Genomic DNA, 114505 nt, shown 5'->3' with positions numbered 1-114505 from the left:
CGCACCAATTCCGACAGCTGTTTGAGACGACCAAGCAGTTTAGACAATTCTCCAAGTGGCACCATATTGGGACCATCGCTGGGCGACTTGTCCGGCTCGGGATGAGTTTCCAAGAACAATCCATCGATGCCGGTAGCAATGGCCGCCCGAGCCAAGGGCTCGACCATCGCGCGGTTACCTCCGGTCGCTCCACCCAGGCCACCTGGCTGTTGCACCGAATGTGTAGCATCGAAGACTACGGGCGCTCCCAGCGCACGCATCAAGGGCAGAGCCTGCATATCATTGACCAGGCGTCCGTATCCAAAAAAGGTACCGCGCTCGCACAAAATGCAACCGCCGCTGCCGGCTGCCACGGCTTTGTCAAGCACATACTTCATATCAGCCGGCGCCATGAACTGCCCTTTCTTGACATTCAATGGCCGATTGGTGCGCGCCGCGGCCTCTATGAGGTCAGTCTGCCTGGCCAAAAACGCCGGAATCTGCAACAGATGGCATACTTCAGCAACCGCTGGCGCTTGTTCGGGCAAGTGAATATCCGTGACGGTTGGCAATCCCAACTTGTTATGGACTTCTTCGAGGACGCGCAAGCCTTCATCCATTCCTAAGCCGCGAAAACCACTGCGACTGGTTCGGTTAGCTTTGTCAAACGAGGCTTTAAACACCAGTGGCATATCCAATTGCCCGCACATCGACTGCAAAGCCGAGGCAATCGACAACGTCAACTCTCGCGACTCAATAACGCACGGGCCCGCAATCAACATCAAAGGCAGGTTGTCACCACAACTCACTTTATCAATTGTGATTCTCATGCGAGTTGTCAGTTGGAGTTAAGTTGGGGTAAGCGAAGGGTTGGGAGACACTGGAACGTTGGCAGTTAACGCTTTTTTACACAGGCTGGAAGCCTATGCCACATCAAGAGCTGAAAGCCTATGCCACATTAGGGGACGATTAGGGTTAGTCTGTTGGGTAGGACCTGCACTTCTAACGGTAAGTGGCCGCCGGGGTCTCCGTCGATCTGATATGGCACTTGTCCTGGAGACGTTATGCGAAAATGGGCTGAGCGATATTGATGTACATCCTTTAGTCGTTGGTGTCGTCCTAGCCAAAGCCAGGCAAGATAATACAGTCCGCGCATCAGACCGCCTTGAGTAAACGCACACAAATCCAGCAGGCCATCGTTGCACTGTGCCTGCTGGCAAAATCGCAAGTTGGCAGCATAACGAGGCAGATTAAAGGCGAACAGCCAGGCAGTCGAAAACCTCGAGGTTCTTTCGTTAGCCGCATCGGCCACACTAAACGCACTGTCGAGTAGTTCAACGTTGATGGCTGGATACTTGTAGTTACGAACGGCTTGCCAAATAGGTTTGGCGTAAGACCAACGATTGATATGCCCGCGTCGGCGCTGATGCATGTGCATGACCACTTCAGCATCAAAGCCACAGCCCAACATCACCAAAAACAGTCTGCCGTTGGCCAACCCGGCATCAAGTTGCTGTTGCTTGCCGGCCAAGATGGTCTGAGCCGCGACTTGGGGATCGGCGGACAAGTTTAGTTGACGGGCCAACAAGTTCTCTGTACCCAGCGGGAAAACGCCCAAAGGCACGCCCGTGGGAATCAGGTTGACCACAGCTGCGGCGGTACCATCGCCACCGGCAGCGACGACGGAGGCGAGCTGACTGAGATGCTGCAATTGCGCCGAGCGCGTGGCCACGGCCTCCAGCGAACTGCAGATTTCGACGCTGCGCCCCGCTTGCCTCAAATAATCGGCCAGTTGACCAACCAAGGCTTGCCGTGACACCGCCCCAGACTTGGGATTAGCAGCAATCAAGACGGTACCGGGTTGATCCATACACACCACAACTCAGTCGAAATAAATGCAAACAGCCGCTGACCCGGCACCCAGATGAATTTTCCGGGCAAACAGGTCAACGGCTGTATTGTAAACGGCCAGATTGTAACTGTGTACGAGCGCTACGACGCTCAGCCACGACCACAACTATCGCAGCGACTTCCCAATTCGGCGGTCAAACCGAGAATGAACTACCGCATCCGCAAGATTTGCGAGCCTGAGGATTCTCAAAGCTAAAGCCTTGGCGATCGATGCGCTCGTGCCAATCGACGGTCGTACCATCCAAGTACAAGGCACTCTTCTTATCAACTACAATCGCAACCCCATGCTGTTCGTACTTGGAGTCACGCTCGTCATCGTACTTATCGTCGAATGCGAGCGAATAGCTAAATCCACTGCAACCGCCGGCAACCAGTCCAATTCGCAGGAAAGCATCAGCGGGAAACTGATGCTCCGTCTGGAACTTTTTCACTTGGTTGGCGGCATTCTCGGTCAAGATAACTGGCATGAATAAACCTCAACGTTCACGGAGTCTCAATCGCACCAGATGGCGCACCTGGCTGGTGGTCGGTCAAATTGCCACCCCACTAACCTATTTTATATGCTCTAACCCAGAAGTGCGACAAGTCGTTTCTGGCAAATAGTCGCAGAGATTGTCCGTAGAGCGGCTGTCCCCAGCCGCTCAGCACCCTCTAACCCAATTCTCCACCGAGCGCCGGGTGCGGCGACGAGGGCGAAGGTCCTCCTGAGCCAAACACCGTCTTGAACAACGAACTGCGTCCCGGGGGCCACAGCCCGATTCCGAGCGGCTGGGGACAGCCGCTCAACAACCATCAACCAAACGACATGAGGTCTTTGCGCTCAAGCCAAACTTCGACATCGTCATCGGAGGATGTAGTTGCCAAGTTTGTGGGTTGTAGCATGGACAGTCGGTGGGATCCGAAGGTCGCTTCCCGTAAACGCACCAGTCCCAAATCGTAGACTTTGCCCAAGCGACACTTCCAGGATATCACTTGGCCACTGGTCGGAACCGGCTCGGCCAACGCGCAGTGCAAATGCTCGGGTCGAATTGCAATCGTACTACCGGCAGGTACTCCGGAGCCTGGGATCGCGTCCGATGGCAGTACATTCAATCCGCAGGGACTAGTCAACTCGGCGGCAAAGAGTGTCTTCGGATGCTGCCGAACTTGGCAAGGCGCTTCGAAGTGAGCTAGTTTTCCTGCATGTAACACGGCTAACTTGTCGACAGTACACAACGCGTCGATGGGATTGTGCGTAACTAACAACTGGGCGATCCCATAGCGGGCATGCGATTCGGCCAACAGTTGTCGCATCTGCTCTGCCAGACGCACATCGAGTTGAGAAAACGGTTCATCCAACAACAGCAACTTTGGCCGCGCCATCAACGCTTTGCCCAAAGCCACACGTTGCAGCTGACCACCCGAAAGTTCGGTTGGCAACCGCTTGAGCAAACTCTGCAAACCCAGCCAGCTGGCCAACTCCGCCAACCTGGAATCTTTGTCCGCGCGCGTCAACCCATTGCCGACCAACGCGACTGTCAGATTCTCTGCGACACTCAACCGGGGATAGGTAGCGTAGTCCTGAAAGACCATGCCCACTCCTCGTCGATTGGCTGCCCAGGTTGTTATGTCGACTTGATCGAGCGTAATCTTGCCCGAAGTGGGTGATTCCAGGCCTGCGATGATTCGCAGTAAAGTGGTTTTGCCCGAGCCACTCTCGCCCACTAGCGCCACACGCTGACCAGGCTCCATTGCCAGACTAACCGAATTGAGCACCTCACCAGCGGCGAATCGCTTGGTAATGTCTTGCAGGACTAAACTGTGCATTAGGTATTGGAACCAAATAACCAAATAGGGCGCGTGCCAAGAGACAAGACTATCATAGTCCAGTTTCGTATTCACGCGCGAATATCGTTATCAACCGTAGCCGAAGTCGCCAGACTTTGGATGAACTACCAATACATCCTCCAATCTCTGGCGAGATCGGCTACGGACTTTCCCGTAGCCGAAGTCGCCAGGCTTTGGACGAACTACCAGCACATCCTCCAATCTCTGGCGAGATCGGCTACCAAACCAATCTCTGGCGAGATCAGCTACGGGCGAGATCGGCCATAAAAAGTGAACTATAATAAGCGGCCAGCAAGCCGCAACCTCGGCTTGACCAAAATCCTTCTACGGCCCCCTGCGTCAAGGTGAGAATCAATCATGCGTTCCAGGCTAGCTCATCTGATATTGTTGTTTTGCCTACTAGCCACTGGTCCCACGCGGGCCGCGGAACCAACCAAGCAACGCTTGTGGGCTGGCGATGCACCGGGAGCTCAGGGCACCGATGACAAGGATATCCCGCAAACTATCATCTACGCCATCAACTCAGAAAAACCGGCCCCCGCGCTAGTGATCTTGCCTGGTGGCGGTTACGGTGGCTTGGCGATCGATCACGAAGGCCACCAAATCGCCAAGTGGGCCAATGACCTCGGGATGTCAGCCTTCATTTGCGAATACCGACATCGAGGCAAAGGATACGGTCACCCGTTTCCCATGCTCGATGCACAGCGGCTGGTGCGGACGGTGCGGGCCGGTGCTGCTCAATGGAACGTCGATCCCAATCGTATCGGCATCATCGGCTTTTCAGCCGGAGGGCATTTGTGTTCGACCGTTCTAACTCACTTTGACGCCGGCAATGCACAAGCCGCGGATCCCATTGAACGTGTTAGTTCGCGACCAGATTTCGGTATCCTATGCTACCCCGTAATCGACTTTGATCAGCCTTATACTCACAAAGGCAGTCAGAAGAATTTGTTGGGAGACAATCCCGATGCAGCGTTGGTCACGTCGCTTTCGAATTCGACTCAGGTTACCAAAGATACGCCACCGACTTTCGTGTGGCACACGGCCGCTGACGCCGTGGTGCCGATTGAAAATGCGCTGAAGTTCTATGCAGCGATGGCGGCTCAGGGTGTGCCGGGCGAACTACATTGTTTTCCGGTTGGACGACATGGCCTGGGTTTGGCTGCTGGTCAGCCGGGTGCCTTTCAATGGCCCGAGCTGTGCAAGCAGTGGCTGATTTCGCAGAAGTTTATGGCTGACGCCAAACACCCGTAAGTGTGCAGCGCGTCATGATTTCAATGACTTGACTGGCTTTGAAGGGAATCGTCGTAACGTCGGCCCATTCTTCGCCACTGTGCAAGTTACCGCCTACGGGTCCCAAGGTATCGATATTGGTTAGACCTGCGGCTGCCAGGCGATTGCCATCGCAAACTCCGCCGCTGGCTTGCCATTGGACCTGGTGGCCCAGCGCTTCAGTGGCAGCTTCGATCACGTTCATCAACTCGCGCTGCGCTGAGGTCAGTGGCTTGGGCGGAGCGGTAAAGCCGCCATGAATGGCTACTGAATAGCCGTCGCGTGAATCGATTTCAGCCAACACATCGGATAGCTGACGTTCGAACCAGATTTGCGAATCTGCATCGGGCACGCGAACATTGAAACGCACGATCGCCAAGTCAGGCACAACATTGACAGCTCCACCACCGCTAATGCGGCCCAAGTTGATCGTGGTATCGGGCATGCGTCCGTTTAATCGATCCAGGCTGGTAGCCAGGTGACTGGCCAGGGCAACGGCATTGCGACCAGCATCAAAATCGCGACCAGCATGGGCTGCGCGACCACGCACGACCAAGGTGAAGTTGCCCGAACCCTTGCGCTGGCCGACCAGGGCGCCGCTGACCATCGCTGGTTCAAATAGCAATCCATAGTCATGGGTGGAAGCCAGCGAGTCCCACAGATGAGCTGACGAAGGCGAGCCCACTTCTTCGTCGGGTGTCAGTATAAGTGTCCAGCCTACTTCGGGTGCCAGTCGAAAATGTTCGAGGGCTTCCAGTGCTGCCTGGACCACCACGATTCCGCCTTTAGCATCCGCAGTGCCGGGACCGATCAGTTTGTTATCGCTGACCAATTGGCACTTGTCAGGCACATGGGCTGGCGTATACACAGTGTCGTAATGGATGCCCAGCAGCACGCGTTTAGGGGCCTCAGGACGCACTTCCCATTTGAGAGCCACGCCGGTCTCCATCGCGTGCTCCGTACCATCCTCGGCGATTCCGCGCCGCGGCGGCAGCGCGATGCGCTGCGCGGCCGCGCCCGCCACGCTCCACTGGCACAGCATGTCTGCCACCTGTTCCAGCCCCACCAAATTCGCTGAACCCGAGTTAACATTGCATAGCTCGATCACTTCGCGCGTCCATCGCGATTGATTAGCAGACAACCAGGCGTGAGCCTGAGCGATATTCATAACGAGCTCCTGAATGTCACGTACCTACCTTGCTCCTGATCTGCCCGAATAACCCTGTGAAGCCTTGGACTCGTGGCGACGTCCAGTTTGACAACGCCATTGCCCCTCATCCAACTGCCCATTTGGTTCGGCTGCGGTTATATTATGCATAAGCGGCGGCAGGCTCCAATGACTTGGGGAATAACCACGAATATGAGCAGCGATTTAGAAGCGACCTTGGATGCGGCGGACGTCCAAGGGATCGAGTTCCGTGACCGCTTGGCGGCACAACAAGCTGCTGACCGTCGTCGACCGGTCGACATAGTCGATGCCAGTGTCGGTGAATCCAAAGAGGCTCTACGACTACTGCGCACTCGTCTAGCTGCAGTGACGCTCGCACTTAGCATTGGCTTTTCGATCTTTGCAATTTGGCTGACGATCAGCAAATTCTTGGGTTTCATTGGGGACGCGTGGCCTTGGATGGTCGCCGAATATGCGGTGACATCGGTCATGGTCGGCACTACGCTGTGGTTGCGTAGTAATCAACCCATGTCGCCCGTATGCGCTCGTGCTATCGAATTGATGGTCTTTGGATTGCCGTCCCTGTTTTTTGCAGCCCACACGGTTCGTACGCTCATAACCAGTATCGATCAATACGGACAACTTGTGCCGGTCACGTTACATGGCTGGGCACTGCTCATTTTCGCACATGCGGTGTTCATACCCAATCCATGGCGACGAGCTGCTCTGGTGTCGATTGCCATTGCTTTAATGCCCTTGGCAGTAGCCGTTGTTACGGCGACCGTGCACGCCGAGACACGCGCAGCGTTCTGGAACAATCCTGCGCCACTGATCGACATGACGCTAGGACTGACAGCCACGGCGACCGTCGCGATCATCGGCGTGCGCACGATCAATCATCTACGCAGTGAGATGTTCGAAGCCAAACAATTTGGACGATATCGACTGCGCGAGCTGCTCGGTTCTGGCGGTATGGGCGAAGTGTATTTGGCTGAACATCAGTTACTGCGACGACCATGTGCCATCAAGATCATCCGGCCCGAACGCGCTGGCGATGCCAAGATGTTGGCTCGATTTGAACGCGAAGTGCAGGCCACGGCCAAGCTGAGCCATTGGAACAGCGTTTATATTTACGACTACGGACACACCGCCGACGGCACGCTGTATTACGTAATGGAGTACTTGCCAGGACTGACTTTGCAAGAGCTGGTCAATAAAGCTGGGCCGCTGGAACCGTCGCGCGTGATCTACTTGCTACGACAGATCTGCTCGGCACTCCATGAAGCACACGGCCTCGGACTAATCCACCGCGACGTCAAGCCAGCCAATATTTTCGTTTCCGAACGCGGTGGCCAATTCGACGTGGCCAAGTTGTTGGACTTTGGCTTAGTCAAACCACTCAGAAACCTACATGGTGATCGTGCCCTGCAGGAGACGGATGTAGCCATGGCCACCGGTTTGACCATCGACGGAGGCTTTGCGGGTTCGCCGCTGTACATGTCCCCCGAGCAAGCCTTGGGTGAAGAGACTCCGGACCCTAGATCCGATATCTACTCCCTGGGCGCGGTTGCTTACTACATGCTGACTGGCAAGCCGCCATTTTCTGCGACGCATGCCATGCGCCTGATCCTGCAACACTTGAATGAAATCCCCACACCTCCTTCGCAGTCCATGAGCCGAGCAGTGCCGTGGCAGATTCCAGCTGACCTGGAAGCTGTCGTGCTGCGCTGCATGCAAAAGGATCCCGATCAACGTTACAACACAGTCTGCCAGCTAGATGCGGCTCTGGCCGATTGCGTGGATGCCGACGATTGGAACTACGAGCGGGCTCACCAGTGGTGGCACGCCCACTGCCCCAAACTCCGCGCCGGCGCTGGAAAAGCCGCAGTGGCATGCTAGCAATGCGCAGTGGAATGCGTCACAGCATGGGTGGCACTGGCAATGCGCAGCATAGCCAGTGCCACCCAAAACCCTAAACACCACGCGGCTGAACGTTACGAAAGCCTTGACGGCTTCCGCTACGGGGCGATGGCAATCTCGAAAGCCTTGACGGCTTCCGCTACGGGGTGGACAAGCGTTACACTGGTGAGCAGCAGCGGAAGGGAATAACGGTTTGCAATCACCAAGGAGCGGAGCATGGATGCGCATTGGAGCGAAACGACCTTTGTCGATTTTGGTGCCGATCCCTTTTATCCATACCAGCGCGAGTCCTTGCCTCGCATTGCTGCCGACGATCGTAGCGACCTTCAGAAACTCGTGCGTCGCAACTTGCCCAAGACGCCGGGCGTCTATGGCATGGTGGATTGGAATGGCCGTTTAGTCTACGTGGGCAAGTCCAAGTGTCTGCGCAATCGCGTGCTCAGTTACTTTCTGCCGCACAATGAAGAGGACAAGGCTGGCCGCATCGTACAATCGGCCGCGTCGATTGTATGGGAGACTCAACCTACGGAGTTTGCGGCGCTGCTGAGAGAGCAACATCTGATTCGTCGCTTGCAACCACGATTTAATACGCAAGGCATCCCTCGGCGCCAGCGCCCAATTCATATTTGCTTGGGACGCAGTCCAGCGGAACAGTTGTACACGTCGCGCAACCCAGACCCCAAGAGCGTATGTTGCGTCGGTCCATTTCACGGAGCAACTCGAGCCAGCCACGCGGTGGAGGTGCTCAACCGCTTATTCAAGCTGCGTGACTGTAGTAGCGATCAGCGTTTTAGCTTTAGCGACCAACTGCAGCTCTTTGACATTTCGCCCAGGCCCGGATGCATACGTTATGAAATTGCAACATGTATGGGACCATGTACCTTTGGCTGCACACGCTCCGCATATGATGAAAAGGTGCGACAAGCCCGCGAGTTTTTGACTGGCACCGATAGCCGCCCGGTGGATTGGCTAGAGGAACAAATGGCCAGCGCGGCCGAGCGCATGCATTTTGAATTAGCCGCACGCTTGCGCGATGACTTGCAAGCCGTGAAGTGGCTGGCTCGACGCGTGGGCGACGTAGCGCTGGCGCGCAAAAGTTTTACTTTCATCTACAAGCCGACGCCGGTCGAGCATCCGGAGGTCTGGTATTTGATTCGCCGCGGAGTCGTCGAAGGCGCTCTGGCGGCGCCCAAGACCAAGCGGCAAATAGAGAAGACAAACGCAATCATTTCCAAATGGCTAGAGCTCGACAATCACATCGGTCAACAATTTTCTCCTCGACCCGAAACACTCGCCCTGGTCACCAGTTGGTTTCGAAATCAACGCAGCGAACTGAAGCACACCAGTAACCCCAACCAATTCGACACACATCCCAGTAGCCGATCTCGACACAACGTAGAGCAGCTGTCCTCAACTGCTCAGAACCCGGCAAGTCGCTAAGCTGTAACACTGGGCAATCGGTTGGAAGAAACGTTGGTTAGAGGTTTCCGTATTTTAATATAAAACGCAGAGATACAGAGAATCGCAGAGAAGACAGCTTTTTCTCCGCGGCCTCTGCGGCCTCTGCGTTTCAAACATCAGCACCCGGCAAGTCGCCAACCTGTAATACTGGTCAATCGGTTGGAAGAAACATTGGTTAGAGGGTTCCTTATTTTTAAACGCAGAGAGAAAGAGAATCGCAGAGAAGACAGCCTTTTCTCTGCGGCCTCTGCGGACTCTGCGTTTCAAACATTAGCACTCGGCAAGTCGCTCAGCGGTAACACTGGTCAATCGGTTGGAAGTAGCATTGGTTCCGGTCGACCAAACACTTTATACATAAACTATTCGCGAGCTGCTCTCCACCGACCTTGCGTCGGTGGAAGCACGAATGGTGGGCTAGGGGCCAGCGGCCTAGCCAATCAGTCATCGGTCCACCGAGGCAAGCTCGGTGGGGCCGGAGAAGCCTCACCCTCCCGAATTTGCACGGCAGAGTTTACAATTTGGCCTAGACTAATCCCCCGCGCGATCGCAGACCACAGAAAGGGTCGTCCTTTGGCAATTGACATGGATTCATGGTTCTCGCTCAGCGGCGAGCGAGCAGAGCAGAATAGAACTCGAGCTGCTGGACCGAGTGGTTCACTGGATTTAACTGACGAGATGTTGCGTCAATGGCCTAGTGGTGACCTGTTCGGATTGACTCAGAATGCGGGTATGGGCTGGGATCCGCAGCTCATGGCGGGGCCACAATTCTTGCTGCTTAGCACTTTGGGTGGCCTCCGCGCAGAAAACGGTCAACCGGTTGCCTTGGGGTATCACACGGGGCATTGGGAAGTCGGACTGCAAGTGCGCGCGGCTGCCGAAACAATCACTGCCGCAGGTGGTATCCCTTTTGCCGCTTATTGCAGCGATCCATGCGATGGTCGCTCGCAAGGTACGGTCGGGATGTTTGATTCATTGCCTTATCGCAATGATGCGGCGATTGTCATGCGCAGGTTGATTCGTTCGTTGCCTGGCCGCGCTGGAGTACTAGCGGTAGCTACGTGTGATAAAGGCTTGCCAGCGTCGATGATTGCTCTCGCCGGAACCAGCGATCTGCCAGGTGTGATCGTCCCAGGCGGCGTGACGCTACCACCCATCTCAGGCGAAGACACGGCCAAGGTGCAGACGATTGGCGCGCGCTATTCGCACGGCGAATTGTCGTTGGAAGATGCCGCTGCCGCCGGCTGTCGAGCTTGTGCCAGTCCCGGTGGAGGTTGCCAATTCTTGGGGACCGCGGCCACCAGTCAAGTTGTGGCCGAAGCCTTAGGGATGACGGTGCCACATGCTGCCCTGGCCCCCAGCGGTGAACCCATTTGGCTAGATATGGCTCGCGCATCGGCCAAGGCATTGATGCACCTGGCCGAGCGGAAGCTCGCGCTGAAACAAATCTTGACACCCGCTGCGGTACGCAATGCGATTATGGTTCACGCGGCCGTCGGCGGTTCGACTAACTTGCTCTTGCACATCCCGGCCATTGCTCATGCGGCTGGCCTTGTTCGTCCCACCGTCCATGATTGGATCGAAGCCAATCGACGAGTCGCCCGCTTTGTGGATGTCCTTCCCAACGGTCCCAAGAATCATCCAACGCTGCAACTCTACCTGGCAGGTGGCGTGCCTGAAATCATGTGGCACCTGCGCGAAGCGGACTTGATCGATAGCAGTTGCTTGACGGTCAGCGGACTGACTTGGAACGAAATTCTCGATCGCTGGCACGAAAGTTCACGTCGTGCCGAGCTGCGCAAGTTGCTCAAGACTCGCGATGGAATTGATCCCGATGACGTGATCATTCCGCCTGCCGTTGCACGATCGCGTGGCATGACCAGTACGATTGTGTTGCCCACCGGTAACATTTGTCCCGACGGTTCCGTGATCAAAGCGACCAGCATCGATCCCGAAGTCGTGGGCGCCGATGGCGTGTTTCGGCACACGGGACCTGCGAAGGTTTTCACCAGCGAGCGCGAAGCGATTGCCACGATCAAGAAGCAAACCAATCGCACGATCGAAGCTGGAGATGTGATCGTGCTGATGGGCTGTGGGCCACTGGGCACTGGTATGGAAGAAACGTACCAACTGACATCGGCTTTGAAGTACTTGAAGTTCGGCAAGCATGTGACGTTGCTGACCGATGCGCGTTTTTCTGGTGTGAGTACAGGCGCGTGCGTGGGACATATGGGACCAGAAGCACTCGCCGGCGGGCCAATCGGCAAACTCCGCGACGGCGATATGATCGAAGTGATTGTGAATCGTCGCGATCTTTCGGGCTCGATCCATTTCATCGGTTCCAAACAGGAGCCGTTAACGCCCGAGGCGGGGGCTCAAGTGCTGGCCATGCGCACCCTGCATCCTGATTTGCACGCCGATGCTCGTCTGCCCGACGATACGCGCTTATGGGCAGCTTTGCAACGCGTGGGCGGTGGCACGTGGGGCGGTTGCGTTTATGATGTCGATCGTATCATCGAAGCCCTGCAGCGGGGCAGTGCGAGTGGTTAGTACCGCAGGAGTCTTGCTTGGCGCTGTGCCCCCTCCCGCAGACTTCGGCTAACGCCTTGTCTGCGACCTCCCCCAGCTTCGGAGAGCGATGCGATAATAGCAAAGCGTAGTCTCTTATTGATGTGGGGCGGTTGTTTTTTTGCTGACTCAACGCGCTGGGGAGGTTGTTATTTACGAATCCTGGTTCGTCTCGAGGCGAAATTTAGCCCAGACTGCCCAAAGCGGCGATTTGAACGGCTTTTTTCACCCGATTGCGACAGTCGGTGCGCAGCGCTCCACGGCAAGCAGTTTTGCCAGTCGTTTGACGTTCACTGTGAAGCATGTCATCAGTTGTTGGATCTTCACTTTTGCCAGACCGCAGTATCTTGCACAACGACCGCGCCCGTGCCGAGCCACTTCCCCTAACTTCCGTTCGATGGCCGGATGCTCACGCCGGACTTGTTGGTATTGCTCTGTCTTGGACTTCTGACGAGCACGTTTGTATTCTTCTTCATACTCATTCTTATTCACTCGTCGACCTCGACGGCTGGTCTCTTTCATCTTGGGGTTGCACTGCGCGAGCAACGGACAGCCCCAACATTTCTTAGCCGGAAAGTCGAACGTCGTGCGGTTAGGCTTCGTGGCATCTTGAAATCCTTTATTGGATGTGTGGCCAGCTGGACATGTCACATGCTCGCCGTCTGAGGTCAATGCAAACGCCGTCGAAGCAAAGCCTTCATCGTTGCCGAAGTCACGCGGCGGTGTGATCACATCAACTTCCATCCCGCCAGGGCCTTCCAACGCGCGCAGCATTGGCCCGTTAAATCCCGCGCCGTCAAGGGATAGCTGTTCGATCTTGTTGCCATGAGCTTGCTGTTCGCGTTCAATCAGATGAACCGCGTCTTGGGCCTCAGCACCGTTTGCCGGAAGCACCTCAAGTTGAGTGATCAGCTGGCTATCGGCGTCCATCAACACATCGACCAAATAGCCGTCGTAAAACTCGCCATGCATTCCGCGGCGGGCATCGCTATCAACCACGCTCAGCGTGCGATCACCCTGACCTGGGTTCAAGCAATCGCTCACGATCTTTTGAGCGAGCGCACGTACTTCGATGAATCGTTTCCAAGACTCTTGGCAATCACTCTCTTGGGATGGATCGGGCTGCTCGAGCATCCACGTCAGGATGTCGCCGACTAAATCCAGACGAGCATCAAGGCGAATCTCCTCGGATTCTTTCTCGGTTTCGACGCGGCTTCGATCGGTTCGGATACGGAATCCTTGAGCGACCTCAGCATCAATGGGCTCGATAGCAGCGAGCATCTTTTCTCGCAGCTGCGCCAGCAGTTTCAACGTGGTGGGCACAGCAATATTGGCATAGACGTGTGTGGCATCTTTAAGTCGCAACCGATCGCTGACAAGGCCCTTGCTGCGCGCGAAGCTGATCAGTCGGTCGAAAACTTTCTGCATCCCCTCTTCTCCGATGCGACCCCGAAAGCGACTCAAAGTACTTCCGTCCGGCAACTTACAAGTAATCGGCACTTGCAGAAACCAGCGGAACAATAAATCCGAACTGGCTCTTTCTAGGACTTTGCTGTCTGATAGATGATAGAGATATTGCAGGTACAACACCTTCAGGAGGAGGATTACTGGCAGGGTGGGCCTACCTCCCTCACGACAATAATACTTCTCCAGCTCAGGCCGGAAACTTTCCCAGGGGACTATCTCCAACGCATCTAAAAGGGGCGACTTGAGCGGCAGCACACGCTTATAGATCGCCAGATCCGACGCACGAATCTCAAACAAAAAATCGCGATGGTTCGTTAGCATAATGATTGCACCGAGTTGGAACGTCGGCCTCTTCAACCATAATACCCATGCCAGAGCAAATTGGAATTAAATCAGCACTCTCCTTCGCCGGTGGAGGTGACGGTCACCTCTCCATGCGCAGAGCATGGGGAGGTCGAATCGAGCGCAGCAAGATTCGGGAGGGGCGAGTCCGATAGTTTATTGGTTTGCCCTGCCGTAGAATGGTACAAGACAACTATCGGCTCGCTCAAACACTTTGGGGGCAGAGACCTTGGGATTATTGGCACCACTGTATGCACTGGCTGCACTGGCGATTGCGGCTCCGATCTTATTTCATTTGATTCGGCGCCAACCGCGTGGTCAGAGCGAGTTTAGTTCGCTGATGTTTCTGCAACCCTCGCCGCCGCGTCTGACGCGCCGCAGTCGACTCGACAATTTCTTTTTACTGCTATTGCGAGCGCTGGCCCTGCTCCTGATTGCGTTCGCCTTTGCGCGGCCCTTTATGCGTTCGGTGGAACTGGCTGACTCTCAACTGGCGACGCGCGAGATTCTGTTGCTCGTCGACACCAGTGGCAGTATGCAGCGGCCCGACGTTTGGCAGCAGGCGATTAAGTCGGCCGAAGAATATGTGCGTGGACTCGGTGATACAGATGCACTCGGACTGGCTACGTTTGATTCGCGTTTGCAACTGCGATTACCACTTCCGAAACAAGGCGAAGCAATTTCGACACCCGCAGCGCAACACTCGGCTGTGCTGGCAGAGCTCGGCCGGCTCAAGGCAACTTATCAACCCACTCGGCTCGCGGATTCGTTGATATCCGCCGTGGAGATCTTGCAAGAGCGCAGCACATCCGCCGCTGAAGATGACAACCAACGCGAGATCGTGCTCATCAGTGACTTGCACGAAGGCAGTGGTATTGAGGCGTTGCAAGGTTTCGCCTGGCCTGAAGGCGTGCGTTTAGATGTGAGGCGTATCTCGCCCGAGCACGGTGGAAATGCGCGGGCTACTCTCATGCAAGCCGTTCCAAACGACTCAGCCAGCACTAGCACCGCTAAGAGTGAGGCTGCGGGCAGCGCGCCTGCCAAGATCATACCGGAGCGAGATAACCTGGTGCGTGTGCGCGTCGAGAATAACAAGGGTTCGGAAAAAGTTGACTTGCAGTTGCAGTGGTCGGGGGTAGAGTCGACCCCACCGGTGCGCGTACAGGTACCGCCTGGGCAAGCTCGCGTCGTACCCATAGCCTTGCCCATCGGCCAAGCCTCTCGATTGTTGTTGACCGGTGATGAAGCGAGCTTTGATAACCAATTAGACATACCACGGACCGCGCCGCGGCCCGAACGTATCGCTTTCGTGGGCCAACAGCGCGAGAAGCCCGAAGAGGATTTATTCTTTTTCTTGAGCCAGGTGCCCTTCAGCACTCAAGTTCGCCAAGTGACCATCGAACGCTTGCCAGCCGATCAGCTGGGCCAGGCAATTAAAGACGAAACATTGGCCGGGCTGGCCATCGAAGCACCCCTCTCAGTCGCACAAGCAAACTTGATTCAACAGTTTGTCGCATCAGGTAAACCTGCGGTGATTGTGCTAGCGCGCCCCATGGTGGAGAGTTCGACCGAAGCGGCCGACACTGCTGGCGCGATCAAGAGCTTACTAGAATTGCAGGCACCAATAACCATTGGCGAAGCCGATAGTGACAAGTTTGCGTTATGGAGCGAAATTGATTTTCGACATCCGTTGTTTCTGCCATTGGCCGATGCCAAGTTCAACGACTTTGGCAAAGTGCGATTCTGGAACCATCGCATACTCAAATTGCCGGAGCAAGTAATTGAAGACTCAAACATATCGAAGACGCTGGCCAACGACTATCGCGTGGTGGCTCGTTTCGAGGATCGATCCCCGGCCGTAGTGCATCGCAAAATCGAGCGTGGTGATTTGTGGTTACTGACCGCAGGTTGGCAAGCCACTAGCAGTCAATTGGCACTGTCGACCAAGTTCGTACCACTCATGTATGGCATGTTCGATCTGCAAGGTCGTTCGCTGATCGTCGATGCAATTTACGAAGTAGGGGAAGCGATACCTGCCAGTGGCGGCGATCGTTTGACCGTCACACATTTAGACGGGTCGCCCGTTGAGATTCCAAGCGGCTCCACGCTGACGCTCGATACTCCGGGCCTGTATTGGCTCAGCGAGGACCGCCAGCGTCGACAGATCGCGGTGATCTTGCCGCTATCGGAAAGCCAATTGGACCCGATTGATATCGATCGCTTCGAGCAATACGGCGTGGTTACGGGCAAGAGCAACTCGGCCGATGAATTGCGTTCCAGTGCCAGACTGTCGCAATCGCATGAACTGGAGGGGCGTCAAAAACTGTGGCGCTGGTTGCTGGTGGCCGCCATTGGCATTCTGATTATCGAGACCATCGTCGCCTGGCGAACCTCAACCTAAGCCGAGGGCGTTAGCGGCGTTAGCCCTGGTTCCTAGCCAACGGTGTTAACTGGACCTGCGATCGTGACAACATTATTGAGAAGCCATTTGATCCTAGCGAGTTTTGGGACGCAGTGGCATAGGCTTCCCGCCTGCGTGAAGCCTAAGCTACCAGCCTCTGTAAGTCAGAATGCCGTCAACTAAGCGTTCACTGATCTCCACTGTCGCTTTCGCCGCAGAATCAGTACACATCCGAAAACGCTACCCAACGGCTCAAATCTCATGTCCCAGACAGGGGTTGCCAAAGCCCGACTGATCCCGTAAAAAAGTGGAACTCTTGGCGGAGTAGCTCAGTTGGTTAGAGCAGCGGAATCATAATCCGCGTGTCGGGGGTTCGAATCCCTCCTCCGCTATTCCCTTGTTTTTCTTGGGTCAATCACACTTCTCGACCCATCGATTTGCTGCGGGATTTTCGGGCGCGTTGTACAGTTATTGTCCAGTTCACTGTACAACACTTGAATTTTTCTTGATGAGATCGCAGCATCAGCACTAGCGTGATAACGTGTACCCAGGGGTTCGCACTTCGCCGTTAGGTACGGAAACCGAAAAATATCCGCTGGAACTTTTACCCATTATGTGGCATTGTTCGACGGCTAGCAAACCACTCGCAGTTAGGGAGACTGTAGCAACAGGGGTTCGGAATAACTTGGAAAAGCTGGCAGATTCTTAAGCCACTTTCTAATCGACCGGTGGTTAGCGTGTGAGAACGAAGTCCGTTCTCAGCTGATCGCAAGGAATGCGAATCATCTTTTGCGACACTTCGTGAACTGACCAAACTTGTCATTCACCAATGTCAAACTTCCCATGGCAGTTTGGCGAACATGGGGGGTATTGGCTGTTTGGTCAGCACCATTCGGATCAACTGCCATGCAGGCGCGCTTACAGCATGAACGTGACTAGCTAACAGGCAGGGCCGGAACATAAACATGCATGAGGACAAGATGCAATCTCAATTAAGCTGGGAAGAGATCGCCCAGCATTATACGCCCCACATTCGCGCTGCAGTCCAGAAGCGAGCAGGGTACATCGGCGCTTACGTGGATGACGTAGTTCAGGATGTGCTCATTCGACTGAATGTCCTTAGAGAGCGCGGAAAGCTTCCAACTAACCTGGATGAGATTAACTGGCTAGTCAGGAAGATCACCAACGCGACCGTGGACAACACGATTAGGAAAATGGGTAGATTGTCAAAGATCGGTAAGACAACTGTCGACGGGAACATCGATCCTGCCTCAGAAGACGAAATGCAAGACCTGGACCAAACTCGTCCAATGATGGAGGTGCTTAACGAATTGGTTGAACAACTACCAGATGACCTTAGAGAAATCGTCCAACTTCGTCTTCAAGGGTTAACAATGCTACAGATTGCTGAACGGCTGGGAATCACTAAGAACTGCGTTAACAAGCGAGTACGCAGGGCTCACGAGCTAATGAGGGCTGCAAACAGCCGTGGAGAAACAAAGACCTGTGCGTAAATGAGCGCCTGTTAGGTTATTTAAGATTGTGTTACCACCTAGATCATTCTGGCAAGATTATACAGATAGAAATGAACGACCCTTGATCCAAATTACTGGACCGAGGGCATTTCGTTTTCTGTAGCAGTTTGTGACGCTGCTAGGCACTGTTAGGAATCAAATTTCCGTAGCCGTTTTTCGAGCATCTTAGGCGTCGTCGACCTGGGGGTCTTCGCGCCGGTCCAGCAGGTCGGCAAATTCGCGACAATCGTCACGCATGGCCGTCAGCCGCTTAATCGTTAGATCCGTTTCAAGCAGGCCAACCTGCATCTTCCGCGAAACCGGATCAATCAGATTACACAGCAACATGCACATATTCTGCATAAGCTGCACAATCCGTTCGGATTGTTCGTCATCGATAATTTGGGCTCCTATCGTGTTGCGTGTTGCGTCATCGACTACACTCAAATCTACACCCGATTCTTTTGGAGTCAAACAAGAATCGTAAAGAATTCTCCGCAGCTACATCGCCGCAGTTGACATCGCCGCAGTGACATCGCCGCAGTTGACATCGGCCGCAGTGCTCCGCAGGTTGAACGGCCGCAGCTGTCGACGTGTGAAACGACAATCGGCAGAACGGCCGCAGGGCTCCGCAGCTGTCCAGCCGCAGCTGACATCGGCCGCAGCTGTGGTTATCGAACGGCCGCAGGTTGCACTAGTGGAAACGTGTGAGTTGCATTTTCGTCATAACCGTAACGGACGAACTCAAAAGGCGCACCCAGCGCATTCGAATCAATCGTTTGGATTGCATAGGAGCGCGCGAAATGGTGCGCTGCAGTCGTTCCAATCCTCTTACGCCCCCCAGGCAGGACATCCGGCATAACCGGTGCAAACCCGCCTTTGTTCAACCACTCGAACAATGTTTCCATTGCATCGAAGAAATCATCATTGTCGTTTGTAGCGATTGCATCGAATATGCGCGTTAAAACGGCTTGTGTGTCCATGGTGTAGTCTTTCCCTTGCGTGTTGCGTGTTGCTGTGATCGAACGGCCGCAGGTTGAACGGCCGCAGGTTGAACGGCCGCAGGTTGAACGGCCGCAGGTTGAACGGCCGCACACACGATTCTTTTGGAGATAAACAAGAATCGAAAGAATCGGCCGCAGTTATCCGGTCCGCACGGCTCCGGCCGCAGCTGTGATCGAACGGCCGTAGCTGTCGACGTTGAACGAACGGCCGCAGGGCTCCGGCTGCAAGCTGAACGGCCGTAGGTTGAACGGCCGGAGCTGCGACGATAGCCTAATTGCGAGGGTTCGAATTCATGCTGCAATATTCGCCATCCTCATTCACAATGATACTATCGTGAACGGCAATCCCTAGCATCTTGCTTGCTTGCGTCATGCTATCAAACATAGCCCAGTCCTCGCGCGAGGGGGTAAGGTTCCCGCTAGGGTGGTTGTGCGCAATTATCATGCCAGCTGCGTTTGCTACGATTGCAGGGCGAAATACTTCCCTAGGGTGCACTAGCGATGCATCGAGAGTACCCTGCGTAACCGGCACAACCCCGATGACCGTCATCTTCGTGTTTACCAGGACAACCACGACTTGCTCGCTAGGAGAGTCTTTCAGCAATTCCGATACAACCGCGCCAGCCCGCGCCGAACTATTGGCTAGTGGTTGCGTTTTGATAGTGCCTTCGCGAACTAGGGCGCACTTGTAAACAGGTGTAACTTGAAAGCTAACTGACATCATTCTTTCCCTTGCGTGTTGCGTTTTGCGTGTTGCGTGTCGCTGTGGTCGACGTGTTGCGTCATCGACTACACTCAAATCTACACTAGATTCTTTTGTGGTCAAACAAGAATCTTGAAGAATACGGAAAGAATTCTACCGGCCGCAGCAGACATCGGCCGTAGCCCTGCGGCCGCAGCTGTGATCGAAAGCACGGGCGCAGGGCTCCGTAGCTGTCGACGTTGAACGGCCGCAGCTGTGATCGAACGGCCGCAGTGCTCCGCAGCTGTGATCGAACGTACGGCCGCAGCTGTCGACGTGTTGAACGGCCGAAGGTTGAACGGCCGCAAGGTTCAACGGCCGCAAGGTTGAACGGCCGCAAGGTTAAACGGCCGCAAGGTTCCGCGCCGTCACAACCGGCGTGGACAGCATAGCTGACATAACACGCCGCACCCCACCATGATGCATCCCATAATTCCACCAAGCATCACAAGGCTCACAATCAGCTCGGGGGATGCAATCGCTATAATCCGCATTGCAGTCCCCTAGCTGTGGAAGCCTATGCCGATTGTAACTAGAAAATCGTGCTGTCCGCAGGCATGCTTGCCACCCGGTAGGCAAGAACCGCACTGACCGGGACAACTGAAAACTCTGGCACTACCGGCATATTCGCGCGTCGCTGTCCGAACGGCCGCATGGTAGTCTTTATCGGCAAATCGGGCAAAACCCTTCGCACACGATACAGCTGCTCCAACCGCTACAAACTCCCCGCGCGTCACAGCCAGGTCTTTCATGCGACCCTTCAAATCGGCATCATCGGCATACTTGCTACCACTGCTCAAATTGAGCACGTAATTGCTAGGGAACGGCAAACCCTGTTTTCCCCACTTATCGAACAATTCCCAACTCTTGGAATAGCCGTAAGTGACTACCTCCGGCCGCTTCTTCAGCAAACCCATCCAAAACGCTAGAACCGTCATATCCCGAAAATCGCCGTCGACGTAGAGTCGAAACGTAATGGTATCATGCCCTTTATTCATTGGAATCGCCATAAACGCTACAGCTATCACAGAGCGTTTGAACTTCATTAGCAGAGTATTCTGCAATTGACGCATAAACGCGCCGACGTGTCGCCAGCAAGTAAAGCTATAGCAAAATTTGAGACATTCACCAGCGCCGGGGCAGGTAAATTCGGGCAATTCGCTATAACAGTAAAATGGCAACTTTACGTTACCCTTGGCAAATATCTTAAAGGCCGCACGACCGGCACGAAGTGCTTTCGCCAACATCCGGAAGTTATTCACCCATTTGATACCAGCGAGCGCACCTGTTTTTTCGGTACGGTCGTTACGTTCGGTAATAATCGCGAGTAGGGCATCGGCCTCACGTTCGATACGATCGGCAGCTTCGGCAAGACTGTTGCATGCCATACAATCGGCACAAAGCTTGCGAGCGCGTTGCTTGTCAAAAGCGGGAAGATAGTTCGTTGCCATTGTCTTTCCGTTGCGTGTTGCGTGTTGCTGTGGTCGACGTGTTGCGTCATCGACTACACTCAAATCTACTCCAGATTCTTTTGTAGGCAAACAAGAATCGGAAAGAATCTGTGAAGGATTCTACCGGCCGCAGACATCGGCCGCAGACATCGGCCGCAGACATCGGCCGCAGACATCGGCCGCAGACATCGGCCGCAGACATCGGCCGCAGACATCGGCCGCAGACATCGGCCGCAGACATCGGCCGCAGACATCGGCCGCAGACATCGGCCGCAGACATCGGCCGCAGACATCGGCCGCAGCTGTCCGGCCGCAGCTGTCCGGCCGCAGCTGTCCGATCGCAGTTGTGATCGAATCGTAGGGGTGATAACGCCCCCTTGGGTATTACCGCGATAACCACTGCAGCCCTTACCAGTGCTCCGCGCTCGCGCACACGGTTAGAACAGCGCCCTCCGCAGGATGCTTACGACCCGCAACACCCTACACAGCAACGGGTTACGACGATTGTAGTGATCGTGCGGGTTGTGACACGCAACACGCTATGAATCGAGGCAGGTGGATATCGCCTACATTGCAGATAGCTAATGGTGTAGCTCTCCGCAGGGCTCCGGCCGCAGCTGTCGCGCACTCTTGACGGACAACAAGATTGTAACGTAGCGATTGTTTCGATTGTCCAGGCATGCTAGCGTGTCGCGTGTGACGATCACGCAGGTTGTGTCGATGGTAGGGGGAGGGTCAATTCAACCGTCAAAGGCGGCACGTCCCGTCCAACCCCACCCGGTGCTCCTCTGTCTCGCGTGACACGCGAAAAATCGGGACTCCCGCGACGATCTTCAAGGGCCCTCACCGAGATCGCCCTGGCGAGGCGATTGAAATCCAGGGCTCGAAATTTTAAAGGCCGGGCGAAACTGCTCATTTCATGCGACAGTTTTCAGAGTGACAGCCGCCGCACGGCGCGCTTCACTAGCGTGTCGCGTGTATTTACAAGGGTCCCAACATCGAAACCCGCTTTCGAAATCCACCCTTCAGCGGGTCTTTAGTACAATCAGGTGGTGCTGACAACCCATAGGGTCTTTATGAGGGTGGAGGTTCTTCGCTCGATTTCCCACCCCATTAGCAGGGCGAGTATGTGCTTTTCCCAGGGAAAGTGCAGCCTAATGAATAACTGATCTCCTACTTTCTTATATAGGAGAACTTCTTGTAGTTGTGTTTTCTTATCTCTATAGCGCAATGTAACTTCCAGATTACTACTTAATGACCTGAAAGGTCATGGTGATAGCACTGTTTTCCCTTGAAAAACAAGGAAAAGTGTGACCAACCTGCGACTGAGTGCCAGGTGTCGGGAGGGAAGATAATCATTTTCCGGCCGATTTTTGCGGAATTCCAGGCCACTTCCTCGTCGAGCGGTGGTTGTAGGGCAGCAACACGCGACAGACGACCTGACACCTACCCTGGAGACCAACCGATGAGCAACGATCTGGAACGACGAGCTGAGCAGCTGAAGGGCATCGCGCGAGAGATGGATGAGCTGGCCAGGATCGAGCAGTGCGACACTGACGACCTCCGCATGGTCTTCGTCGACAGCTACGGCGACTTCAACGAGATCGAGCTGACGGATGAGGACGACAAGGAACTGATTGCCCTGTTCAAGAAAGTGATCGCCCGGCAGAAGAAAGCCACACTGGCACGAGTAACACCGATGCTCGATGCCATCTAAGAAAGCGGGGCATGCAGAAGACGCAACATCAACTGCATGCCCCTATGCGATACCGATACCGGGGATGGGAAAGACAGCGAGAGTTGAACATTGCAACACGCAACACACGCTGAGACACCTACCGGTCAGGGGTGATCGCCATGCAAAACATCTTCGTCAATTTCGGGTCCACCGTCCATGTCACAAATTGCACCGGTCATGTGATCCCAGCCACACAGCTCTTCCATCAGAGCATCTACGTCGCCCTTGGCAAATCCTAACCACGCAGCGAACTGAGCGATGTTGTCCCAGGCCAGGGTGAAGGGAACCGTCTCTCCGGATCGAGTGACAAGTTCGAAGTCGGCGGGCAAGGACGGGTCCTTTGCCGGTCGAACTTGTCGTATGTATTTCAATCCAGAAGAATTCTTTAACATTTCTTTTGACTTATAGGCAGGGGGGATTATGTTTTAAGTTAGGAGATCAAATCAATGAGAATCAAAATCGTTGCTTACTACCGTGTATCGACTGACAAGCAAGGTCGCAGTGGACTGGGGCTCGAAGCCCAGCGCGCACACGTAGCAAATCTCGTGCATGCTCGCGGATACGACGTAGTCGCTGAGTTTATTGAGGTTGAATCCGGACGCAAGACGGATCGCGAAGAATTAGGCAAAGCACTCGCGCTATGCAAGTCGAATGGGCACACGCTAGTGGTTGCAAAGCTTGATCGCCTTGCTCGCAACGTGCTATTCACCGCACAGATCATGGAATCAGGCATCGAATTCATCGCTTGCGATATGCCAACAGCCAATCGACTGACCATCCACATCCTCGCAGCTGTTGCTGAAGAGGAAGCACGCTTGATCAGCCAACGTACCAAAGATGCTCTCGCTGCCGCCAAGGCCCGAGGGGTGCTGCTGGGTTCAGCACGTCCTGGGCACTGGGAGGGCAGAGAGCATCTGCGAGGGCGAGGCAAGAAGGTTGTGCATACGATATCGGATACACTGCTTGCACAGATGAAGCAACTGCGTAATGCGGGCAACACTTTCGAACAAATTTCGGACATCATCAACTCACAAGGACACGTAACGCCGGGCGGCAAGTCATGGAGCAAGAGTCTGGTTCATCGCATGCTGAGTAAGGAACCGACCCTAGCGTAGTTACTTCTTCGATGGCTTGGCGACTGTCTTCTCAGTCACCTTGCCCATGGCCTGGGCGATTGCATCTTTCTTCTTCCTCGCAATGATCGAGCGCGCTTCACCGATGGTGACGCCATGCTCGTCTGCGTAAGCTTGTGCTTCAGCCCAAGCCTTCTTTGGTCCACTGCCTTGTGGCTTATCTGGCCGCTTTTTGCCTTGCGATGCTGGCTCTATACCGGGCGGCGCGGAGCTGCTGGTCCCCAAAGTGGCATGAACCTCCTGTGGCGACCGGGCATCGGCCAGTCCGGCATGCACGGCTTCGAGCAGTTCTTCCAGGGTATCGCACGTCACCGGAATACCCCTGAGACTGAATTGGTAGGGCATTGTAGTCACTCCAAGTATGAGTTTGGGGGCAATTTCGCCCTGGAACTAGGCAAATTATACACCGATATCGTCGCGTAGAAGTAGATTTCTTGTCTTTTTCTTCGGAATTCTTATAGAACGTGACCAAAAACTAGTGGTTTTGCTCTCTTAGATGGGTAGCGGACACCTTCGTCCGCACAGACCACGAGAGCGAACCATGCCAAGCAACGAACTAGTTCCAGCCGATGACCCAAACCGATGTTCCGGCATCACTCCAGCCGGTCAATGCACATCGCGATCTCTGCCGGGAACTGACAAGTGCGAGGCTCATGGTGGGGGACGAGCGTCCAAATCTTACCAGCGGCGACAGTATCTGATCAGCGAAGCGCGTACTGACCATCGGGTATCTAACCTAGCAAACCACGATGCGATCTACAGTCTGCGCGAAGAGATTGCGATTACTCGACTTCTGATCGAGAAGCAACTCGAAAAGCTTGATGCCGAATCGATGCTCGTCGTCCCCGCCTTGGTCAACCTCTTCACGATCTTGGAGAAGTTGGTCAAGACTTCGTCAGCTGTTGAAGTGAGACTTGGCAACATGCTCAGCAAGGACACGCTGATAAGAGTTGCTTCACAGATCATCGAGATCATCAACGAAGAGTTGAAAGACCTTGGTGACTATGAAGAGCGAGTTGATCGCATCACACAACGAATAATTTCGGAAGTCAGTGCTTCGAAGGATACCAACGAAGAGTCGACCTAGATAAACCCGTACACGAAAGTGATCACAAACACCATGAAGAACTTCCTTTCAAGCAACTGGCCGCACATCATCCTCAACGCCTTAGTGTTGATCGCTGGCACCGGCACCTACCTGATGAACCACGAAGTCGTCGCGCAGAATCCCGACGTAGTCGCTGGCATCGGTGGTCTCGTCACCGGCATCAACGTCGTCTTGTCAATGTTCGGAAAGCAGGTAAAGGCACCTGCCGCCAAGTAAACCGCACCGCACCAACCATCGCACAACAAGAGACCCAGCAGCGTGCTCCATGCTCCTAGCTGGGTCTCTTGTCTTGTCGGAGCCAAGCAAAGCACCATGAAAACGTTCGCATCAGTTATCTCGGGGGCGATGATCGCTGTCGTCGCAATCTCCATCTTCTCAGCAGCAACGGTTTACCAACGGACGGCAGTCGCGCATCAAAGCCATGAAGGCATCGAAAGCAACTCTGCGACCGTGGTGGCACCATTACCAGTCGTTATTGCATCACCAGTCGCCAAAGAACCCGCAACGCCTGACAAGCCGAAAGACCAATCGACAGCCGCACTACTCATCGCTGCACCTGAACGTGCAGACGTTGGTGTGTTTCTTGAAATCGATGCATCGGCCAGCGTAGCAACCAACTTTCGATGGATCGTTGCACCCGGTGGTGACAACGTATCGCGAGTGATCGAGGGTGGCAAGAAACTGCTCATTGCATGCAGTAAGCCTTGCACGCAGACGATCACAGTTGCCTGTTCATTAGAGAACGGCACCATCGATATGAAGCAGTTCACCATCGACTTCACACTACCTGGGCAGAAAGCAATCGCCAAGGTTGATCCAGCACACCCAGCTCCCGCACCGGTCAAGCCAGCAGGCTCACCGCTCGCAACAGCAATCATCAACGCTATCACGCAAGTCGCTTCACCCAACAAAGAACTGGAGCGAGTCGCCCTAGCTGGCAACTTTAACTCCGTCGCTTCCATGATTTCAGCTGGAGTCGTTAAGACTCCCGAAGATGCACTCACTGCAACTGCAAACCTCAATCGCGAAGCATTGGGAACGAATCAGCCGTTCTGGTCACCGTTCACTGAAACGGTGAGAGTCGAACTGAATCGAATGGCCGAATCTGGCAAGCTGAAAGACATCAAACAACACGAGATCGTGTGGCGAGAGATTGCCATCGCCCTCAAAGCATCGGAATGACCCAACATGCTAAACCGCCGCAGTTTCGTCGCAGCCGCAGCAGCCCTATCACTGTCTGCGGTTGAATTTAGACGTGCTCTCGCATCAGATCGAGTGATTGACGGTGGTTGGGTACAAGTCCAAGGCGCTCAAGAGAAGTTCATCGCAGGCCACTACAAACCGCTCGTGTCAGATCACGACGTGGACATCCGTGGTGATGGCGATGGAAAGATCGTCCGACTTTGGAAAGCATGGGAGACTGTTGCAGGGCATGAATTCGAACCGCACTTCCAAGAGATCGGTGACTGTGGATCACAGGCCACTGCTCTGGGCATCGAACACGTCAACGCTGTTCAAGTCCTACGGGACAAGCCGGAAGAATGGTGCGGTAAGCAAAGCACGGAAGTCCCTTACATACTCAGCCGAGTAGAAGTTGCTGGTGGTGTACTAGGCAATCGAGACGGCACCAGTATTTCTTGGGTTGCAGCAGCACTTGAGAAGTACGGCTCGCTACCTCGCGGTAAGTACCCCAACTTCGATGTCACCAATTATCGACCAGATCTTGCAAAGACGCTCTCGCGCCGTGGTCAAGGTTTGCCCGAGCACATTGAAAAGCTTGCCATCAAGCACAAGCTGAAAGCCGTGTTGATTGACAAGGGCTGGAAGCAAGCATGCGACGTTGTCGCAAACGGTTACCCAGTCATCGTTGGCTCGAACGTTGGTTACAACGAACGACTCGACAGCGATGGATTCCTAACCGCAGATCGTATCTGGAATCACGCCATGCTCCTATGTGCGATTGACACGAAGAGTCGTCGACATGGTGGCTGCCTCGCGAACTCGTGGGGACTGGAATGGCTGTATGGACCCAAACACAAATTCGGATGCATCCCCGGTGGATTCTGGTCCGACGCACGTAACATTCATCGTGCTCTCATGCAAGGCGACTCCTACGCCCTCATCGAGTACGAAGGCATCAAGAAACGAAACCTGGACTACCTGCTATGAACCTGCTGAAGTTAATCCTTGCCGGTCTCGCACTGATGACAATGGGCTGCACGGACGCATGCAAAGCGTACTGTGCGAGCCCGCAAGTGTTGACCGGCATCGTAGTGCCCCACCCACAGATCGAAGTGGATGGGCACGAAATGGACGACTACATCGTCGTCTTCTCCGCAACGTGGTGCCAACCCTGTAAGGCACTCAAGCCGGAAATCGAAGCACTCCGCAAGGAAGGCATTCTGATCTACGTCGTTGACGTGGACAAAGACAAATCCGGTTCGCAACAGCGAATGGGAGTCACAAGCTTGCCAACCATTATCGTGATGTCCGGTGGTCAAGAGCGAAATCGAATGACGGGTGCTCGCACTCGCGATCAGCTCCGCGCGGCATACAACACCAACGTCATCAATCCCGACAGTGGGAATGACGATGGTGCGAAGCCCGACGACAACGACCCAGGCATCGAACTACCCAAACCCGCTAAAGATTACAAGGTGATCTAACACGATGCCACGAGCAATCGAAATCACAACGCCAACGTATCAGCTTCCACCTGTCGGTTACGACGTACTCGAAGTGGAGCTGCCCGATGTTGGCACGTCTCGCAGTGAAGCAGGCATGGTCACCGAAGTCGAAGTACCGGCCAGTGGTGTCGGCATTCGCTTTCTGACCAGTGGTGGTGCTGAAATGCACGAATCGCTGTTCGTCACGACCAAGCAAGTCGAGCCAGCCAAGGTTGAGAAACCATCGATCCTCGACCCGTCCAAGCCGTTCATGGCACCCGCTCCAACTCTGCCAGCGACAACTCCTGAACCTCTTCCGTTACCACCAGCCCCAGCCAAACCGGCCAATGGCGAATCCATTGATGTCAGCGACACTGCTGACGCCACTGTCACCAAGAAAGCTAAACTATGTCTGACCTTGCATCCGTCTTCGCCAATCAAGTAGCTGACGGATTGCAGGGGAAGTCACTTCTATCTTGCTCCAGGTGGTCTGCCCGTCGACGTGTGATGGGCAGTCCATTCCCTGGCCCTTACTCTTGGAAGTACCATCCATGGGTGAAGGAGATTCTTGACAGCAAGGCACCTTTCAACGTCACACTCAAGTCAGCCCAGGCTGGCTTCACCGAAGTTGGGATCAATCGAGCGTTCTACACACTCGACGTTGGTAAACGCGATGTCCTCTACGTTCTCCCAACTGCATTGAATGCGACTGACTTCTCCAAAGCACGCTTTGGTGGAGCACTCGAGTCATCACCGTACATCAAGAACCTCTTCACAGCAACGAACACCGTTGGGCTCAAGCAAGCTGGTGCTCAGTGCTTGTACATCCGTGGATCGCGCGGAGGCAGCAACCTAAAGTCGGTTCCTGCATCGGTCCTGATCCTTGACGAATACGACGAAATGTCGATGGAAGCTGTTGCTCTCGCTCTCGAACGATTGAGCGGTCAGCTCCACAAAGAGGTTTGGTTCATTTCAACACCGACGATTCCACAGTTCGGTGTGCATAAAGAATTCCTGCTGTCCACTCAAGAACACTTCACGTTCCAGTGCCCAGCATGCTCGAAACGCACTGAACTAGTTTGGCCAGATTGCATCGGAATCGTTGGTGAAGGTGTCAACGACATCCGCACCAAAGAGTCATACCTGAAGTGCAAAGAGTGCAAGAACAAGCTGCACCAACAAGACAAGCCAAAATTCCTATCAACCGGCAAGTGGGAAGCAACCAACACCAACGGCGACCCTGATCGACGTGGGTTCCACATTAGCCAGCTGTATTCATTCACAGTGAATCCAAGCGAGATAGTGGTTGCTCACTTCAAAGGCTATGGCGACGAGTATGCCGCAGCTGAATTCAACCGCTCGAAGCTTGGCTTACCGTTCATCGGTGAGGGAGCCCAAGTCACTGAGGATCAGATCGAGAAGGCACTTCGCGGACACACGACGAAGGACCCAAGACCGAACCGTGGTGGTCGATTGATCACGATGGGTGCTGACCAAGGTAAGACTGGCTACTACGTCGTTGTTGAATGGTTCTTAACTGGTCGACCGGGCAAAGACATCAACGGAAACGCACACGGCAGACTGCTGGACTACGGACGCTTTGACCAAAACGGCAGTGGCTTCAAGCGACTTGAAGAGCTGATGGTTGAATGGCAAGTCCTTGGCAACGTGTGTGATGCTGATCCGGAGATCGGTGATGCTCGACGCTTTGCTAAGAAGTTCCGCAAGTACGTTTGGCTATGCCGCTATCGAAAGGGTGTGACTGGTAACGAAATCTCGATCAGCGATGAAGAGACCGGAGCCCCGATGGCAACGGTCGACCGAACATTCTGGTTGAGCATGGCACTCGGTCGCTTCCGCACGAACCGCATTGAGCTACCTCGCGACATCAACGAAGAGTTTAAAAGTCACGTTCGCAACTTGGTTCAAACCTACGCCAAAGACGAGCTGGGCAACCCGTACTCTACCTATGTATCCACCGGTCCCGATCACTACGGGCACGCGCTGACCTATGCCGAGATCGCACTGAGTCTCGCACCGTCAATGAACCAAGCTGGTTCGATCTCCGGAATCTAACAACACACCCGCCACACTTCTCGAGTGCATCCTTGGCGGGTTTCCTCTTGGAACAACCATGGCAGACCAAAAGAAAATTAGTTCGATCAAGCATCCGTTCTACTTAGCTGCCGAACAAGATTGGGTTCGCTGGCGAGACTGCTACAAAGGCGGGAATGATTTTCTGAACCGATACTTGAAACAGTTCAGCAAGCGTGAAGATCAAGACGACTTCAACGCTCGTCGTGACATGACCCCAATCCCGTCACACGCGAAAGCAGCCATCAACAACATCCGGAGCAGCATCTTCCAACGCATGGCTAACGTCACTCGAACCGGTGGCTCATCTGCATTCCAGACAGCTGTCAAGGGTGAAGGCAATGGCGTTGACAACCGTGGTAGTTCGATGACATCGTTCATCGGTCAATCGCTGCTCGAAGACTTGCTGGTCATAGGCCGAGTTGGTGTTTACATCGACGCACCGCAAGTACAAGCTCGCACGCTGCTGAATGCTGGTGGCTTCAAACCTTACTTGTACCCGTTCGCACCCGAAGACATCCTCAGTTGGAAACGTTCCCACCCTGAAGACCCTTCGGCATTCGACTCAGTGTTGCTTCGCGAGACATGCGTTGACTACGACCCGACGTACAACATGCCCTGCGGCACTGCACAACGTTATCGCTACGTGTTCATCAACCCTGAAACTGGACGTGTAAACGTTCAGCTGTTCGACAAGGATAGTAATGAAGCAGGTTTGCCAGTCGAGCTGGAGCTGACCAAGATTCCGTTCGTCATGATGGACCTTGGTGACTCGCTCATGCGAGACATCTGCAACCACCAGATCGCATTGCTCAACCTTTGGTCATCGAACGTCGCATACGGTGTTCAAGGTTCGTTCCCGATCTACACCGAACAACGTGACACGCGAGCTGGTGGCACTCACTTGCACAAGGTTGCAAGCGATGGATCAGCGATGGCCGGTGGACAAGGTGCGACGGACGAAAAGATCGAAGTGGGCTCGATGAAGGGTCGCTACTACGACTTGGAAGCCGAGCGTCCTGACTTCATCAATCCATCAAGCGACCCACTCAATGCCAATTTGGGATTGTGCGAAGCGCTGAAGGATGAAGTTCGGCAGCTGGTCAACTTGGCAGTCACCAACCTTGCCACCCAGGCGAGCGCGGAGAGCAAAGTGATGGACAACCAAGGCTTGGAAGCCGGGCTGTCATTCATTGGCCTGGTGCTCGAATCCGGCGAGCGTCAGATCGCTGCCCACTGGGCAGCCTACGAGTCGACCAAAGAGTCCGAGCAACGGGTGGCTGTGATCAAGTACCCAGAACGTTGGTCCCTCCAATCGAACGAACAGAAGATCGAGGAAGCCGGGCAGTTCCATGAGCTGGCCAAGTCCATCCCAGGTCAGACGGTCAAGAAGGAAGCTTGCAAACTGGTAGTAAGTTCACTGCTGGGTCCAAAGCTACCTCAATCTGTAATCGAAAAGATTCACGGCGAGATCGATGCGTCACCGTACACAACGAGCGACCCAAAGATCATCGAAATGGCCAAAGAGCAGGGTCTGGTGGGCGACAAGACAGGCTCCCTGGCACTCGGATTCAACGAGGACGAATTCGAACAGGCACAGAAGGATCACGTTGCCCGTTTGAAGCGAATTGCTGCCACGCAGACGCCTCCAGGCGAAGCATCTGGCGTCAGAGACCTATCCGGCAATCCGGACGCAGCAGCGAGGGCACAGAAGGCTTCCTCGCGAGATACGACAACCAAGGCATCAACCAAAGTACCTGTAAGGGGTGAAGGCAAGAAACTATGAATGTTGAGAAAGATACAACTCTGAACCCGGTTCGATCCGGACACAAGGTAGTCGGCACAGCCAAGACCAAGATCACAGCCGAAACGACATCGTTCGTCAAAGGTGTGGTCATCCTGGCTGACAGCGACAACTCCGCGTCGGTCTACGTCGGTGGGGCTAACGTGACGGCCGATTCGGCTGAGACCAGTGGCGGGTTCCCGCTCGAAGCTGGCAAGTCGCTATCGCTCCAAGTCGAAGACTTATCCAAGGTTTTCGCAGTCTCGACGGCTGCGGACCAGGGTGTCGCGTGGATCGCTGTTTAATTTGTCGGATTTCTTGGTTTTCGTGACCAAAAAATGCGATTTTGCTCTCTTATACTGGTAGGCGACTTTCATGTCTGACCCCTTCGTCATTGGACCCGGCAACAGCCGTGGTATCGACACCGGTCGCGGGGTCGCCTACTTCTCTGGGGATGGCGAATTGATCGCTGTCCCTGACTTCACTTTCGTCCAGCCCGGCCAATCTATCGAGGTTCCCGTTCTCCAAAATGACCTGGGCGACTCGCTTAGTGTCATCAATGCCGTCCTCAACAACGCACCGGGCGGGTCGGTCTCTTTTACCGGCACGACGGTAACCTTCGACGCGCTAAGAGACTTCGATTCGCTTCAACCGGGCGACTACATCGAAGTCGTCATCACGTACACCATCCAAGACTCGAACAACAAGACGGCCAACGGCTCGATCTACGTTCGAGTTGAAGTTCCGCCCCTGCTATGGATCGATGAAGACAACGCAGTCATCACCGACCAAGACGATGCATCGCTTGAAAGCTAACCATGGGCACAATCAACACGCTGCCAGTGACAACTCGAAAGACTTCCGAGTTTCCACAGACAAGCGACTTGGTTGGGCAGATCATCATCTGGCCGGGCTCCGGTAGCCTTCAACGCATCGAGACTGGCGACGTAGCTGATCAGCTGCTGACGCTCGCTCAATCAACTATCGAATCAATCACGGCTGACAAGTTGATCGCTGTTGGCGACAACTTCTTTCAGCTGATTAGTTCCGATGCCGCTCGCGCCGTCTCTGCTGACGAAGGTGTGAGTGCGTTCATCAACAACAAAGGATCGCACAACTTAACAGTTGGAGCATCGACGCTACTCCCCGGCGAGTCCGCCTTTGTCCTCTTCAATGGCGTTGATCACGAAGTAGTGAAGCTGGCAGCGAGTGGTGGTGGGACCAACTTCCTCACCGTGTCGCAGACAGACCTCGAAGACTCCGATGCATATTACTACGGTGGCTTGAACGCTGAAGGTAACTGGCAGATCAACAAGTATCTGCGAAGCAACCTCGCGACCAAGACAACCGCAAACCAAATCAACAACAGTGGCGTCAGTTACTTGTCAACAGCTTGGGCTGGAAGGACATCGCTGACGTATGGGTAGCAGCGATGGCCGTTTCGTGGGACAACACAAGTAAGACAGCAGTCGTGACAGGCGGGTCGGAAGTATCACCGAACGCATTCTCGGATATTATCGCTGCTGTGTTCGCTGGTGGTGGCTCAGCCAATATGGGCATCGTAGGTGCCACGATGGCATTCATCAACATGCGAATCGTCATCAATGGTGGCGTCCTCGCACTGTACCCGTTTCAAGATGCTTACTGCGACAGCTGCCCTATTGAATACTCAGGCAGTGGTGCAACACTCGTCCTGTACTATTGCTCGAAGCTGACCTTCGCAGGCACTTCGAGATACACCACGTCGCCCAACGATATGTTGTTGAGTGACGCAAGCCACAAGTTTAAGACGATCTGGTCCCCAACACTTGGCGTCAACAAGCCAATCATGTCAATCACTTCCAGTTCAGCCGTTACCTTCCTTGGTAACCGACTCAACGGAGTGACACAGCTGCCGAGCGCAGGTCAGTTTGAAATCAGTGGTCTCCAAATCTACTTGCCATCGACTGCGAAGGTCAACTTTGCAACAACGGCAACTTCGCCAGTGCTCGACGACATTGAGATCATCGACTTTGGTGGTGTGGGTGGTGAGATCGGGGTTCACAAACACACGTTTAATCGGCTGCAAGTTCGGGACGTGAACACGTTCAAGTCGATTGGCTGGAATGGTTCAACGAGCGTTGGACCAACATTCAACAATACACTGTTCTACCTAGGGTCGTCGAAGCGACTCAACTTTGGAGCGACCGCACCGTCGACTCCATGCACCTACAGCTTTGTCAATACGACGAATTGGACTAACTGGAACGGTAAGCTCTACAACGCAACCGACGCTGTCAAGATCATCTACACAGCTGCCTTAACGTTTTACGACGAGACTAATGCCCTCATCAATGGCGTGAATGTTCAGCTGCGAAGTAGTGCTGGTGGCACAGTCAACTTGGTTTCATCCAGTGGCGTTGCCGCAGGCAACATGACATCTGTTGATGCAGTAGCATCGAGCGGCAACGCTAGCGTTGAGACAACGCCAACCCAAATTACATGGACGGCAGACTACCATCCGTATTTGAATTGTGAAGCGTCCAAGAGTCGACTGTTCACATCGTCCAATCTGATTCTTGGCGGCGCAGGGTACTCAACTTATTCGATTGTGTCGACACCATCCCACACGTTGGTGAGCGAGGCAACTGCGGGTGCATACACTGGAATCACGGTCAACCACGGCACGCAAACGATCACTGTAACGACCGCTCACAGCCTGCGAGAAATCTTTGCGTACTGCAAGTACAACATTCGGCTCACAGCCAACATGCAGTATGCAGACTTCATTCGCACCTACGACGGTAAAGGGTTCGAGTGTGACTACAACGTTGTCATCGACGGTGTGGCACTGACTGGCGAAGGCTGGTTGAACATCACCGGTACAAAGACGCTGTCGGCCGTCAACAGTGGTGGTGTTGGAAGCAACTTCATCAGTGATTTGAACGGCACAACTGGTCCGACACTCGGATCACCGATCACGATCACCGACATCCAGACGGCACTCACCAACCAAGGTTACACGACAACTCGTGCTGCCAAGTTGGACAACCTGGATGCAACGATCAGCTCTCGCCAAAGCGAAACATCCGCAGCATCGCGTCACACGACGAATGTTGCCGAACACGATGCAACGCAAGCTACGCTCGCTGCCCTGCCGTCTGCAAGTACCATCGGCCAAGCCGTTTGGGACACAGCACTGACGAGCAGCGTAACAGCTGGCACGTTTGGCATCCACATCAAAACCAATCTCGATGCAACGATCAGCTCTCGCGAGAGTGAGACTTCCGCTGCAACACGAGCAACAACCGATCAAGCAGAGCATAACGCAACGCAAGCTGCCCTGGCTGCGATTGACATCCAAACCGATGTCCTGGCTGCACTGACGACAAGAGGCTTGACCTCTGGCCGCGCGGACAACCTTGACAACCTGGATGCAACGATCACCAGCCGTGAAGCTGAGACGGCCGCAGCAACCCGACACACTGCCAGCATCGCTGAACACGATGCAACGCAGGCAGCCATCGCTGGCCTAAGTGTTACGGTTGACGAAGCAGCCATCGCAACATCAGTTTGGTCCGCACTGACAACTGACACCTACCCGGCCGATTCCTTCGGCTTGATGGTAGTAACCAACTTGGACGCAACTGTAAGTTCTCGCGAAAGTGAACTGGCTGCGGACGCACGAGCGACCGCTAACCAAACCGAACACGACGAGACACAGCTGGCAATCGCAGGGCTCGACTTCGAACCCGACGTGCTCGCTTCCCTGGACAACCAAGGCTACACGACCGCACGAGCTGGCAAGCTTGACTACTTGGATGCAACTGTCTCCAGCCGTGAAGCTGAGACGGACGCAGCCACACGCGCGACAGCAGGTCAAACATCGCACACTGCAACGCAAGCAGCAATCGCTGCCATCGACGTGGTGACGGATGCAAAGACAGCTCTCACTGAGCAGGGCTATACGACCGGACGCGCTGACAAGCTTGGCAACCTGGACAACCTAACCGCTGTGCCACCGACAGCAACTGAGATCACTGACGAGCTGCTTGATGCAGTTCTGACAGGACACGATGACGCTGACTCGGTTGGTGAAGCATTCCGAATCGCTCGCGACCAATCAACGATTGGAGCTAACAACACGCAACAGTGAGACAACGATGATCACCAATAGCAGCTACGGCACACTGATTGAAGCACAGGATTACTTTGCGAATCGGTTGCACGAAACTGCATGGTCCGCTGCCTCCGTTGATGACAGACGCAAGTCGCTGATCGCAGCAACGCGAATCATCGACACGCTCAACTTCAAAGGAATCAAAGCATCGGTCTGTCAGCTGTGGGCAGTCAACCCTGACCCAATAGTTGCAGACGTGCATGCTGCTGAGTTGTCTCAACCAACTCAGTTTCCTCGTGGCACAGACACTGTTGTGCCCGAGTCCATCAAGGTCGCATGTTACGAGATCGCTTATGCGTTGCTCGATGGCATCGATCCACAGATGGAGATCGAAGCCCTGGGCATTAGCTCACAAGGGCTCGAATCTGTTCGAACGACTTACTCTCGAAATCAGAAACCAATCGATCACATCATCAACGGTGTGCCCAGCTATCCCGCATGGCGACTGCTGTTGCCGTTCTTGCGTGATGACCGGTCGGTGACTTTGCTTCGCACTTAACTTTACTCTGGCATCGTTGCCGGAGGGATAGAACATGAGACCAGTCAGACCCCAATGTCTGGTCGCTTTCACTTTGGGGGTTGTAGGAAATCTCGCATGAAACGCTTTCAGCTTCTGGCTCTCGCTTCGGTAGCATCACTGGTTTGTTTCGACAACGAAGGTGGTGGCACCGGCGACGGTTCAGGTGATGGTGGCAATGGTGGCGGCACAGGTGCAGGCGCAGGCACTGGTGCTGCTAAGACGTTCACTCAAGAAGACGTGAACAAGTTCTTGGCGGAAGACAAGCGTAAGCACAAAGCTCAAATGGAAAAGCTTGAAGGGCAGCTCGCTCAGTTCAGCCAGAACACATCGTTGTCAGAGCAAGAACGCAACGAACTGAATGCATCGCTCGAAGACGTTCGCAAGCAACTGCGAACCAAAGAGCAGCAGGCAGCACTGGACAAGCAAACGATTGAAACGCAGTACAAATCGAAACTCACCGAAGCCGAGAAGAAGGCTCAAGAGTGGGAAACGAAGTACACGAGCGAAACGATCAGCCGCGCGATCCAAGACGCTGCAATCGCTGGTGACGCATTCAGCCCAGGCCAGATCACTTTGATCCTCCGTGACAAAACCAAAATGGTCAACGGAGCCCCGATGGTCGACTTCCAAGACGTTCACGCTGAGACCGGGCAACCGATCATCACTCAGATGACACCCGCCGATGCTGTGAAGCGAATGCGAGACCTTCCCGATGTTTACGGCAACTTATTCAAATCCTACATCGCAAGTGGGATTGGTGGGACGAGCAAAGCTGATGGTATCGGCGCTGGCGGAAAGGTCGACGTTTCGAAGTTGACGCCTGCTCAGTACCGCAAGCTACGCGCCGAGAACCCTGAAGCCCTGTTCGGCTCGCGCTAACGTTTGTCGCAACGTTGTGACAGACACCAAACAACAATAGACACCCTGGCAGAGTGCTGGGGTGTTCACCTTTCGTGAAAGACCAAGATGAAATTCCAATTGCTTTCTCTGTTCGCTTCCGCAGCCGTGACCGTTTGCTACGCCAACGACAACGATGCCTTCATTCCCGAAATGTGGGCACAAGAATCTTTGATGATTCTCGAAGAGTCGATGGTTATGTGCAACTTGGTCCACCGTGACTTCGAGAACCAAGTCCAACAGTTCGGTGACGTGGTCAACACCCGTCGTCCTAGCAAGTTCCGCTCGCAGCGTAAGACTGACGCTGACGACGTGACCGCTCAAGACGCGCGTAGCACCAACGTTCAGGTTCCGTTGAACCAGCACCACTACAACACGTTCGTCATCAAAGACGGCGAAGCCAGCAAGTCCTTCCAAGAGCTGGTTGCCATCTACCTGAAGCCTGCCATCCAGGCTGTTGGTCGTGGTGTTGACCGCTCGGTTATCGGTCAGGTTCACCAGTTCCTCAACACGCCTGCAAGCCGTGTTGGTGGCTTGAACACGCTGACTCCTTCGAACGCTCGCGATTACATCGTGACCGCTCGCGAGAAGCTGAACATGGCCAACGTTCCTGAAGACGATCCTCGCTACTTGGTGGTTGCTCCAACCGCTGAAAGCTCGTTCCTGAAGACCGACCTGTTCGTCAAGGCCAACGAATCCGGCAGCACCAACGCTTTGCGTCGTGCTCAGCTGGGCAGCCTATACAACTTCGACATCTACGCAGCCCGCAACACTCCGGCCATCACCGACGGTGTGACCGACGTTGCAAGCGGCACCGTTACCGGCGCGATCGCAGCTGGTTCCGCAGTTGGCAGCAAGGCTGTAACTGTGACCGGACACGCCACCGAAGTTGGCGAATGGGCAGTCATCGCTGGCAACGACCAGCCTCAGTACGTTACTGCAGCCACCGTTGGCTCCGGCGACACGACCGCTGTGACGCTGAACGAAGTTCACAAGTACAACTCGTCCGCTGGTGCAGTGATCAAGCTGTACGGCACGGTGACCGCTGACGGTGCATACGCACTGGGTTACAGCAAGGAAATCGTCGTTGACGGTTGGACCAACGCTCCACAAGCTGGTGCGATGATCGCTACCGGCACTGGTGGCAGCCGCAAGATTTACACCGTGATCGAAAGCTACTTGGTGAGCGCTGGCAAGCAAGCACTGTTGCTGGATCGCCCACTGGAAGCAGCGATTGCGGACAACGACAAGTTGTTCCCTGGACCAAGTGGTTCGTTCAACTTGGCATTCCATCGCAACGCCCTGGCATTCGTCAACCGTCCGTTGGCACTGCCTAACCGTGGTCTGGGTGTGATGAGCGCCTTGGCCAGCTACAACGGCTTGAGCATCCGTGTCTGTATGCAATACGACAGCAAGGCTCAAGGAACGCGCGTGACCGCTGACTTGCTGAGCGGTGTCGCTCTGCTTGACGCCAACATGGCAACCCTGTTCCTGGGCTAATTCCGAAAACGGCTATGCCCGAATAGCCTCTGACAAACAAAGGACCTCCCCGGCAAAACACCGGGGAGGTTTTCTCATGAATGAGATTCTCTACTTCACGCAGGCATTCGGTCCCGTACTCGGTCTCATTCTCTACATGCTGCACAAGCAGATCACAGAGATCATCCACCGAAGGGCAGATGCTGCGACTGCTGAATCATTGACTCGCATTGAGGAAAGCCTTGAGCGTGTTGAAGACGCAGTAGTTCCCAAGACCCCTGAACCAGTAACCGAGGGGCAACCCGATGTCGCAGGTCAACCGCATACATAACCAAATGATTCGTTCGGTCATCTACCAACTGGGAAGACAGTACGGTGGTGGACCGATTGACGTGTACACGATGGGTGGATCAACCGTCGACCTGGAGACAGGCCAGAAGGTAACCGCCAAGAGCATGACACAAATCCAACGAGTGGTCATCTTGCCCGCTAAGGCAGAACGAACATTCGTTCAATCAATCTCGAAGATTTCAGCTGACAAGCAGTTCGTCTACGGTGGCACATACGACAAGACACGTCGCATGTTTCTCGTCGACAGACGACACGCCCCCGACCTCAATCTCACGCTGGATGACTGGCTTGTCTACAACGGTCACAAGTACGAGATTCAAGTCTTCGACGAATTCGAGTTTGGTTCTCTGTGGGTGATTGTTGCAACACAAGTCCTCGGTGACCGGCCAGAGCAAATCATCCTCGCTAACGCTGACGACATCATTGAAGTTGGTGACGGCACAACCGAAGAGTAACCATGGCTAATGCCAATTGGACAAAGTGGCTTCACGCTTCGGTAGCGTCCTACCTCAAAGCTGTTGCCCGAAGCATTCCAGTCGCATCGCTTGTCGAAGGCATCGAGGATCGAGACAAGCAATTCCAGCAAGCTGGCGACCGTGTGGAAATCCGATTCAACGGACCATACACAACCAACCCATCGAGCGGTTATTACATCGCGAAGATCGGCATCAATATCCTCGTGACGAGCAACATGGGCGGCGACAAAAAGAATGTCTACTCCCTGGATGAACTGCTCGGCAAGTTTCACGAAGCACTCGATCAACCCATCCCGGTCTACAAGCTTGGCACCGACGTAAACGCCCCAGGGTATCACCTTGGATGTTTGGATCAAGTCAAAGACAAGCTGGGCATCCGTGTGCTTCACTTCGGGCAGATCGACCCAAATGACTGTGTGCGTCAAGGCATGGTGTCTGCCAATTACCAAATCGAATTAAAGGGTTAGTGCCTTATGGCAAAGATCGAACTCCGCAAAGCAAAGATTCTGATGCGTGACGGCTTGGCTGGTACGGCAGCTGTGAACAACGTTGCTGGCTACACCGCTGGTGCAGTCACCATGTTGTACGACACCTGCGTGGTCAACACCGTTGCTGGTGACGAACTGGTTGTTGGTGCTCGCTTCACCGTCGCTGGTGAAACTGCACAGACCGTTCACACGATCACCACTGCGTCCGACACGAGCATCACCTTCACGCCTGCTCTGACTACTGGCACTGTCGCTGACGGTGCTGTGATCACTGTGTTGCCCCGACAGATCGAAATCAAGATCGGTGACGGCAACTTGAACTACACGGAAGCCAAGACGTATGAGTACGAATTGGATCGTGGCACGCTCGACACCGTCAAGGAAGGCGACGACGTTCCTGTCAGCATCACGCTCGCATTCGTTTACGAATTCGTGAAGACGGGCACGGCAGAAATGATCACGCCTGTTGACGCGCTCAAGGGCATCGGTGGTGCATCTGATTGGATCAGTGCATCGGACGACAAGTGTGAACCTTACGCAGTTGACTTGGTTGTCGAATACGTCCCATCGTGTTCTGGCACCGTGGTTGAATCCGAAGTCACGACCTTCGAAGACTTCCGCTATGACCAACTCCAGTTCGACCTGGAAGCTGCTCAGATCAGCGTGACCGGTCGCTCGAACCGCACGGAAGCAACCATCACTCGCGAGTAATCGCGACTCGAAAGATATGCAGCCCATCGCCCTGGCAACAGGGCGATGGTTTCTTTCTCCATCCAACACAAGAGACATCAACGTGAAGATCGCAGGACAACAAATCAATGGCGTGAACGAAGACATTCTCGTTCTTCCACGCAAGCCACAGCCAATCGTTTTCAAGGGACGAGCAGTCAAAGACTTCGATGTCTTTGATGCACTTCGGCCAGTACCCAAACCACCGGGTGTTCTGACCAAGCAAGGCTTCAAGCCTGACCCTGAAGACCAAGGCTATCTCGCACAGATGGCTGACCATGCCCTGTCTCGAATGGGCTACATGGTCATTCTCACTCTCGAACCATCGCAGATCGAATGGGACACCGTCAAAGCAGACGACCCAACGACTTGGATCAACTGGGCTGATGACTTCGCCAACGCAGGGCTAACCGGTGTTGAGCAGCAACGCATCCTCAATTTCGTTCTCGAAGTCAACGCACTTGACGAGAAGAAACTGGAGCAAGCCCGCGCGGATTTTCTACGTGGTCTGGATCAGGCTCAAGACAGCTAGTCATTCCTTCGTACCGGACTGGTCTCTTCGCGATCTGGTCCGCTTGTGCTCGCTTCGGCGTAAAGCCTCCCGGTGTGAAAGACCGCTGGGAGGATTGCGACGTTGACACGCAAGCAAAGCTTCTCGCGTACAACCAGCTGGCAGAGCATGACGCATTCGAACAGCAAGTAAAGCTGGCCGGTGCCAAGCTTATGTAAGGTGTCGCATGCTCAAAGTAAAAGCCAAACTCCAGGCCCCTCTGTTCGATCTACGTGCTTACAAACTCGCACTTGAACAACTAGCGAGAGAGACTATGTCCCTCGCCATGTTTGAGTACGTGGTGACTGCGACTGAGATCATTCCTGTTTGGAGTGGTGCATCGCAAGCAACTCTTACTGAGCTAGCAAGTCTCGCTGGCACGCCCCTTACGATCACTCCCTCAATAACTGCGTTCGACGACCGAGCATTCGGCGCAACGCGCGGCGATGCTTCGCTCGACATTGACGGGACGACAGGCAAGTTCGCATTCACGTACCAAACTGATTTGCCCTGGCTTGTCTACAACGAATACCACAACGCAAACGAACAGCCCGACGAAACTCTCTTCGGCAAGCTGAAGAACCCAGGACCCTATCACTTCCAAGACGCCACTGCCAAACGAGTGCGATCTGTCTTTCAAAGGTTCCGTGGTCCGGACCTGAACAGGTACATCAAGATTAAGAAGGTTAAGTGATGGCAGACAGGATCGAACAACAGTTCTTGATCGATGCAGCCGCAGCTATTCAAACGCTGAATGCTCTCGATCAAAGCTTCGTGAAATTTGAACAACGACTGAACAGTGTCGCCCAGTCCGTTACCAACTTCAACAATGGAGTTAAGAACGGAGCTGGAGCAGTCACAAGTTACAAGAACCAAGTGCAAGCAGCTGCAAACGCACTGGGTAAAGCAACACAAGGAACAAACAATCTAGCCAACAGTGGCAGCAGGCTATCCGGATTCAATGGGCACTTAGGTGCCATCGTCAACAACCTGAACGAAATGTACGACCGGGCAAAGAAGTTCAGCCTCACGGTTGAAACGCTTTCTCGTGTTGCACTGACACAAGCACTGGTTCGCAGCTACAACTTCGTGCGAGACGCCCTGGCTGACGCAACTCGACAAGCTGCTGAATTCCAGAAGCAAGTCGCATTGATCGGTACGATTGCCGGTGGTGTTGAAAACGGACGGATCGCTGACTCAGTCAAAGACATTACGCGAGAATTCAACATCCCTGTGCTCGAAGCAGCCGCAGGGCTGTACGGTGCTTTGAGTAACCAAGTTGGTGACTTCGGGCAAACGCTTGAGTTTACCAGCGAAGCAGCCAAGTTCGCCAGGGCGACCAACTCTTCGTTGGCTGACTCGGTCGACTTGCTCTCTGCTGTGTTGAACTCGTATGGGCTAACAGCTTCCGACACGAACCGTGTGTCCAGCATCCTGTTCACGACGATTGATGAAAGCCGCGCGACAGCATCTGAGTTAGGTAACTCGTTCGGTCGAGTGCTCCCCTCTGCAACGCAGCTGGGTGTCAGCCTCGAAGAAGTATCGGCATTGCTGTCCAGCGTGTCGGTTCAAGGCTTGAATAGTGCCGAATCGTTGACACGAGTCAACGCGTTGTTCACCACCTTGATCAAGCCATCTGAAGCACTGAAGGAAGTCTACAAAGACTTAGGTGTTGCCAGTGGCGAACTGGGTGTCCGTCAATTCGGTCTGATCGGGTTCTTGGATAAGGTAATCGAGAAGGGTGGCGAGTCGTCAGCTGAGCTGGCCAAGCTTGCTCCTAACATCCGTGGTTTCGGTGGTATTGAAGGTGCGTTGTCCAAAGGCACTGAAGCTTTTACGAAGCTTGTTGACAAGGCCAAGGAAGCCGGTCGAGACGGCTTGATTGACAAGAAGTACGCACAGGCTACCAAGACCAACGCTGAGATCATCAACAACGCGCTGAGCGACGGACGGCTCAAGTTCTTGGAGTACGGTAACTTCATTGTTAACGAGACTGCAAGGATGATTGAAAACTTCAACTCGCTGGGTAAGAGCGTACCGCTGCTGAGTGTAGCGTTTGACTTGTTTACCAACACGCTTGCCACAACCGGCGTGACGCTGGCCACTACAGCAGTTGGCATCTTCGGTGTTGCTAACGCAGTCAAAGCATTCCAGTTTGTGTTTGCGGGTAACCCAGCACTTCAGATTGCGGCACTCGCTGGTGCAGCTGCGGGTTTGTCGGTAACGCTTATCCAACTACGGCGAGACGCTGAAGTTGCTAAGAACCTGAAAGGCTTCGTCGATCAGCAGGAAGAAAACAAGAACAAGCTGAAAGAGATCAACAAGGCGACAGCCGAAGACTTCGAACGTAACTTCCAAGCGATCAAGACAACAATCGCTAGTGCTCTCGGCACTGGTACCAAATCATTCCGTGATGAGTACCGAACAACCATCGAAGGCATCGTTCGCCAGAACACTGTTCTGAATGATAGTGCTGAATTGGCTGTTGGTCGAATCATTGACGCACGTCGTAAGTATATCTCGGAGCTGTCCAAGACTGCTTCGGATGCAACTGAGCAAGTTGAATCGGCTCAACGTCGAATCGCCAACCTGCAACAAGGTAAGTCTGATCGTGTGTTCGACGCAAGCTTGAGTGGCCTGGGCGATGCAGCCCAAGTGCTGAAGCTGACGCAACGAGCATCGGAGCTGGCGAGTAAGGCTGCGGCCGATCTCGAAAAGGCAGCTGCGACTGGGACACAAGAACAAATCGATCTCGCGCTGGCTCAGTTTGACCGGGCTCAGAAAGCCGGTGACGAAGCAGCCAGCATCGCTAAGCGAACTGGCAATCGAGCACTGGAAGCACAAATTGCCCAGCAGCTGAACAACATTGCAAACCGCCAGATCAATGCTGAGCAAACGTTGATCGACCTGCAACTGAAGCGAAAGAAAGTTGCTGACGAAGAGCGACGTAATCAGGAAGTGATCCTCAGGAACCTTGAGCGTCAAGCCAAGATCGTTGTGGAGAACGCTGGACAGTTTGACGACAAAGGCAATCGGTTCTCGAAGGAAGAGCAGGCTGCTCGAAACAATCGACGCAACCTTGCACTCAATGAGTTGATCGGTGCCAAGTTCAAGCAAGGCGACTTCAAGCTTGCTGACGTGTTGGGTCTCGCGAAGTTCACGGCTGAGTTTAAGCAAGACTTGAGTCAAGGTGCAACCGATCTGCAAAACCAGTTGTCCAAGGGTGACCTGGGACTGTCTGATCAGATCACGAAGTCGCTTGAGAAGTTCAATGCTTCTCCGGTGGTTCAGTCGCTCAAGAAAGCCATCGCGGATCAAGGTGGTCTGCTGACAGCTAACGAACTAGTGACGCCAGAGCAACTTGAAACGCTTGCATCAAACCTTGAAGCAGTGACCAAGAAAACTCTAGGTGGTGTGCAAACTGTCACCAACTCAGATCAGGTTGTTAAGAACAGTCGCCAAGAATTGGAGACGTTGCTAGCACAACTTGAGTCTCGGAAGAACAGCCTTGGAATTGGAAGTTTGTCTCCCGGTGCATCAGGTGTTCGAAACGCATTCGACGAAGCTGGTAGTCAGCTTCGTGCATTCGCACAAGACGGCCAGTTCACGACGGAAGAGATCGACAAGATCAAGGAGTCGATGAAACTGCTCGAATCGCAAGTCAACACGTTCAAAGACTCGATGGGTTGGTTCACTCAGTCAGACTACTCGTCTTACTTCCTTCCGGATGAATCACTGTTGATCAACGCTCTTGGGGAGATTCAAGCAATTGTTGATACACAGAAGCTGATCAGGGACACACAGTCTGAGACTGGCGTCAGCAACCCACAAGAGAGTTTGAAGCAAGTCGAAACACTGCTGAAGAACATTCAGACTTCAGTACCAGTCCAAGAGACTGGAGCAGTGTCGACCAATCTTCAGACATCGGTCGGGTGGGCTGACCAACTAGCTCAGAGCACACGCAACGCTGCAACAGCAATGCAAGACTTCGTCAACGCTGCGGCACAAGTCTCGTCTGGTGGTGGCACAACCAATCAACAGTTCGGCACTGCGATGCTCAGCTACTTCAACGCCGGTGGTCAAGCACGAGGCACAGACACGATCAACGCAATGCTGGCTCGCGGAGAGTCAGTTGTCAACGCTCGAAGTTCTCAACGGTTCTTCAGTCAAATTCAAGCGATGAATGCGGGACAAATTCCTGTGTTCCGCGCACAAGCTGGTGCAGTAACCAACGTCGGTGACATCAACGTCACCTTACAAGGTGGCGGCACAAGCGGTCAATCAGCTCGCGCAATCGCGGGTGAGCTGCGTCGTGAACTCCGTCGTGGAACATCACGGCTGTAACAAACAACTTGTCGGTGGGTCTGGACGACGGTCTGGACCCACCTTACTAACCTGAAGGGTAGATACGATGAAACAATTGAATCTCAAGGGTCGCTACACTGTTGAACACATCCGCAAGGGTGCATTCATTCACACGGAAGAGTTTCCTAACTTGATTACCAACGAAGGTAAGAACAAGTTGCTCGACGTGATGTTCCATGGTGTGACCGCAATCGGAACGTGGTATCTCGGTCTGATCGACGTGACCGGCTACTCGGCATTGGCAGCTGGCGACGTGTACGCACAGATCAACGGCACCAACGGCTGGGATGAATTCGAAGACTACACCGATCCAGCCAACAGCGACTCGGGCACGACCCGGCCGCAGTGGACCGAAGGTACTGCTGCTTCACAGTCGATCACCAACGGCACCGTCGTAAGCTTCGACATCAATGCTGCTGGCACAGTGAAGGGTATCTTCCTGGCTGGTGGTGCCAACGCTCAAACGAAGGCTAACGCAACCAACGGCAACACGCTGTGGTCGGCAGCCTTGTTCAGTGGTGGTGACCGTGTTGTAGCCGATGGCGACGTGCTGAAAGTAACCTACACCGTCAGTGCGTAGTCTCGCGCTGGTGTCTCAACGGCGAGTGGGGTGCTGCAACCCGGCTCGCCAGTTTCAATTAGCGACGAGGTAGCACAATGGCCAATTCATACAATGAACTGTTCGGTGTGGGCTCCCACACTGAAGACGCCTCTCTTGCTGTCCTCCTAAAACTCCAAGAGACAACCGGCACGCTCGCAGCTGACAGCTCGACGAATGGAAACAACGGTACGATCACAGGCATGGGTGTGAACCCAATCACTGCCACTGGTCCCACCGGCTGGCTTCCTAGTGCATTTGATTTCGATGGCACCAATGACTACGTCGACCTGGGCTCACTCGGGCTCTCTGGCGATGATCACACGGTGCTCTTGTTTGCAAGACGATCCTCTGACCCGGCCGCAAGCGGCGAACAATCCGGTTTCGGCCGTTTCGGTGAAGCTGCTGCCAACGGTGGTGCATCGCACTATCCGTGGACCGATGGAACGATCTACTGTGCTGCTCTGCGTGGTAATGGGAGCGGAAGCAACAGCCGTGAAACGGTTGGCGACCCAACTCCATCGCTGACAAGCTGGCGTAAGGTGTGTATCAAGTCGACCACCGGCACCAACGGATGGCGATTCCGGCTCGATGGATCAACGCTGTTCAGTGACACAGGCTTGGCAGCCTTGTACATGGGTGGCGAACACTGGCTTGGACGCAGTACCGACAACGCTGTCAGCTACTGGTTCCATGGACAGATGGCTCACTTCGCACACTTCACTCGTGTGCTGAGCGACGACGAAGAGGCTGAAGCACTCAGTGGTCCCGAACCGCTGAACCTTACACCACCGACCGGTGACATGTCTGCGAGCACCAACTTCTCCGGCAACGTCGGAACGTGGGATAGCCAAGACAACGGCACTGTAGTTTGCGAGTGGGAAGTTCGTGATGCGGATGATGACTCTGTTATCGAAAGCGGTACGGCTGCGAGTGGCGAAGACATCGACGCTACTGGCGTTTACACTGGTGATTACTATCTGTGGGTTCGAGCTAGCAACGATGGTGGCTATGACTCGGCAGAAGATCGACAGACTGCAAACTTCTCCGCTGACGGTACGACGAGCGTCTTTGTCAGCATCACTGAATCGCTGTCGCTGACCGATACAGCTCCAGTCAACTGTACGACATCGCTGCAAGTCACCGACTCGATTGATTTGACGGACATCGCTGAGATCAGCGTAACACGAACAACAGTCCAAGAGGACTTGACTCTAAGTGAAGTAGCAACGGCTAGCGGCGACGTTAACCTAAGCATCACTGAGACGATCACGCTGAGTGAGAAGTTCGAACTGTCTGTCCCAAGTGACGCAAGTGAATCACTGTCCTTTAGTGATGAAGCTAGTGCGACTGTTCACCCAAGTTACCATGAGTCAGTCGCCGATACTTTGTCACTGACGCACAGTGCGTCGAACACGATTGCAACAGGCAACCTTGACGTTACAAAAGTCGAGAACCTGGCTGTCAGCGATTTGGCATCTTGCTTCATCGATCACTACGTTGATCAAAACGAGTTGCTGACCACCACTGACACGCATGTGAATCCTGATGCGCTTGAAATCACGACGGTACAAACTGGTCTTCGAGACTCAGTTAAGATGCCTCGCGAGATCATCGAATCGGTCGCTGATCACATCGCACTGTCTGAGACTCGAACCAACTGGGTCCTAGGTGGTGGCGGCATTGTTGAAAGCGTCACCGATACCCTGTCGCTTGACGACAGTGGTCAACGTTCGATTACAGCAAGCCCGAAAGACTCACTGGCGACAACCGACTTGGCAGCTGCCTTCATCGCTTACAAGGCGAGTGACAAGCTGACGCTGAGCGACACAGCAACCGCACTGCTGGAAGCTGGCGTGTCGATCTCTGAGATCCTGTCTCTGAAGACGACAATCGCTAGCGTGCTGATCGGACAATCGTGTCCGCTCAAGTTCGAGTACGACATTTCGCAAGCCGGGGTCTACCCGGTTGCATCGGGAGTCACTGGCTTCCGACTGCGATTCCCGTCGACCAGCCACACAAGCGAAGTGCAGCTGCGAGCACCAAACCTTGGCAACAAGGATCGTGTGTCATTGCAGCGAATCAATCGCGTGACTCGTGGTGGTGACCTGATCGTCTTCGCTGACCCGATCTGGCCGAAGGTTGAAACGATGGTGATGTCCTTCTCCGCACTGAAGCGAGAGACGGCAGTTGTGCTGCAAGACTTCATGCAGCTGTCGCTGGGCGATGAGATCGCTCTGTTCGACTGGGAGGATCGAGAATGGCGTGGAGTCATCATTGAAGTGACTGACCCCATCGTCGAAGATCGGCCGAACAGCTACTCGGCTTCATTCATGTTTGAGGGGAGCAAGGTTTAATGTTCCAGATCGACGCACCTGTACCTGCAATCGAGCGGACTGTGGTTATGCCCAGTCCGCTGTTTTCCGACACTGAAGCACTCACTTCAACCGTGACACCCAAGCGAGCAATCAGCGGCACGCTTTACACCTACGTGAAGAGACAAACACGCAGGAAGCTGCAATGGACGTTACGACTGACCAGGGGCAAAGCCTTGGAGCTGCGAGCGTTCCTGACTGAGTATGCAGCAAACAAAGTACGCATCACTGATCACCGTGGTGATGTCTGGGTTGGATGGCTTACCAACAACCCATTTGAATTCGACACAACCAAACGATCTGTCTCTGGTCGCGGACCAGCTGGCACGCGAGACGAGCAACAGGTCATTACCTTAGAATTTGAGGGAGAGAAGCAGTGAGGCAAGTATCAACGAACGGCTTGGCAAAGCTGACGAAGAAACTTGGCACCGAACCGATCTCGATCATTGAAGTTGATTGGGGCACCGGTGGTCCCGTCAGCTACGCTGACCGACAGGTTGGCGGCATCGCAGGTAAGATTTTGGAAGTGGGCACGCTCGACAACGTGGTCGACGTGACGAACAACTCATCGTCGCAGCAGATCGCTCTGAAGCTGGACGACACCGATGGCTCGATCAAATCAATCATCGACACGCAAGACATTCACCAAAAGAATGTTCGAGTGTATCAGCACTTTGATGGGCTCGATGTTTCAGATAAGTTCCTAGTGTTTGCTGGCAAGATCAGCAGCCCGATTGTCTGGTCCGAAGCTGACCGTACTCTGTCCTTCACTGTGATCAATCAGTTGGAAGACTTGGAGTTTGGATTTAGTCCCGAGGAAGGCGAGATCCTAGGGCTCCCAGCTGACTTGATCGGCAAGCCCTGGCCGGTGATCTTTGGTACATGCCTTGACGTTCCTGCGGTTCAGATCGGCCGCGCGGTATCTGGTTCAACCTTGTGTGGTGTCGGTGTCCTGGCTGGTGAGCAGGCACATTTGGCAACACCGCTCGGTGAGACTAGCTGCGGTCAAGGCTTGTCGCTACTGGCTGCGAATGCTCGTGTGAGTGTGAAGAGCATTGCAGCAGCCCTGTGGCGAAGTATTGGTAACTTCACTCACTCGGAGAAGCTGACTCGCGAAGCAAGCGACATCCAGGCCGGTATGGCATCGGCATCTGGTGGTCGACAACTTCAAGAGCAGTGTGCTTTGCAGAAACGCAAGGACACGATTGATGAAGCGAAGGAAAAGGGTTTGGGCTGCAATCCGCTTCGGATTGTGGGTGGTGAAGACTTCCCTCAGAACAGAGTGATCACGATCAACGTGGATGGAATCCTGTTGACTGGTTCGATGTCTGGGCAAGACTTCTCGATCCTCTCGCGGCGACATCCGGAAAGCGATGCTAGGGTTGCTGCAACGCAGCAAGAAATCGCGACCGGCATTTGCCGTCAGCCCGCACCCATTTACCCGTTCGATGAGAGTGAGACGGTTCCACAAGGCTTGGGACAAAATCGAGGCAGCACAGTCTCGATACGTGGTTTCGGCATTTGCATTGACGTGCAGGAAGCCACGTTCCCAGCCGTGGACCAAGTTCTCGAACACAAGTTCGCAGAAGCTGGTTCTCGCGTGACGATTGAAGACGGCGAAGTCATTGGCTATGTTGCTTCGATCACACCTATCGAAGTGCTCGACGTGAAAGCACGCAAGCGATTCGAAGGCGAAGAGCGATTGGTGTCTGTGCCACGAAGCTACTACCGGGTTGTCACTCGTGACTTCGGTACGTTTGTGGCAACGCTGATCCTGATGAACAAGCCACTTAGCAGCCGCACCGATGAAGGCTGGAGCGACGAAATCTTCTTCACTGCCAAGTCGAGCATTGGACCCAACACGGTTGACATCCTTGAGTGGATTGTGACTCACTACACAGACCTTGACTTAGACACAACGACCTTCAACGCAGTAAAGACATCGCTCGCACCGTTCCCTTCGCACTTCGCAGTGCTCGACCGAAGCAACACGCTCGATCTGATCCGACAGATTGCATTCGAAGCACGTTGTGCAGTGTGGGTCAACAATGGAAAGTTCTACCTAAAGTACCTGCCTCTTGAGCCAGCGTCTGATATGACCATCACGGTCAGCGACATCGAACTGGGCACCGTGGAAGTATCCACTGTCGAGACTGAGTCGCTTGTGACCAAGATGAATATCGAGTACACGATCAGCTACGCAGAGGACCCGAAGAAGATCATCCTGCGTAACAACGTGGGACGATACGGCACCAAGGAAGAACAGTTCGATTGGTTGATCTACACAAACGCTGACGTGGTTTACCATGCTGCTACGTTCTGGATGATCCGGCTGTCGACATCGTGGAAGCGGATTAACTTCCGAGGCTTCCTACCGCTCTTGCAACTTGAAACCTTCGACACTGTGACGCTTGACGTTCCCGGCTATGTCGCCAGTGGACCAATTAAGGCTGTGGTCGAGAAGGCTGACTATGACTCGGCATCCAACTCGGTTTCGGTGCAATGTCTGGTCCCGGTTGTGTCCGGCGCGATGATCGAACACCCGCTGTTCTGGCCAGCTGCCAAGACCACGACCTTCCCAACCCAGTTCGACCAACCGGGCGGCAGTGGTGGTGGCTCCCTGGCTTCCGGCGACCTACCCCTTGGCACGCTCTCAGACCTCTTGGGAGCCCCTGTCTTTGTGGGTGGACCAAACGTCCAGTTCAAGTCTCAGAGCGACCGTGGAGCGACGAGACCGGGCGACGTAGGCTTCCAGGCGGGCACCGTAGTGGTCGAGTCGACGTTTGCGGACGTGGACTCAACGCCAGTGCCCCGGCTGAACCTGAAGCTGAACACGCTTGGTCCGGCCGCACCGTTCATCCCGTCCGGTGGTGGAGCTGCCCCGTCTGTGATCGACATCGCGACAACCATCGTGATCGACAGTCGCAGCCCAGGCTCGAATGCTCGCCTGTCCTCCGTGGTCAAGAACATTGAAGGTGGTCAGCTGGTGCTGGACACGCAAGCCAAGTTCGGTGGTGGTGGAGGTACTGCGCCCTTTGAATTCAGAATCGACCCGGCGACCGGCAAGTACATTGCTGGTGCTGCGTTCCTACGTGACTAACCGCTGGTATGTGACCCGGCAGGCAGCGATGTCTGTCGGGTCCTCTTTTCGAGGACGATATGGATCAAGCTTTATCATGGGTGGGCGACATCGTTCGCGCACTCTTACAGTTCATTCCACGGCTGGTACTGATTCGGAAAACGCACGGTGGCGTCAAGTGGCCATGGGGAAAGAAACCCGTTGAAATGAAACCTGGGCTGCATGCGATTTGGCCCTTGGTAACTGAGTATGAAAGGATCGTGACTGCCCGACAGAGTTTCAACATCCCGCCCCAGGTCTTGACGACTGCATGCGACACGACAGTATCGGTCGGCGGGTATGTCGTCTATGGCATCGGTGACGTTGTCCAAGCAATTGGAGATCGCAACTGGGACGTTGATGGCACGGTTCGAGAGATCGCAGCTGCGGCAATCGTGAACGTGATTGCACAGCTAACGTATGACGAACTGAGACAGCTCAACAAGAGTGGTGAGCTGAGAAAGAAGTTGCGAGCTGAATGCCGCAAGCAGCTACGTCAGTATGGCGTAAGCATCAAAGACTGCGGACTGACAGACTTCGCTAAATCTCGCGTGTACCGAATCATCGGGGGCAACGCAACGTAAGAAAGAAATGCACTCAGGTTAATCGCCTGGGTGCTTTCGTTTAATCATCGAGGGAGTTGATGACGCAATATACTTCGAATTCAGCGACTGCTTGCTCGTAGCGATGGACGCTGGAGACAAATAGGCGTGCTCACTTTGTTCGCTCAGGCTCCTCCATTCAATCATTGGGGCTCAAGTTCGATATATGCTCTTTCTGCCGACAATAGCCCACCACGTACCTCTAAACGATACCTATGATTCCGAGGGACATCAAACACAAGAAATCCAGACAAAGGCACCTCAGGATTCAAGTTTTCTACAGGGCCTATCGAGTCCTTCATCCATATCGAATTCGGAGAAGGTTGGTACTCTGACCCCTTTTCATCAATGAGGCGTAGCGGAGGCAGCATGTAAGGCTCTGCGTTACCATTTACGACAACAATCCTAACGACCAAATACATAGAACGAGGAGGAGTGTTCACGAATTTGTTTTCGGAGATGCGATTTGTCCAACGACTTGTCGCAACTGAATATCCTAAACCTTCGGCGATCGCAATTTCACCCGTTCTATACACTTTAGGTGCTTGGGATGTTGAATGTTGTTCTTGCGTTTTCGGCTCAGTTTGCCGCTCAGCAATAACGGCTCGCTCTCGGGGCGGTGGCTTAGCTAATTCCACTTGAGCATGTGGTATAGTTGGCGATGAATCTGAGTCGTTTTCGTGACCTTTCGATTGGAGTGGCTCAGCCAGCGCGGCTTCAGGAACATCCTTGGTTACCATGAACACAAGCGCACCAGCAAGTAACAAAGTTGAGCAACCCAATATCAAAACAAGCGGATTTAAAATTGCTGGCTTCGTTTGCTCCCCGAGAGGTTTCAGAGGCTTCAGTGATTCAATCTTTGGGGGAATCGCAGCCACCGGTACAGCAGGAAATAGATTTTGAATTGAATCTGCCGTCACCCAGCGATCCGAATTCTCAGCACGCAAGTAGTGATCACGCTGGATTGCACCCGAGCTAACCATGCTCCGTATTTCGCTTGAGGACAACGGACCAATTTCCTCGCCCCATTGCTTACAGTAATACTTCATAACGCAGACTCAAAGCACTTCGCGTTCTCACTTAAGCTTCCCATCATTTGGATTCATTCCCCAACAGTCTTCGCAGAACAGTCCCGATTCGAGTTCACGAATTTGATTACATCGTCCTTCGGTGTTGGGCGTGCCACCGTTTCTTCTTCGCTACCTTTTCCACATGTAATTTCTCAGGCAACTTTTTTGTACATGAAAAGTCGCAGCACAATTAAACCAATTGATGCTGTCGCAAGGAGGATTCCATAGATTCTTAAAGCGGAAGTAATTGCCATAATAAGACCGATTCCGGCCGCGACTGTATAAAGTATCGCTCCACCACCCAGGTCCGTATGTACAACTGAAGTTTTACGGAGTGGGCGCGCGCACTGTGGGCATGCCAGTGCTTGATCCGAGCATTGTTTGTGGCAATCAGGGCAAGTGATCAGCGGCATTGCATTGAACGGTGTAGTGTTGAAATGATCGGCAAAAAAGTCCCGCTTGCACAAGTAGTAAAGCACCGCTACGAGCGTAGCAGTTTTGCCACTATTAGTCAATTTGCGTAACGCAATCTTGCAGTGCGACAGGATATTCCTGGCTCCTGATAGAAAAGCGATATCACAGGTCGTGCTGGTTGTGTGCCTACGAAGCCGATCGAGGTTTCCTGTCGGCGAAATGAGGATTCTCAGTAACCGCAGGCACTTCCAGCCTAGGCGTCAACCGCTGGGGCTGTGCCTGAGCTGGCTGAACGCGAAAGGTGGCGGCTTGAGTGAACCGTAGTGCGGACACACAAAGACTCTAGTCAACAAGGCTAGTGCTAACAGTTGATAGCTCCATTATAATTTCTTCAGGCCCACCCCTTGGCTCATTTCAAAGCTTTTACGATGACCGACGAAACTGAAGGCAAAAAAGACGACTGGCGAGAGTCTGGGTGCGGGTGCTTGATCATGTGCTTTCTTGGCTATGGTTTCCTCTACGCAATCGGCTGCCTTGGGCCATCACTCGCGGTGCGACAAGCCGAACAAGAAAGAGCCGAAGTAAAGCAAAAGGCTGAGGTCGGCGAACGAAAGGTTGTTCAACTGGAACAAAGCCAACAAACGAAGCAAAACACCAAAAGTTGGTCTCAACAGCTGCAAGATGACATGCAGCAGAAAGCTCAACTGGACCAACACTTGGCAAGCCAAGCCGTTCTATTCTCCGAATTACTCGGTCAAACACCACCTTTCGATTCATTGCTTACCTCTGTGAGATACGCTGACGGTTATCTTTGTGTCACTATAAAAAACAACTGGTTCAATTTGAAGAAGCCCATACGCCTTCAATTAGCGCAGAAACTGGCGTCCACCTGGGAGCGTTATTATCCTGCTGCCCAAGCAGATCGCGCTAAAATAATTCTGTACGACCAAAACCAGAACAAAGTGGGCGGGTCTGGCATGTTTGGGACCGGTGTCTACGTTGACGATTAGTCCATCTTGCTGACGAATCGATGAATCAGCCCTTTGGACCACAGCCCACCGTTTGCCGTTCGGTGGCCTTGTGCGTTGATCAGGTCCGCAACCTCTTAGAATGACTTGCCTTGGCTGCGAAGCTGGACCATTTGCATAACTAGCGATGGTAACACAGCGCTTGATGCCTTCCGATGCATGCTCCAAAGATCAGTAACGACGAGACGCTCCACGTTATGAGCGAGAACATTATTTCTTACCCTTGGCTTTGTAGTACGGGTTGTCGATTACTTGTGGTCCGGCACTCGGCTGCACACTTGGATAGATCACATTAGACTTCGCGGGCTGATTAGCTCGTGGGGTCTGTGTCGCTGGCTTCGTGCTGAACGGTGGAAGCTTCATGCTGTCCGGCGTCGGCATCCGCACGTTGTAGTTGTGGAGGTTGTACGGCGATGTGTAGTAAGCTGGGTTCGACGGCACTGGACGCGGGTAGTGGTGATGGTGTGTTGGCGGGCAGACTACTTGACCCAGAAGCAGAAGAGTTAGCATCGATTGAATCCCAGTGACCTAGTGGACAAGCTGCTTTCGCAGCAACCGTTTTGACATACACGTTGCAGCTGCAAACAATGCACCGTCTTCCACGTCTCTTGTGGCTTGGGCATTGTTCACAAATCTTCCTTCGCTCCTCAATCACTACATTCGTTGCAATTGAATTGAGTGGATCAAGGATCGATTGCCCAACCACTGTTGCCAGTGATCGGGCCTTGTCGAACATGCACATTTCATCGCTCACGCTTTAGGTCTCCAGGCTTGTGAATGGCTGGTGGGAGATCATCGCCCTCCTTGATGTCGGGCGGGATGTGGTCCCAGTATCCAAGATCACACTTCCAAGCTCTCAGACCTCGCTTGGCTGGCAGATTGCAACCGCATGCCGCGCAGCGTTTCTTGTCCTCAATAAGCATAGGACAGCCATCGCATACTTGCTTGCGTTCTTCTACGCATCTGTCAGAAACAAACACGAACCCATCACCGGCTGCTGCGGCCAAGTCGCTGTACAAATGCTTTGCTTGTGCAAACATTCCTGGCAGCTGTGCTTCGCCCTGTGCATCCGTGTTCACCTTGAGCGGGCACCCGTTACAGTCGCGAGTCTCGATGACCGGCAACTTGTACATCGGGTGCTTCGCGTGCTGGCAACGTGTTTGTCCACGAACCGTGATCAAACACCGGCACCGCATTACTTCACCTTGTCCATTGTACTTCGCACGCAGTAGACCAAGCTACCGAATCCGAAAACATACAGGCCGCACGACACAACGATGGCTGCGTTGACAGCCGGGAAGTGTTGAGTCAGTAGCCAAGAGATACCGAACGGAGCTGCGACGAAAGTGCCAACAGCTTGCATTGCATTGAACGTCTTCATGGTGTGCTTTCGAGAGTGGTTATTGTCGTCCCCGACGCAGGGGACATTCAGAACAAGTTTGCATGGCAACTACTTTCTTGAAGTGGCTGCACGGCATGTTCATGCAGAAGGCTTCAAGTCGCACCTTGCCATCTTCGATGTGCAGTGCGTGAATCCGGTCGATGCATTCATCAGCAACCGGTAGCGATACGTTTGGATCGACGCTGTCGGGCTCCCAGCCGTCGACCGGGCATGGATCACCATGGAAAATCAGGCAACCATCAGGGTCCATTTCGATGTCATCGGTCCACTGGACCAGACGAACAAGTCCCGAAAACTGATGCTTGTCTTCCGGGAGATCGAGATAGAAAGCTAGGTACTGTGGCTTCATAGGATCACATCCGTTTGCAGCAATTTCTTGTAGACCTTTGCACAGACAGCAGCGTCAGCAAGCGCGTCGTGTGACCGCTCGTTGACAATGCCGAAGTGGTTGCACAGCCAGGGCAACGACACTCGTTCAAACGGAGGCTTGCAACCTCGCATGAATGCCATATCGTTAAGGGCTGACGCAAAGTGCATCGAGTCTCGCGTCTGGTGGTTGAAGAATTGATCGTAGGCTTTCTGACCCATCCACTTACAAAGGAACTTTGTTTCGAATGGGCAGTTGTGGGCAAGCATCACGAGACGACGATCAAACGCCAGCTCAAGTTGCTCGAACCACTTGTAGAACTTCTCCAATACGCGATCTGCATTGGGTGAGTGAATCATCAACTCATCTAAGTCGAGCCCATGCACTGCTGTGCTTTCGGGATCGGCCGTCTCTGGGTGCGATGGAGCAATGTTGGTGTAGAACGGGCGGATTGATTCCACCGGTTCAAGATCGTGACCAAGAGGTAGCATGGCTACCTGGATGATCTCGTGTCGTTCGGGATCAGACCCCGTCGTTTCCAAGTCAACGGAAACCAGAAGGTTCCCGTTGAGTGTAATCATGGTTGAGTAGTTCTTGGGCATTACACTGCGTCCGGAGCGACCGAGTATTCGTCGATCAAATGCTGTTTGACTGGAATGGTATTGAGCATGACCTGGGCGGCCACACGGTGCTCATGCGTGTACGGTGGCAACTCCATGGCGTATGCATAACTCTGAGCAAACTTGTTCGCCCAGTCGTGGATGCCTTGCTTGGATAAGCAAGCCAAGCTGTAGTCCCATCCTCGCCATCGAAGCAGTTCGTAGTCTGCCTTCGAATCGCGTGGACCACGACCGGCGCGGAGCATGCGAACCAGCGTCCCGCCGAGTTGTCGAATCTGACGTGCTTCGTTAAGGAAGCGGGTGTCAGTGACGATGAGCAGATCGCAGTCCTGTGTGCCCCGCAGCAAGTAGTCCACCCAGGTATTCGGGTAGACGTTGTTGCGGAAGGCATCGGTTCCAATGTTGATCCATAGCTCCACCGGAGTTGGACCGTCAGGGAAGATGCCGGACGCGAGCATCGGTAGACGAATGTTGCGAGCAACTTCGCCTTCCTCTGTCTCGTAAAACTCTGGTGGCTTGACGCCGGCCCAGTGGTACAGCTCGAATGCCATCTGCTTCATCTTGTATGCGAAGCTGCTTCGCTTCACACGCAAGCTTGGCTGGATCAGCTTGAGTGCTGTCACCAAGTGATTGGCGAACGTGTCTTTGCCTGTTCGACTGTAATGGCCAATGCCTAGAATCTTCATTGCTTCTTTTTACCTCCAGCCCAAACGATGCCTTCAACCATGCGAGCGTTGTCAGTACCGGCGACGGCTTTAATTCGTTCGTGCTGACTGATGTCTCGACCGAGTCTGTTCTTGGAAACTTCTGAACCCATTGGCAACCATTCCCGATACTTGGAATAAAATTCCGAGAACAGGATTCGCCCCTTCTCTTCGAACACGCAGTGCTCGTCGATGAACACGTCCAGGTGCGACTTGTTGCAGTCAGCCGCATCACGTTTGAACGACGTGTTGACGATTGGAATACGTAGTCGACCCTTGTTGGCGGGCAACGTCGTGTGAAGCAGCGACCACATAAAGAACGGTGCTTCATCGCGAAGTGCTTGCCGCAAATCGTCCTTTGGGATTTCCTTCTGAATCGGTGGCACGTACAACATCGTGATACGTGTGTCCCCAGGGAACACCGGACAGAAGTCAGGGTTGTTCGCGCACTGAATCCAGTGCGACGTATTGGGTACTTCGTAGCTGTCCATTCGCATACGACGGATGGACAATGTCTCACTTGTAACGGCATCCTTGATCCGGTTGTGTGCTCCAGGTGTGGCAGAGATATTCTTCTCTTCCACCACTGCCAACACGCAGCCTTCCAACTCGCCATTGAATTCGTTCTGACTTGTCAATGAGCGGTCAGCCTTCACAACACCCTTGGTAACCAAGAGCGAGAATGCTTCGTGCAGAATTGACTTGCCGCTGTTCTCTGGTCCGAATAGGAACAGGTAAGGCAACGGCTTGAATGGATCGCGAATCAAGCTGGCGAACCAGCACTGCAAATACTGACGACCTGTGGTGACGCCAGCCTTGATTGCCCAAGACTCTTTGGCCAGTGAATCGTCGAGCGATCCACCGATATGCTCAAGGATCAAATCCCAGTGAGGGTGCGGGGACATGCCGTCCTGCTCTGGCTCAACTGGTTTGAATCGCAGCTGTGGAGCGTTAAGGTTCCACTGGCGATTGCCTGGGTATTCATCTGCAAACGGGATCGACACGATACGCCATGGGCTCAGCTCGGCCGAACCCATCAAACACTCAGCTTCTGGCTTGCTGTGTCCTTCAGACTGCAACACCATCTTTACGCTGCTTGCGTTCTTGTGAGCCCATTCAGCCTCGCTCTTGATGAGCACAACCCAACCGGCCGGGTGACCCGTTGGCGTCTTCAAGCACCGGATGCTCTGGTCATAATCGAGCAACGTTCGATCAGCTGTGTCGGCTTGAACTGGGATGACTTGCGACCAATGCGTCTTACGCTGGCTGGTCCAGTTGTCCAAGTTTTCCGAGTCAGTTTTCTTACGTTCAACATCAATCTGTAACTGACCATCCTTGCTGCGCTTGATGGTTGCTTTACGAGCTAGCAACTCTGCATCATCAATTCCAATGTCGACGCAGCCGGGAGCAATCAACTCAACAGTTTCAATTGCCTGTTTGAGAGTCGAATACTCGTAACCCCCGCTGCCAGTAGCTTTTCCCCCTGTCTTGGCAGCTGCTGTTTCCAGCGTTGCCTCTTTGTTGAACACGCAAGTGGTCCAGCCTTTGGCATCGTTGGTGCGAGTCCAAGTCTTGTGCTCGGCTGTACCTTGACCAAACCGGAAGAACTTCCAGGCTCCGTTCTCCATTGGGAAACCGAAACAGTTTGGTTCTGTCATGCGACTGCCAGGGCTGGTTGTTTCAAACACGCCCTTCAGTTCCATGTCATCGTGTACTTGCTTGAGCAACACGGTGTGCGTCTGCAACAGGTAGTGATCCTGAACCCAGATCGCGCAGCCCAGTTCTGCAAGTCGATCACGAATCTCCAGGTGGACCGGATCAAGCGGAACACGACGTGTGCTGCTAGTCAGCTTGGCGAAGATGTCCTCTTCGCTGTCATCAACACCGGCCAGCGACACGCGAGGACGAGCACGACTAACAACAGCGACGTGGTCTTTCCAGTTGCTTGGCAAGTCAGTGAAGATCGTCTCGGCTTGTTTGATCAAACCGAAACCATCGTTCTCTTCGGTGGCACGACGAGCTGCGATCCACATATTGCCGCCGCAGGCATCTACGTGTGTCAGCAGGTCCATGTTGACCTCCTCACTGATCTTGGCGAGCACGCATCGAGCAATCGCTGCGTGTTCCGTGTGGTTCTTGCATGGGATGTTTTCGAGCATCACGTACAGGTGCAGCCCGAGACCACCGGTCGACTTGCGAACTTCGACGTAAGGCAATTCCTTCGTCTTGTACTTGATCTCTTCCAGCTGCTCGTTGCTGATACCGATACCGGCTGCGTGTCCGATGATGGAGTCGAAGTCAAAGCCAACCCACTTCGAAACCCGATTACGCCAATCCCAACCAGTGCAGCCGATTGCTTCGACGTGCTTGCTGAGATCGTAACGCAGGTTGAAGTCGGTCCAGTGCGGTTCGGTCGCTGCGCCCTTGGGAACACGGAAGCTGAACCACTCGTTCACGCCATCGGTGTACGTGCTGGCCTTGCCATGAACCGGGTGCCCACCTGAAGGTGAGACGTTGACTTGAAGTTCGAGATCGGTTCCGCACGCCAGCACTCGCTCAAGCAACCCTCGGTTGCCATCGCGAATCTGCGAGCGGAGCCACAGTTCGATTGATTTCGATGCAGTGAGCATAAAGCCTCAGAATGGTGGTAGGTCATGGGTGTTTCCGACACCTACTAACCACCGGTCGAACGAAAAGTGGCCTGGAAATCTTCTGCGATTCTTCAAATTCTTTCATTCACTAATCCCGGTCACGATGAGTGAATTATTGCACGCCTCGCATTGCATATAGGGTTTTCTTAAGCAATCTGAAAATGCACATCACTATATGGGAAGGGAAAGAGTCAGTAATTCATTCTTTTAGAAAAGAAAGAATTCTTTGAAGGATTCAAGGCCACTTTTCAATCGAGCGGTGGTTAGGTGGTGGGAGAACCACCGTGGACATATCGCTTATTGACATGCCAACAGTCCTACTTCGGGACGTTCGGACTGATACGACTGAGTATCAAGAGCTGCTGCAATCAGTTCGAAAGTACGGTGTGCTCAATAGCGTGTTGGTACGACCGTGGGGAGCAGGTCGATATCAGTTAGTGGACGGCGCATACCGGCTGACGGCATCCAAGGATGCTGGCCGCGCGGAGATCGATGCCACCATTTGCGAGCTGACCGACGAAGAAGTCCTGGCAGTGCAGATCGCGACCAATGCAGTCTTCGCGAACACAACACCCACTGAGTACGCAAAGCAGCTGATCCGCATTCAGCAAGCGTACCCAATGATGACGCTGCCAACCATCGCGAAGCTGGTGACCAAGTCGCCAGTGTGGGTCAAACAGCAACTGAGTCTCTTGACGCTCGACGAGAAGATTCAACCGCTGGTGGACCGTGGAGAGATCACGCTCTCCAACGCATTCCAAATGGCGAAGCTTCCACGACACATGCAAGTGCGTCATCTGAAGCAAGCCATTGATATGACACGCGAGGACTTCAAACGCCATGTCGCTGAGATCGTTCAAGGCTTGATGCTCGATAACAAGCAGCGAATCGAAGAGAAGCGACTGGCAGCTAAGACCGCTGATCCACATCCATTCCTACGCCCGGTGAAAGAGCTGAAGGCTGAACTGAAAAGTAACCGCCAAGCTGCTCTGCTTCTCGCGTGTCATAAGCCCAAAACAATACTCGATGCATTCCGACTCGCGATTGAGTGGGCAATGCATATCGACCGTAAATCGCTTGACGCACGCAAGCAATCAGCAGCTGAACAATCTTTCCAAAAGTTGGAAGAAAGTTAGGCCACTTTTCAATCGAGCGGTGGTTAGGTGGTGTCACAAGTTCACGACACATTGCAACACGCAACACGCAACACCAACCACAGCGAGGCAGCCATGAAGTTCTAAACCCAACCGCTCCTAGTATAGCAACCCAGTTTTCTTTTCTTCGAGGCTTTGAGTTTCAGCATGAGTAACAGCAATCAACTCTCCGTTCCACAAGTCAACGTTCCAAGCACCATCGTTGCTGACGATTCCATGTTCAGCGATTTGGCGAAGGGTTCAACCTTCCTGGGACGCTTGCAGCTGTACACCAAGGGCAAGGCAATCAATCAGCGATTGATCGCTCCCGGTGAGTACGGCATCCCTGAGAACGACGAGACGATCTTGGTCTTGAGTGACAAGGTCGATGTCATTCCTTTGGCTCGCCGTCCGAAAGCGCTCGACATGAGCGACAAGGACGCAATCATCACCAACTACGACCCGAAGAGCGAACAGTTCCAAGACATCCAAGCTCGCTCGGAAACGCCTGACTCGGGTTGCATGTTCGGTGTTAGCTTCCTGCTGTGGGTCCCATCGATTGCTCGCTTCGTCGAGTATTTCGCAGGCACCAAAACAGCTCGCGGAGAAGCGGGCAAGTTGTACCCGTTCCTGCCAACCGCTGACAAGGGTGCTCGCGTAGCAACCCTGGGCAGCCGTTGCGTTGAGAAGGGCAACTACTCGTGGCATGCACCAACGGTTGCTGAGTCGAGCAACCCACCGAAGGCACTGCCAACCGAGAAGCAGTTGACCGACGAGATCACCAAGTTTCTCAACCCGAAGGTCGAATCGGCTGAGAAGGTTGACGAGAAGGAAGTCGCTGGTCGTCGCAAGCGATAGTCGACGTTCCTGTCCCAACAACAACACGAGAGCCGCAGGCAGTCCCTCACTGTCTGCGGCTTTTATTTTCTCACGAGCTAACCATGCACGTTTTCCACCTAGTCAATAAACCCAACATCGACTTCAACGCATTGCTGCGTGTGACGTTCGAGGGCACTGGTAAAAAGCTGGCTGCTCATGCAGACGGTTCGAACCGGCCATTCACAGACGATCAGAAACTTGCATCGTGCTTGTCGACTCTCATTGGCCAGGACCCTGCGTCCATGGCTCCGATGGTCGCAACTCATTTGCACTTCTCTGGACTCCTCGTGTGTGAAGAGCTGGACCTACTCGATGTCCTTCAAGCTACCGGTCGGTTGGCTTATCTGGGCACACCCGCTCGCACTCGTGGTGTCTTCATCGCGCTGCTGAGTGGATCACTTGGCGATTGGAGGGACGCAGTAATTAGCGGTCTCCTTCAGCCAACAACACAACCCATTTTCGAATCGGTGTACCGCGAGTTCATCAGTGCTGGCTATGCGAACGCATGGGCTGGTTTCCGTGAAGTCACGCCCATCGGTGGTCAACTTCGTCTTGAGGCTAAACGCTAACAATGGTCGCACAAGCAACTGAAACCGTAGAAACAAAGTTCATCGCTGAAACCAAGCCGGGCAAATTCATGAAGCTGCCAGTGACGCTTGAGTTCACCGGTGGTCGCATCAACTTCCTGAAGTCACCGTTCTCGCTCAAAGACGAGATCAAGGCGATGGCTGGTGCGCGATGGCTTGGGTTCGACGAGAACCCTCGCAAGATTTGGTCAGTCAAAGACTGCCAACGTAACCGCTTTCAAATCCGATGGCTGGAAGGCGAGAACGTTTACGAATGGTTCGAGAAACCATTGATCGACCACACGTTCAAACGCCCGCTCATGAAGCACCAAGTGCTCATGACCAACACGCTGCTAACCCGACACTTCCAAATCCTTGCTGCGGAAATGGGTACGGGCAAGACGCTGTGCGCGATTGAGACGATTGAGCAGTCGAAGAAAAAACGATGGTTCTGGGTTGGTCCAAAGCAGACGCTGCCAGCTATTGAACGAGAGTTTTGCAAGTGGGACTTGGACTCAAGCATCCGTGTTGAGTTGATGACCTACGAACGCTTGGACACGTTGATGGCCGGTGGGCTGGAACTACCCGATGGCGTGATCTTCGATGAGTCTAGCAAGCTGAAGACATCCGGCATCCGCCGCACTGCGGCCGGGCAAGAGCTGGCTGATCGCATGCGTGCAATGCTCGGACACGAAGCCTACGTGGTTCTGATGTCGGGCACACCATCGCCTAAGTCACCAATCGATATCTGGGCTCAAGCTGAGATCGCCTACCCAGGCTTTCTCAAAGAGGGTTCGGCCAAAGCATTGGAGCAACGGCTGGCTGTGCTACGCAAGGCAGAGTCGGGTGAGTTCGGCAACCACTACAGCGAACGTGTGGGCTGGCTCGATTCCGATGGCTTGTGCAAGTGTTGCTGCATGTCGCTGGCCGATGGTCCGCACGACCTGTCGACCAACCATGTTGACCCGGCAGACTATCACGCTTTCGTTCCATCCGAGAACGAGGTGGCCAACCTGTACGCACGACTGGAAGGTTTGATGCTGGTTGTTCACAAGCGAGATTGCTTGGATTTGCCAAAGAAAATCTACCGGCGCGATTACCTGGAACCGTCACCGAAGCTGGTCAAGGTCGCGAAGACCATTGCCAATACGGCATCGACAACTGTGGGTGGTCTAAACCAACTGCGTCAGCTGTCCGACGGATTCCTCTACCGGGAAGTCGCAGACGGCATGCAAGTGTGTCCAGCCTGTAACGGCACGAAAGAGATCGACGAATGGTTCGATCCTTCGGACCCAGACAAGACGTTCCAAGCTATCGATATGTTCTCGGAAGAGAAGGTCGCCAAGCTGGAGAAGCGACGTGTCGCGTGTCCACACTGCTTGGGCGAAGGTGAAGTCACCAAGACCAAGCGTGAAGCACACGAAGTCCCCTGCCCGAAAGAGGACGCTGTCATTGAGTGGTTGGAGAAGGCTGAGCAACACGGACGCATGTGTCTGTTCGCAGGCTTCCAGGGCTCGATTGACCGCTGTGTTCGCATCTGTCTTGAGCATGGTTGGTCTGTGTTCAAGTGCGATGGACGTGGTGCATCGATCATCCACTCAAGCGGAAAGATACTGCACGACGTTGTCCCGCTCGATTACTGGGCAGACAAGAACAACGAGAAGGTTTGCTTCGTTGCCAACCCAGAGACTGGCGGATTCGGGCTCACGCTCGTGGAAGCCAAAATCTCGGTGTACTACAGCAATTCGTACAAGCCCGAGTTTCGTTCGCAGTCCGAAGACCGGACGCACCGAACCGGCCAGGATGAAGACGTGTTGATCGTCGACCTGTTGCACCTGCCTACCGATGAACGAACGCTCGATATCCTGCGCGAAAACCGAAAGCTGGAGCTGATGGTGCTCGGAGATATTGTCGGAAGTTCTTTGGATTAGTCAGGCCACTTTTCAATCGAGCGGTGGTTAGTGGGTGACCAGACACACTAACCACCGTTTTCTCTTAGGACCCAGACCATGAAACGAACCTACCCATACCAGCCAGCCGCAGTTGTTGTTGAAGAGCTGACTGATGTCTTCAACGAGTTGGAAGACGATCTCGAAGACGATCCTGACTTCGATGACGAAGACGACGACTTCGATGACGACGAGCAGTTCGATGACGACTTGCGAGACGAGGAAGAGGACGAAGACTTCGAGTGGGACGATGACGACGAAGACTACATGGAAGACGACACCGACGAAGACTTCGACGATGACTTCGATGACGAAGACTTCGACGAAGACTTCGACGATGAAGACGACCACGAATGGTCCGAAGTCGGTGACGACGAAGACGAAGACTACTAACCAGTAACAACAAACCCAAACGTGAACTGCAACAAGACAGACCTGCAAGAAAGCTTCTCATGACCAAGTTAGCCAAATCAACGGTTGCAGCGATTAAAGCTGAACTAGCCCTGGGTAAAAAGACCAAGGCTCAACTCGCTCGCGACTACGGTGTTAGCCGTGGATTGATCTACAACATTTCCGTTGAGTTAGCTCACAAGGATGTCCCGACACCTGACGTGAAGTTCGTCACTGACGCAACGCCACCTACACCTGTGGACCTGACCGACGAACGTGTCCTTGAGCTGGAAACCGAAGTTCTGATGCTCAAGGAAGAGTTGACCAATCAACGCAGGGTCAACAAGGCACAGAAGCGAACTGCTGGTCTGTTCCGCGCGGTTGTCGAGGAAATGGACGCACGTATCGTTCCGTTCAAATCGCTTCCTGGCGTGTACCATCCGACCACGACCAAGAAAATCACTGAGCACTTGGTGATGCACTTGAGCGACGGTCACCACGACGAAGTGGTTGAACCTGAAGAGTGCTTGGGGCTCGAACACCACAACTTCCGAGTCAGCTGCCGTCGCGCTGAGAACTACGTCGAGACGACGTTGGATCACACGCAGAACCACCTTGACAAGTACAACTTCCGCGAGCTGACCGTTCTGGCTTACGGTGACCACACGTCCGGCGAGATTCACAAGTCGGTCGAGCGAAGTGAGTTCAAGAACCAATTCAAGAACTGCTTTGCGATTGGTCAGCTGCATGCACTGATGTACCGAGACCTGGCTCCCCACTTCGAACGAGTCACTGTCGTGTACGTCCCAGGAAATCACGGACGACGCAGCGAGAAGAAAGATCACCATGGTGCCCACGACAACTGGGACTACATGATCGGCAAGACAGCCCAGATGCACACGCGAGACATCGCGAACATCGAATACGTGATCCCCAATGCTTTCAGCGTCAACCTGCTGATCAACGGTGTTGGCTTCAACGTGTCGCACGGCGACGACATCAAGGGTAACAACGGCATCCCGTTCTACAACTTGACACGTCGACAGAAGGCGATGGCTGGTCTCGCATCGCTGACCGATGGCATCAAGATTCGCTACTCCGCGATTGGTCACCATCACGTCCAGGGTTCGCTCGCTGACTTGAATGGCGAAGCATTGCTCAACGGTGCATGGGTTGGAACAAATGCCTACGCACTGAACAGCTTCACTGGTTATCGCGAACCATCGCAGCTGATTCACGGTGTCAATCCCAAGCACGGTGTGACATGGCGGATGCATGTTCACTTGCGAACGGCTGACGACATCGATGGTCCGAAGCGATACCGGGTGGAAGTGTAACTCACCACAGCACCAACAAGCAATCAAACAGAACCTAACACCATGACATTCCGACTCGATGAAAACGAAGAGATCGTAAAGGTCGATGACTCTGACGAATCGATCCGCTTACGATCCTCAGTGACCTATGGGGCTCTCATGACTGAACCACGATCCAGCAGCAAACCGAAACGCGAATCGAAAGCGAAGCGTGAAGCTAAAGAACTGCTGCCAATTGAAATGGAGGACAACCTTTCGGGTGTTCTCGGTCAGTTGAAAGACACGCTCTTTCCCAACTCGCCAATCGAAGTTGTCTACGAACAACGAAGCTTTGCAGTTTACTGCGAAGGCGAGTGGTCGAGCAATGAGAGCAGCATCAAAGGTGTCAAAGCACGGCTCCGCGAACTGCTCAAGCAGAACCACGAATACTGGCACACGCCAGCTACGTACATCAACCCGAGCTGGCCTGGGTGGGCGCGAGTCAATCGCGCTGAACTAATGCGAGTCATCGGGGGACAGGTCGAGGAAGGCTAAGCATGCTCGTCCAGCAGCTGTCGCTTAGCGACCTGATCATTGACGAAGGTTGGAATTGTCGCTCGACGTTCTACCCGCTGTCAGTGGAAGAGCTGGCTGAATCGATGAAAGAGTACAAGCTACTGATGCCTGTTTTGACCGCTCGCGAGGGCGACAAGTACAGGCTAGTGGCTGGCTTCAGACGATGCAAAGCTGCGAAGCTACTACGCTGGGAAACAATTGACGCTGTCGTGTCTGACCTGTCGCCAGAAGTCGCACGACGGGTCAATATCTGCGAGAACATTGAGCGTAAAGAGCTAAGCCTGTTTGAAGAGGCTCGCGCTGTTCGGTCCCTCTATCCTGATTCAAACTCTGCACGACTCATCGCCAACGAGCTGAAGCGACCAGTGCAGTGGGTCCAACGTCGATTGCGTTTGCTCGAACTAGAACCAGAAATCCAGCGAGCAGCTGACTCGGGCCGCATCAACGAAGGTCAACTCGGTCGCTTGATCGAGCTGACAACCAGCCGGGCACGTCTCAATCTTCTCGACAAGATGCTGACTGAGGCTGTCCATACCCCACAAGTTAAAGCCGGTGTTCGTAGCCCGACTGCCATTCGCGATATGACCGTGAAGCTTTTAGCGATGGGCATTGAAGGTCTTGTACTCGACGCACTGCTGTGGGTTGAGAAGCAAATCACTGACGAAGCATTACTGGAAGCAGCAATTAATGGCATTCACAAGAGCACAGTGGAACGATCTGATCGGTCAAGTCAATGAAGTTCGAGCATCGCCACCAAGCGACACAGATTGTTCTCCGCTTGGTCCGGTGCCCGAGTTACCACCCAACACGATCTGGCGGAAGCAACATATTATCGACTTGCGTAACGCGCTGGCTGAAACGTGTCCCGACATATCGTTTCCACCCCTTGGCGAAGTATGGTCACAGCAGTTCATGACTCAGATTCAGAACCAGTTGTCCCAGGCATGGTGTGACTGCGAGGAAGACGACGAAGACTGCCCGCCCGGCACCGACCCAACCGGCGAGAACGGCCAGCAGATTGAGCTGTTCAGGCAGGGGTTGGAGATAACTTCAAACTGTCCTGGCTACAGCTACGAAATCCCGACTGTGCCAGCTGAAGAGCTGGTTGGCGGCATTCAACTCGAACCAGCAATCGCAGGGCGAGCGTGGAACATCCGTGGTTTCGCACCGGCCGGTGACTCTGGCGTGCTGGCATCCGGCATCGTTGAGTGTTCAGGCAACCTGTTCGTGCAAAGCGACAGTGGGTTCATTTACGAGGCAACGGGTGGTCATGTGTTTTGTTCCGACTGTGAGGACCCCGACTGCCAGGAGTTTCTCGCTAACGCAGAGGCGACACTGCTGGGTGTTGAAGACCAACGTTACACCTACAAGGTTACGATCTTCGCCCTCTCGGCTAACTGCCGTGACTGCGTAAGTTGAAATTTGTTTCAAGAATTCCAGGCCACTTTTCAATCGGCCGGTGGTTAGTGGTTAGCCATCGGCCTTTTTTCGTTTCTACATCGAAGACACAACATGCTATCGACTGACTGTCTGATTGATGAAATCCTGGCTGGCGACAAGTCGTTCCTTGATACGGAAACCTGCGGGCTGGTCGGTGTGCCAGTGCTCATGCAGTACGCAATGGACGACGGCAAAATCCATTTGATCGAGCTGTGGCATCGATCCATCCGCGAGAACCTACGACTGCTTGAGACCATCGCCCAGCGTGATCTGGTTGGCTTCAATCTGACGTTCGATGCATTCCAGTGCTGCAAGTGGTACACGATGCTGGACGCTGTGTTGAAGGCTGGCTTGGCCAGTGCGGACGATCTCCCGATTGATCGCATCCGCGAGCTGGAGCATTGCGAGCGATCTGCACAAGATGGTCCATGCTGGAAGCCTCGTCGCGCGTGTGACCTGATGCTGTGGTCCCGCAAGAACAAATACCAGACGTTGATGAACCGTGGTGACATTCGCATTCGCAAGGTGCCAACTCCGTTGTCCTATGTGCTGGCTGACGAGCTGGACAAGCGAGTCGAAATTCCTGATATCTACTTCGCCCGATACGCTGACTGCAAAGAGCGTTGGCGTGTGTACGACATCGACGGCGACATCCACTTCAAAGACATCGTACTGAAGTTCAACCCAGCTGCAGGCCTGAAGTTCCTGGCGGAACACGTCCTTGGCGAAAAGCCACCGTTCCACTTCACAGACATCGCATGCACGAGCTACCCGCAGGAAGTGCCCTATGCACCGACTGCGCACCATGCTCGTCAATACTACACAGCTAAGGAACCAGACAAGCCTTGCAACACCTGGGCTGACTTGGTGACGACGCATATTGACCACTGGCGTAATAGCGAGCCAGCACGTTGCTATGCGGAGCTGGACATCGATTACACCCGCAAGCTTTGGTACGCATTCGACTGCCCTGAACCTGGGGACGACGATAGCGAGCTGGCTTGTATGGTCGCTGCTGTCCGTTGGCATGGCTTTGCTGTCAACCTGGATGGCATCACTGAACTGCGTAAGAACGCAATCGAGATCGTCGACAACGCACCGGTAAACATCAACAAGCACGGTGATGTCCGAGCGTACCTTGAGGAAGTGATGGATGAGATCGAGCAGGTCGCCATCCTTGAATCAACACGCAAGCAAATCCTAGAAGAGATCGCCAAGACTTGGAAGGATACGAACGAGGAAGCAGCCAATCGCGCACAACGAATCCTTGACATCAAGTATGCCAAGAAAGAGGTTGAGCTGTACGACAAGATTCGGCTGGCTGGCAAGTTGCACGCTGAGCTGAACGTGATCGGTGCTGTGTCCTCTCGTATGTCCGGTGGTGGTGGACTCAACGTCCAAGGCATCAAGAAAACGAAGGAAGTTCGCAGACAGTTCGTGATGGCATGGGAAGGCATGCAACTGTCCGGTGGTGACTTCTCGGCATACGAAGTGACGCTGGCTGACGCAGTGTACAACGATCCCGACTTGCGGAAGATGCTTCTGGTCGGCAAGAAAATTCACGGTCTGTTCGGTGTCGCTCTGTTCCCTGGCGAGACATACGAAAGCATCCTGGCTTCCGAAGGTACATCCAACGATATGTACTCGAAGGCGAAGTCCGGTGTGTTTGCGTTGATCTACGGTGGTAACGCAATGACGCTGCACTTGAACCTGGGTATTCCTCGTAACGTTGCTGAACAAGCTGTGATGAAGTGGCAGAAAATGTTCCCCGGTATCGGTGCTGCTATTCGTCGAATCACTGAGCAGTTTAGTGCAATCGTCGACAACCCGGCCGGACGTGGTTTCGCATGGAAGACTCCAGGCGATGCAGTTACGACGAAGCTTGACTTCTCTCGTTTCTTCACGCTTGAAAACCAAGTCTGTCGCGTGTTGTACGAGCTAGCGACCAGCCCACCGCGCGAGTGGCGAGATACGAAGATCAAGGTAGTGCGACGTGATCGTGTGCAGACTGCGGCCGGAGCTGTTCAATCAGCTTTGTTCGGTGCAGCCTTCGCGATTCAGAATGCAAACATTCGTGCTGCTTGTAACCACGAAATCCAATCGCTGGGAGCAACGATCTGTAAGGCTGTGCAACGCAGGATTTGGGACATCCAACCCTGCGGTGTCAATGACTTCCGTGTTGCACCACTAAACATCCACGACGAAATCTTGAGCGTTACGCATCCGGATTACGTCGACCAAGTCGGTGACGTGATGGCTGAGTCTGTCGAGTCGTACCGATGGCTTGTTCCTCTGATCGGTATGAAGTGGCAGTGTGCCATGGACAACTGGGCAGAGAAGAAAGCGTCCGGAGGACGCGAGATCAAAGTTGAACCACCCAAGATGACCGCAGAACAGCTCGAAGCTTTCTGCAATCCAAGAGACTACCTCGAAGAGGAAGACGAACTGATGGCGGAATACGCATGACCTACCTAGTGACCTACGTCGGCAGCCGCAGCAGGATCATCCAGAAGCAACCCAACGAAGGCTTCGCCGAGGCTGCCAAGCGACTGGCACGAGAGGTAATCGAGTACCTGCTGATCGCGGGTGCCACCCAGTTGCCACAGCTGCTGACCAAAGACGGCATCACACTCTACGTGTTCGAGTGTGATCAGCTGGGAAGTGTCGTCTTCCCAATCCCTTACAAGATCAAATTTTCAATCACCGAGAGCTGGGTCAACCCCAGAGAAATGGCAGACTTTCAACCATGTTCTGGTTTATCGCAGGTTTAGTAGCTGGAATCGTACTCGCATGCTGTCGCAACGTCACCACTGGCGAAGCGATAAACGTCCTCCGCACGCACGTCAGAGACGACCCGTCCTACGCGCTGGCGTGGCACTGCAACCTTGCGTGTGCCATGCAAGACGAGGGTGTGGACCTGGACAAGGCAGACGCCAGTGCGAAACGGTTCATGGATCATGCATTCTGTAAGAGCGTCCACTGGGATGACATGCCACAGCCCGGTCAGTACCGTCGTCGCTTCGCCAGCCGTTTGCGGAGATAGCCATGTCGTATTTGCAACACCCATTCGTGATCCTCGGAATCGTTGTGCTGGCACTCATGATCTTCCGAGTGTTGCTGGCCTGGATCGACATCAACTTTTGGCTTGGACACAAACGGTTGAGTTTCCTTGCGTGTTGGATTCTCAACCACGACTGGGGCAACGAAACCAATTGCGAACCGCACGCCAACAACGTCATCGACGCATTCTTCCATCCTCCGAAGTGTGATCGAACGTGTTACCGGTGTCGAGAGACCAGAAAGTTCTACCGATCTCGCTGACACAGATCGCACAGTAATCCCACAGAAATCGCACAGCCCAGGTAGTTAAGCCTGGGCTGTTCTCATTGAGTAACACCATGAAACCAGAAGAGAAAATTCGAACCGATCTCAAGGAATACCTTGAGCTGCGGGAATGGCTTGTTGAGATCACGCACGGCAGCAAGTTCCAGCACGGCATTCCCGACCTGTTCTGCAATCACGTTCGTTTCGGCTATCGCTGGATCGAATGTAAGAACCCGCTGAAGTACGCATTCACCAAGTCCCAGAAGCTGAAGTTCCCAATCTGGGAGAAGCACGGTGTGGGCATTTGGATTCTCGTCGGCGCGACGCCCATCGAGTACGACAAGCTGTTCGCCCCTCCCAACTGGCGCGACTACTGGCGACCGTCTTACGGCGAGCTACCGGACATCGACGAAATGCTCCGGTCTCTGAACGAACCCGATGATTCTTAGAAGATTTCCAGGCCACTTTTCAATCGAGCGGTGGTTAGTGGGTAGACCAAATTACCTACTAAACATCCGCTGCAGGCAGCCATGAAACACATGCTTCGACCGATTCAACAACTTATCAAAACACGCAACTGGGAATGCTTGCTGTACTCGATGGCCATGGCGACTGGTTGGAATGTCGAACAGCTCCGCAACGAGCTGGGGCATGACGGCAGTGCGATTGTCGACGCATCCATTCCAATCACTCGCCCTAACAGTCGTCGTGGTTTCCACATCCACGAGTTCCAACACATCCTGTTTGAGAACAGCCTGGAAATGTCCCCGCTGCAATTGCTGCCAGTGTCGACGGTGGGCAAGGTGACGTTCCCGATCTATGACCGCATGAACTATCGCATGGAGTTGTTCCAGTCGCTGGTTCGCACCAATCGCGGTGTGGTCACCGGCGACACGCGAGCTGGCTACGGACACGCAGTCGCATACGAGAACGGTGTGATCTTCGACCCCGATGGATTGCCACCGTATCACTTCACGATTGAAGAAGCAGTTGATCGCGGATTCTATCCGAAGGAAGTGTGGGTCATCAAATGAAGCTGTTCAACGCTCTGCTTGCAGGCGATGAAACAGCATTCGAGAAACTGTGTGCAACCTACTCCGAGTCAGTCCGATCACTGGCTCGAACGTTCATCGCACGCAACCCGAACCATGCACACCTGAAAGAAGACTTGATCTCTGAGGGTGTGCTGGCTGTCGTCACTGCACTTCGGTCAATCCAATCACAGAAAGACGTGTCCATTGAAAGTCTTCCAGGCTACATGGTCACTTCGATCAGACACGGTTTTCTAACGCTCGTCGAGAACGAGCAAGGCATCCGTGTTCCACTCAAGAAACGCAAGGGCAAGCCAGAGGCACCCAAGCTGAAGCAAGCGACATACGAGCTGTCAGAAGTGCCCGAGCGACTGTCAGCAGACATGCACGAACTGTTGGATGGTTTGCGTGCTGTCTGCGATGGCGAGTTTGACATGGCTGTATGCCAAATGCGGATGGATGGGTTTGACGACCCAACCATCGCCAAGCTGCTTTCAGTCAGCCATAGCACTGTCCAACGCATCCGTCGCAAGGTTGAAGAACGTTATCGGGAGAAGCACTAATGCGAGACTTCATTCGCACGGCGACTGAGGGGCTAGTGTTCATGGCAATGCTTGCCTCTCTCGTGTTCATGTTCGGCAGCGTAGGGCTGTTGATCTACGAGCTGAGATCGAACCTGCATAAGCAGCAAGACCAACTGACTCGGATGATCTACGTCACTGAGCTGGAGCAACAGCGAGCGCGAGCTGCTGACAAAGACAACCAGCAGCTGATGGAAACAGCAGTGAGACAAAAGGTCAAAACGACTCAGCTGCTCACTGAGATCGATCAGCTGTGGCACTACATCGACGAGTGCGAACGCACCTTCGACAAGCTTCAAGTGAAGTCTGAAGATCGGCCGCAACTCAATAAGCCGGGAGTGTGACATGAGTCTCCTAGCAGTTGTGATTCGATCAGTGGGTGTGACGCCAAGGACGCACACCATGGCCATCAAGATTCGTGATCAGAAACCTTCTGAGAACGTCATCATTTACGACAAAAAAATTCCAATCCAGATCATCTACCAGAGTATCCGAAAGCCATGACCACCAAGATTGCACGACGAGAGTTAGTTCAGCTGGCAGACACCTACGACGCAGCCAAGCACAAGATCGCTGGCTGGTTCATCAGTGAGAAGCTTGACGGCACCCGCATGTTCTGGGATGGCGGCATCACTCGCGGTTTGCCAACCGTGGATGTTCCATGGTCCGGCATCTACAACCCGAAGACGTTCGAGCTGAAAGACAAGATCAAGCCAACGTCGACCGGTCTGTGGTCTCGCTACGGCAACCCGATCATTGCTCCCGATTGGTTCCTTGATGCACTGCCGCCATGCCCGCTTGACGGTGAAGCCTGGGCTGGACGTGGCAAGTTCCAGCTGTGTCGCTCCATCGTCTCTGGCGATGAAGCAGACAGTCGCTGGGATCAAATCCAGTACGCAGTCTACAGCTGCCCTTCGATGGAAACGCTCACCCGGCCAGGGCTGATCAAGACAGCTCAAATGTACCGCGAGATCAGCGAAGACTCATTGCAATGGTTGCTCCAACTGATGGTCGCACAGCATCTGCAATTCCTGACGCCTGGTTCTCCGTACACGAGCGAGCTGTCTGCGATTGAAGAAGTGCTCGATGGTTGCAACGTTGCCTATGCACACTTGCAAACTCAGCTGCCCGATAACGAAGCAGACGCAGTGCGTAAAGCACAAGAGCTGACTGCACGCTGGGTCAAGGAAGGTGCAGAGGGTTCGATCATCCGCAGTGGCAACGCAGTCTATGACTGCAAGCGTGTGAAGACGCTGCTGAAGATGAAGCCCGAGAACGACGACGACGGCACGCTCACTGGCTTCACAGCTGGGAAGGGCAAGTATGCCGGGATGATCGGTGCTTTGATCCTTGACTACAAGGGTAAGCGACTGGAGCTGTCGGGCATGACTGACGCTGAGCGTAAGTTCAGCTCGACGACTGGTCCGATGGTTGGCGGCAAAGACGTTGCTGCTGGCTGCCTCGCTGAGCGATTCGCACTGGGTCAACGCATCACGTTCACCTATCGCGAGCTGAGCGACGACGGGATTCCCAAGGAGGCTAGATACCTGCGCGTTCGAGGCGATGAGTAATGGTTCGATGGAATCACGAGTTTGAACAAGAACGAGCAGCCGAGAACCTAGCATTCAATCGCGTGTTCCTGTCTCGAATGCTCGCGCGAGTAGACGCATCGGCCAAGCTGAGCAATTGCTTGTTGCTGCCCGATGTCAAAGAGGCAGCCGTGGATGCCATGGTTGAAGCTGGTCATCAGCACTGGCTTGGGATCGCTGACGCAATCCTTAACCAGCTGAAGACCTAATCCCGTTCGGTAATCAAACAACCCCAATCGCGAATAACGGCAGCCTCTTCGGGCCGATAGAGGCTGCCCTATTCCCGAACGGGATTCAAACAACGACTCGGACCATGGGCGAAATCAGTCCGCAGGGAGCGGTCACACCTAGCAACTAGGGTCATCCCGCTCGTAAACGGAGAGTTTAGTTATCCACCTGCCCGAGTCACCCAAACGTTTCACACGGCATCCAATTTCTGGATGCCGTTTTCTTTTTCACCATAGAGAAACAGCATGCGAATTCCCAAGTATCTGTCTTTCTCCGCGCTCAGCCAGTTTGAGAGCGACAAAGACGAATTCATCCTCAAGTACCTTGCGGATGAAAGACCACCCCGCGAAATGCAAGGCAAGCCAGCCAGTGTCGGTTCGGCTTTCGATGCTCGCACCAAGTCGGTTCTATACGAACGCTACTACGGAGCTGGCTACATGCCAGAGAAGTACAGCTTCGATGCACTCTTCGCTGCTCAAGTGGAAGTGCATAACCGAGACTTCGCGCGTGAAGCTGGTGAGTACGTCTACCAGTCGTACCTACTGAGCGGCATGTTCGACGTGCTGACGGCGATACTCGACAAGGCAATCGAGCCACCACAGTTCGAGTTCACTGTTGAGCGTGAAGTTGGTGGCGTGCCATTACTGGGCAAGCCTGACGGCTATGCCAAGCTGCCCAACGGCAAGAGCGTTGTGCTGGACTGGAAAGTCAATGGCTACTGTAGCAACTCAGCTGTGAGCCCCAACGCTGGCTTCCAGTTGTGTCTCGACGGTTACAAGGCTCCCAAGCCAAGCCAGAGTCACAACAAGCCACACAAGGCATTCGTTGCTGTGGAGCTACCCGGTGTCGGCACGATCAGCGAGAGCTACCTGGAAGACGCCAACGAAGCATGGGCATCGCAGCTGACAGGCTATGGCTGGTGTCTCGGTGAAGCAATCGGCAGTGAAGACGTGGTGCTGATCATCCATCAATGCGTTGCCAAACCGTTACCAGCTGCCAAGCCGTTGTTGCGGTTCAGCCACTATGCCTCGCGTGTTCGCAAGCCGTTCCAAGACTTGCTGCTCAAGCGATACCAGAAGTGTTGGGCTGCGATTCAGAACGATCACGTTTACCCCGAGCTGAGTAAAGCGGAAAGCATCAAGCGATTCGACCTGATGAATGGCCAAGCCAAGTCCATGGTCGGCTCACCGGATGACTTCTTCAACCAAGCAATCCGGCCAACGTGGCGTGGATAGTAATCACCGACTCAACAAGCTTCGAAAGCTACGCAATATGTATTTCAGTGGAAAGAAAGTCTCGCACCGGGAAGCTGCCCGGCTGCGGGACATCGACATCAAATGCTACCCGTTCCCATGGACTGCCAGCGAGTGGGAAGCGTCAATCAACGAGCTGGACATCCGCTTGTACTCAAGTGGTAAGCAGTCTGTAGGTTTCTGGGTTGGTCGGGTTCCATCAATGGAACTGCTAGACGACCGACCCGAGCTGGCGGACGCATACCTGCTGTTCAAGCTGTGCGTGTTACCGTCAGACCGCTCCCGTGGTTTCTCTCAAGCCATGCTGGCCGAAGTGAAGCGACACGCGCGGAGCTGGGGACGGCGACGAGTGATCGTCACTGCCCCCGAATACTTCCTTGACCCTGCATATCCCGAGTGCTTTGCAGGGTGGTTGACATCCAACAACTTCCAGTTGACTGGCGTGATCGACCGACAAGCTGTGTCTCGTTACAACCAACTTTGGGACTCGATTGAATACATGGTGGGAGTTGATGACGCACCGATTAGTACGCACTGATTGTCTTCAATGGTTGCGTGCTAACAACTCCAAGTCACTGGATCGGCGGGAATGGTTTCACACCGTTTTCGCTGATCCACCTGATGACATCGGCCTGAAGTACAAAGGCTTCGACGACAAGTTCGAAGACTACTTCGGCTGGTGTGAACTGGTGCTGATCGAGTTGCTGCAATGCAGCCGTGTTGTTTGGTGGTCATTCAATGCCACCCACACGATCAAGATGGCGTGTGTAGTCAACAAGCTGGACTGCGAGATCAAGCCTTGCGTCCAGACATTCACGTTCGGGCAAAACCGCCGAACTGACCTGGGCAACGGGCATAGACCACTGTGGCGACTCACACGAGACAAGCCACCACTCTATCCCGACCAGATACGAGTACCGAGCTGGCGGCAACTGAACGGCGACAAGCGAGCTGACCCAAAGGGTTGCGTACCGCTTGACGTGTTCGACTTTCCGAGAGTCACCGGCAACTCGAAGCAACGGCGAGACCATCACCCGACGCAGCTGCATGAGGGTTTGGTTGAGCGTTGCCTGAAGCTAACAACCAAAAAAGGTGATCGTGTTCTGGACGTGTTTGGTGGGACTGGCACGACTCTTCGCGTGTGCAAGAACATCAACCGTCAATGCACGCTCACCGAGATCAGCGACTTCTACGCTGACAAGATTTTCGAAGAGCATCCCGACCTGGAGTACATCAAGGAATGACCAGTCCACTTTATAGAAAGAACGTTGAAGTGCAACGCAAAACCGGCCATGCCCTGCAAGACCAACTCAATCGCGAAGCGGCAGTCGACCAAGCCATCGCTGAGAAGGTGCCAACGCACAATCCCAACATGGTGTTCTCACCGTTGGACGACGAGCTGTACCGCGAGTACGTGTTTGTCAGAGACGGTGTGAAGGTTCCTGTGCGTATCGACAACCCGCTCGCGCTGCACGTTGCCAAGTCTGGGAGTCACCGGGTTCTCGACAGCCAGAACAAGTCGCACTACATCCCGCCCGGTTGGATTCATCTGAGCTGGGAAACCAAAACCGACTACGGGTTCCTGTACTAATGCTTCGCAGGGCAGCCCTTTGGGTATTCGGTCCCATCATCAACCCGACCTGGGTTGATGTGGTCATTGTCGCCTCACCTGGGATCGCCTGAGCAATTTTCGAATTATCGAAAAATGACTAGGCCACTTTTCAATCGAGCGGTGGTTAGAGAGTGTCGCGGGTCCTGTACCCGCAAGCTTCAAATCGAGTTTTACACCTGGAGAGTTTCGCATGAGTGCAGCAGTAGCAGAACCAACCAACCAAAACGCAGCCCCGGCCGTCACCAACGAGCGTGGTCCTGGCACCGATGCCTTCGGCGTTGTGATCAAGGAAGGTTCGGTCATCGCCTTCGCAGTCCGCAAGGGCAGCGATATGTGGCTTAACAAGCTGGTTGTCAAAACCGTCAGTGACAACAAGGTCACCGGCTACGACCCACTGGACGTTCGCCAACGCACCAAGACGTTGTCCAACCTATCCACCACTGTCGTCCTCAGCCAGTAAGCCGGAGGACAAATTGCCTCTCTACTCACAACGGTGTGACGAATGCGGACACCGGCACGAAGAGATTCGTCCGGTGTCTTTGGGACCCTTGCATGAGTGTCCCAAGTGCGGAAGCAAACAGTTTCCGCAAGTCTGGGACAAGGCTCCCAGAATCAACATCGGTGGCTACTCCCCGATGCACCCGCGAGCACTCCGTGGTCGCACCCGTACCAAATAACCCTTAGTGAGATCGACATGCCCAGCAATGGCTTAGCACTGATTACAGATGAACGTGAACGACAATCTTCCAAGCTTGGATGGACACCCGACTTTGACGCCAAGTTCACCAAGCGAGAACTGGTTGGTGCTGCCATTGCCTACGCACTGGTCGACCAGCCCGACTCACCGGTCGCACCCGGTTTCTTCTGGCCATGGAGCGACTATGGCTTCAAGCCTGAAGACAGGATTCGGAACCTGACAAAAGCTGGAGCGTTGATTGCGGCCGAACTGGATCGTGTACTCCGAGAAAAAGGTTAACACCAAGCATCATGATCAAATTCCTTAAAAAACTGTTGGGAATCGCAGCGAAACCTTCCCTCCGCAAGCCTCGCAAGAGCATCGACTTCAGCAAGCAGTGGCTGACGGCCGATGGCGACGTGATCCTTCACTGCAACATGCACACGCAACACGTCAAGAATTCGGTCAAGATGCTTTTCCGTCGCGCTGGCGAAGACATGGAGCTGCAACTGTTCGAACTGCTCAACGAGCGAATCACTGTTGATTCGTCGCTGGTCGCCCGAGTCGTGATGACTGTCAAGCTACGAGAATATCGGCTGGGCAACTTCGCACACGAAGCGCTCGAACACCTGATCGCTGAATACAACGGTCGCTATGACCAAGAGTATTGCGACAAGTTCGCCAGCGATTTGGCTGAGTACGAAGCAAACATCGTCGCTGAAATTTGCTTGCGTGTCTCCAAGCGACTGAAAACAGCAGCCTTGCATCGTGCAATGGCACGAGCTGCGGAGCAAGCTGGCTGCACAGTCGAAGAGTTGAAGCAAGCAATTGATCGTTCGCGTGTTGGTGTTGAAGCCTTCCACCGAGCAATGGAACAGAACGGCAAATGAAGATTCACACCATCCTGTTAGACCTGGACGACCTGCTCAATACTTGTACGTCAAGTATTGGGCAACACTTCGGTGTGCCAATCGAAGGGCTGGACGACCTGAAGTGGTTCAACCCTAAGTTCGAATGGGACATTGTTGGTGCGGTCAACGCAGTGCTCAAGCTTGAAACTCCAATTGCCAAGACTGACTTCTGGAACTGCATCCCTAGCGAGTTCTGGGCAAACCTGCCGAAGTCTGCGGTGTGCGATGAGCTACTTGCGAAGTGTGTCGAGTTGGTTGGCGAACGCAACGTATGCATCGCCACAGCATGCACGAAGGACAAGGGCTCGCTGCCACACAAGGTTGAGTGGATCGAGCGGAACCTGCCTGACTTCATGCATCGCCAGTGGTCGGTCACACCCGTCAAACACTTCAGTTCGGCACCCGGCACACTCTTGATCGATGATCGATTCGAGAACTGCCAGAATGCACAGAAGCGAGGGGGCAGGTTCATTTGCTGGCCGCGCCCCTGGAACCCACTCAAGGCACACTACAAGGACGCACGCAAGTTCTTGTTTGCCTCCCTTGCCAAGATCGAATTCGAAAAGAGCTAAGGTCAGCTGGATATCAACACGCACCCGGCAGAGTATCACTATTCTAGCCGGTGTTTCTTTTGCAATTCTTGTGGGATTGTTTGTGGTTTCTTGAAATTGGGATGCATAATTCACTTGTCGGGTAAGCGAATGCAACACGCAACACACGAGACACGAACATGAAATCGAACGAAGCCAAGGACATCGTCGGCACAGCAGTGAGCACCCTGGCTGGTGAGCTGCAAAAGGGACACAGCAAGAACCTTCTCCGCTACCTGTCGGTCGGAGCCAAGTTTCACAAGTACAGCTGGGGCAATCAAATGCTGATCTACTCCCAGCGACCAGAAGCTACTCGTGTCGCTGGTTTCAACAAGTGGAAGACACTCGGCCGTCAAGTCAAGAAGGGCTCGAAGGCACTGTGGATCATGGCTCCCTGCCCGTACAAGAAGGAAGACGAGAACGGCAAAGTCAAGAGCGGCATGTTCTTCAAGATGATTGCCGTGTTCGATTTCAGTCAGACCGAAGGCGAAGAATTGCCATCGGTATTCCAAGCCACTGGGGACCCAGGCGGTGCCATTGAACGGCTCTCGCGTGTCATCCGTGAAGCTGGAATCGTGCTGACGTACTGCGACGACCTCACACCACTGGGCGAATCCTGGGGTGGTGAGATCAAGATTCGCAATGGTCAAACACCGGCCCTGGTGTTCTCCGTGCTGACGCATGAGCTGGCTCATGAAATGTTGCACAAGTCTGAGGATCGCGAGTCACTTAGCAAAACCGTCAAAGAACTTGAGGCTGAGTGTGTCGCCTACATCGTTTGCCAATCGGTTGGCATCGAAACTCTACAGCAAGCAGCTGACTACGTTCAGCTTTGGAATGGCGACATTAAAGTGTTCGAAAAGTCACTCGAACGTATCCAGAAGTGTGCCAAGGACATCATCGAGAAACTATTCGCAGAAGTTGAGGTACAAGTAGCAGCGTGAACAACACCAATGACATAGTAATTGCAGTAGAATCCCTCACAAAGCAAATCGTAGCAGTCGCAACAGAGGCACAGAGTCGTGGTGACCTGGAACAACGAGCACTCGAACAACAAGCCACCCCGCCAGCTGTTCGAAATCGGCCAGCTGCTTATTACGCCCATGGCACTCCAGGCCATCAACGACTCAGCCCAGCAGATCGACGACTTTCTCTCAAAGCACGTAAGCGGCAATTGGGGAAACTGCTGCGACGAAGATAAGGAACAGAACGATTACGCGCGCAAAGAGGGCATGCGGATTATGTCAGTCTACACCACAGCCAAGGGCGTAGACATTTGGATCATAACAGAAGCAGACCGCTCAAACACAACCATCATCCTTCCAGAAGAATACTAACACCATGAAGTGCATGTTTGACCCTGGCATCGATTTCGACACCCTCCCATTGAACCCAGTATCACCAGACGCTGGCTGCGAAGACGTGGTCGACGAAGGACCTGCATTCCACAACGGAATCGAGTCTGAGTTGCTCGAGTACCCGTGTTAATCAAGACACGCCGCCTCCGAGTTTCTGAGCAGCACATCACTACCAAGCGATGTGATAGTGATTTGAATGGCCAGCACGACCGGGCCACTCGATTCAACCACAAGACATTTGCGCTGGTGCGTTTCACCGATGGTACATTGCACAGCGACTACCAATACCAAGACGTTCCCGACTACGAACTTTTGTGCGTTGAATGATCGCAACCATTCGAAGTGTCACCGTACCATACGTGTGTGAGTACGGTGACACTTGGTTTGCCGCAGCCTGGAGGTCAGGACACGCCTATTGGATCAGCATCGCCCGAGCCCGTATCTGAATTTGATCGGTCGGACTTTGAGTCTGAACTTGGGGAGGACTTGGAATCAGACTTGGAATCAGACTTGGAATCAGACTTGGAATCAGACTTGGAATCAGACTTGGAATCAGACTTGGAATCAGACTTGGAATCAGACTTGGAATCAGACTTGGAATCAGACTTGGAATCAGACTTGGAGTCAGACGAAGAATCAGACGAAGAATCAGACGAAGAACTTCCCGACGAAGAACGGTACTCCCCGACCCGAGGACCATCCCGAGGTTCGGAGCGATGCTCCGGTGTGGGCTCTTTCGGAGGTTGGGGACAATCCTTGCCTTGACGCTGTTCCTTCGTTTTTTCATCTTTTTGTTTTAAATGATCATATGCTAATCCACCCCAACATAGTGACGGCTTCATTGTGCCAACGATGCACCCCAGTGGTCCCTTCGTTACGCAGTCGAATATGCCCACCCCAGTCGCCACCGTACACATTGCGATCGGGGTATTGGGGGACCTCAATATTCGCTCTTCAAGAAACTCCGGTGGTGCCGGATGCATCTCATCATAGGTCGCTTCGCGAATCGACGGGCGGTTTGGCGAAAGCGATGGCGGCTTATATTCATTCACTGCGACCCGCTTTGGCGAGTACTGCGCAAAGCCGAAGCTTGTAAGACTGGAGCAAAGGATCAGTGCCAAAATTGACTTCATAGAAATAAATCCTCAGTTAGCGAATGAACGAACCTAGTCCACGACAACGGCCGCGTATGACTCCTTGAACAACACGACTTCGTAGATATCCTTGCCAACATACTTCACGGGGATTCCCCCAACCATTTGCGGACGGCTCAAAGCTACTTGTCGGTTGACTTCTGCCACCAGCGAGCACCAGTCAGTGGACTTTTGCATGCCGGGCAATTCGAAACGCACGACTGAACAAGCATTCTTTTCAACTAAGTAAACACCTAGGACTCGCTTGCCATTCTTCAAACCTTGGTGGCCATCCCAGACCCCAGTGCCGAAACCGTTCTTCGTGGCGTACTTATGAATGCTTTTCTGCACAGCTAGTATCGAATCGAGGTTTTTAATCCCCAGGTCTTCAGTTGAAATGTCTCGTCGTCCAACTGCCGAGGGCGATAATAGTGTCCACTCCTGCTCAACGACCCCTTTGAAACGTGGAATTGCAATGCCGCAGCTGTATCGCGGACGCATGATGTCATGGCCTGCGTGCATCGCGGTAAGTGCATCAGTTCGTGACTGATCAGCATCGACATCGGAAGCGACACCCGACTTCGCACAAACCAATGTCGACAGGGTTACCAGGAAAAAGAGCAACGAACTACGCATAAGAGCGTCTCCCAAAAAGTTAAAAATGACGGTTGCCACGATCTCGTCTGATTGCGAGATGTCATTTTATGAGGCAAGGGCAAGCATTAGCTAAAAAAATCGGAACTGCTTGGGGTTTCACGCAGTCCCCAGTTGGACAATTACTCGGCTATTGCTTTAGGCGCGTCACGAATACCATCAAGGTGGATTTTGTACATTACGATATTCAAATGAGTTCCGTTTGAATATGCAAAGCTATCGAAAAGCCCGTCGACGCAGCTAGAATTCTTTTGGAATTCTTTTGATTTTCTTCTGCCATGGTGCATAATTAAGTAGTCAAGCCGAACAACGCACCAACAACCGAAAGTCGAAACGATGATGACAGCCCAAGATCAAGTCAACTTCGATCAAGTGATGGAATACGGCATTCTACACATCCGAGCTGTGGCACCGGTTACGAAGGACGAAGTGAGCGACTGGTTGCTCGAACAAATCCCCTCCATGACCACAGACATCGTCGGCAAGATGACCGACAAGTTCTTCAAGACCGCTCTCAAGCAAAAGCTGATCGAGCGCGAGAAGGACGACGAAGGCAACGTGTGGTACGACCTCCCTCCAACCGTGTTCTAAAACCATGGTAAGAAAACCACGACAACCCGAACGAGATCGCTCGCAACGCTTGCGACAAGAAATCATGGTGACAGTTCAGGCTAACAACCTGTCACCGGCGACTTCTGGCTGATGCTCGTGTACCGCACTGAGCAGCAGCTAATCCAGATCTGCCACGAACTGAACACCAATACTCAAAACCTTTAGATGCCCAGTTCGCGATCTAGACGGAACTTCTCGACTTGCAATTCCCTGGTATCATACGTCCTTTAGGGAGTACTGCTTTAGTCGATTACTTTGAGTTCGCCAATGAGTAAGAGAGCCGACCAACTTGATTCGGTTTTTGAGACGTGGAAATCCGCTAACACAGAGCAAGGAACGGTTCCACGAAGCAGGCTATCAGTTTGCTTAATCGTGCTCGATAGATTGAAGTCTGAGTACGACTTGAATATCGAGTCTCATCGAGCCAAGGGTGGTGCGCAGATCAAGCAGGTGTCCGCCACAAACCTCGCGAGAATACTGAAAGAGCATGGTGAAACAAGACAGATTTCCAAGCAAGGCGGCCGAACTAGTCGTGGCACGCCCTTAGGCGCGCAGTCTTTACTGGAACTAATGAAACCTCTGGCGTTAGAATCACTGTCGGTGCGTCTTCGGTCAGAGGCGATAACCTACTTGCAGTCGAAGTTTGTCTCGCAAATCAAGCTGTACCTAAATTCGAAACGCATTGAACCTTCGTTTGTTGAGCACGAGAGCACGCGAGCCTTTATCCACCAAATACTAGAGATTGCGGGCAAGTCACGTAAACAATCATCAGTTGCACAGTATCTTGTGGGCGCGAAATTACAACTAAGGTTTCCTGACACCGAAGTCAGAAATGATTCGGCATCTGCTGGGGATGAACAAACCGAACAGGTTGGAGACTTCCAAATAAACGATACTGCCTTCCACGTTACTATCAATGCGAGCCAAGGGCACTTCGAGAAGTGCAAACAAAATCTTAGTGAAGGACTGAGACCGTTTCTGATCGTCCCAGAAAACAGAGTTGTTGGGGTGCGACAGATTGCAGACCAGGACGCACCAAACAGAATTACAGTAGAGTCAATCGAATCATTCGTCGGCCAAAACATAGACGAGCTGTCCACGTTTTCATCGCAGAATCGTAGGACTGAACTTAATCGATTGCTTAACGCCTACAATTCGCGAGTGGGAGATGTGGAACTTGACGAATCGCTGTTGATAAAAATCCCTCGAAACTTGGCAACACGGTGAGCATCCGATGATTCAACGATCAGAATTGGTTAGAGCAATCGAGGTTATCCTCCCGTCCGCAATAGAAGATACTGGGGAAGTCTGGCTGCTCTATAACGTTGATGGCACCTGGGATGTCGACCAGTACGACAACTCAGAATATCGAATCAACTGCGTTGTTGATGACGTAGTCGGAGCAACGGCAGAGGATATAGCTGATGACTTGCTGCGGGACCTCAAAATTGAAGTCCAAGCTGAGGAGGCTGGTGATGATCATTGAAGTGACGTATTCAGAGCAACTCGACATCCGGCATCGAATTCTATGGGTGAGCGAGGATGGCGAATTAACCAACTTGAGCAATAAGGTAAAGGTGTTCAAGGACGTGGCGGCAGCCGGGGCATGTCTGTCAAAGATGCAGGAGGTTTGCGAAGCTGCGGACCTTACTATCGAAGCTGTTTCAATCAGACCCTCAATCCTTCAGTAGCGATATGAATCGCTGCCCCCCAAAGGAGAACTTCACTGTTGTGGCATCAGTGTTTCGTTGGCACTCTGTGTAGTCGCATATTCGGATATAAGCCAAGGAAATATCGTTGACAATGAGTAGCTGGTTGCGAGTCGACCACGTCAACACTAAGTGCATCCCAGGATGAGCGGCATGGCAGTCCACTCGGATCGATGATCCCCGCTTTGATTTCAATTCCAACCCGTCAGGCACTTTACTTGGTTGACCACTGCCATTTCTACAAGGCCCATGAACCGTCTCAACCAGGTCTTGCCCAGCTGCTCTTCGTCGCTGCAATGGAAGGCTGGAATAAAATGGCTCCGCAGAAGCCCGATAGATATCGGGATACAGGGACCCACCATTGATCTTCACATCACCCAATGATGAGGTTAAGAACGCTTCAATTACTTTTGTTATCTGCTGAGCTACGAGGTAGGTTGTGACAAGCTCCAATGTGCCAGAGGCAAATCTACTAGCCTCCTCTCTGAAACTCAGTAGTAGCTGTTGGGACGAAGGATCGTGCGTTCGTAGTGACGCCAATACTCGCTCAAAGTTATCAGAGTTCAGCAACAAGAGCATTCGCTCTGGCCCCTGAAACACGACTTGTAGTCTCTCGGCAAGCTTTGGCGCGATTTCTACAAGTTTGGGAACAAAGAATTCAACGCTCTCGTGAACTTGCTCAACCCAATCGTTCCCGCCAAGGAATTGCAATTCAGCCTTCGATTCAGCAGAATCGACTTGAGTTAAAATGTGTGCCCTAACTGACTCCAGTCGTGTCATTTTTCATCTCTTCCATGAGAAAACTCAAATAGTTCTGGTAGAGTGATTGCAAGCGTCTGAGCGATTTTTTGAATGTTGACCAGCGCGACGTTGCGTTCGCCCCGCTCGATGCTTCCGATGTAGGTGCGATCCAAACCGCAAGCATCCGCGAATCCCTCTTGGCTATAGCCCTGGGATTTTCGAAGGCTGCGGACTCGCTGCCCGAATAGCACTCGAATGTCTAGCTCAACCTGCTTGCGTGTCATCTCCGAAGTGTGTCCGGTTGACGGCTAAAGCTCCACGGACTATAAGTAGCAATCGGTAAGGAGCCGAGGATGACTGAAGCGAAAACGAAGCAAACACAGAGACATCGATCACGCCCACGCAAAACAAGGCACACGAAATCGTTTGCAGAGTTTTTCGCAGGCATCGGTCTAGTTCGCGAGGGACTGTCCAACAGCGGTTGGGAATGTGTCTACGCAAACGACATCGATGAGAAGAAGCAGCAGATATACGCCAGGAATTTTGGCGAAAGTGAAGAATTTGACCTGCGCGACATCTGGGAGACAGAGGCTGTTCTCCTTAGCCTCAAAGATTCTCCAACGCTTGTTACGGCATCTTTCCCTTGCGTCGATCTTTCGTTAGCCGGACACTACAAGGGATTTGATGGAACCCACTCGTCGACGTTTTTTGGGTTTGTTGATGTCCTCAAAGCGCTCGACCCAAAACCCAGTTTCGTCCTTTTGGAGAACGTCCCAGGACTGCTTACAGCTCGCGACGGTAAAGACTTTCAGTCCACGGTTGAATGCCTTGCTTCACAGGGTTATTTCGTCGATGCATTTTGCTTGGACGCAGTTTCATTCGTTCCGCAAAGTCGTAACCGAGTGTTCATTGTCGGTGTTCACGAATCGGTCAATTCGAAATTGATTGTCAAACAACCCCGAGAGTTTAGTCTGGGGGTATCTGGATGGGACGAACGAGTTACTCAATCGAAGAAGCTACGTCCGCCCAACTTACTCGAAAAGATGCGGCAAATTGAGCTGAAGACCGGTTGGATTGCTACTCCCATCGTTCCGCCACCACAATTAAAGCACTCCCTTCGCGAGATCATAGACTTCAACGATAAGGGTTGGTGGGGCGCTGATGAAGTCAAGCGACATCACAAAATGATGAGCGATGACCATCGCCATATTATTGACCAGTACATCGAGTCGAAAGGCGACTTCGTCGGGACGGGGTACAGACGAAAGCGAAAAGATAGGACTCGGCTTGAGATTCGGTTCGACAACATTGCAGGTTGCCTTCGCACGCCTCGTGGTGGCAGTGCTCGCCAGATTGTTGTAGCGGTGGTCCGAGGCAAATTGAAAATACGCTGGATGTCGCCAGTTGAGTACGCGAGACTACAAGGCGCGGATCGATTTCACATGCTTGAAAATGATCGGCAAATGCTTTTCGGTTTCGGGGATGCCGTCTGTGTGCCCGTAATCAAGTGGATCGACGAGTGCGTCTTGTCGCCCCTGTACAACGAATTAGCCCGGCAGTAGTGTTAAATCTAGCGAATCAAGCGCTCGGTTCGCTATGTCGGCGTACTCAGGATTGAGTTCGACGCCTCTTGGCACTCGGCCCAATCGTATTGCCTCAATGCACGTAGTTCCCACACCCGCAAACGGGTCAAGCACGACATCGCCTGGACTTGAGCATGCACGAATAAATTTGCTTACAAGGCTACCTGGGAACGTTGCATAATGTGCCGCTTTGTTGTTAGCAGCCGCAGCGGTGATCACATCTGCCGGAACGCATCCCTTGGGGTTTAGTTTGAAGGTTCGACCATGTCGTACTCGTGAATCATAATTCGCCTTACGATTCTCGCTTTTCGCGCCGCCATACACTTGACCACGACCCCATCGCCTGAGCGTTGCCTCGGCATGAGGCTCACGAATTTCATCAACATTGAACTTGTATCCTCGCAAGGACTTCGTCAAGAAGAAGATATGCTCGTGGCTGCTTCGCCAACGGTCGCGAGGGCTATCAGGTGGCGGGCTCGCCTTTCGCCAAATAAGATCGTTTCTCACGACCCATCCAGCGTCGGCCGCAACAATCGCGACCCTGTGCGGGATCATCAATAATTGCCTGTTGACATAGGTGTCACCAATAACGAGAAACAGAGAGCCATCGGTGGTAGTTACCCGCAGTAGTTGCTTTAGGATGGTGTCCAGCTTCTCCAGATACGCATCCACCGTTTTCTCGCGGCCAATCTGGCCGTTGACGTTGTAATCTCGCAAGCCAAAATATGGTGGCGACGTTACGGTGAGTGCTGCCGAGCTGTCCGGCATGGACGGCAAAACGTCTAACGCATTCCCACACTGTACCGCTGGTTTGACTTGCACTTATCGTCGCCTCTCGACAAATCGACCCGAAACGAATGCATTAATATACGGCTGCTTACCTCTTTGACAATTGCAACCAATCTCGCAAAGAATTCTTGGGCAATTCTTTTGGCTTTCTACACTGGTGGTGTACATGGACAATGCCGGTAACAAGGGCAAGATGTCGATCATCGCAGCTGCACGGAAGAAAGTTGCCGAGAAGAACTAGAAGCTCTCGTGTGTTCGTTGCAAGGGCTGGCACTGAAAACGGTGTCAGCCCTTTTTCGTTTTTGTGGCAAGATTTCCAGGCCACTTTTGGTTCGAGCGGTGGTTAGGTGGTGTCGCATTAAACACCACTTCACTATCGGGAGACCACCATGTCCGCCTCCGTAATCGCAGCCCTGATGATGGCTGCGGTCATTGCCATCCAGCTCATTTTCCCAACCGCGCTGTCGTCGATCATGACCGGGCTATCCTACGGCTCCGTCAAGGCGATTCTCGATACCTGGACCGCGAACCGCAAAGAGCGGAAAGCAGCCCACGAGAAGGCTCGCCAGGATCGCAAGGAAGCACGAAAATTCGACGATGGCGGCATCTTCAAGCTTCGACCAGTCGAAGGTATCAGATGGATTCGCAACGCCAGGGAAGCGAAGCCAGCCACGTCCCCGGCCACATCTGACCCTGTCGCTGCGGACGGTGATCCCAAGACGAGCGAACCAGCACCCGCGACACCTGGCACTGATATCGCGACAACATCCCCGGTGAGTCCGGCACCGACCGATCCGACCACCCGCGCCGAAGCACGTCAAGCCCGCCGAGCTGCCCGACAGAACCGGAGAGCCCAGTAATGGACCCGACCATCCTTCAGCTGTTCGTGTTGATGCCAATCCTAGGCGTGAGCATCTACGACATTTATGTCTCGATCAAGACTCAAACGACGCTGATCGAGATGGAGCTAAACCCAATCGGCCGGTGGCTGATCCAGATCGACCAAGGCGACGTTGCATTGTTCATGGCACTCAAGTGCCTGGGCAACATCCTGGCCATCCTTGTGCTGGCGTATCTGATGCAGAAACGGCCGAGGATCGGCTGGGCAGTGGCCATTGGTTTGATACTGAGCCAACTGGGACTGCTCTGGTTTCTTTTACGATTCTAGTTGGAATTCTTGTGTCGTTGTTGTATGCTTCTAGTAAGGAGACAACAACAATGTCATATGAATGCGACGAATTGCTAACAACGGAACTGCAACTCGCCAAGTTGGCTGAGAAGGTTCCGGCCGCAGCCAACTACGAACGCGCAGCCTTGTTTGGACTGCCGCATCGCCCCACACGAGTTGAGCTGTTCCATCACCACGATGAGCAGCCAACCGTGTACGTCCGCACTTGCAAGGGCAAGTACATCGAACGCGCGCTGGACTACTAACCATGACCACAACAGTTGACCGTCGACAATCACTGGCAACCCGGTTGCTCAAGCACGATTGGTTCGGGCATGAGCGAATGGGATGGGCGAACACTGAGCGTGCTGCTCTGCGTGCTGAGCTGAGATCGCTCACAGCTGATCAGCGTCTCGGACTGGCGACTGAGATCGAAGACTCATACTTCCCAGGCTGGGCACTCGACCTGTTGAGCCCAACGTCTACGGCAACTGCGATCAACAACTTCCTGAAGAGCTAAGGCATGCAACTTGAAATCGACATCCTGCGTCAATGCAACGGCAAAGTCGTCAAAGTCCACGAGAACGAAGCCAGCCGAGCTGCTACCGAGCGTTTGAAAGACGAAGGCTACATCGTGTTCACTTACGAAGACGATTGCCCGACCTACGTCACCACGATCAAAGGCGAAGTGCTTCTGTCGCAGCTGTTCCCGCCAGAAGATCGTTCACCTCGCGTGTCAAAGCAAGTCACCGTTAGCGCGGTCATGTTGCTGGCCGTCATCGGGTATCGATTGGACCGAGGCTGGACGCTGAATTCAGACCTGGGCACCTTCTACTTGCTACCACCGACCGGTGATCCACGTCGAAACTTCTGCACACGTTGGTTTGATGTCGATGCCATCGTGCATGGTGCAATGCAAGCCAAGGTTCCAGAGTACGCACTGAAAGACGACCCAGAATAATTTTCATTTTCCCAGGCCACTTTTGAATCGAGCGGTGATTAGTAAGCGGGAGACAACAATGGGAAAACTGAGAATCCAACAACCGAAACCACTGAAGCCATTGCGGCCAATTCGCTGGAAGCGAGAGACAACCAAGACGGAGAGCGAGTTTGCTGTCCGCCGCATCTGGACTTCGAAGGCTGGTGTCTACCAGATCGTCGAAGCCACCTATAAACACCCTTACAAATACCCCAGGCGATTCTTGGGTTTGTGGTGGAACGGAACATCGTTCCAACTGGTCAGCAATGGCCATCGCAAGCGCAAGTGGGCGAGGCAAGCATGCGAGCAATGGAATCGCAGGCTGTATGCCAAGGGGCAGCAACGATACGAAGAGGCATTGAAGCGTTATGATCAAGCCGTCGAGCGTCAAGCCGAGCGAGAGCGGGAGCGGATCAAGACGGAGCGTGCAGCCGAGCGTAAATCACAACGCGCGGCTGACAAGAAAGCAGCAGGAAGTCCTCAAGCAGCTAAGCCTGGGAAGCTATCTGTCAATACGAGCGTTCGACAGCCCAAAGCTAAAGCACCAGTCAAAGCAGCAAAAGACAGTGCGATACGACACAGTGCTACGGCTGCGGTCAGCAGTGACAAACCTAGTCGAGCGAAACGTGCATAGCGGTGAGACGTTACCAGATGGCAGCGTGTTCACGTCGAGGTTTGGGCCAATCAGAATCCTTCAACTCATCCCTACATAGCAAGCGAGTCGGTGGGTTGGACATTAGACCGCAGACACAAGACCTTCATTCTCAATGAGTCGCGAATCGTTGACGATGTGACTGCGGGACGCTTGCCGAGTACAAACAACGACTCGACCTACACTGCAAACTAATTGGGATTAAATTATGACAACGAGCAATGAACCTCCGATGGGGAGCGGCATTGGCATAAGATCAGCACAGGTGCTGCTCAAGTCCGCAATGAATTCTTGCGCGGAGGCTTTGAACCAAACATTGAACGATGAAGAGTCAATAAAGTTGGCCAACGCGCACAGTGAGTTGCGGGCTGCTGTTCGCAACCTTCGAAAAGTGGCTGATGAAGTCACATCCACGGCTTTCCGTCGCACCTTGCGAGCTGCCAAGGAGTCGGAATAATCTCACAGCAGGGCAGTCCTAATTGGTGTGGGCTGATGGTTAGTGTTGAGGGGCACTGATCAGCGTTGGTTCGATTCCAGCCCCTGCTATTCATTTACATTTTGCAAAACGTATTGGGGCTGAAATGCAAGAGATTCGCTACATTAAATTCCTTGATGGTTGTAAGAGTAACTGCAAACAGCAGCAGTTCGAAATTATTTCTCGCGACAACGAGACTGTTCCGATGGCTTGCGCGTGGAGCGACCTGCCCAGGATCGCCTCGATGCTTGGGTTTGGTGCGGTCTCTGACATCCGTGATCGCTTGGGCAATGTTCCGCATGATGTCCCGAGCATCATTTTGGACATCGATCAAACTAACTAACTTCTTGTCTAATTCTTGTGCAATTGTTGGCATGGTGTTGTAGTAACGATGGAGAACAACATGTGCAGCACGCAACCACCTGTACGACAGCTGAAGATGAATGGCGGAAAGGGCACTATGCAACAGGCTGTCAAGGTCGAGGCGAGCACTTACGTCGACCATGACGGTGCCGAGCGAAAGGTTTACTAGCACCTATCAAACGTGGAGTAGAGCAAGCATAGCCAAACCTCCCGGTTCGTCCGCTCTGTTAAACCCATTGGCCTTTCCAGCATCAGAGATCGGCAAGTAAGTCGAAGTCGTTTCGTTTTGCGATGGCGTCTCGAAGTAACTTGGCACGGTTTAGATCATCTTTGTTATCGGTGTCGCAAATCGCGCGACAACTTCGAGTATAGCTGCTCCAGTGTTTGCCGTTTAGCGGCAACGTATCGCCAGACGCAGTCCGAAATGTTCGGTAGAGCAGAGACGTGCGATCAAGCTTCTTAACCAAGGGCACAGCGAAGTCAAAAAGCACGGAGTAGTTCTCATCGCCAATGAATACTACATTTCCCGGTTTCAAAGGAGAGTTGTCGCCATTGAAATGCGCGTTATATGCCGCACGCTGATGGTTGTTTGATTTGGCATCCGTTGGTCGTTGACCTGGCCACAAGGCTTCCTCGATTCGGAGTGCGCCGATTAGGTGCCATGATTGACGGTCGGTGAAATCGAACCAACTATCGCCGGTGTTGTCCCATAAAAGTGACCAGAAAAGCAAGATGTCGTTTGGCTCAGCAGTCTTCAGGGTCGCAGCGCGGGGATTCAGAAAGTAATCGCCGTAGGTCAGTTGAGGCCAATCAGGATCAACATGAGTTTGGTGCCATCGTAGGTTATTAGTGAATCGCCAAGCGTTGGCGGGATATGGCCACATTCCCTCAAAACCGTCGTCGTAGGGGAAAGGCACAAAGACAAATGAGCCATCAGAGAAAAGCGGACACCTTGCGGTTGATCGATGCGCTGAGTTTGCGCCTACATTTATCAAGAAGATGCGTGGCATGTTGAGTTAAGTGTCAATGGTTTGTTCAGCACGTTTTCGGACTTATTGAATGAACCGTTGTGTCGCGCGAAGATGTTCAAATCCGTAACTGAGAGGCATTTCAATCGTTTTAATGTGGGCGTTGGCTGCCTTTTTGTTTTGGGAGTCGATGAAAGAATTCAGCGTATTGGCTAGTGCCATACCTTGTAATGCTCCAACGAGACCGAATCCACCCCCTGCAAATCTAGTGTTTATGTAGCCGTTGTCATTTCGCCAAACGTCGATTGCGCTACTCAAGATTGCAATTGGGTCTGTTAGCAATCGAATCGCAAGACTATTTACCGGCAATTTCCGCTGAACTCTATCGGCACACAAGTGGAGTACTGGCATGAGGTTCATTAGTCTATCGAGTGTTAATCCCGAAGAATAGGTTGCATACGCCATCCCAAGTTCGCTGTCTAGTAGAGAGCATAGTTCCGGTCCTATCATCTGGCGAAATTCTGAACTAAAACCAACCGCATTTGCGTAAATCCAGTACCGCCAATCGAATGTTATCCGAAGCCAACCGCCAGTCGTCTCCAATTTTCTGATGACATACCATCCCGAAGTGTCGTACATGTAATCTGCATCACCTAAGCCCCGAAGGGAATCCTTTACCTGATCCATGGTAAGGTTGCATGAGGTATATGGAAAAGCGACAACTACCGACCGATCCGGTAGACCGCAAATAAACTGGCGAAGCGCCCCTGCAGTGATTGCGAAAGCCTCTACTTCGCGAGACGTTTGAATAGGTGGTTCCTGCATGGTTGAATACGGAGACCGCCCCAGCTACGGGTTTACCAGGCGTGGAGGCATTGCCGATGCAGCCGGTTCGAGCGTCATTTCAGAAAAGAATGCGCTGCATCGCTTGGTTCCGTCAAACCAAACACATTCGACTCCCATTCCAGCATTGTCCAATTGGTTTACTGTCATGTCTGGACCGCCACTTTTTAAGCGAACTCTGTCACCGTTTTTGAGGGCCATATGCATTCAATTCCTATATGGATCGATTACGAACTGCCGCACCCGAAGGTAACACATGCTAGGTTGCTGATCAACAGTAGGCCCCCCCATGCGTGAAACAGGAATTAGAAGACACCAGTAGCCGTTAGCGAGTGAAGTATTCGCCAGTCTTACCGGTGCCGAAAAGCCACGCGACTTCGGTGCTCATTGTAAGCCCAAGATCCGCGTGCTGGTCGGCTACTCGATCAGAATCACAACTTCAGGACTTGCGACGACTTCAACTTTCTGAGTTCCATCTTCTTGCTTCGCCGTTTCCCTTTGGTCGAACGGAATCGCGACGAGTTCGATACCGGCAAAACGTACTAATCGAGTGCCTCGATCTTTGTTCCATTCGCCAATTACATCATCCGCAACACGAAAACAGTGATTCATTGCTTCGGTTTCGACCCAGTCTTTCGGTTTCGATTCAATCTGCTGGTCCCAGAAAACTTTCATCACGATGACTTCATCTTTCAATATAAATGCTGCTCGGGGTATGGCAGCCGATGTGGTCCCGAACTCTCCCCATTCGTTTAGTTTTACGAGGAGGTCCTTTTTATCGAGATTTGAGTGTGAGATGGTCAATGGCTTGAGTGCATTGACTATCTTTGGCTCGCTCTTACGCGCTTTGTCAAATGCTTCCGAGTATTTCCTAGTTTGACCGAACGCTTCGGTGTTAAGCAAGACCAAGTTACAAATTACGAAGAGAAGTAGCTTACGGGGACTTCTTGTCATTTCGCTTCTTCATGTTATTGAAAGGAAACAAGTTGCTGGAATTCAGCATTCTCTGATAACGCTAGTTGTCACCTAAGTTCGCGCAGGTGACGCGGCCATGTCGAGAGCACCGGTCGTCCGCGAACTTTGGTGCAGCACCTGTCGATACTAACAACAGCTGCGAGCACCACTATTGCGAAAGAAGCAGCGCGATTCATTTTAACTCCCAACACCAAGCGGTTGTAATGGCGGTACGAACGGTCGCGTTGACCATCGCCGCGTCGATTGATTGACCATCCCAAAAGCGGTAGCCAACGCGGCTATGGTCCACTTTTGTTCGTCAGTGACTGTTAAGTTGGTTAGCGACGTACGGGTTGCTGAATGACGGAGTCAATGCCCCAGAAGCCGAGTGGCTTGCCCAAGGCGTCAAGTAGGAGCCCGCGTTCGTCGACGCGCCACCTATTGACCGTATTCGCTTCCAGTTTGGCGAGCCGAGATTCGATTGTTTCGAGTCGTTTGAGGATTTCATCGAGCTTCTTAACAATCGGGGCATCGCGATCTTGGTTGGAAGCTTGGGCATTAACGTTGCCCACTGCAATTGATAAGGTCAACATGAAGGCAAGCAGGATTTTCGACGTGCAGCGCATGGTCTTTACCTCGTAGCGTTCGTCTCACTTGAGCATTCGTTGTATCTGCAATGGTATCAGATAGACGTGTTGGTCTGAAAGCCGAATATTCGCAGGTTGAACTGACGAACGACTACCATGACCGAGTTGCGGCAAGTGCGGTTTCTGAAGTCAAAATCGCTTAGACCGCGACTTCGGTGCACGGTTTTGTTCCATTCCCACTATTATCTTTCCAGTTTCGTCGCGCAGTCCAAGTACTTGCCGGAAAACAGGATGTATTTCCCAGGAGAGCCCCTGATCGATGTTTGTTCGGTTGTGTAGCGGTTCGGGTTTGTCAGCGAATACATAGTGTGTGTAAGTTCCGTCCCCATTTTCTCGCCGAGCAGTCAAGAAACTGATCTCGTAAAGAAACGCCGCAACTTGCATTGGCCGCGTAACAGTACCTGTGCTCGCTAAAGTGATCACTAATCCATTGAGTACTCGATTCGTGATCGTATTGATCAACTGATCAGTCGTGAAATCTTCCTGCGTGTTTGCGAAAGCATTAATTATCTCCTGCACTTGAGGACATTCAGACCGATACTCTGCTGCAAGATCCTCGACACGTTCTCTACCAAATTCTCGCAAAACGCTTGTTAGATCACGACTCGTCACATGACCGGCGCTAACGGAACGCTTTTTAACTGCAAGACGACAAAGCTCCACTAGCCAACGGGGACGATTACGAGACAGCGTCGCGAGAACAGTCGACGGATGACGAAAAGTTGGTTTTTGTGCTGCTTTGTTATAGCCCCATTGCATGGGATTTTCGAATATTAGGTCGCATAGGGATTCTTCCCAAACGGATCCTCTCTGGTTACTAAACCGTTCCAACAAGTCGATAGACTTACTACGCTTGAGAAAACCCTCGATTCTTTTTGCAAGCATTCTTCGAATGGCTGGGAAATCCCATTGCAAATCGATCGCGTATTGATCAACTTTTGAAAGTGACTCCGAATGGGCCCTCAGTATTCGCCATACATTTGGCCGGATTGACGAACGGACAATAATCTGTGGAACCGCATTAGATAAACTGCGACAAGCAGAGAAGAAAGACGAGACTCTTTGTCGAAAGACATCTGTGTTTTGAAAGTCCTCATCAACGTCATCAACAAACAACCAAAACGGTTCTTTACCGTCGAGATAACGTTGGACTACCCCGATCGTCGACGCGCCGACTTTGTCCTTTAGTTCAGGTAGACCGTCTACCTTAAGCCTCGAGAAAATCGATCCTATCAGCGACCGTTGCTTGAACCCTGTTCGCTCAGCTTCTTCGACCAGACTCATGGCATCATCCGTCCAAGCAACGCCAATTCGACGACCAACGTCTGCGGCGATTGCTTGTAGGATTGATTTCTGCCACTCTCGATTCCAGACGTTTGGATCGTTTGTTTCAACTGCTGGTGATAACGCAGAGCCAGTTAGCTTCACTGACCAAATACCTTGCGCAATGTTCAGCTGATGAACGTGTCTAATGATTGCGGATTTGCCTTCGCCTCGATAGGCGCGAAGAATCGCGATGGGCCGTGTTCCTTGGCAAAACAAATCAACTTCCGGGCGAGGCACAAAGTATGCGTTGAAGACATCTTGGTTTTCGTCTTCTGCTGCATCGTTTCCAAATAGGGTCGCGTCGTTATAGTCGATTTGTTTTGTTTGAACCATTCGCTCTGCTCTTCACGATTGATAGTATTGTTGACCGGATTTTTTGCATTCAGAATGGAACGCTACGGATCACCAAAGCCCGCGCAGGTGATTGACCATTTAAAAAACGCACCATCGCGGGCTTTGGTGCATCCGTTTGTTCAAGTAAGCCGCTATCGCGGCAGGAGTTGCTCGGCGGGACGGCATCAATTAGTCTTGCATGTCTGGTCACGGCTGTAAACCTGCGGCTTTGCTTAAACACACTCGACAATCAGGCTCAAGCAACCGAGCAATCGGTGGTCGTGCATCTTTGCTTGAGACCGGGAAACTGTCCTACCGGTCCGCGCTCATGGTGCCTCGAACCTGCAAAAGTCCAGGGAAAAACGACTGTTTGTTCTACTGTATCCTGCGCTCTAAATTCGAATGCCCTATAAGCATCGCGCATGCCAAATCCATACTTCTCGCTCGCCGCGATACCGGCTTCCTTGAACCTTGGATTAGATCTCTGGCTAGTCAACTCTGACGCCAGGTCTCACTCACTAGATGACCTCACTCCCGGCGAGGCTCTCCTTCTCCGCTCACCGCAGAATCTAATCCTTTAAATGTTCGCCAGTTTTTCAGAACAGAGGCAATGATGTTAGTTAGCCGCAGGGGATTGGTTTCAAGTCTGCTTGCAATACTGTTCGGCGTGAAGCAGAAGTCGCCAACACATGACGATAAGCGTCGGTACAAAGAGTACCTCAGGTTGGAGTATCTGTACCATATGGTAAATCACCCCGAATGTAACCGAAAAGAACTTTGGCGTGAATTTGATCGTGTGACGCGTTTCCTTTGACAAGTGATTCTGCAATCTTCGCAAGTTTTGGAAATTGCACATTGAGTTCTGCGCCAGTTGGTTGGATCGTCGAATCTCCAGATGCTATGTCTGCAAGTGTTTGTAAAATGACTGAGAGTTCAATGTCATGCGTGCTACCGTTAATGTGGTTGCCGACTCGAACACCGAATTTGAATCCTTGGGCTAAAATGTGGGCAGCCATCATTGGGTCGATTGGTTCACTTGGCATGGCTGGTCCTAAATTGGGTTGTCATCCTTGAACTGGCGAACTAGTAATTCTCAGGCGCAGCGCCGGAGAACGCAAGAAATTGTACCCAGTCTAGTGGGTAAAAGCAGCGGTGTTCCGAACTGTTTTTTGCGTCCGAGCATTTGGGCATCCTATTCCAGCGAAGGTAACAATGTAATTATCCCGCAGCTAGGCGGGTATAGTCAGCGCAGTTATCACCCTAGCCGGGCGGATACCTTCTGAATACCCAAGCTAAGGGTTTTTCGGGGCCATTCACCCCCCCGGATTCGCGCAGTCTCGACACTCACAACCGGGCGTGGAAACACGACCCGGTTTTTTGTTTGAAATTTTCAGGCCACTTTTGAATCGAGCGGTGGTTAGTGGGTAGACCACGATTCAAAAGGGGTGATCCATGAGCGACAAGCAACGACTGAAGCGAGCTGCCAAGTACGAACGCATCCTAGCCAGGATTCGCGAGCGGTACAGCTTCTACTACGAAACAGGGCGAGCTGCCAAGGCTAGCCACTTGATCAGCAAATGCAAACTGCTGGCGACTCCCTTGTGGGTGTATCGCCAGAAGCAACGCAACGCTGCGTTCGCGATGCATTACGGACGATCATGTTGAGCAAATTCCAGAACAGAGTCCTATCACGTTTGCGTGCTGGTGACGAGCTGCGAGCTTCCGTTACCTGGAGCAGCAGTAGCGTTACTCCAACTCGAATCGGCCTGGGCATCCACCGATTCAAGAGCGACAAGATGCCGGTGACGCTGGGCACCCTGTAGGTGCTGACAGAACAGAAGCTGGTGCATCGAGTCAACTACGGTCACTACGATCAGATCGAACTGACCACCAAAGCGAAAGACCTGTTAAACCCGTCTAAAACCTTTGACAAACATTTGATAAAGCCATGACAACCGTAATCCAAGAGACAAGCAAAGCAGCCGAAGCATCGATCCTCCCGAGCGCTCGCACGCTGCGTGAAACCATTTATGACCTGCTGGTCAGCCGTACTGAGGGAGCCACCGATGAAGAGCTACAGATTGCAACCGGCATGAATGGATCGACCGAGCGACCAAGACGTGGTGAGCTGGTCACAGCCGGACGTGTTGTCGATTCCAATCTACGTCGTCTGACCAAGAGCGGTCGGGAAGCTGTAGTCTGGGTTGCACTGTGAAGACGCTCGACAACATCCTCTCGAAGCTGCAAAAGCTGCGTAAGCATCCGGAGCCCGACCTGGATGTCTATGCAGAAGCAGCTGCGCTGCTACGGATGGCAAACGAAGAGGCAATCAAGGCGGGCATCGATCCCGTAGCTGTGCGATCACTGGCAAACCCAGTGAACGCGATTGCCTTTGTCCGGTACATCCAAGCCGTGATCGCTCCCGAGCGATACCTAACACCCTGCGAAGTCGCAGAGGCTTTTCGTGTGAGATCGACCGCAGTGTTTAAGTGGATCAGAACCAAGCGTCTCGCTGCAACCGACGTAGGCGAACCTGGGCGACCAGCGTATCGCATACGGAGAGACGCGCTTGAGACATTCCTTCCAGAGAAGCAAACAATTCACAAGGCAAAGCACGTCAAGATATGACAACACCATCCCCATTACTCGTTGAACTGGTTGACCTACGCAATGCTTTGCGGGAGAAGATCGCCAACTTGAGGCAAGAATACCAGCGAATCAGCAAAGAGGCTGAGACTTCTGAGCAGCATGCCAAGCGACTTCGAAGCCAAGCCGCACTTATCCTGCGCAACGAGGGTTTATACTCAGTCTCCAGCGAGCGTGGAACATTGCCAGTCGCTGAAGACGAACTGGTCGACCTGGAGCGTCAGATCACCCACTGCACGCTACCTCGCGTGTACTGGATTGACGAGAAGCGTAACGTCGATCACTTCGTTGTCATCAAACGAACCGAGAAGCGTATCTTCATTTCCCGGTTCGGCTCGAACGTAACAAGCCAGTACACACAATACGGCAAGCAGATCAGTCGCCATAGCACAGACGAGATCGACTTGACCAGAACCTTTGGCTAACCCTTGGTTGATATGTAGGTTCGATGGTCGGCACTGAACAGCCACCGTCGAACCTCATCGGAGATCGCAGTCAGCCGAGCGTCCAAGATTCCTTGTGTGTACATGGACGACATTTTGGCGTCTGTTACGTGCCCCATGATGAAGTCGATGGCAGGCTCATCCAGGCAGTTGCCTGCGATGGTCTGGAACATTCGGCGGCAGTCATAGAAGTTCAGTTCAGGGTTCAGCGGCTCACCCTTCTCGATCAATTTCTTTCGCACCTTGGCAACCTCAGCTGATATCGCGCTTGCCTTGGTGTCTGTCGACCAAGGGTTGCCATACTTCGTGATGAACACGAGCCCCTTCTGTCGCTTGCCGATCACCGGCCGTAGTGCATCGACGGTCTCTGGCCAAAGCTTGCCAGCCCTGGCCATCCCTGTCTTCGGGCGAGGATACTCTATCCATCCCTCATCAAACCGCCGAAGCAACGTCTCCAGCGTTAGCGTACCAACGTCCGTGTTGCCAAACCCGCAGTTGATCGCGAGCCACAGCATGGCCTTAATCTGAGGGTTCTTGGCGTGCTCGATCAGCAGCCGGACATGGTTCGGCGGGATCATCCCCTTGGCCGTCTTCTGCTTGTGCTCTCGAACCGCTTTGGCAGTTGGCTTGACGAACGTGTTGCCCATGTTGAGCTGCGTGTTGAACTGCTTTTGGACCCAGTTGAACACTCGCATGGCTCTCGTCATTCGGTTGAAGACCGTGGTCGCACTGATGCCCGGCCGGGTATAGCTCTCGCGAAGCTTGGCGAAGTGCTGCGGTCCCAGGTTGTGGATCGCCATCCGCGCGGGCATGATCAGCAGCATGTGATCGACCTCGTCTTTGGCATCCTTCCAGGTGCGTTGCTTCATGTCGCCGGTGGCGACTCTCTTCAGTTCGTTTTCCAAGTAGTCGTCGCAGGCTTTGAACAATGGTATCGGTCGGCTCTCGGCTGGCCGGGGCTCTCCGCGCTTTAGTGCTTCTCTCGTTAGGTTGTAGTCTTCGAGTGCTTCAGCCGGATCGCACCAGCGTGTTCCGAACCGCTCTCGCCTACCGTTGATCTCTTTCCGCCAGTACCCGTTAGAAGTTGGAGTGAGGGGAAAATCCGCATAAGGTTTCTTCAGTTTCTTCGATTCTGCCACAGCGCACCAGGAAGTTAGACGTTCGGATTGGCCTCTGTACAATTGTACGGTTTAACTGGACAATTCCTAGTCTGGGAATCCCTAACTGTTGCAAATCCCTGGGAAACAGGTGTATTTTTGAATAGAACAAAGGAATCATAATCCGCGTGTCGGGGGTTCGAATCCCTCCTCCGCTACCTTACTTTTGCAGCTCTTAGGACGGGCATGCAGACCCGTCCTAAGAAAGACATACGGGAATGTTAAGGCGTGAAGGAGAATGGGGCACAGGTGGTAGGGGTGGCCGACCAGACTCGCAAGTTGTCTATGATGCCGGTGTCGTCGAATGAGCCGGCGCCGATATGACCTTCATGGAAATCATCGTGCTGAGCACTCAACACGGGTTTGGTCATGTCTTGATAGAACACGCGAATGTCCTTGCCAATGCGCTCAACGCGCACGTGCTGCCAATCACTACCCCAGTCGATGCCAGTGGGTGATACCGGTGCAAAGGACTTGCGGGGCGCTTCGTTGACGACAAAGATATTGTGAGCGTTGGGATCCGGCTTAGTCGCCAAGTGCGTGTAGTAGAACTTTGTGGGCGATTGAAAGTTGAAGAAGAGCACCATGTCGCGATGCCCGTACTCTTTGCCCGTTTGCTTCAAGTCGACTTCCATCACAAAATCGCCGCAGCGCTTGCGTGACCAGAGAGCAATATTAAAAGGCGAACGAACCTTTGTTTCGTACTTGCTCTGCTGGAACAACTCCAGTGCTCCGCCTCTCTCGCCATCTTTGGTCCAGCGCCAAGCCTTGGGGTCGGAAAACGCAAAGTTGGACAGTGACGAGTCGCTATCGAAGTCCTCCGAGATGATCAGCTGAAAACCAGCGGGTACTGGTGGTTCAGCAGCCATCACCGGAACAGCTGCGCAGAGGATGACAAGCAAAATGCAATTGAACATGGCAGTTCTCCAAGTAGGTGTCGGCCAACATTGTAGCTGAAGCCGTCACGGCTTTCGATGCGGTAGCTAGCACCTCGCCTGGCGGCAAATCGTTTAACCCGTAGCCGAAGGCGAGGCAGCCGCAGGAGTACACGTGCTGTGGATAGACATTTCATTAAGCCTGCAGACACTCAGGTAAACGCACCCTTTGGTTAGAGGGTGCACCTCGCCTGCCGGTTAAGGGTCAAACGATTGCGCTGACCAAGGTAGAGATTGGATGAATCAAACGTGATGCGTCCAAAGTCTGGCGACTTCGGCTACGGTTGTGCGGCTACGGGTTAATCGATGCCGCACGGCCAAAGGCAGAAAGAGGAACCCGCTGTAAAATGAGTGTAAGATGTTGCGATTCGCAGAGAGTAACTTTCTGGGAGCAACACCTTGTCACCATTCCCGGAAACTCGAATTAGCCTGATCCTACGCCTGGCAGCTGCAAACGACGCGGTGGCCTGGCGTGAGTTCGCACAGTTGTACGCGCCGGCGGTATTGGCTTTGGCCAGACGCCGTGGGCTGCAGACGGCAGATGCTGAAGATTTTGTCCAAGAGCTACTGGTGGCTGTGGCGCAGGCCGCAGGGCGGTGGAAGCCGGACCCGGAGCGCGCCCAGTTCCGCACGTGGCTCTATCGCGTTGCATCCAACCTGTTGGCCGATCACTTTCGCCAGCGCGCGCAATTGATGCGCGTCGGCCAGGCGCTGGAGACGGAACCGGTCGCCCCAGTTTCTGACTGTGACATTGAGCAGGAGTTCGACCGAGAATATCGCCGGGCTATTTTCCATCGCGCGGCCGAGCTAGTCAAATCACGCGTCAGTGAAGTAACCTGGCTGTCCTTCATGTCGACCGCCATCGATAACATTCCCGCAGCCGCCGTCTCTCGACAACTGGGCATTTCGGTAGGCAGCGTCTATGTGGCTCGGTCGCGGACGATGAAGCTGCTCCGCGAGGAAATCGAACACTTGGAATCCATCCGCTACCAGGCCCCGCTACCGGCCTCCTCCAACACCGCTGGAGGTGAATCATGAAATACGCCAACGTCAAACCGCTTAAGAGATGTCCCTCGATTCAGCAATGGTCCAGCGAACTTGATCGGGACCAATTGCCCGACAGCTGGACCGCTCATCTGGAAACATGCGATAAGTGCCAGCAAGCGCTCGAAGAGCTCGCGGGTTCATCGCAGCTTTGGCAAGAGGCCAGTGAGACACTTTGCGAGCGCGTGGAGGACGTAACGCACCTCATCGACTCGATCGTGCCTCTGTCGCTCGAGCCAGCGCAAGCTCTGATCAATGATCCGATGTGCGAATACGAGTTGGCTCAGCTACAAAAGATACTCAGCGAGCGTTCGAGCCACGTGACGACAAGTTCCAGCAAAGGTTCGCTACGCAACGTTTCGAATGCCGAACCGATTGCAACCTTAGGGCGTTATGAACTCGAGCAACTCATCGGTCGCGGAGGTATGGGACTGGTCTTTCGCGCTTGGGATACAGAGCTTCATCGCGTAGTTGCAGTGAAGACGCTCGGCATGACGCTGTGGTCGATGCCATCGGCTCGACAACGTTTTGTCCGCGAGGGTCGCGCAGCAGCCATGCTGAACCATCCGCACATCGTGCCGCTATACGACGTGATCAACGATCCACCCATACCTGCGTTGGTGATGCAGTACGTTGCCGGCCCCACACTGGATCAATGGATCAGCGATCATGGTCCGATGCCCTGGAGTGATGCCGTGCGTGTTGGCTGGCAACTTGCCGATGCGTTATGCGCCGCGCATCGCGAGGGCTTGGTGCATCGCGATATAAAACCTGGCAATGTGCTGCTAGAAGCCGATGGCTCGCGAGCGCTGCTGACCGATTTCGGTTTGGTCCGCGCTATGGATGATGCCACGTTGACTCAGAGCGGCCTGCTGGCTGGTACCCCGCACTTCATGTCACCCGAACAAGCTCGAGGCGAAGACGTCGATGGCCGCAGTGATTTGTTTTCGCTGGGAGCTTTGATGTACTTTGCCATCGCAGGCCAACCACCCTTTCGCGGCCGCGAGTCGATGGCCGTGCTGAATGCTCTATGCCACTCGCCGCATCAATCGCTAATGCACATCTGCGACGATGTACCGCGCGAAGTATCCCAGCTGGTCGATCGCCTGCTGAGCAAATCAGCCGGTGGCCGTCCCGCATCCAGTGAAGCGGTCCGCGATAGGTTGCGAACTCTAATGGATGCTCGACCTCGTTTGAGCAAACGGCGCGGGCCGCTGCTAACGGTCGGCATGAGATCGCTAGTGCTCTTAGCCCTGCTAGCAGCCGCGATGCTGGCCTGGGTACCTTTTTTTGCGAATTCGCGCGTGTCTCCTTCTTCAGGCAGAGCCGTTCCCTACGTAAGCGGTTTGGACGCATCCAACCAAGCAATGTCGAGCAGCGGAGACATGATGGCAAGCGCGGATCAGCCCGAATTCGTTTCCCCTAGTTCGACTCTATTGCATCGAACTTGGACCGAGTTGGACTCGTTGTCAGCAGAAGTGAGTGTTCTCGAGCAAGAACTTGACAACCGCGAAGACAGTTTTCCCATGCGCGGTGTGCATACAGAGAGCTTCGAAAATCACTTGCAAACATTTGAGAACGAAATACGAGCGGTCACACGTACGGTAAACGATTTTTAGCCCGTAGCCGAAGTCGCCAGACTTTGGACGCATCACGTTTGACTCATCCAATCTCTGGCGAGATCGGCTACAACCACCGTAGCCGAAGTCGCCAGACTTTGGACGCATCACGTTTGACTCATCCAATCTCTGGCGAGATCGGCTACAACCAACCCTCTTAAGGAAAGCGATACCAACTATGAAATTAAGATTCTGGTCGTGCCTATTGTTTGTGTGCGGACTCGCCTGCCAAGTCGAGGCACCTGCGCGGCTGCAGGCACAAGAGGCTTCGACTGAGCCGAAAGCGATCGCGCGTTTTGGGGCAACGGGTTCTCCGGTAAACGTCGAAGTGATGAAGAAAGACGGATCCACTGAAGTTGTCGAGGCAGATCGCATTGCCTTCTACGAATACTCGCCAGGTATGTCCAAGCCGCGACGCCAATTTACCGAAGGCTGGCATTCCAAATCGAAAGCCAGCGGAGGCATGCCAATGAGCATAGGCTTAGGAGCACCAGGTGGCATGATGGGCGGAAGCGCAATGGTTGGCGGTGGAGGCATGGGCATGGGCAGCGGTATGGGCGGCGGCGGCATGATGGGAGGCTCTCCCGCGCCTGTGGTGATGGTCAATACGGGAGTGGCACGCGTAGAACTAGTGGCCATAACGCGCGGCAATCCACCTGCTAACGAGGCAGATAGCGATTGGCAACGCGCCGAAGTCATGGTGGGACTCTTGACCAAACAAGTTGCGAATTTTGAAGCCATGGTAGGCGGCGAAGACAGCGGCTACGCGAAAGGTGGGATGAGTGGCATGGCTGGTATGGGCGGCATGCCTGGTTCGGGCGGCAGCATGGGTGGGATGATGGACGGCGGAATGTCCTCGCAAGTACCGCTGGGCATCATTGAACTCGATGCCCCTGCGCCGCTCTTGGCTCAAATCGCACCAAGGTTTACTTCAGAAGAATTGAAGCTGTTAGGTGAACTGGTCGCCTTTGATCTGTGGATCGACGACGTACGTCTGGATTTGCGAAGTAACAAGGACAACGACGATGTGTTCCGTAAGCTAGAAAAAGAGCTTAAGAAGCTGCTGGCAGAAGAATGCGAAGCGCTGCTGGCCAAACAAAAACTCGATGTCGGTCGCTTGCGTGACAAGTTGAAACAACTGGAAGACGAACTAGCTCGCCGCGCGGCCGCCAAAGACCGCGTCGTCGATGTCCAGCTCGGCAAGTTTGTGCTCGAAGCCCAGGGTTTGATTAGCCAGTAACGGTAGCCACCGTCGCCAGACGGTGGGGCATATCGAGCGGTCGTCGCGCAACCACCGCTTGGCCACTGCTAAACGGTGGATAAACAAACTTAAAGCGTCCACCGTCTGGCGACGGTGGCTACGGACGCGACTACGATTGTGGCTTGAGCACAACTGTCGCAAGTGGTGGCAACGTCAGCATCATCGAAGCGGGTCGACCGTGGTGACCGTGCCACTCGGCGGTACTGCCAGGGTAGTTACCGACATTGCTGCCAGCGTAGAAGCTCGAGTCGCTATTGAAAATCTCGGTGTAGTACCCAGCGCGTGGCACACCCAAGCGATAGTTATGGCGCACGATCGGCGTCATGTTGCAAGCAACGACGACAAAGTCATCGGGGTTCTCGGCCTTGCGGACGTACGAGATGATGCTGTCGTTGTTGTTCATGCAATCCAGCCACTCGAAGCCCTCGCTGCGGAAATCGACTTGGTGCAAGGCGGGTTCGCGCTGGACCAAGTGATTCAGGTCGGCAATCAATTGCTTGATACCGCGGTGTGTATCCCACTGTAACAAATCCCAACCAATCTCGCTGTCATAGTTCCATTCATGCCACTGAGCCAGTTCGCTGCCCATGAACAGCAACTTCTTGCCCGGATGCGTCCACATGTAGGAATACAGCAAGCGCAGGTTAGCAAACTTCTGCCACAGGTCGCCGGCCATTTGGCTGATCAGCGATCCTTTGCCGTGAACCACTTCGTCGTGCGAAAGCGGCAACGAAAAGTTTTCCGTGAAGGCATAGATCAAGCTGAAGGTCAGCTCGTTGTGATGATAGGCGCGATGGATCGGTTCGTGCCGCATGTAGCGCAGCGTATCGTTCATCCAACCCATATTCCACTTGAGCGAGAAGCCCAATCCGCCAGCGCTGGTCGGACGGCTCACGCCTGGCCAGGCGGTTGATTCTTCGGCTACTGTCAAGATACCGGGATACTGCGCATGAGCCTGTTCGTTGAACTCACGCAGCAAGTGAATCGCGTCCAAGTTTTCGCGACCACCGTATACGTTAGGCACCCATTGGCCGGCTTCGCGACTGTAGTCCAAGTACAACATGCTGGCCACAGCGTCGACGCGCAGGCCATCGATGTGATACTTGTCCATCCAGAACAGCGCATTGGAGATCAAGAAGTTACGGACTTCGTTGCGTCCGTAATTGAAGATCATCGTACCCCAGTCGGGATGCTCGCCTTGGCGTGGATCTTCGTGCTCATACAGAGCCGAGCCATCGAAGCGACGCAGACCATGTCCATCTTTAGGGAAGTGAGCCGGTACCCAGTCGATCAACACACCAATACCATGTTGATGGCAATGGTTGACGAAGTACATAAAGTCTTCTGGCGTGCCATAGCGACTGGTAACGCTGAAGTAGCCGACGGTTTGATAACCCCACGAGCCGCTGAACGGATGCTCGCTGATCGGCATCAGCTCGACGTGCGTAAAGCCCATCTCTTTGCAGTAGTCGACTAGTTGATGCGCAATATTGCGGTAGTTCATCCAGCCGTGCGTGCCGTTGGGATCGCGGCGCCACGATCCCAAGTGCAATTCATACACGTTGATCGGATCCCGCAGTGGATCGCGACCAGCGCGACGATCCATCCACTCGGAATCTTGCCATTGAAAGGTATCTAAATCAGTGACGACCGATGCGGTGCGCGGAGGCAGTTCGGCATAGAAGCCGAACGGGTCGCTCTTGTCGATGATCTGACCATCGCAGGAGCGCATGCGGAACTTGTATTTCTGGCCGGCGCCGATGTGCGGCACAAACAACTCCCATACGCCGGCGGGAATGTGTTTACGCATCAAGTGTTGTCGGCCATCCCAGCCATTGAAGTCACCGATGACTTGAATGCTCTGTGCGTTGGGGGCCCAGACGGCGAAGTTTACTCCGCTGATGCCATCGATGGTGCGCAGGTGCGCACCCATCTTGTTATAGAGTTGCCAGTGTCGACCTTCGCCGAACAAAAAGCGATCGAAGTCGGACAGGAATGGGTCAACGGCATAGGGGTCGTGCATATCGATGATTTCACCGCTCTTTGAAGCAACGCGCAGACGATAGTTGGCTGTATCTTTCGGCCCTCCCAGCGGGCATAGCGCTTCGTAGAATCCGGATGGATGTACGCGACGCATAGCTCGCAGTGTATTCTGTTCCGTATCGACAAGCCAAACTTGCTCGCTATCGGGCAAGTAGGCGCGCACCGAAACTGCCCGGCGTCCGCCGTGCTCGATCGTGTGGGGGCCAAGCATTTGGGCTGGGTTCTCTAGTTGACCTTCGATCAACCCATTAATGCCGTGCAACGAAAGTTGAGTACGCACACCGGTCTCCGGAATCTAAAAGTTATAACCTGCACGCCGCGAGCCGTCAGGGCATGGAGCGAGGGCTGGGGCATGGTTGTCGAGTAATGATTTTGTGGGTTAATGCAAATTGTGTGCGTGTTTTGGTGCACAGCCTGGCCGCAGAACACGCACTGGGGGGCTGAATCTGGACCTAAGCGGGCGGTCAGAATAAGGCATCCCAACCGCGATGGGCGATTACCGCTCAGCCAGATAAACTTCCAGAAAGTCCGGCCCAGCCTCGGGAGCCGACCGGACGACCTTGTCGCCATCCCAACCATCCGGTCGCCAATTGCCACCACGAGGACTCTCGCCCTTGTAGGTGCGCACGTGGAACGCTCCGGACACTGGCAGCCAGTCGAACCGGTTGCTCAGCCGATTGCTCACTTTCCTGGGCTGACCAGTCTGAATCGAGCTCGGCCGCTTGGCGGCGATTGCGAACGTGAAAATGAGGCGCTGGGATCAAGGGGCGAGTCTCTTCCAAATCAGCCGCACTTTCATGAACTAACATTGAATCTACGGGGTTGGTCACTTCCTCAGCGACCGAGGAAACTTGCTGAGCCAGCGAGGACTCCAGCAAGCGGCAAGCCACTTCGTGATAGCGCATCGCACCATCGATACGCTGCCACAAATCAGCGTTGCGAATCGGCTTCTGCACTCCGAAGTGCTCCCAGATGTAACCAGTCTCGCGCCATTCGCTCAGGCCATATCGCAGACCGCGAGCGACGTAACGACTAGTGGTTACCAATGTCACTTGGCTAGGTTCATCCAAGGCTTCCAAGCCGCGGACAACAGCCAGTAACGACAAACGTTCGCGCGGAGTGGCCCGCTCGCCATCGGCCGCTTCAAGCCGGGCTTGAGCGTCGATGCGTTCGAGCACAAAGTGCCAGCGACCGCCGACCGGATCGGAATCCGATTGCGCTTGGCTGGACACACTGGCGTCGCAGAAAAGTAAAAAATGGGGTTTGGCAAAGACCATGGTTGGTTCCTGGCGATTCTTTACGATGAAAGCGATCACCGGCTTGCGTTAGTAACCCCATCCATGGCCACCGACCACCCTGTCTCTATATACCTGACATTCCCGCCACAGTCCTCAGACTTCTAATACTGATCGTTTGTGCTCGTGAAGCGGCGAGGCTCTTGATCAGTTGTTGGGCGTTCATGGAATGTCGAAGTTTTTCCAGCGAGTGCGACAGGGTGGACGTCCTGTTTCGCTGGTTTGTATGCCAGTTACATCGGAAACTCCCCGCAGCCACTTCGCTAAAAACATTCGCTACGCCTTCACTAACAGCCAACTCTTGCGCAACCTGACGAGTTTACCGATTAGCCGGACACCTAAGCCGTAGCCGTTAGCCTCGGTTGCAGCGCATTCGACTAGGAACCGGGGCTAACGCCCTCGGTTTAGTGGGCTAACTGGCCCTGTTGGATCTCGCAGTGTAAAATGGAGGAGCCCTCCACCCTACTGAACCGCTACCGTTGGTCTCGCGATTTAGTCCCTCCGTTTGAAAATAAGCTTGCCGCATGAGTTTGCGATTCTCCATAGCCGCCCTGCTATCAATTTGCTACGCACTGGCTCCGAGCGCCAGCGCCGACGAGCAGACTGATTTTTATAAGCAGAAGATTGAGCCCGCGCTCAAACAGCACTGCTTTGAATGCCATTCGCACGCCACAGGCGAATCCAACGGCCAATTGATGCTCGATTCAGCCGCAGCGCTGAGCGGTGGTGGCACGCGAGGTGCCGCCCTGGTGCCGGGCAAGCCAGATGAGAGCTGGTTGATCAAGGCTATCACTTACACGGATCACGAACTGCAAATGCCGCCGGCTGGCAAATTGCCGGATGACGTCATCGAAGACTTTCGTAAATGGGTAGCCAGCGGCGCTCAAGGTGCCCCACAAGGCTCTGCGCCGGCCGCCAGCGCCATTAAACGCTTGACACCCGAAGAAGCGGCCACTCACTGGGCCTATGTTCTACCTCAAAGGGCCGATCTGGCCAGTTGGAAAGATCAATTGCAGTCGGCCGAATCGAACGGTCTGAGGCAAGCCGCTGCCATTGAAGCGATCAAACGATTCAACACTTCGCGCATCGACTCGATCGTCCTATCCGCTCAAGTGGCCGAAGGTGTGTTACCTTCGCCACCTGCCGATCGCGTGACGCTCGCGCGGCGCATTGCATACGATTTGACCGGTCTGCCACCTGAGGCCGAGATTGCTGAGACGTTCTTGAATGATCAGCAACCCCTGCCAATAGCTATCGAACGCTACGTCGATCGACTCATCGCTTCACCACACTTTGGCGAGCGTTGGGCACGCTACTGGATGGACGTTGCCCGCTATGCAGATACCAAAGGTTATGTCTTTCAAGAAGATCGCAACTATCCACAAGCGTTTAAATATCGTGATTGGTTGATCGCTGCCTTCAATGCTGACAAACCGTACAGCGACTTCGTGCGCGAACAACTGGCTGGCGATGCGCTCGACCCAGAAAATGCACAGGGCAAGATGCCAGCCGTCGGTTTCTTAACACTAGGCCGCCGTTTTTTGAACAACAAGAACGATATCATCGATGATCGCTTGGACGTCACCACGCGCGGGCTGATGGGATTGACGCTCGCCTGCGCGCGCTGCCACGATCACAAGTACGACCCGGTCAGCCAGGCTGACTATTATTCGCTGTACGGTGTCTTTCTCAATACAGAAGAACCCGGAGGTGAACCGTGGCCGCACCGATTGTCGGAAGCCAAGGAAGAACGCAAATCATTTGTCCTGATACGTGGTCAGCCGGGAAATCGCGGAGCTGAAGTAGAACGCAAGTTCGTTAGCTTCTTGGCTCCCGAATCTCAGTCATTCGCACAAGGCAGTGGCCGAGTCGAAATGGCGGACCGCATTGTCTCGGCCAGCAATCCGCTAACGGCGCGAGTCATGGTCAATCGGGTTTGGATGCGCTTGATGGGCACTTCGCTGGTTGATTCGCCCAGCGACTTCGGGGCCCGTTGCCCGCCGCCACGCTTGCAAAAACTCCTGGACGAGTTGGCTATTGAATTTATCGATAGCGGCTGGAGCGTCAAACAACTCATTCGCACCATTATCAGTTCGGCAACTTATCAGCAGTGCAGCCTTGCACGACCCGAAGCTGTGGCGATCGATGCCGAAAATTCATTGTACTGGCGCAGCAATCGTCGGCGCATGGATTTCGAATCGCTCAGAGACAGTACGCTGATGTCGGCAGGTCAATTGGACAGTCGCATTGGCGGCGAAAGCGAAAAGATCCACGAGCGACCCTACTCGCATCGACGTACGGTGTATGCGCACATCGATCGTCAAAATTTGCCTGGTGTCTTTCGCAACTTTGACGTGGCCAGTCCCGATGCACACAGTCCCCAGCGGTTGCAGACCACCGTGCCGCAACAGGGGCTATACATCCTTAACAGTGCATTCGAAAGCGAAGTCGCTCAGGCTATCGGTCGCCAGGTAACGGCTATGCCTGGCGTGGCAGATGATCATACCGCTCAGGTGAAAGCTCTCTTTGTGCACGTGCTGAGACGCGAGCCTGATGCGGATGAATTGAGTGCAGGCGTGGACTTCTTGAGGACCGTATCGAGTTCCGAAGCGCACGTTGCTCCCGAGCGTTGGCAGTGTGGCTACGGAGCCTTCGAACCTGAAAGTGGTCAGCTGAAGAGCTTCACCAAATTGCCGCACTTGGCCGAGAGCGCGTGGCAGGGTGGCGCTAAGTTGCCCGACGCTACGCTGGGTTGGTGCATGCTGAACAAAGAAGGCGGGCATCCAGGTCATAGTCTGGAGTTGTCGGTAGTGCGACGTTGGATTGCGCCGCGCGATGGCATCGTATCGGTACGTGGCAAGGCTCACCATCGCTCCGACATGGGTGATGGCGTTCGCACTACGATCGTCTCCAACCGCGATGGTAAACTCGGCCAGTGGATCGTCAAACAGAAAGAAGAGCGAACGGTTGTCAAATCCGTAAACGTTACTGCCGGCGATACGCTCGACTTTGTAACCGACTGCATCACCGATGAAGCGCACGATAGCTTTGAATGGAAAGTGCGCATTCAGTATCAAGCTGGCGGCGAGACCTTCGACTCGAGCAAGCAGCTTCCATCGCTTGCCCCGGCCCCCATGGCCGCCCTCGACCAACTCGCCCAAGCCCTTTTGGCCTCCAACGAGTTTGCATTTATCGATTAATCTCACCGCCGCCTGGCAAATCGTTTAACCCGTAGCCGCCAGGCTAGGCAAACGAAGCGATTGACTCTCAGATGGCAAATCACTGACCAACGCACATGGATGGTAAACGCTGCGTATGGTTAGAGGGTACACCTCGCCTGGCGGCAAATCGTTTAACCCGTAGCCGCCAGGCTAGGCAAACGAAGCGATTGACTCTCAGATGGCAAATCACTGACCAACGCACATGGATGGTAAACGCTGCGTATGGTTAGAGGGTACACCTCGCCTGGCGGCAAATCGTTTAACCCGTAGCCGCCAGGCTAGGCAAACGAAGCGATTGACTCTCAGATGGCAAATCACTGACCAACGCACATGGATGGTAAACGCTGCGTATAGCTAGCCGCTGGCCGGATCGCAGATACCCCATTGCAGACTCAGGTCCGGCTGCGTGTGATCCATGCCCAGAACCATGCGGGCGAGCGGCCGCAGCGGTGTAAATCCAAGACTGCGAGCCAACTGGTGACCGCGTGGATCTTCTTTAGGTATGTCCCATATCAAGGCAGCCTTGGTCGATTCACATAGCCGCTGCGCAATGTGACGAGCCGATTCAAAGTCCGCGGCCGTGATAGGTCCCAAGTAGTCATTCAGTCGACCAGGGCGCAGCATTCCGAATCCTTCCTCGGTCACATAGGCTAGCCCATCCGCAGTGGCCAGCTTTAGCCACTCATAGCGATCTACACCAAAGGCTCGCACGTCGAGCTCGCGCAGCGCTGCCGGCAAATCTTCGAACGAAGTCGAAGTTAGCGGAACTGTAGTAGCGCTCCGAGCTTCGCGACGCCAGCGTTGAAATTCGTATTGCACCACAAACTCGAGGCCTTCGTAGAGCGGCTTGCCCATCGGCGTGGCATCTAATTTGATCGTCTGCATGTCAAGATCGCGAAGATACGCAATCACCTGTTTCATCAACGCTCGGCCGATACCCATCCGCCGCATCTGTGGATCAACTAACATCATGCCAATCCAGGCTAGATCGCGCTGATAACAAGTCGATGTGACCGTACCAA

General features: G+C 53.6%; 122 protein-coding genes and 1 tRNA gene (2 of these 123 cut by a window edge). 88 read left to right on the top strand and 35 right to left on the bottom strand.

Annotated elements, in window-relative coordinates; genetic code table 11:
- The 4 genes from kdsA to SH573x_RS18065 form a co-directional block, all read right to left on the bottom strand.
- Positions 1-809: the 5' portion of a 3-deoxy-8-phosphooctulonate synthase gene (gene kdsA / locus SH573x_RS18080; RefSeq protein WP_479349087.1), read on the bottom strand. The gene continues 13 nt to the left of window position 1, outside the view; 809 of the gene's 822 nt are visible here — the first part of the coding sequence; its start codon is at positions 807-809; its stop codon lies off the left edge, out of view.
- Positions 810-937: 128 nt separating this feature from the next.
- Complete coding sequence (locus tag SH573x_RS18075; protein WP_479349086.1) at positions 938-1849, bottom strand: diacylglycerol/lipid kinase family protein; 912 nt, start codon at positions 1847-1849, stop codon at positions 938-940.
- Positions 1850-2024: 175 nt separating this feature from the next.
- The gene (locus SH573x_RS18070; protein WP_479349085.1) at positions 2025-2357 is read right to left on the bottom strand and encodes a HesB/IscA family protein; all 333 of its coding nucleotides are present in this window, start codon (positions 2355-2357) and stop codon (positions 2025-2027) included.
- Positions 2358-2682: 325 nt separating this feature from the next.
- The gene (locus SH573x_RS18065; protein WP_479349084.1) at positions 2683-3696 is read right to left on the bottom strand and encodes an ABC transporter ATP-binding protein; all 1014 of its coding nucleotides are present in this window, start codon (positions 3694-3696) and stop codon (positions 2683-2685) included.
- 378 nt (positions 3697-4074) lie between these two features.
- Here SH573x_RS18065 and SH573x_RS18060 point away from each other — a divergent pair, with 378 nt between their 5' ends.
- Positions 4075-4971 carry an alpha/beta hydrolase gene (locus SH573x_RS18060; protein ID WP_479349082.1) on the top strand — a complete coding sequence of 299 codons (897 nt, stop codon included), beginning with the start codon at positions 4075-4077 and terminating at the stop codon, positions 4969-4971.
- Here the strand turns inward: SH573x_RS18060 and SH573x_RS18055 are convergent.
- Positions 4946-6157 carry a hydrolase gene (locus tag SH573x_RS18055; protein WP_479349081.1) on the bottom strand — a complete coding sequence of 404 codons (1212 nt, stop codon included), beginning with the start codon at positions 6155-6157 and terminating at the stop codon, positions 4946-4948. The two genes, SH573x_RS18060 and SH573x_RS18055, sit on opposite strands and share 26 nt — an antisense overlap.
- Before the next feature lie 192 nt (positions 6158-6349).
- On the opposite strand from SH573x_RS18055, the gene SH573x_RS18050 reads away from it, so the two are divergent.
- The 3 genes from SH573x_RS18050 (at position 6350) to SH573x_RS18040 (ending at position 12085) form a co-directional block, all read left to right on the top strand.
- A complete protein-coding gene (locus tag SH573x_RS18050) occupies positions 6350-8056 on the top strand; it encodes a serine/threonine-protein kinase (protein ID WP_479349080.1) in 1707 nt (568 codons plus the stop codon).
- A gap of 237 nt (positions 8057-8293) precedes the next feature.
- On the top strand, positions 8294-9517 hold the full coding sequence (locus SH573x_RS18045; protein WP_479349078.1) for a UvrB/UvrC motif-containing protein: 1224 nt from the start codon (positions 8294-8296) through the stop codon (positions 9515-9517).
- 603 nt (positions 9518-10120) lie between these two features.
- The gene (locus SH573x_RS18040) at positions 10121-12085 is read left to right on the top strand and encodes a YjhG/YagF family D-xylonate dehydratase (protein ID WP_479349077.1); all 1965 of its coding nucleotides are present in this window, start codon (positions 10121-10123) and stop codon (positions 12083-12085) included.
- Positions 12086-12328: 243 nt separating this feature from the next.
- Here the strand turns inward: SH573x_RS18040 and SH573x_RS18035 are convergent, their stop codons facing one another.
- Positions 12329-13891, bottom strand: a complete 1563-nt coding sequence (locus SH573x_RS18035; protein WP_479349076.1) for a transposase — start codon at positions 13889-13891, stop codon at positions 12329-12331.
- Between the two features lie 250 nt (positions 13892-14141).
- Between SH573x_RS18035 and SH573x_RS18030 the strand changes: the two genes are divergently transcribed.
- From SH573x_RS18030 to SH573x_RS18020, 3 genes are all read left to right on the top strand, one after another.
- Complete coding sequence (locus SH573x_RS18030) at positions 14142-16313, top strand: BatA domain-containing protein (protein WP_479349075.1); 2172 nt, start codon at positions 14142-14144, stop codon at positions 16311-16313.
- Positions 16314-16631: 318 nt separating this feature from the next.
- Positions 16632-16705, top strand: a tRNA-Met gene (locus SH573x_RS18025).
- A 573-nt stretch (positions 16706-17278) separates the two neighbouring features.
- Positions 17279-17827 carry an RNA polymerase sigma factor gene (locus SH573x_RS18020; RefSeq protein ID WP_479349074.1) on the top strand — a complete coding sequence of 183 codons (549 nt, stop codon included), beginning with the start codon at positions 17279-17281 and terminating at the stop codon, positions 17825-17827.
- Positions 17828-18013: 186 nt separating this feature from the next.
- Here SH573x_RS18020 and SH573x_RS18015 read toward each other — a convergent pair whose 3' ends face one another.
- The 4 genes from SH573x_RS18015 to SH573x_RS18000 all read right to left on the bottom strand — a co-directional run bounded on the left by SH573x_RS18015 (position 18014) and on the right by SH573x_RS18000 (position 21024).
- On the bottom strand, positions 18014-18301 hold the full coding sequence (locus SH573x_RS18015; protein WP_479349073.1) for a hypothetical protein: 288 nt from the start codon (positions 18299-18301) through the stop codon (positions 18014-18016).
- Positions 18302-18498: 197 nt separating this feature from the next.
- Positions 18499-18810 (bottom strand): hypothetical protein, encoded by a 312-nt coding sequence (locus SH573x_RS18010; protein WP_479349072.1) that lies wholly within the window; start codon positions 18808-18810, stop codon positions 18499-18501.
- Between the two features lie 292 nt (positions 18811-19102).
- Positions 19103-19555 (bottom strand): JAB domain-containing protein, encoded by a 453-nt coding sequence (locus tag SH573x_RS18005; RefSeq protein ID WP_479349071.1) that lies wholly within the window; start codon positions 19553-19555, stop codon positions 19103-19105.
- A gap of 521 nt (positions 19556-20076) precedes the next feature.
- Positions 20077-21024 (bottom strand): GP88 family protein, encoded by a 948-nt coding sequence (locus SH573x_RS18000; RefSeq protein WP_479349069.1) that lies wholly within the window; start codon positions 21022-21024, stop codon positions 20077-20079.
- 1465 nt (positions 21025-22489) lie between these two features.
- Between SH573x_RS18000 and SH573x_RS17995 the strand changes: the two genes are divergently transcribed.
- On the top strand, positions 22490-22741 hold the full coding sequence (locus SH573x_RS17995) for a hypothetical protein (protein WP_479349067.1): 252 nt from the start codon (positions 22490-22492) through the stop codon (positions 22739-22741).
- A gap of 125 nt (positions 22742-22866) precedes the next feature.
- Here the strand turns inward: SH573x_RS17995 and SH573x_RS17990 are convergent, their stop codons facing one another.
- Positions 22867-23154: a hypothetical protein gene (locus SH573x_RS17990; protein ID WP_479349066.1), complete on the bottom strand. Its 288-nt coding sequence runs from the start codon at positions 23152-23154 to the stop codon at positions 22867-22869.
- Positions 23155-23208: 54 nt separating this feature from the next.
- Here SH573x_RS17990 and SH573x_RS17985 point away from each other — a divergent pair, with 54 nt between their 5' ends.
- A complete protein-coding gene (locus SH573x_RS17985) occupies positions 23209-23877 on the top strand; it encodes a recombinase family protein (protein WP_479349064.1) in 669 nt (222 codons plus the stop codon).
- Here the strand turns inward: SH573x_RS17985 and SH573x_RS17980 are convergent, their stop codons facing one another.
- The gene (locus tag SH573x_RS17980) at positions 23878-24240 is read right to left on the bottom strand and encodes a hypothetical protein (protein ID WP_479349062.1); all 363 of its coding nucleotides are present in this window, start codon (positions 24238-24240) and stop codon (positions 23878-23880) included.
- A 196-nt stretch (positions 24241-24436) separates the two neighbouring features.
- On the opposite strand from SH573x_RS17980, the gene SH573x_RS17975 reads away from it, so the two are divergent.
- The 27 genes from SH573x_RS17975 (at position 24437) to SH573x_RS17845 (ending at position 52235) form a co-directional block, all read left to right on the top strand.
- Positions 24437-24982, top strand: a complete 546-nt coding sequence (locus SH573x_RS17975) for a hypothetical protein (protein WP_479349061.1) — start codon at positions 24437-24439, stop codon at positions 24980-24982.
- 33 nt (positions 24983-25015) lie between these two features.
- On the top strand, positions 25016-25219 hold the full coding sequence (locus SH573x_RS17970) for a hypothetical protein (protein WP_479349060.1): 204 nt from the start codon (positions 25016-25018) through the stop codon (positions 25217-25219).
- A 96-nt stretch (positions 25220-25315) separates the two neighbouring features.
- Entirely contained in the window at positions 25316-26185 is an 870-nt protein-coding gene (locus SH573x_RS17965) for a hypothetical protein (protein ID WP_479349059.1), read from the top strand.
- A 6-nt stretch (positions 26186-26191) separates the two neighbouring features.
- The gene (locus tag SH573x_RS17960) at positions 26192-27172 is read left to right on the top strand and encodes a hypothetical protein (protein ID WP_479349058.1); all 981 of its coding nucleotides are present in this window, start codon (positions 26192-26194) and stop codon (positions 27170-27172) included.
- An 86-nt stretch (positions 27173-27258) separates the two neighbouring features.
- Complete coding sequence (locus SH573x_RS17955) at positions 27259-27669, top strand: thioredoxin family protein (protein ID WP_479349057.1); 411 nt, start codon at positions 27259-27261, stop codon at positions 27667-27669.
- A gap of 4 nt (positions 27670-27673) precedes the next feature.
- Complete coding sequence (locus SH573x_RS17950; protein WP_479349056.1) at positions 27674-28114, top strand: hypothetical protein; 441 nt, start codon at positions 27674-27676, stop codon at positions 28112-28114.
- Positions 28078-29745, top strand: a complete 1668-nt coding sequence (locus tag SH573x_RS17945) for a phage terminase large subunit family protein (RefSeq protein ID WP_479349055.1) — start codon at positions 28078-28080, stop codon at positions 29743-29745. The genes SH573x_RS17950 and SH573x_RS17945 overlap by 37 nt, the downstream gene beginning before the upstream one ends.
- A gap of 58 nt (positions 29746-29803) precedes the next feature.
- A complete protein-coding gene (locus SH573x_RS17940; protein ID WP_479349054.1) occupies positions 29804-31549 on the top strand; it encodes a hypothetical protein in 1746 nt (581 codons plus the stop codon).
- Positions 31546-31851 carry a hypothetical protein gene (locus tag SH573x_RS17935; RefSeq protein WP_479349052.1) on the top strand — a complete coding sequence of 102 codons (306 nt, stop codon included), beginning with the start codon at positions 31546-31548 and terminating at the stop codon, positions 31849-31851. The genes SH573x_RS17940 and SH573x_RS17935 overlap by 4 nt, the downstream gene beginning before the upstream one ends.
- 70 nt (positions 31852-31921) lie before the next feature.
- On the top strand, positions 31922-32362 hold the full coding sequence (locus SH573x_RS17930; protein WP_479349050.1) for an Ig-like domain-containing protein: 441 nt from the start codon (positions 31922-31924) through the stop codon (positions 32360-32362).
- A 2-nt stretch (positions 32363-32364) separates the two neighbouring features.
- Positions 32365-32973 carry a hypothetical protein gene (locus SH573x_RS17925; RefSeq protein ID WP_479349049.1) on the top strand — a complete coding sequence of 203 codons (609 nt, stop codon included), beginning with the start codon at positions 32365-32367 and terminating at the stop codon, positions 32971-32973.
- A gap of 5 nt (positions 32974-32978) precedes the next feature.
- Positions 32979-35681, top strand: a complete 2703-nt coding sequence (locus SH573x_RS17920) for an RHS repeat domain-containing protein (protein ID WP_479349048.1) — start codon at positions 32979-32981, stop codon at positions 35679-35681.
- Between the two features lie 7 nt (positions 35682-35688).
- The gene (locus SH573x_RS17915) at positions 35689-36204 is read left to right on the top strand and encodes a hypothetical protein (protein ID WP_479349047.1); all 516 of its coding nucleotides are present in this window, start codon (positions 35689-35691) and stop codon (positions 36202-36204) included.
- A 96-nt stretch (positions 36205-36300) separates the two neighbouring features.
- Positions 36301-37104, top strand: a complete 804-nt coding sequence (locus SH573x_RS17910; RefSeq protein ID WP_479349046.1) for a hypothetical protein — start codon at positions 36301-36303, stop codon at positions 37102-37104.
- A gap of 87 nt (positions 37105-37191) precedes the next feature.
- A complete protein-coding gene (locus SH573x_RS17905) occupies positions 37192-38622 on the top strand; it encodes a major capsid protein (RefSeq protein WP_479349045.1) in 1431 nt (476 codons plus the stop codon).
- Between the two features lie 76 nt (positions 38623-38698).
- Complete coding sequence (locus tag SH573x_RS17900; protein ID WP_479349044.1) at positions 38699-38932, top strand: hypothetical protein; 234 nt, start codon at positions 38699-38701, stop codon at positions 38930-38932.
- A gap of 4 nt (positions 38933-38936) precedes the next feature.
- Positions 38937-39407 carry a hypothetical protein gene (locus SH573x_RS17895; protein WP_479349043.1) on the top strand — a complete coding sequence of 157 codons (471 nt, stop codon included), beginning with the start codon at positions 38937-38939 and terminating at the stop codon, positions 39405-39407.
- 2 nt (positions 39408-39409) lie between these two features.
- On the top strand, positions 39410-39895 hold the full coding sequence (locus SH573x_RS17890) for a hypothetical protein (RefSeq protein ID WP_479349042.1): 486 nt from the start codon (positions 39410-39412) through the stop codon (positions 39893-39895).
- A 6-nt stretch (positions 39896-39901) separates the two neighbouring features.
- Complete coding sequence (locus tag SH573x_RS17885; protein WP_479349041.1) at positions 39902-40627, top strand: hypothetical protein; 726 nt, start codon at positions 39902-39904, stop codon at positions 40625-40627.
- An 82-nt stretch (positions 40628-40709) separates the two neighbouring features.
- Positions 40710-41177 (top strand): hypothetical protein, encoded by a 468-nt coding sequence (locus SH573x_RS17880; protein ID WP_479349040.1) that lies wholly within the window; start codon positions 40710-40712, stop codon positions 41175-41177.
- 292 nt (positions 41178-41469) lie between these two features.
- Entirely contained in the window at positions 41470-41889 is a 420-nt protein-coding gene (locus tag SH573x_RS17875) for a hypothetical protein (protein ID WP_479349039.1), read from the top strand.
- Positions 41889-45539, top strand: a complete 3651-nt coding sequence (locus SH573x_RS17870; RefSeq protein WP_479349038.1) for a phage tail tape measure protein — start codon at positions 41889-41891, stop codon at positions 45537-45539. Before SH573x_RS17875 ends, SH573x_RS17870 begins: the two co-directional genes overlap by 1 nt.
- A gap of 67 nt (positions 45540-45606) precedes the next feature.
- Positions 45607-46140 carry a hypothetical protein gene (locus SH573x_RS17865; protein ID WP_479349037.1) on the top strand — a complete coding sequence of 178 codons (534 nt, stop codon included), beginning with the start codon at positions 45607-45609 and terminating at the stop codon, positions 46138-46140.
- A 77-nt stretch (positions 46141-46217) separates the two neighbouring features.
- Positions 46218-48515 carry a LamG-like jellyroll fold domain-containing protein gene (locus SH573x_RS17860; RefSeq protein ID WP_479349036.1) on the top strand — a complete coding sequence of 766 codons (2298 nt, stop codon included), beginning with the start codon at positions 46218-46220 and terminating at the stop codon, positions 48513-48515.
- A complete protein-coding gene (locus SH573x_RS17855) occupies positions 48515-48913 on the top strand; it encodes a hypothetical protein (protein WP_479349035.1) in 399 nt (132 codons plus the stop codon). The genes SH573x_RS17860 and SH573x_RS17855 overlap by 1 nt, the downstream gene beginning before the upstream one ends.
- Positions 48910-51633 carry a hypothetical protein gene (locus SH573x_RS17850; RefSeq protein WP_479349034.1) on the top strand — a complete coding sequence of 908 codons (2724 nt, stop codon included), beginning with the start codon at positions 48910-48912 and terminating at the stop codon, positions 51631-51633. The genes SH573x_RS17855 and SH573x_RS17850 overlap by 4 nt, the downstream gene beginning before the upstream one ends.
- Positions 51634-51692: 59 nt before the next feature.
- Positions 51693-52235 (top strand): SPFH domain-containing protein, encoded by a 543-nt coding sequence (locus tag SH573x_RS17845; protein ID WP_479349033.1) that lies wholly within the window; start codon positions 51693-51695, stop codon positions 52233-52235.
- 161 nt (positions 52236-52396) lie between these two features.
- Here SH573x_RS17845 and SH573x_RS17840 read toward each other — a convergent pair whose 3' ends face one another.
- Complete coding sequence (locus tag SH573x_RS17840) at positions 52397-53302, bottom strand: DUF4352 domain-containing protein (RefSeq protein ID WP_479349032.1); 906 nt, start codon at positions 53300-53302, stop codon at positions 52397-52399.
- 863 nt (positions 53303-54165) lie between these two features.
- On the opposite strand from SH573x_RS17840, the gene SH573x_RS17835 reads away from it, so the two are divergent.
- Positions 54166-54747: a hypothetical protein gene (locus SH573x_RS17835; RefSeq protein ID WP_479349031.1), complete on the top strand. Its 582-nt coding sequence runs from the start codon at positions 54166-54168 to the stop codon at positions 54745-54747.
- Positions 54748-55960: 1213 nt separating this feature from the next.
- On the opposite strand, the gene SH573x_RS17830 is transcribed toward SH573x_RS17835, so the two are convergent.
- From SH573x_RS17830 to SH573x_RS17810, 5 genes are read right to left on the bottom strand one after another with little or no spacing between them, the layout of a single operon-like run.
- On the bottom strand, positions 55961-56146 hold the full coding sequence (locus SH573x_RS17830; protein ID WP_479349030.1) for a hypothetical protein: 186 nt from the start codon (positions 56144-56146) through the stop codon (positions 55961-55963).
- A gap of 19 nt (positions 56147-56165) precedes the next feature.
- Positions 56166-56516 (bottom strand): hypothetical protein, encoded by a 351-nt coding sequence (locus tag SH573x_RS17825; RefSeq protein ID WP_479349028.1) that lies wholly within the window; start codon positions 56514-56516, stop codon positions 56166-56168.
- Positions 56513-57115: a 3'-5' exonuclease gene (locus tag SH573x_RS17820; protein WP_479349027.1), complete on the bottom strand. Its 603-nt coding sequence runs from the start codon at positions 57113-57115 to the stop codon at positions 56513-56515. Before SH573x_RS17820 ends, SH573x_RS17825 begins: the two co-directional genes overlap by 4 nt.
- 20 nt (positions 57116-57135) lie before the next feature.
- Complete coding sequence (locus tag SH573x_RS17815) at positions 57136-57840, bottom strand: nucleoside/nucleotide kinase family protein (protein ID WP_479349025.1); 705 nt, start codon at positions 57838-57840, stop codon at positions 57136-57138.
- Positions 57837-60488: a DUF5906 domain-containing protein gene (locus SH573x_RS17810; RefSeq protein ID WP_479349024.1), complete on the bottom strand. Its 2652-nt coding sequence runs from the start codon at positions 60486-60488 to the stop codon at positions 57837-57839. The genes SH573x_RS17815 and SH573x_RS17810 overlap by 4 nt, the downstream gene beginning before the upstream one ends.
- Positions 60489-60793: 305 nt before the next feature.
- Here SH573x_RS17810 and SH573x_RS17805 point away from each other — a divergent pair, with 305 nt between their 5' ends.
- From SH573x_RS17805 to SH573x_RS17755, 11 genes are all read left to right on the top strand, one after another.
- The gene (locus SH573x_RS17805) at positions 60794-61645 is read left to right on the top strand and encodes a ParB/RepB/Spo0J family partition protein (RefSeq protein ID WP_479349023.1); all 852 of its coding nucleotides are present in this window, start codon (positions 60794-60796) and stop codon (positions 61643-61645) included.
- A gap of 165 nt (positions 61646-61810) precedes the next feature.
- On the top strand, positions 61811-62500 hold the full coding sequence (locus tag SH573x_RS17800; RefSeq protein WP_479349022.1) for a hypothetical protein: 690 nt from the start codon (positions 61811-61813) through the stop codon (positions 62498-62500).
- A gap of 83 nt (positions 62501-62583) precedes the next feature.
- Positions 62584-63090: a hypothetical protein gene (locus SH573x_RS17795; RefSeq protein ID WP_479349021.1), complete on the top strand. Its 507-nt coding sequence runs from the start codon at positions 62584-62586 to the stop codon at positions 63088-63090.
- 2 nt (positions 63091-63092) lie between these two features.
- Positions 63093-65018, top strand: a complete 1926-nt coding sequence (locus SH573x_RS17790) for a DEAD/DEAH box helicase (protein ID WP_479349020.1) — start codon at positions 63093-63095, stop codon at positions 65016-65018.
- A 78-nt stretch (positions 65019-65096) separates the two neighbouring features.
- Positions 65097-65429 carry a hypothetical protein gene (locus SH573x_RS17785; protein ID WP_479349018.1) on the top strand — a complete coding sequence of 111 codons (333 nt, stop codon included), beginning with the start codon at positions 65097-65099 and terminating at the stop codon, positions 65427-65429.
- Positions 65430-65488: 59 nt separating this feature from the next.
- Positions 65489-66763: a hypothetical protein gene (locus SH573x_RS17780; RefSeq protein ID WP_479349017.1), complete on the top strand. Its 1275-nt coding sequence runs from the start codon at positions 65489-65491 to the stop codon at positions 66761-66763.
- A gap of 42 nt (positions 66764-66805) precedes the next feature.
- Positions 66806-67276, top strand: coding sequence for a hypothetical protein (locus tag SH573x_RS17775; RefSeq protein WP_479349016.1), 471 nt, complete (start codon positions 66806-66808; stop codon positions 67274-67276).
- Positions 67277-67278: 2 nt separating this feature from the next.
- On the top strand, positions 67279-68034 hold the full coding sequence (locus SH573x_RS17770) for a ParB/RepB/Spo0J family partition protein (protein ID WP_479349015.1): 756 nt from the start codon (positions 67279-67281) through the stop codon (positions 68032-68034).
- Positions 67985-68716, top strand: a complete 732-nt coding sequence (locus tag SH573x_RS17765) for a hypothetical protein (RefSeq protein WP_479349013.1) — start codon at positions 67985-67987, stop codon at positions 68714-68716. Before SH573x_RS17770 ends, SH573x_RS17765 begins: the two co-directional genes overlap by 50 nt.
- 93 nt (positions 68717-68809) lie before the next feature.
- Positions 68810-71203, top strand: coding sequence for a DNA polymerase (locus tag SH573x_RS17760; RefSeq protein ID WP_479349012.1), 2394 nt, complete (start codon positions 68810-68812; stop codon positions 71201-71203).
- Entirely contained in the window at positions 71200-71508 is a 309-nt protein-coding gene (locus tag SH573x_RS17755) for a hypothetical protein (protein WP_479349011.1), read from the top strand. Before SH573x_RS17760 ends, SH573x_RS17755 begins: the two co-directional genes overlap by 4 nt.
- On the opposite strand, the gene SH573x_RS17750 is transcribed toward SH573x_RS17755, so the two are convergent.
- Positions 71505-71804, bottom strand: a complete 300-nt coding sequence (locus SH573x_RS17750) for a hypothetical protein (protein ID WP_479349010.1) — start codon at positions 71802-71804, stop codon at positions 71505-71507. The genes SH573x_RS17755 and SH573x_RS17750 overlap by 4 nt on opposite strands.
- Before the next feature lie 331 nt (positions 71805-72135).
- Between SH573x_RS17750 and SH573x_RS17745 the strand changes: the two genes are divergently transcribed.
- From SH573x_RS17745 to SH573x_RS17655, 19 genes are all read left to right on the top strand, one after another.
- A complete protein-coding gene (locus SH573x_RS17745) occupies positions 72136-72510 on the top strand; it encodes a hypothetical protein (protein ID WP_479349009.1) in 375 nt (124 codons plus the stop codon).
- Positions 72511-72591: 81 nt separating this feature from the next.
- The gene (locus SH573x_RS17740; protein ID WP_479349007.1) at positions 72592-73095 is read left to right on the top strand and encodes a hypothetical protein; all 504 of its coding nucleotides are present in this window, start codon (positions 72592-72594) and stop codon (positions 73093-73095) included.
- The gene (locus SH573x_RS17735; RefSeq protein WP_479349006.1) at positions 73092-73655 is read left to right on the top strand and encodes an RNA polymerase sigma factor; all 564 of its coding nucleotides are present in this window, start codon (positions 73092-73094) and stop codon (positions 73653-73655) included. Before SH573x_RS17740 ends, SH573x_RS17735 begins: the two co-directional genes overlap by 4 nt.
- The gene (locus SH573x_RS17730; protein ID WP_479349005.1) at positions 73655-74017 is read left to right on the top strand and encodes a hypothetical protein; all 363 of its coding nucleotides are present in this window, start codon (positions 73655-73657) and stop codon (positions 74015-74017) included. The genes SH573x_RS17735 and SH573x_RS17730 overlap by 1 nt, the downstream gene beginning before the upstream one ends.
- Before the next feature lie 156 nt (positions 74018-74173).
- On the top strand, positions 74174-75244 hold the full coding sequence (locus SH573x_RS17725; RefSeq protein WP_479349004.1) for a hypothetical protein: 1071 nt from the start codon (positions 74174-74176) through the stop codon (positions 75242-75244).
- Positions 75244-75471 (top strand): hypothetical protein, encoded by a 228-nt coding sequence (locus SH573x_RS17720; protein ID WP_479349003.1) that lies wholly within the window; start codon positions 75244-75246, stop codon positions 75469-75471. The genes SH573x_RS17725 and SH573x_RS17720 overlap by 1 nt, the downstream gene beginning before the upstream one ends.
- A gap of 264 nt (positions 75472-75735) precedes the next feature.
- Positions 75736-76725 carry a hypothetical protein gene (locus SH573x_RS17715; RefSeq protein WP_479349002.1) on the top strand — a complete coding sequence of 330 codons (990 nt, stop codon included), beginning with the start codon at positions 75736-75738 and terminating at the stop codon, positions 76723-76725.
- A gap of 37 nt (positions 76726-76762) precedes the next feature.
- Entirely contained in the window at positions 76763-77281 is a 519-nt protein-coding gene (locus tag SH573x_RS17710; protein WP_479349001.1) for a GNAT family N-acetyltransferase, read from the top strand.
- Positions 77256-77987 (top strand): DNA methyltransferase, encoded by a 732-nt coding sequence (locus SH573x_RS17705; protein WP_479348999.1) that lies wholly within the window; start codon positions 77256-77258, stop codon positions 77985-77987. Before SH573x_RS17710 ends, SH573x_RS17705 begins: the two co-directional genes overlap by 26 nt.
- A gap of 29 nt (positions 77988-78016) precedes the next feature.
- The gene (locus SH573x_RS17700) at positions 78017-78334 is read left to right on the top strand and encodes a hypothetical protein (protein ID WP_479348998.1); all 318 of its coding nucleotides are present in this window, start codon (positions 78017-78019) and stop codon (positions 78332-78334) included.
- A gap of 211 nt (positions 78335-78545) precedes the next feature.
- Positions 78546-78815 (top strand): hypothetical protein, encoded by a 270-nt coding sequence (locus tag SH573x_RS17695; RefSeq protein ID WP_479348997.1) that lies wholly within the window; start codon positions 78546-78548, stop codon positions 78813-78815.
- Positions 78721-79032 (top strand): FmdB family zinc ribbon protein, encoded by a 312-nt coding sequence (locus tag SH573x_RS17690; protein ID WP_479348996.1) that lies wholly within the window; start codon positions 78721-78723, stop codon positions 79030-79032. The genes SH573x_RS17695 and SH573x_RS17690 overlap by 95 nt, the downstream gene beginning before the upstream one ends.
- Positions 79033-79049: 17 nt before the next feature.
- Positions 79050-79331: a hypothetical protein gene (locus SH573x_RS17685; protein WP_479348995.1), complete on the top strand. Its 282-nt coding sequence runs from the start codon at positions 79050-79052 to the stop codon at positions 79329-79331.
- 11 nt (positions 79332-79342) lie between these two features.
- Positions 79343-79921, top strand: a complete 579-nt coding sequence (locus SH573x_RS17680; protein ID WP_479348994.1) for a hypothetical protein — start codon at positions 79343-79345, stop codon at positions 79919-79921.
- Positions 79918-80514 carry a 5' nucleotidase, NT5C type gene (locus tag SH573x_RS17675; RefSeq protein ID WP_479348992.1) on the top strand — a complete coding sequence of 199 codons (597 nt, stop codon included), beginning with the start codon at positions 79918-79920 and terminating at the stop codon, positions 80512-80514. Before SH573x_RS17680 ends, SH573x_RS17675 begins: the two co-directional genes overlap by 4 nt.
- Before the next feature lie 158 nt (positions 80515-80672).
- Positions 80673-81476, top strand: a complete 804-nt coding sequence (locus SH573x_RS17670) for an ArdC-like ssDNA-binding domain-containing protein (protein ID WP_479348990.1) — start codon at positions 80673-80675, stop codon at positions 81474-81476.
- A 78-nt stretch (positions 81477-81554) separates the two neighbouring features.
- On the top strand, positions 81555-81869 hold the full coding sequence (locus SH573x_RS17665; RefSeq protein ID WP_479348989.1) for a hypothetical protein: 315 nt from the start codon (positions 81555-81557) through the stop codon (positions 81867-81869).
- A 4-nt stretch (positions 81870-81873) separates the two neighbouring features.
- On the top strand, positions 81874-82020 hold the full coding sequence (locus SH573x_RS17660) for a hypothetical protein (protein WP_479348988.1): 147 nt from the start codon (positions 81874-81876) through the stop codon (positions 82018-82020).
- Positions 82014-82217 carry a hypothetical protein gene (locus tag SH573x_RS17655; protein ID WP_479348987.1) on the top strand — a complete coding sequence of 68 codons (204 nt, stop codon included), beginning with the start codon at positions 82014-82016 and terminating at the stop codon, positions 82215-82217. Before SH573x_RS17660 ends, SH573x_RS17655 begins: the two co-directional genes overlap by 7 nt.
- Positions 82218-83056: 839 nt before the next feature.
- Here the strand turns inward: SH573x_RS17655 and SH573x_RS17650 are convergent.
- Complete coding sequence (locus tag SH573x_RS17650; RefSeq protein WP_479348986.1) at positions 83057-83698, bottom strand: hypothetical protein; 642 nt, start codon at positions 83696-83698, stop codon at positions 83057-83059.
- A 315-nt stretch (positions 83699-84013) separates the two neighbouring features.
- Here SH573x_RS17650 and SH573x_RS17645 point away from each other — a divergent pair, with 315 nt between their 5' ends.
- The 4 genes from SH573x_RS17645 (at position 84014) to SH573x_RS17630 (ending at position 85980) form a co-directional block, all read left to right on the top strand.
- Complete coding sequence (locus SH573x_RS17645; protein ID WP_479348984.1) at positions 84014-84268, top strand: hypothetical protein; 255 nt, start codon at positions 84014-84016, stop codon at positions 84266-84268.
- A 288-nt stretch (positions 84269-84556) separates the two neighbouring features.
- On the top strand, positions 84557-85516 hold the full coding sequence (locus SH573x_RS17640; RefSeq protein ID WP_479348983.1) for a DUF4928 family protein: 960 nt from the start codon (positions 84557-84559) through the stop codon (positions 85514-85516).
- A gap of 7 nt (positions 85517-85523) precedes the next feature.
- Positions 85524-85775 (top strand): hypothetical protein, encoded by a 252-nt coding sequence (locus tag SH573x_RS17635; RefSeq protein ID WP_479348982.1) that lies wholly within the window; start codon positions 85524-85526, stop codon positions 85773-85775.
- The gene (locus SH573x_RS17630) at positions 85765-85980 is read left to right on the top strand and encodes a hypothetical protein (RefSeq protein WP_479348981.1); all 216 of its coding nucleotides are present in this window, start codon (positions 85765-85767) and stop codon (positions 85978-85980) included. Before SH573x_RS17635 ends, SH573x_RS17630 begins: the two co-directional genes overlap by 11 nt.
- Before the next feature lie 794 nt (positions 85981-86774).
- Here the strand turns inward: SH573x_RS17630 and SH573x_RS17625 are convergent.
- Positions 86775-87023, bottom strand: a complete 249-nt coding sequence (locus tag SH573x_RS17625; RefSeq protein WP_479348980.1) for a helix-turn-helix domain-containing protein — start codon at positions 87021-87023, stop codon at positions 86775-86777.
- A gap of 69 nt (positions 87024-87092) precedes the next feature.
- Here SH573x_RS17625 and SH573x_RS17620 point away from each other — a divergent pair, with 69 nt between their 5' ends.
- On the top strand, positions 87093-88301 hold the full coding sequence (locus SH573x_RS17620) for a DNA cytosine methyltransferase (RefSeq protein WP_479348979.1): 1209 nt from the start codon (positions 87093-87095) through the stop codon (positions 88299-88301).
- Here the strand turns inward: SH573x_RS17620 and SH573x_RS17615 are convergent.
- Positions 88287-89090, bottom strand: a complete 804-nt coding sequence (locus tag SH573x_RS17615; protein WP_479348978.1) for a DNA-methyltransferase — start codon at positions 89088-89090, stop codon at positions 88287-88289. The genes SH573x_RS17620 and SH573x_RS17615 overlap by 15 nt on opposite strands.
- A gap of 410 nt (positions 89091-89500) precedes the next feature.
- Between SH573x_RS17615 and SH573x_RS17610 the strand changes: the two genes are divergently transcribed.
- The 7 genes from SH573x_RS17610 (at position 89501) to SH573x_RS17580 (ending at position 92367) form a co-directional block, all read left to right on the top strand.
- Complete coding sequence (locus SH573x_RS17610) at positions 89501-89971, top strand: hypothetical protein (protein WP_479348976.1); 471 nt, start codon at positions 89501-89503, stop codon at positions 89969-89971.
- The gene (locus SH573x_RS17605) at positions 89971-90279 is read left to right on the top strand and encodes a hypothetical protein (RefSeq protein WP_479348975.1); all 309 of its coding nucleotides are present in this window, start codon (positions 89971-89973) and stop codon (positions 90277-90279) included. Before SH573x_RS17610 ends, SH573x_RS17605 begins: the two co-directional genes overlap by 1 nt.
- A 50-nt stretch (positions 90280-90329) precedes the next feature.
- Complete coding sequence (locus SH573x_RS17600) at positions 90330-90545, top strand: hypothetical protein (protein ID WP_479348973.1); 216 nt, start codon at positions 90330-90332, stop codon at positions 90543-90545.
- 2 nt (positions 90546-90547) lie between these two features.
- The gene (locus SH573x_RS17595; RefSeq protein ID WP_479348972.1) at positions 90548-90799 is read left to right on the top strand and encodes a hypothetical protein; all 252 of its coding nucleotides are present in this window, start codon (positions 90548-90550) and stop codon (positions 90797-90799) included.
- Between the two features lie 3 nt (positions 90800-90802).
- Positions 90803-91240, top strand: a complete 438-nt coding sequence (locus SH573x_RS17590; RefSeq protein ID WP_479348971.1) for a hypothetical protein — start codon at positions 90803-90805, stop codon at positions 91238-91240.
- Positions 91241-91298: 58 nt separating this feature from the next.
- Complete coding sequence (locus tag SH573x_RS17585) at positions 91299-91892, top strand: hypothetical protein (protein ID WP_479348970.1); 594 nt, start codon at positions 91299-91301, stop codon at positions 91890-91892.
- Between the two features lie 301 nt (positions 91893-92193).
- Positions 92194-92367 (top strand): hypothetical protein, encoded by a 174-nt coding sequence (locus SH573x_RS17580; RefSeq protein ID WP_479348969.1) that lies wholly within the window; start codon positions 92194-92196, stop codon positions 92365-92367.
- Positions 92368-92461: 94 nt separating this feature from the next.
- Here SH573x_RS17580 and SH573x_RS17575 read toward each other — a convergent pair whose 3' ends face one another.
- The 8 genes from SH573x_RS17575 to SH573x_RS17540 form a co-directional block, all read right to left on the bottom strand.
- Positions 92462-92890 (bottom strand): hypothetical protein, encoded by a 429-nt coding sequence (locus SH573x_RS17575; protein WP_479348968.1) that lies wholly within the window; start codon positions 92888-92890, stop codon positions 92462-92464.
- A gap of 109 nt (positions 92891-92999) precedes the next feature.
- Entirely contained in the window at positions 93000-93758 is a 759-nt protein-coding gene (locus tag SH573x_RS17570; RefSeq protein WP_479348967.1) for an Nmad3 family putative nucleotide modification protein, read from the bottom strand.
- 42 nt (positions 93759-93800) lie between these two features.
- Entirely contained in the window at positions 93801-94403 is a 603-nt protein-coding gene (locus tag SH573x_RS17565; RefSeq protein ID WP_479348966.1) for a hypothetical protein, read from the bottom strand.
- 162 nt (positions 94404-94565) lie between these two features.
- Positions 94566-94760: a YodC family protein gene (locus SH573x_RS17560; protein WP_479348964.1), complete on the bottom strand. Its 195-nt coding sequence runs from the start codon at positions 94758-94760 to the stop codon at positions 94566-94568.
- A gap of 216 nt (positions 94761-94976) precedes the next feature.
- A complete protein-coding gene (locus tag SH573x_RS17555) occupies positions 94977-95462 on the bottom strand; it encodes a hypothetical protein (protein ID WP_479348963.1) in 486 nt (161 codons plus the stop codon).
- Between the two features lie 389 nt (positions 95463-95851).
- Positions 95852-96139 (bottom strand): hypothetical protein, encoded by a 288-nt coding sequence (locus SH573x_RS17550; protein ID WP_479348962.1) that lies wholly within the window; start codon positions 96137-96139, stop codon positions 95852-95854.
- 150 nt (positions 96140-96289) lie between these two features.
- Positions 96290-97819, bottom strand: coding sequence for a P-loop ATPase, Sll1717 family (locus SH573x_RS17545; protein ID WP_479348961.1), 1530 nt, complete (start codon positions 97817-97819; stop codon positions 96290-96292).
- A gap of 719 nt (positions 97820-98538) precedes the next feature.
- Positions 98539-98862: a hypothetical protein gene (locus SH573x_RS17540; RefSeq protein WP_479348960.1), complete on the bottom strand. Its 324-nt coding sequence runs from the start codon at positions 98860-98862 to the stop codon at positions 98539-98541.
- 409 nt (positions 98863-99271) lie between these two features.
- Between SH573x_RS17540 and SH573x_RS17535 the strand changes: the two genes are divergently transcribed.
- The 5 genes from SH573x_RS17535 to SH573x_RS17515 all read left to right on the top strand — a co-directional run bounded on the left by SH573x_RS17535 (position 99272) and on the right by SH573x_RS17515 (position 100890).
- Entirely contained in the window at positions 99272-99484 is a 213-nt protein-coding gene (locus SH573x_RS17535) for a hypothetical protein (RefSeq protein ID WP_479348959.1), read from the top strand.
- Positions 99478-99642 carry a hypothetical protein gene (locus SH573x_RS17530; protein ID WP_479348958.1) on the top strand — a complete coding sequence of 55 codons (165 nt, stop codon included), beginning with the start codon at positions 99478-99480 and terminating at the stop codon, positions 99640-99642. Before SH573x_RS17535 ends, SH573x_RS17530 begins: the two co-directional genes overlap by 7 nt.
- 125 nt (positions 99643-99767) lie before the next feature.
- Positions 99768-100034, top strand: a complete 267-nt coding sequence (locus tag SH573x_RS17525; RefSeq protein ID WP_479348957.1) for a hypothetical protein — start codon at positions 99768-99770, stop codon at positions 100032-100034.
- Positions 100031-100447: a helix-turn-helix domain-containing protein gene (locus SH573x_RS17520; RefSeq protein WP_479348955.1), complete on the top strand. Its 417-nt coding sequence runs from the start codon at positions 100031-100033 to the stop codon at positions 100445-100447. Before SH573x_RS17525 ends, SH573x_RS17520 begins: the two co-directional genes overlap by 4 nt.
- On the top strand, positions 100444-100890 hold the full coding sequence (locus tag SH573x_RS17515; protein WP_479348953.1) for a hypothetical protein: 447 nt from the start codon (positions 100444-100446) through the stop codon (positions 100888-100890). The genes SH573x_RS17520 and SH573x_RS17515 overlap by 4 nt, the downstream gene beginning before the upstream one ends.
- Here the strand turns inward: SH573x_RS17515 and SH573x_RS17510 are convergent.
- Together SH573x_RS17510 and SH573x_RS17505 are read right to left on the bottom strand one after the other, a co-directional pair.
- Positions 100887-102047, bottom strand: coding sequence for a site-specific integrase (locus SH573x_RS17510; RefSeq protein ID WP_479348951.1), 1161 nt, complete (start codon positions 102045-102047; stop codon positions 100887-100889). The two genes, SH573x_RS17515 and SH573x_RS17510, sit on opposite strands and share 4 nt — an antisense overlap.
- A 239-nt stretch (positions 102048-102286) precedes the next feature.
- A complete protein-coding gene (locus tag SH573x_RS17505) occupies positions 102287-102982 on the bottom strand; it encodes a hypothetical protein (RefSeq protein WP_479348950.1) in 696 nt (231 codons plus the stop codon).
- A 417-nt stretch (positions 102983-103399) separates the two neighbouring features.
- Between SH573x_RS17505 and SH573x_RS17500 the strand changes: the two genes are divergently transcribed.
- The 3 genes from SH573x_RS17500 to SH573x_RS17490 all read left to right on the top strand — a co-directional run bounded on the left by SH573x_RS17500 (position 103400) and on the right by SH573x_RS17490 (position 106903).
- Positions 103400-104038 (top strand): RNA polymerase sigma factor, encoded by a 639-nt coding sequence (locus SH573x_RS17500; RefSeq protein ID WP_479348949.1) that lies wholly within the window; start codon positions 103400-103402, stop codon positions 104036-104038.
- Positions 104035-105663: a serine/threonine-protein kinase gene (locus tag SH573x_RS17495; RefSeq protein ID WP_479348948.1), complete on the top strand. Its 1629-nt coding sequence runs from the start codon at positions 104035-104037 to the stop codon at positions 105661-105663. Before SH573x_RS17500 ends, SH573x_RS17495 begins: the two co-directional genes overlap by 4 nt.
- A 178-nt stretch (positions 105664-105841) precedes the next feature.
- Positions 105842-106903, top strand: coding sequence for a hypothetical protein (locus SH573x_RS17490; protein ID WP_479348947.1), 1062 nt, complete (start codon positions 105842-105844; stop codon positions 106901-106903).
- A gap of 130 nt (positions 106904-107033) precedes the next feature.
- Here SH573x_RS17490 and glgB read toward each other — a convergent pair whose 3' ends face one another.
- Together glgB and SH573x_RS17480 are read right to left on the bottom strand one after the other, a co-directional pair.
- Complete coding sequence (gene glgB / locus SH573x_RS17485; protein ID WP_479348946.1) at positions 107034-109247, bottom strand: 1,4-alpha-glucan branching protein GlgB; 2214 nt, start codon at positions 109245-109247, stop codon at positions 107034-107036.
- Positions 109248-109470: 223 nt separating this feature from the next.
- Positions 109471-110244: an RNase H family protein gene (locus tag SH573x_RS17480; protein WP_479348945.1), complete on the bottom strand. Its 774-nt coding sequence runs from the start codon at positions 110242-110244 to the stop codon at positions 109471-109473.
- 542 nt (positions 110245-110786) lie between these two features.
- Between SH573x_RS17480 and SH573x_RS17475 the strand changes: the two genes are divergently transcribed.
- On the top strand, positions 110787-113462 hold the full coding sequence (locus SH573x_RS17475; RefSeq protein WP_479348944.1) for a PSD1 and planctomycete cytochrome C domain-containing protein: 2676 nt from the start codon (positions 110787-110789) through the stop codon (positions 113460-113462).
- A 375-nt stretch (positions 113463-113837) separates the two neighbouring features.
- Here the strand turns inward: SH573x_RS17475 and SH573x_RS17470 are convergent, their stop codons facing one another.
- Positions 113838-114505, bottom strand: the 3' portion of a protein-coding gene (locus SH573x_RS17470; protein ID WP_479348943.1) for a GNAT family N-acetyltransferase. It continues 151 nt past the right edge of the window; the window shows 668 of its 819 coding nt (coding positions 152-819); its start codon lies beyond the right edge, outside the window; the stop codon is at positions 113838-113840.

Source organism: Rania fehmarnensis (assembly GCF_056494185.1).
Note: the sequence above shows the minus strand (reverse complement) of the source record. Positions and strands in the feature narration are given on the sequence as shown.

Coding starts and splice junctions, on each gene's coding strand:
- SH573x_RS18075 (WP_479349086.1), bottom strand. CDS start 1,849: ATGGATCAACCCGGTACCGTCTTGATTGCTGCTAATCCCAAGTCTGGG.
- SH573x_RS18070 (WP_479349085.1), bottom strand. CDS start 2,357: ATGCCAGTTATCTTGACCGAGAATGCCGCCAACCAAGTGAAAAAGTTC.
- SH573x_RS18065 (WP_479349084.1), bottom strand. CDS start 3,696: ATGCACAGTTTAGTCCTGCAAGACATTACCAAGCGATTCGCCGCTGGT.
- SH573x_RS18060 (WP_479349082.1), top strand. CDS start 4,075: ATGCGTTCCAGGCTAGCTCATCTGATATTGTTGTTTTGCCTACTAGCC.
- SH573x_RS18055 (WP_479349081.1), bottom strand. CDS start 6,157: ATGAATATCGCTCAGGCTCACGCCTGGTTGTCTGCTAATCAATCGCGA.
- SH573x_RS18050 (WP_479349080.1), top strand. CDS start 6,350: ATGAGCAGCGATTTAGAAGCGACCTTGGATGCGGCGGACGTCCAAGGG.
- SH573x_RS18045 (WP_479349078.1), top strand. CDS start 8,294: ATGGATGCGCATTGGAGCGAAACGACCTTTGTCGATTTTGGTGCCGAT.
- SH573x_RS18040 (WP_479349077.1), top strand. CDS start 10,121: ATGGATTCATGGTTCTCGCTCAGCGGCGAGCGAGCAGAGCAGAATAGA.
- SH573x_RS18035 (WP_479349076.1), bottom strand. CDS start 13,891: ATGCTAACGAACCATCGCGATTTTTTGTTTGAGATTCGTGCGTCGGAT.
- SH573x_RS18020 (WP_479349074.1), top strand. CDS start 17,279: ATGCATGAGGACAAGATGCAATCTCAATTAAGCTGGGAAGAGATCGCC.
- SH573x_RS18010 (WP_479349072.1), bottom strand. CDS start 18,810: ATGGACACACAAGCCGTTTTAACGCGCATATTCGATGCAATCGCTACA.
- SH573x_RS18005 (WP_479349071.1), bottom strand. CDS start 19,555: ATGATGTCAGTTAGCTTTCAAGTTACACCTGTTTACAAGTGCGCCCTA.
- SH573x_RS18000 (WP_479349069.1), bottom strand. CDS start 21,024: ATGGCAACGAACTATCTTCCCGCTTTTGACAAGCAACGCGCTCGCAAG.
- SH573x_RS17995 (WP_479349067.1), top strand. CDS start 22,490: ATGAGCAACGATCTGGAACGACGAGCTGAGCAGCTGAAGGGCATCGCG.
- SH573x_RS17990 (WP_479349066.1), bottom strand. CDS start 23,154: ATGTTAAAGAATTCTTCTGGATTGAAATACATACGACAAGTTCGACCG.
- SH573x_RS17985 (WP_479349064.1), top strand. CDS start 23,209: ATGAGAATCAAAATCGTTGCTTACTACCGTGTATCGACTGACAAGCAA.
- SH573x_RS17980 (WP_479349062.1), bottom strand. CDS start 24,240: ATGCCCTACCAATTCAGTCTCAGGGGTATTCCGGTGACGTGCGATACC.
- SH573x_RS17975 (WP_479349061.1), top strand. CDS start 24,437: ATGCCAAGCAACGAACTAGTTCCAGCCGATGACCCAAACCGATGTTCC.
- SH573x_RS17970 (WP_479349060.1), top strand. CDS start 25,016: ATGAAGAACTTCCTTTCAAGCAACTGGCCGCACATCATCCTCAACGCC.
- SH573x_RS17965 (WP_479349059.1), top strand. CDS start 25,316: ATGAAAACGTTCGCATCAGTTATCTCGGGGGCGATGATCGCTGTCGTC.
- SH573x_RS17960 (WP_479349058.1), top strand. CDS start 26,192: ATGCTAAACCGCCGCAGTTTCGTCGCAGCCGCAGCAGCCCTATCACTG.
- SH573x_RS17950 (WP_479349056.1), top strand. CDS start 27,674: ATGCCACGAGCAATCGAAATCACAACGCCAACGTATCAGCTTCCACCT.
- SH573x_RS17945 (WP_479349055.1), top strand. CDS start 28,078: ATGTCTGACCTTGCATCCGTCTTCGCCAATCAAGTAGCTGACGGATTG.
- SH573x_RS17940 (WP_479349054.1), top strand. CDS start 29,804: ATGGCAGACCAAAAGAAAATTAGTTCGATCAAGCATCCGTTCTACTTA.
- SH573x_RS17935 (WP_479349052.1), top strand. CDS start 31,546: ATGAATGTTGAGAAAGATACAACTCTGAACCCGGTTCGATCCGGACAC.
- SH573x_RS17930 (WP_479349050.1), top strand. CDS start 31,922: ATGTCTGACCCCTTCGTCATTGGACCCGGCAACAGCCGTGGTATCGAC.
- SH573x_RS17925 (WP_479349049.1), top strand. CDS start 32,365: ATGGGCACAATCAACACGCTGCCAGTGACAACTCGAAAGACTTCCGAG.
- SH573x_RS17920 (WP_479349048.1), top strand. CDS start 32,979: ATGGCCGTTTCGTGGGACAACACAAGTAAGACAGCAGTCGTGACAGGC.
- SH573x_RS17915 (WP_479349047.1), top strand. CDS start 35,689: ATGATCACCAATAGCAGCTACGGCACACTGATTGAAGCACAGGATTAC.
- SH573x_RS17910 (WP_479349046.1), top strand. CDS start 36,301: ATGAAACGCTTTCAGCTTCTGGCTCTCGCTTCGGTAGCATCACTGGTT.
- SH573x_RS17905 (WP_479349045.1), top strand. CDS start 37,192: ATGAAATTCCAATTGCTTTCTCTGTTCGCTTCCGCAGCCGTGACCGTT.
- SH573x_RS17900 (WP_479349044.1), top strand. CDS start 38,699: ATGAATGAGATTCTCTACTTCACGCAGGCATTCGGTCCCGTACTCGGT.
- SH573x_RS17895 (WP_479349043.1), top strand. CDS start 38,937: ATGATTCGTTCGGTCATCTACCAACTGGGAAGACAGTACGGTGGTGGA.
- SH573x_RS17890 (WP_479349042.1), top strand. CDS start 39,410: ATGGCTAATGCCAATTGGACAAAGTGGCTTCACGCTTCGGTAGCGTCC.
- SH573x_RS17885 (WP_479349041.1), top strand. CDS start 39,902: ATGGCAAAGATCGAACTCCGCAAAGCAAAGATTCTGATGCGTGACGGC.
- SH573x_RS17875 (WP_479349039.1), top strand. CDS start 41,470: ATGTCCCTCGCCATGTTTGAGTACGTGGTGACTGCGACTGAGATCATT.
- SH573x_RS17870 (WP_479349038.1), top strand. CDS start 41,889: ATGGCAGACAGGATCGAACAACAGTTCTTGATCGATGCAGCCGCAGCT.
- SH573x_RS17865 (WP_479349037.1), top strand. CDS start 45,607: ATGAAACAATTGAATCTCAAGGGTCGCTACACTGTTGAACACATCCGC.
- SH573x_RS17860 (WP_479349036.1), top strand. CDS start 46,218: ATGGCCAATTCATACAATGAACTGTTCGGTGTGGGCTCCCACACTGAA.
- SH573x_RS17855 (WP_479349035.1), top strand. CDS start 48,515: ATGTTCCAGATCGACGCACCTGTACCTGCAATCGAGCGGACTGTGGTT.
- SH573x_RS17845 (WP_479349033.1), top strand. CDS start 51,693: ATGGATCAAGCTTTATCATGGGTGGGCGACATCGTTCGCGCACTCTTA.
- SH573x_RS17840 (WP_479349032.1), bottom strand. CDS start 53,302: ATGAAGTATTACTGTAAGCAATGGGGCGAGGAAATTGGTCCGTTGTCC.
- SH573x_RS17835 (WP_479349031.1), top strand. CDS start 54,166: ATGACCGACGAAACTGAAGGCAAAAAAGACGACTGGCGAGAGTCTGGG.
- SH573x_RS17830 (WP_479349030.1), bottom strand. CDS start 56,146: ATGAAGACGTTCAATGCAATGCAAGCTGTTGGCACTTTCGTCGCAGCT.
- SH573x_RS17825 (WP_479349028.1), bottom strand. CDS start 56,516: ATGAAGCCACAGTACCTAGCTTTCTATCTCGATCTCCCGGAAGACAAG.
- SH573x_RS17820 (WP_479349027.1), bottom strand. CDS start 57,115: ATGATTACACTCAACGGGAACCTTCTGGTTTCCGTTGACTTGGAAACG.
- SH573x_RS17815 (WP_479349025.1), bottom strand. CDS start 57,840: ATGAAGATTCTAGGCATTGGCCATTACAGTCGAACAGGCAAAGACACG.
- SH573x_RS17810 (WP_479349024.1), bottom strand. CDS start 60,488: ATGCTCACTGCATCGAAATCAATCGAACTGTGGCTCCGCTCGCAGATT.
- SH573x_RS17800 (WP_479349022.1), top strand. CDS start 61,811: ATGAGTAACAGCAATCAACTCTCCGTTCCACAAGTCAACGTTCCAAGC.
- SH573x_RS17795 (WP_479349021.1), top strand. CDS start 62,584: ATGCACGTTTTCCACCTAGTCAATAAACCCAACATCGACTTCAACGCA.
- SH573x_RS17790 (WP_479349020.1), top strand. CDS start 63,093: ATGGTCGCACAAGCAACTGAAACCGTAGAAACAAAGTTCATCGCTGAA.
- SH573x_RS17785 (WP_479349018.1), top strand. CDS start 65,097: ATGAAACGAACCTACCCATACCAGCCAGCCGCAGTTGTTGTTGAAGAG.
- SH573x_RS17780 (WP_479349017.1), top strand. CDS start 65,489: ATGACCAAGTTAGCCAAATCAACGGTTGCAGCGATTAAAGCTGAACTA.
- SH573x_RS17775 (WP_479349016.1), top strand. CDS start 66,806: ATGACATTCCGACTCGATGAAAACGAAGAGATCGTAAAGGTCGATGAC.
- SH573x_RS17770 (WP_479349015.1), top strand. CDS start 67,279: ATGCTCGTCCAGCAGCTGTCGCTTAGCGACCTGATCATTGACGAAGGT.
- SH573x_RS17765 (WP_479349013.1), top strand. CDS start 67,985: ATGGCATTCACAAGAGCACAGTGGAACGATCTGATCGGTCAAGTCAAT.
- SH573x_RS17760 (WP_479349012.1), top strand. CDS start 68,810: ATGCTATCGACTGACTGTCTGATTGATGAAATCCTGGCTGGCGACAAG.
- SH573x_RS17755 (WP_479349011.1), top strand. CDS start 71,200: ATGACCTACCTAGTGACCTACGTCGGCAGCCGCAGCAGGATCATCCAG.
- SH573x_RS17750 (WP_479349010.1), bottom strand. CDS start 71,804: ATGGGTGTTGCAAATACGACATGGCTATCTCCGCAAACGGCTGGCGAA.
- SH573x_RS17745 (WP_479349009.1), top strand. CDS start 72,136: ATGAAACCAGAAGAGAAAATTCGAACCGATCTCAAGGAATACCTTGAG.
- SH573x_RS17740 (WP_479349007.1), top strand. CDS start 72,592: ATGAAACACATGCTTCGACCGATTCAACAACTTATCAAAACACGCAAC.
- SH573x_RS17735 (WP_479349006.1), top strand. CDS start 73,092: ATGAAGCTGTTCAACGCTCTGCTTGCAGGCGATGAAACAGCATTCGAG.
- SH573x_RS17730 (WP_479349005.1), top strand. CDS start 73,655: ATGCGAGACTTCATTCGCACGGCGACTGAGGGGCTAGTGTTCATGGCA.
- SH573x_RS17725 (WP_479349004.1), top strand. CDS start 74,174: ATGACCACCAAGATTGCACGACGAGAGTTAGTTCAGCTGGCAGACACC.
- SH573x_RS17720 (WP_479349003.1), top strand. CDS start 75,244: ATGGTTCGATGGAATCACGAGTTTGAACAAGAACGAGCAGCCGAGAAC.
- SH573x_RS17715 (WP_479349002.1), top strand. CDS start 75,736: ATGCGAATTCCCAAGTATCTGTCTTTCTCCGCGCTCAGCCAGTTTGAG.
- SH573x_RS17710 (WP_479349001.1), top strand. CDS start 76,763: ATGTATTTCAGTGGAAAGAAAGTCTCGCACCGGGAAGCTGCCCGGCTG.
- SH573x_RS17705 (WP_479348999.1), top strand. CDS start 77,256: ATGACGCACCGATTAGTACGCACTGATTGTCTTCAATGGTTGCGTGCT.
- SH573x_RS17695 (WP_479348997.1), top strand. CDS start 78,546: ATGAGTGCAGCAGTAGCAGAACCAACCAACCAAAACGCAGCCCCGGCC.
- SH573x_RS17685 (WP_479348995.1), top strand. CDS start 79,050: ATGCCCAGCAATGGCTTAGCACTGATTACAGATGAACGTGAACGACAA.
- SH573x_RS17680 (WP_479348994.1), top strand. CDS start 79,343: ATGATCAAATTCCTTAAAAAACTGTTGGGAATCGCAGCGAAACCTTCC.
- SH573x_RS17675 (WP_479348992.1), top strand. CDS start 79,918: ATGAAGATTCACACCATCCTGTTAGACCTGGACGACCTGCTCAATACT.
- SH573x_RS17670 (WP_479348990.1), top strand. CDS start 80,673: ATGAAATCGAACGAAGCCAAGGACATCGTCGGCACAGCAGTGAGCACC.
- SH573x_RS17660 (WP_479348988.1), top strand. CDS start 81,874: ATGAAGTGCATGTTTGACCCTGGCATCGATTTCGACACCCTCCCATTG.
- SH573x_RS17645 (WP_479348984.1), top strand. CDS start 84,014: ATGATGACAGCCCAAGATCAAGTCAACTTCGATCAAGTGATGGAATAC.
- SH573x_RS17640 (WP_479348983.1), top strand. CDS start 84,557: ATGAGTAAGAGAGCCGACCAACTTGATTCGGTTTTTGAGACGTGGAAA.
- SH573x_RS17635 (WP_479348982.1), top strand. CDS start 85,524: ATGATTCAACGATCAGAATTGGTTAGAGCAATCGAGGTTATCCTCCCG.
- SH573x_RS17630 (WP_479348981.1), top strand. CDS start 85,765: ATGATCATTGAAGTGACGTATTCAGAGCAACTCGACATCCGGCATCGA.
- SH573x_RS17625 (WP_479348980.1), bottom strand. CDS start 87,023: ATGACACGCAAGCAGGTTGAGCTAGACATTCGAGTGCTATTCGGGCAG.
- SH573x_RS17620 (WP_479348979.1), top strand. CDS start 87,093: ATGACTGAAGCGAAAACGAAGCAAACACAGAGACATCGATCACGCCCA.
- SH573x_RS17615 (WP_479348978.1), bottom strand. CDS start 89,090: ATGCCGGACAGCTCGGCAGCACTCACCGTAACGTCGCCACCATATTTT.
- SH573x_RS17610 (WP_479348976.1), top strand. CDS start 89,501: ATGTCCGCCTCCGTAATCGCAGCCCTGATGATGGCTGCGGTCATTGCC.
- SH573x_RS17605 (WP_479348975.1), top strand. CDS start 89,971: ATGGACCCGACCATCCTTCAGCTGTTCGTGTTGATGCCAATCCTAGGC.
- SH573x_RS17600 (WP_479348973.1), top strand. CDS start 90,330: ATGTCATATGAATGCGACGAATTGCTAACAACGGAACTGCAACTCGCC.
- SH573x_RS17595 (WP_479348972.1), top strand. CDS start 90,548: ATGACCACAACAGTTGACCGTCGACAATCACTGGCAACCCGGTTGCTC.
- SH573x_RS17590 (WP_479348971.1), top strand. CDS start 90,803: ATGCAACTTGAAATCGACATCCTGCGTCAATGCAACGGCAAAGTCGTC.
- SH573x_RS17585 (WP_479348970.1), top strand. CDS start 91,299: ATGGGAAAACTGAGAATCCAACAACCGAAACCACTGAAGCCATTGCGG.
- SH573x_RS17580 (WP_479348969.1), top strand. CDS start 92,194: ATGAATTCTTGCGCGGAGGCTTTGAACCAAACATTGAACGATGAAGAG.
- SH573x_RS17575 (WP_479348968.1), bottom strand. CDS start 92,890: ATGGTCGACGTAAGTGCTCGCCTCGACCTTGACAGCCTGTTGCATAGT.
- SH573x_RS17570 (WP_479348967.1), bottom strand. CDS start 93,758: ATGCCACGCATCTTCTTGATAAATGTAGGCGCAAACTCAGCGCATCGA.
- SH573x_RS17565 (WP_479348966.1), bottom strand. CDS start 94,403: ATGGATCAGGTAAAGGATTCCCTTCGGGGCTTAGGTGATGCAGATTAC.
- SH573x_RS17560 (WP_479348964.1), bottom strand. CDS start 94,760: ATGGCCCTCAAAAACGGTGACAGAGTTCGCTTAAAAAGTGGCGGTCCA.
- SH573x_RS17550 (WP_479348962.1), bottom strand. CDS start 96,139: ATGCGCTGCACGTCGAAAATCCTGCTTGCCTTCATGTTGACCTTATCA.
- SH573x_RS17545 (WP_479348961.1), bottom strand. CDS start 97,819: ATGGTTCAAACAAAACAAATCGACTATAACGACGCGACCCTATTTGGA.
- SH573x_RS17540 (WP_479348960.1), bottom strand. CDS start 98,862: ATGCCAAGTGAACCAATCGACCCAATGATGGCTGCCCACATTTTAGCC.
- SH573x_RS17535 (WP_479348959.1), top strand. CDS start 99,272: ATGAGCGACAAGCAACGACTGAAGCGAGCTGCCAAGTACGAACGCATC.
- SH573x_RS17530 (WP_479348958.1), top strand. CDS start 99,478: ATGTTGAGCAAATTCCAGAACAGAGTCCTATCACGTTTGCGTGCTGGT.
- SH573x_RS17525 (WP_479348957.1), top strand. CDS start 99,768: ATGACAACCGTAATCCAAGAGACAAGCAAAGCAGCCGAAGCATCGATC.
- SH573x_RS17515 (WP_479348953.1), top strand. CDS start 100,444: ATGACAACACCATCCCCATTACTCGTTGAACTGGTTGACCTACGCAAT.
- SH573x_RS17505 (WP_479348950.1), bottom strand. CDS start 102,982: ATGTTCAATTGCATTTTGCTTGTCATCCTCTGCGCAGCTGTTCCGGTG.
- SH573x_RS17495 (WP_479348948.1), top strand. CDS start 104,035: ATGAAATACGCCAACGTCAAACCGCTTAAGAGATGTCCCTCGATTCAG.
- SH573x_RS17490 (WP_479348947.1), top strand. CDS start 105,842: ATGAAATTAAGATTCTGGTCGTGCCTATTGTTTGTGTGCGGACTCGCC.
- SH573x_RS17480 (WP_479348945.1), bottom strand. CDS start 110,244: ATGGTCTTTGCCAAACCCCATTTTTTACTTTTCTGCGACGCCAGTGTG.
- SH573x_RS17475 (WP_479348944.1), top strand. CDS start 110,787: ATGAGTTTGCGATTCTCCATAGCCGCCCTGCTATCAATTTGCTACGCA.